At 29.1% G+C, this 115,343-nt stretch carries 111 protein-coding genes, 1 tRNA gene, 3 pseudogenes and 1 riboswitch (2 of these 116 running past the window's edge); of the genes and pseudogenes, 46 read left to right on the top strand and 69 right to left on the bottom strand.

What is annotated here, in order from left to right; all coding sequences use genetic code 11:
- Positions 1-1,318: the 3' portion of a class II fumarate hydratase gene (gene fumC / locus AEBR_RS07050; protein WP_129088445.1), read on the top strand. Its footprint begins 80 nt before the window's first position; 1,318 of the gene's 1,398 nt are visible here — the last part of the coding sequence; the start codon falls outside the window, past its left edge; the stop codon is at positions 1,316-1,318.
- Between the two features lie 27 nt (positions 1,319-1,345).
- Here fumC and AEBR_RS07045 read toward each other — a convergent pair whose 3' ends face one another.
- The 3 genes from AEBR_RS07045 to AEBR_RS07035 all read right to left on the bottom strand — a co-directional run bounded on the left by AEBR_RS07045 (position 1,346) and on the right by AEBR_RS07035 (position 5,553).
- On the bottom strand, positions 1,346-1,807 hold the full coding sequence (locus AEBR_RS07045; protein WP_129088444.1) for a NifB/NifX family molybdenum-iron cluster-binding protein: 462 nt from the start codon (positions 1,805-1,807) through the stop codon (positions 1,346-1,348).
- 252 nt (positions 1,808-2,059) lie between these two features.
- Positions 2,060-5,002: a methyl-accepting chemotaxis protein gene (locus tag AEBR_RS07040; RefSeq protein WP_172658869.1), complete on the bottom strand. Its 2,943-nt coding sequence runs from the start codon at positions 5,000-5,002 to the stop codon at positions 2,060-2,062.
- 203 nt (positions 5,003-5,205) lie between these two features.
- Positions 5,206-5,553 (bottom strand): hypothetical protein, encoded by a 348-nt coding sequence (locus AEBR_RS07035; protein ID WP_129088261.1) that lies wholly within the window; start codon positions 5,551-5,553, stop codon positions 5,206-5,208.
- 120 nt (positions 5,554-5,673) lie between these two features.
- Between AEBR_RS07035 and AEBR_RS07030 the strand changes: the two genes are divergently transcribed.
- Together AEBR_RS07030 and ligA are read left to right on the top strand one after the other, a co-directional pair.
- Positions 5,674-6,375: a class I SAM-dependent methyltransferase gene (locus tag AEBR_RS07030; RefSeq protein WP_129088260.1), complete on the top strand. Its 702-nt coding sequence runs from the start codon at positions 5,674-5,676 to the stop codon at positions 6,373-6,375.
- Positions 6,376-6,379: 4 nt separating this feature from the next.
- The gene (gene ligA / locus AEBR_RS07025; RefSeq protein ID WP_129088259.1) at positions 6,380-8,329 is read left to right on the top strand and encodes an NAD-dependent DNA ligase LigA; all 1,950 of its coding nucleotides are present in this window, start codon (positions 6,380-6,382) and stop codon (positions 8,327-8,329) included.
- Between the two features lie 15 nt (positions 8,330-8,344).
- On the opposite strand, the gene AEBR_RS07020 is transcribed toward ligA, so the two are convergent.
- A complete protein-coding gene (locus AEBR_RS07020) occupies positions 8,345-8,926 on the bottom strand; it encodes a response regulator (protein ID WP_129088258.1) in 582 nt (193 codons plus the stop codon).
- Between the two features lie 209 nt (positions 8,927-9,135).
- Here AEBR_RS07020 and AEBR_RS07015 point away from each other — a divergent pair, with 209 nt between their 5' ends.
- Entirely contained in the window at positions 9,136-9,612 is a 477-nt protein-coding gene (locus AEBR_RS07015; protein ID WP_128982885.1) for an acyl-CoA thioesterase, read from the top strand.
- A gap of 17 nt (positions 9,613-9,629) precedes the next feature.
- Here AEBR_RS07015 and abc-f read toward each other — a convergent pair whose 3' ends face one another.
- Positions 9,630-11,225, bottom strand: a complete 1,596-nt coding sequence (gene abc-f / locus AEBR_RS07010) for a ribosomal protection-like ABC-F family protein (RefSeq protein ID WP_129088257.1) — start codon at positions 11,223-11,225, stop codon at positions 9,630-9,632.
- A gap of 167 nt (positions 11,226-11,392) precedes the next feature.
- On the opposite strand from abc-f, the gene thiD reads away from it, so the two are divergent.
- The 8 genes from thiD to AEBR_RS06970 all read left to right on the top strand — a co-directional run bounded on the left by thiD (position 11,393) and on the right by AEBR_RS06970 (position 17,717).
- Positions 11,393-12,178 (top strand): bifunctional hydroxymethylpyrimidine kinase/phosphomethylpyrimidine kinase, encoded by a 786-nt coding sequence (gene thiD / locus AEBR_RS07005; protein WP_129088256.1) that lies wholly within the window; start codon positions 11,393-11,395, stop codon positions 12,176-12,178.
- Positions 12,163-12,783, top strand: a complete 621-nt coding sequence (thiE, locus tag AEBR_RS07000; RefSeq protein ID WP_129088255.1) for a thiamine phosphate synthase — start codon at positions 12,163-12,165, stop codon at positions 12,781-12,783. Before thiD ends, thiE begins: the two co-directional genes overlap by 16 nt.
- Before the next feature lie 2 nt (positions 12,784-12,785).
- Positions 12,786-13,151, top strand: coding sequence for a sirohydrochlorin chelatase (locus tag AEBR_RS06995; protein WP_129088254.1), 366 nt, complete (start codon positions 12,786-12,788; stop codon positions 13,149-13,151).
- A 68-nt stretch (positions 13,152-13,219) separates the two neighbouring features.
- Positions 13,220-13,489 (top strand): hypothetical protein, encoded by a 270-nt coding sequence (locus AEBR_RS06990; protein ID WP_129088253.1) that lies wholly within the window; start codon positions 13,220-13,222, stop codon positions 13,487-13,489.
- A 14-nt stretch (positions 13,490-13,503) separates the two neighbouring features.
- Positions 13,504-14,142 (top strand): pyridoxamine 5'-phosphate oxidase, encoded by a 639-nt coding sequence (gene pdxH / locus AEBR_RS06985; protein WP_129088252.1) that lies wholly within the window; start codon positions 13,504-13,506, stop codon positions 14,140-14,142.
- Positions 14,143-14,200: 58 nt separating this feature from the next.
- On the top strand, positions 14,201-15,691 hold the full coding sequence (locus AEBR_RS06980) for an ABC1 kinase family protein (protein ID WP_228720442.1): 1,491 nt from the start codon (positions 14,201-14,203) through the stop codon (positions 15,689-15,691).
- Between the two features lie 56 nt (positions 15,692-15,747).
- Complete coding sequence (locus tag AEBR_RS06975) at positions 15,748-16,992, top strand: putative DNA modification/repair radical SAM protein (protein WP_129088250.1); 1,245 nt, start codon at positions 15,748-15,750, stop codon at positions 16,990-16,992.
- On the top strand, positions 16,989-17,717 hold the full coding sequence (locus AEBR_RS06970; protein ID WP_129088249.1) for a TIGR03915 family putative DNA repair protein: 729 nt from the start codon (positions 16,989-16,991) through the stop codon (positions 17,715-17,717). The genes AEBR_RS06975 and AEBR_RS06970 overlap by 4 nt, the downstream gene beginning before the upstream one ends.
- Before the next feature lie 78 nt (positions 17,718-17,795).
- Here AEBR_RS06970 and AEBR_RS06965 read toward each other — a convergent pair whose 3' ends face one another.
- The 3 genes from AEBR_RS06965 to thiI form a co-directional block, all read right to left on the bottom strand.
- Positions 17,796-18,992, bottom strand: a complete 1,197-nt coding sequence (locus AEBR_RS06965; protein ID WP_129088248.1) for an OmpA family protein — start codon at positions 18,990-18,992, stop codon at positions 17,796-17,798.
- Positions 18,982-20,034 carry a MotA/TolQ/ExbB proton channel family protein gene (locus AEBR_RS06960; protein WP_164969527.1) on the bottom strand — a complete coding sequence of 351 codons (1,053 nt, stop codon included), beginning with the start codon at positions 20,032-20,034 and terminating at the stop codon, positions 18,982-18,984. The genes AEBR_RS06965 and AEBR_RS06960 overlap by 11 nt, the downstream gene beginning before the upstream one ends.
- Before the next feature lie 61 nt (positions 20,035-20,095).
- A complete protein-coding gene (gene thiI, locus AEBR_RS06955) occupies positions 20,096-21,556 on the bottom strand; it encodes a tRNA uracil 4-sulfurtransferase ThiI (protein WP_129088246.1) in 1,461 nt (486 codons plus the stop codon).
- A gap of 139 nt (positions 21,557-21,695) precedes the next feature.
- Here thiI and AEBR_RS06950 point away from each other — a divergent pair, with 139 nt between their 5' ends.
- On the top strand, positions 21,696-22,805 hold the full coding sequence (locus tag AEBR_RS06950; protein ID WP_323807954.1) for an MFS transporter: 1,110 nt from the start codon (positions 21,696-21,698) through the stop codon (positions 22,803-22,805).
- A gap of 23 nt (positions 22,806-22,828) precedes the next feature.
- Here AEBR_RS06950 and AEBR_RS06945 read toward each other — a convergent pair whose 3' ends face one another.
- Genes AEBR_RS06945 through AEBR_RS06915 form a run of 7 tightly spaced genes read right to left on the bottom strand, consistent with a single transcriptional unit; the run spans position 22,829 to position 28,243 of the window.
- Positions 22,829-23,860, bottom strand: a complete 1,032-nt coding sequence (locus tag AEBR_RS06945; protein ID WP_129088244.1) for an oxidoreductase — start codon at positions 23,858-23,860, stop codon at positions 22,829-22,831.
- A 10-nt stretch (positions 23,861-23,870) separates the two neighbouring features.
- A complete protein-coding gene (locus AEBR_RS06940; RefSeq protein ID WP_129088243.1) occupies positions 23,871-24,506 on the bottom strand; it encodes an NAD(P)H-dependent oxidoreductase in 636 nt (211 codons plus the stop codon).
- 15 nt (positions 24,507-24,521) lie between these two features.
- Positions 24,522-25,655, bottom strand: a complete 1,134-nt coding sequence (locus AEBR_RS06935) for an iron-containing alcohol dehydrogenase (RefSeq protein ID WP_129088242.1) — start codon at positions 25,653-25,655, stop codon at positions 24,522-24,524.
- Between the two features lie 12 nt (positions 25,656-25,667).
- Positions 25,668-25,964, bottom strand: a complete 297-nt coding sequence (locus AEBR_RS06930; protein WP_129088241.1) for a putative quinol monooxygenase — start codon at positions 25,962-25,964, stop codon at positions 25,668-25,670.
- Between the two features lie 17 nt (positions 25,965-25,981).
- Positions 25,982-26,731, bottom strand: a complete 750-nt coding sequence (locus AEBR_RS06925; RefSeq protein ID WP_129088240.1) for a nitroreductase family protein — start codon at positions 26,729-26,731, stop codon at positions 25,982-25,984.
- Between the two features lie 16 nt (positions 26,732-26,747).
- A complete protein-coding gene (locus AEBR_RS06920) occupies positions 26,748-27,326 on the bottom strand; it encodes an NAD(P)H-dependent oxidoreductase (RefSeq protein ID WP_129088239.1) in 579 nt (192 codons plus the stop codon).
- Positions 27,326-28,243, bottom strand: coding sequence for a DMT family transporter (locus AEBR_RS06915; protein ID WP_228712210.1), 918 nt, complete (start codon positions 28,241-28,243; stop codon positions 27,326-27,328). Before AEBR_RS06915 ends, AEBR_RS06920 begins: the two co-directional genes overlap by 1 nt.
- Positions 28,244-28,376: 133 nt before the next feature.
- On the opposite strand from AEBR_RS06915, the gene AEBR_RS06910 reads away from it, so the two are divergent.
- The 3 genes from AEBR_RS06910 to AEBR_RS06900 all read left to right on the top strand — a co-directional run bounded on the left by AEBR_RS06910 (position 28,377) and on the right by AEBR_RS06900 (position 30,472).
- A complete protein-coding gene (locus AEBR_RS06910) occupies positions 28,377-28,769 on the top strand; it encodes a winged helix-turn-helix transcriptional regulator (protein WP_128982843.1) in 393 nt (130 codons plus the stop codon).
- Positions 28,769-29,668: an AEC family transporter gene (locus AEBR_RS06905; RefSeq protein ID WP_129088238.1), complete on the top strand. Its 900-nt coding sequence runs from the start codon at positions 28,769-28,771 to the stop codon at positions 29,666-29,668. Before AEBR_RS06910 ends, AEBR_RS06905 begins: the two co-directional genes overlap by 1 nt.
- A gap of 66 nt (positions 29,669-29,734) precedes the next feature.
- Entirely contained in the window at positions 29,735-30,472 is a 738-nt protein-coding gene (locus AEBR_RS06900) for a DsbC family protein (RefSeq protein ID WP_129088237.1), read from the top strand.
- A 13-nt stretch (positions 30,473-30,485) separates the two neighbouring features.
- Here AEBR_RS06900 and AEBR_RS06895 read toward each other — a convergent pair whose 3' ends face one another.
- Complete coding sequence (locus AEBR_RS06895; RefSeq protein ID WP_228712209.1) at positions 30,486-31,325, bottom strand: aldo/keto reductase family protein; 840 nt, start codon at positions 31,323-31,325, stop codon at positions 30,486-30,488.
- 221 nt (positions 31,326-31,546) lie between these two features.
- On the opposite strand from AEBR_RS06895, the gene AEBR_RS06890 reads away from it, so the two are divergent.
- Genes AEBR_RS06890 through AEBR_RS06880 form a run of 3 tightly spaced genes read left to right on the top strand, consistent with a single transcriptional unit; the run spans position 31,547 to position 34,771 of the window.
- Complete coding sequence (locus AEBR_RS06890; RefSeq protein WP_129088236.1) at positions 31,547-32,797, top strand: DUF455 domain-containing protein; 1,251 nt, start codon at positions 31,547-31,549, stop codon at positions 32,795-32,797.
- Between the two features lie 8 nt (positions 32,798-32,805).
- Complete coding sequence (locus tag AEBR_RS06885) at positions 32,806-33,933, top strand: acyl-CoA dehydrogenase family protein (protein WP_129088235.1); 1,128 nt, start codon at positions 32,806-32,808, stop codon at positions 33,931-33,933.
- 10 nt (positions 33,934-33,943) lie between these two features.
- The gene (locus tag AEBR_RS06880; protein ID WP_129088234.1) at positions 33,944-34,771 is read left to right on the top strand and encodes a phosphate/phosphite/phosphonate ABC transporter substrate-binding protein; all 828 of its coding nucleotides are present in this window, start codon (positions 33,944-33,946) and stop codon (positions 34,769-34,771) included.
- Positions 34,772-34,791: 20 nt separating this feature from the next.
- Here the strand turns inward: AEBR_RS06880 and AEBR_RS06875 are convergent, their stop codons facing one another.
- A complete protein-coding gene (locus AEBR_RS06875; protein WP_129088233.1) occupies positions 34,792-36,738 on the bottom strand; it encodes a methyl-accepting chemotaxis protein in 1,947 nt (648 codons plus the stop codon).
- A gap of 317 nt (positions 36,739-37,055) precedes the next feature.
- Positions 37,056-37,200, top strand: a riboswitch (FMN riboswitch).
- Between the two features lie 87 nt (positions 37,201-37,287).
- On the opposite strand from AEBR_RS06875, the gene ribB reads away from it, so the two are divergent.
- Positions 37,288-37,923, top strand: coding sequence for a 3,4-dihydroxy-2-butanone-4-phosphate synthase (ribB, locus tag AEBR_RS06870; protein ID WP_129088232.1), 636 nt, complete (start codon positions 37,288-37,290; stop codon positions 37,921-37,923).
- A gap of 22 nt (positions 37,924-37,945) precedes the next feature.
- On the opposite strand, the gene AEBR_RS06865 is transcribed toward ribB, so the two are convergent.
- From AEBR_RS06865 to AEBR_RS06855, 3 genes are all read right to left on the bottom strand, one after another.
- On the bottom strand, positions 37,946-38,293 hold the full coding sequence (locus AEBR_RS06865) for a zinc ribbon domain-containing protein YjdM (protein WP_129088231.1): 348 nt from the start codon (positions 38,291-38,293) through the stop codon (positions 37,946-37,948).
- A 67-nt stretch (positions 38,294-38,360) separates the two neighbouring features.
- Positions 38,361-38,834 carry a GNAT family N-acetyltransferase gene (locus tag AEBR_RS06860; protein ID WP_128982827.1) on the bottom strand — a complete coding sequence of 158 codons (474 nt, stop codon included), beginning with the start codon at positions 38,832-38,834 and terminating at the stop codon, positions 38,361-38,363.
- A gap of 1 nt (position 38,835) precedes the next feature.
- Positions 38,836-39,450, bottom strand: a complete 615-nt coding sequence (locus AEBR_RS06855; protein WP_129088230.1) for a hypothetical protein — start codon at positions 39,448-39,450, stop codon at positions 38,836-38,838.
- A gap of 191 nt (positions 39,451-39,641) precedes the next feature.
- Here AEBR_RS06855 and AEBR_RS06850 point away from each other — a divergent pair, with 191 nt between their 5' ends.
- The gene (locus tag AEBR_RS06850; RefSeq protein WP_129088229.1) at positions 39,642-40,151 is read left to right on the top strand and encodes a DUF6653 family protein; all 510 of its coding nucleotides are present in this window, start codon (positions 39,642-39,644) and stop codon (positions 40,149-40,151) included.
- Positions 40,152-40,162: 11 nt separating this feature from the next.
- Here the strand turns inward: AEBR_RS06850 and AEBR_RS15575 are convergent, their stop codons facing one another.
- The 11 genes from AEBR_RS15575 to AEBR_RS06795 form a co-directional block, all read right to left on the bottom strand.
- Complete coding sequence (locus tag AEBR_RS15575) at positions 40,163-40,477, bottom strand: DUF2267 domain-containing protein (RefSeq protein WP_323807955.1); 315 nt, start codon at positions 40,475-40,477, stop codon at positions 40,163-40,165.
- 31 nt (positions 40,478-40,508) lie between these two features.
- Positions 40,509-41,912, bottom strand: a complete 1,404-nt coding sequence (eat, locus tag AEBR_RS06840; protein ID WP_129088228.1) for an ethanolamine permease — start codon at positions 41,910-41,912, stop codon at positions 40,509-40,511.
- A gap of 14 nt (positions 41,913-41,926) precedes the next feature.
- Positions 41,927-42,778, bottom strand: coding sequence for an ethanolamine ammonia-lyase subunit EutC (eutC, locus tag AEBR_RS06835; RefSeq protein ID WP_129088227.1), 852 nt, complete (start codon positions 42,776-42,778; stop codon positions 41,927-41,929).
- A 2-nt stretch (positions 42,779-42,780) separates the two neighbouring features.
- A complete protein-coding gene (locus AEBR_RS06830; protein ID WP_129088226.1) occupies positions 42,781-44,181 on the bottom strand; it encodes an ethanolamine ammonia-lyase subunit EutB in 1,401 nt (466 codons plus the stop codon).
- 321 nt (positions 44,182-44,502) lie between these two features.
- Entirely contained in the window at positions 44,503-46,695 is a 2,193-nt protein-coding gene (locus AEBR_RS06825; protein ID WP_129088225.1) for a methyl-accepting chemotaxis protein, read from the bottom strand.
- Between the two features lie 180 nt (positions 46,696-46,875).
- Complete coding sequence (locus tag AEBR_RS06820) at positions 46,876-47,757, bottom strand: DMT family transporter (RefSeq protein ID WP_129088224.1); 882 nt, start codon at positions 47,755-47,757, stop codon at positions 46,876-46,878.
- A 35-nt stretch (positions 47,758-47,792) separates the two neighbouring features.
- On the bottom strand, positions 47,793-48,413 hold the full coding sequence (locus tag AEBR_RS06815) for a Crp/Fnr family transcriptional regulator (protein WP_129088223.1): 621 nt from the start codon (positions 48,411-48,413) through the stop codon (positions 47,793-47,795).
- A 1-nt stretch (position 48,414) separates the two neighbouring features.
- On the bottom strand, positions 48,415-48,702 hold the full coding sequence (locus AEBR_RS06810; RefSeq protein ID WP_129088222.1) for a YciI family protein: 288 nt from the start codon (positions 48,700-48,702) through the stop codon (positions 48,415-48,417).
- A gap of 33 nt (positions 48,703-48,735) precedes the next feature.
- Positions 48,736-49,299, bottom strand: coding sequence for a GNAT family N-acetyltransferase (locus tag AEBR_RS06805; protein WP_228712208.1), 564 nt, complete (start codon positions 49,297-49,299; stop codon positions 48,736-48,738).
- Positions 49,296-49,892, bottom strand: coding sequence for a pyridoxamine 5'-phosphate oxidase family protein (locus AEBR_RS06800; protein ID WP_129088221.1), 597 nt, complete (start codon positions 49,890-49,892; stop codon positions 49,296-49,298). The genes AEBR_RS06805 and AEBR_RS06800 overlap by 4 nt, the downstream gene beginning before the upstream one ends.
- A 9-nt stretch (positions 49,893-49,901) precedes the next feature.
- Complete coding sequence (locus tag AEBR_RS06795; RefSeq protein WP_129088220.1) at positions 49,902-50,351, bottom strand: carboxymuconolactone decarboxylase family protein; 450 nt, start codon at positions 50,349-50,351, stop codon at positions 49,902-49,904.
- Between the two features lie 98 nt (positions 50,352-50,449).
- Here AEBR_RS06795 and pdxR point away from each other — a divergent pair, with 98 nt between their 5' ends.
- Positions 50,450-51,838 carry a MocR-like pyridoxine biosynthesis transcription factor PdxR gene (gene pdxR / locus AEBR_RS06790; RefSeq protein WP_129088219.1) on the top strand — a complete coding sequence of 463 codons (1,389 nt, stop codon included), beginning with the start codon at positions 50,450-50,452 and terminating at the stop codon, positions 51,836-51,838.
- A gap of 44 nt (positions 51,839-51,882) precedes the next feature.
- Entirely contained in the window at positions 51,883-53,232 is a 1,350-nt protein-coding gene (locus AEBR_RS06785) for an SLC13 family permease (protein WP_172658868.1), read from the top strand.
- Between the two features lie 23 nt (positions 53,233-53,255).
- On the opposite strand, the gene AEBR_RS06780 is transcribed toward AEBR_RS06785, so the two are convergent.
- A complete protein-coding gene (locus AEBR_RS06780) occupies positions 53,256-54,245 on the bottom strand; it encodes a lactate/malate family dehydrogenase (RefSeq protein ID WP_129088217.1) in 990 nt (329 codons plus the stop codon).
- Positions 54,246-54,597: 352 nt separating this feature from the next.
- Here AEBR_RS06780 and aldA point away from each other — a divergent pair, with 352 nt between their 5' ends.
- Positions 54,598-56,049 carry an aldehyde dehydrogenase gene (gene aldA / locus AEBR_RS06775; RefSeq protein ID WP_129088216.1) on the top strand — a complete coding sequence of 484 codons (1,452 nt, stop codon included), beginning with the start codon at positions 54,598-54,600 and terminating at the stop codon, positions 56,047-56,049.
- 38 nt (positions 56,050-56,087) lie between these two features.
- Here aldA and AEBR_RS06770 read toward each other — a convergent pair whose 3' ends face one another.
- The gene (locus AEBR_RS06770) at positions 56,088-56,612 is read right to left on the bottom strand and encodes a YbhB/YbcL family Raf kinase inhibitor-like protein (RefSeq protein ID WP_129088215.1); all 525 of its coding nucleotides are present in this window, start codon (positions 56,610-56,612) and stop codon (positions 56,088-56,090) included.
- Between the two features lie 163 nt (positions 56,613-56,775).
- Between AEBR_RS06770 and AEBR_RS06765 the strand changes: the two genes are divergently transcribed.
- A complete protein-coding gene (locus AEBR_RS06765; protein ID WP_172658867.1) occupies positions 56,776-57,285 on the top strand; it encodes a DUF8051 family protein in 510 nt (169 codons plus the stop codon).
- A gap of 70 nt (positions 57,286-57,355) precedes the next feature.
- Here the strand turns inward: AEBR_RS06765 and AEBR_RS06760 are convergent, their stop codons facing one another.
- On the bottom strand, positions 57,356-57,604 hold the full coding sequence (locus AEBR_RS06760; protein ID WP_420370935.1) for a helix-turn-helix transcriptional regulator: 249 nt from the start codon (positions 57,602-57,604) through the stop codon (positions 57,356-57,358).
- Between the two features lie 314 nt (positions 57,605-57,918).
- Here AEBR_RS06760 and AEBR_RS06755 point away from each other — a divergent pair, with 314 nt between their 5' ends.
- From AEBR_RS06755 to AEBR_RS06730, 7 genes and pseudogenes are all read left to right on the top strand, one after another.
- A complete protein-coding gene (locus AEBR_RS06755) occupies positions 57,919-58,605 on the top strand; it encodes a hypothetical protein (protein WP_129088389.1) in 687 nt (228 codons plus the stop codon).
- Between the two features lie 50 nt (positions 58,606-58,655).
- Positions 58,656-59,192 (top strand): annotated as a pseudogene (locus tag AEBR_RS15625) (MCP four helix bundle domain-containing protein); the annotation flags it as partial.
- 129 nt (positions 59,193-59,321) lie between these two features.
- Positions 59,322-60,641 (top strand): annotated as a pseudogene (locus AEBR_RS06750) (methyl-accepting chemotaxis protein); the annotation flags it as partial.
- Between the two features lie 353 nt (positions 60,642-60,994).
- On the top strand, positions 60,995-61,405 hold the full coding sequence (locus AEBR_RS06745; protein WP_129088391.1) for a DUF2000 family protein: 411 nt from the start codon (positions 60,995-60,997) through the stop codon (positions 61,403-61,405).
- A gap of 15 nt (positions 61,406-61,420) precedes the next feature.
- The gene (locus AEBR_RS06740; RefSeq protein WP_164969533.1) at positions 61,421-61,576 is read left to right on the top strand and encodes a hypothetical protein; all 156 of its coding nucleotides are present in this window, start codon (positions 61,421-61,423) and stop codon (positions 61,574-61,576) included.
- Positions 61,577-61,596: 20 nt separating this feature from the next.
- Positions 61,597-62,187: a LysE family translocator gene (locus tag AEBR_RS06735; RefSeq protein ID WP_129088392.1), complete on the top strand. Its 591-nt coding sequence runs from the start codon at positions 61,597-61,599 to the stop codon at positions 62,185-62,187.
- Between the two features lie 4 nt (positions 62,188-62,191).
- Positions 62,192-62,968: an AraC family transcriptional regulator gene (locus tag AEBR_RS06730; RefSeq protein ID WP_129088393.1), complete on the top strand. Its 777-nt coding sequence runs from the start codon at positions 62,192-62,194 to the stop codon at positions 62,966-62,968.
- A gap of 53 nt (positions 62,969-63,021) precedes the next feature.
- Here AEBR_RS06730 and AEBR_RS06725 read toward each other — a convergent pair.
- The 8 genes and pseudogenes from AEBR_RS06725 to AEBR_RS06690 all read right to left on the bottom strand — a co-directional run.
- A pseudogene (locus tag AEBR_RS06725) lies at positions 63,022-63,665 on the bottom strand (IS256 family transposase); the annotation flags it as partial.
- Positions 63,666-63,726: 61 nt separating this feature from the next.
- On the bottom strand, positions 63,727-64,206 hold the full coding sequence (locus tag AEBR_RS06720) for a P-loop nucleotide/nucleoside kinase family protein (protein WP_129088394.1): 480 nt from the start codon (positions 64,204-64,206) through the stop codon (positions 63,727-63,729).
- A gap of 51 nt (positions 64,207-64,257) precedes the next feature.
- Complete coding sequence (locus AEBR_RS06715; protein ID WP_129088395.1) at positions 64,258-64,494, bottom strand: helix-hairpin-helix domain-containing protein; 237 nt, start codon at positions 64,492-64,494, stop codon at positions 64,258-64,260.
- A 52-nt stretch (positions 64,495-64,546) separates the two neighbouring features.
- Positions 64,547-66,400 carry a P-loop NTPase fold protein gene (locus AEBR_RS06710; RefSeq protein ID WP_129088396.1) on the bottom strand — a complete coding sequence of 618 codons (1,854 nt, stop codon included), beginning with the start codon at positions 66,398-66,400 and terminating at the stop codon, positions 64,547-64,549.
- Positions 66,401-66,433: 33 nt separating this feature from the next.
- A complete protein-coding gene (locus AEBR_RS06705; RefSeq protein WP_129088397.1) occupies positions 66,434-66,976 on the bottom strand; it encodes an ORF6N domain-containing protein in 543 nt (180 codons plus the stop codon).
- Between the two features lie 82 nt (positions 66,977-67,058).
- The gene (dapE, locus tag AEBR_RS06700; RefSeq protein ID WP_129088398.1) at positions 67,059-68,159 is read right to left on the bottom strand and encodes a succinyl-diaminopimelate desuccinylase; all 1,101 of its coding nucleotides are present in this window, start codon (positions 68,157-68,159) and stop codon (positions 67,059-67,061) included.
- A gap of 33 nt (positions 68,160-68,192) precedes the next feature.
- Positions 68,193-68,996, bottom strand: a complete 804-nt coding sequence (locus AEBR_RS06695; protein WP_129088399.1) for a sulfite exporter TauE/SafE family protein — start codon at positions 68,994-68,996, stop codon at positions 68,193-68,195.
- A gap of 59 nt (positions 68,997-69,055) precedes the next feature.
- Positions 69,056-70,084 carry a YeiH family protein gene (locus AEBR_RS06690; protein ID WP_129088400.1) on the bottom strand — a complete coding sequence of 343 codons (1,029 nt, stop codon included), beginning with the start codon at positions 70,082-70,084 and terminating at the stop codon, positions 69,056-69,058.
- Between the two features lie 108 nt (positions 70,085-70,192).
- Between AEBR_RS06690 and AEBR_RS06685 the strand changes: the two genes are divergently transcribed.
- The 5 genes from AEBR_RS06685 (at position 70,193) to ltaE (ending at position 76,151) form a co-directional block, all read left to right on the top strand.
- Positions 70,193-71,077, top strand: coding sequence for a LysR substrate-binding domain-containing protein (locus AEBR_RS06685; RefSeq protein ID WP_129088401.1), 885 nt, complete (start codon positions 70,193-70,195; stop codon positions 71,075-71,077).
- 79 nt (positions 71,078-71,156) lie between these two features.
- Positions 71,157-74,027, top strand: coding sequence for a DUF748 domain-containing protein (locus tag AEBR_RS06680; protein ID WP_129088402.1), 2,871 nt, complete (start codon positions 71,157-71,159; stop codon positions 74,025-74,027).
- Between the two features lie 111 nt (positions 74,028-74,138).
- Positions 74,139-74,693 carry a hypothetical protein gene (locus tag AEBR_RS06675; RefSeq protein ID WP_129088403.1) on the top strand — a complete coding sequence of 185 codons (555 nt, stop codon included), beginning with the start codon at positions 74,139-74,141 and terminating at the stop codon, positions 74,691-74,693.
- A complete protein-coding gene (locus AEBR_RS06670) occupies positions 74,690-75,076 on the top strand; it encodes a DUF6858 family protein (RefSeq protein ID WP_129088404.1) in 387 nt (128 codons plus the stop codon). Before AEBR_RS06675 ends, AEBR_RS06670 begins: the two co-directional genes overlap by 4 nt.
- Positions 75,077-75,143: 67 nt before the next feature.
- Positions 75,144-76,151 carry a low-specificity L-threonine aldolase gene (ltaE, locus tag AEBR_RS06665; protein WP_164969534.1) on the top strand — a complete coding sequence of 336 codons (1,008 nt, stop codon included), beginning with the start codon at positions 75,144-75,146 and terminating at the stop codon, positions 76,149-76,151.
- A gap of 6 nt (positions 76,152-76,157) precedes the next feature.
- On the opposite strand, the gene AEBR_RS06660 is transcribed toward ltaE, so the two are convergent.
- A complete protein-coding gene (locus tag AEBR_RS06660; RefSeq protein ID WP_129088405.1) occupies positions 76,158-76,979 on the bottom strand; it encodes a mechanosensitive ion channel family protein in 822 nt (273 codons plus the stop codon).
- Between the two features lie 10 nt (positions 76,980-76,989).
- Entirely contained in the window at positions 76,990-79,182 is a 2,193-nt protein-coding gene (locus tag AEBR_RS06655; RefSeq protein ID WP_129088406.1) for an endonuclease MutS2, read from the bottom strand.
- A 112-nt stretch (positions 79,183-79,294) separates the two neighbouring features.
- On the opposite strand from AEBR_RS06655, the gene AEBR_RS06650 reads away from it, so the two are divergent.
- From AEBR_RS06650 to AEBR_RS06640, 3 genes are all read left to right on the top strand, one after another.
- Positions 79,295-80,269 carry an aldolase catalytic domain-containing protein gene (locus AEBR_RS06650; protein ID WP_129088407.1) on the top strand — a complete coding sequence of 325 codons (975 nt, stop codon included), beginning with the start codon at positions 79,295-79,297 and terminating at the stop codon, positions 80,267-80,269.
- A gap of 232 nt (positions 80,270-80,501) precedes the next feature.
- Positions 80,502-81,812 (top strand): double-cubane-cluster-containing anaerobic reductase, encoded by a 1,311-nt coding sequence (locus tag AEBR_RS06645; RefSeq protein WP_129088408.1) that lies wholly within the window; start codon positions 80,502-80,504, stop codon positions 81,810-81,812.
- A gap of 14 nt (positions 81,813-81,826) precedes the next feature.
- Complete coding sequence (locus tag AEBR_RS06640; protein ID WP_129088409.1) at positions 81,827-82,579, top strand: acyl-CoA dehydratase activase; 753 nt, start codon at positions 81,827-81,829, stop codon at positions 82,577-82,579.
- A gap of 27 nt (positions 82,580-82,606) precedes the next feature.
- On the opposite strand, the gene yedF is transcribed toward AEBR_RS06640, so the two are convergent.
- The 14 genes from yedF to AEBR_RS06565 all read right to left on the bottom strand — a co-directional run bounded on the left by yedF (position 82,607) and on the right by AEBR_RS06565 (position 97,233).
- Positions 82,607-82,954, bottom strand: a complete 348-nt coding sequence (gene yedF, locus AEBR_RS06635; protein WP_129088410.1) for a sulfurtransferase-like selenium metabolism protein YedF — start codon at positions 82,952-82,954, stop codon at positions 82,607-82,609.
- Between the two features lie 114 nt (positions 82,955-83,068).
- Positions 83,069-84,037, bottom strand: a complete 969-nt coding sequence (locus AEBR_RS06630) for a cytochrome b/b6 domain-containing protein (RefSeq protein WP_228720441.1) — start codon at positions 84,035-84,037, stop codon at positions 83,069-83,071.
- Positions 84,031-84,624 carry a formate dehydrogenase FDH3 subunit beta gene (fdh3B, locus tag AEBR_RS06625; RefSeq protein WP_128982983.1) on the bottom strand — a complete coding sequence of 198 codons (594 nt, stop codon included), beginning with the start codon at positions 84,622-84,624 and terminating at the stop codon, positions 84,031-84,033. The genes AEBR_RS06630 and fdh3B (AEBR_RS06625) overlap by 7 nt, the downstream gene beginning before the upstream one ends.
- Positions 84,625-84,721: 97 nt before the next feature.
- On the bottom strand, positions 84,722-87,520 hold the full coding sequence (locus tag AEBR_RS06620) for a molybdopterin-dependent oxidoreductase (RefSeq protein ID WP_172658866.1): 2,799 nt from the start codon (positions 87,518-87,520) through the stop codon (positions 84,722-84,724).
- Between the two features lie 27 nt (positions 87,521-87,547).
- Positions 87,548-87,772 carry a formate dehydrogenase gene (locus tag AEBR_RS06615; RefSeq protein WP_128982979.1) on the bottom strand — a complete coding sequence of 75 codons (225 nt, stop codon included), beginning with the start codon at positions 87,770-87,772 and terminating at the stop codon, positions 87,548-87,550.
- A 359-nt stretch (positions 87,773-88,131) separates the two neighbouring features.
- Positions 88,132-89,109 carry a cysteine desulfurase gene (locus AEBR_RS06610; RefSeq protein ID WP_129088453.1) on the bottom strand — a complete coding sequence of 326 codons (978 nt, stop codon included), beginning with the start codon at positions 89,107-89,109 and terminating at the stop codon, positions 88,132-88,134.
- A complete protein-coding gene (locus tag AEBR_RS06605; RefSeq protein ID WP_129088452.1) occupies positions 89,106-89,444 on the bottom strand; it encodes a hypothetical protein in 339 nt (112 codons plus the stop codon). The genes AEBR_RS06610 and AEBR_RS06605 overlap by 4 nt, the downstream gene beginning before the upstream one ends.
- The gene (gene fdhD / locus AEBR_RS06600; RefSeq protein WP_129088451.1) at positions 89,437-90,267 is read right to left on the bottom strand and encodes a formate dehydrogenase accessory sulfurtransferase FdhD; all 831 of its coding nucleotides are present in this window, start codon (positions 90,265-90,267) and stop codon (positions 89,437-89,439) included. Before fdhD ends, AEBR_RS06605 begins: the two co-directional genes overlap by 8 nt.
- Positions 90,264-91,232, bottom strand: a complete 969-nt coding sequence (locus AEBR_RS06595; protein ID WP_228720441.1) for a cytochrome b/b6 domain-containing protein — start codon at positions 91,230-91,232, stop codon at positions 90,264-90,266. The genes fdhD and AEBR_RS06595 overlap by 4 nt, the downstream gene beginning before the upstream one ends.
- Positions 91,226-91,819 (bottom strand): formate dehydrogenase FDH3 subunit beta, encoded by a 594-nt coding sequence (gene fdh3B / locus AEBR_RS06590; protein ID WP_128982983.1) that lies wholly within the window; start codon positions 91,817-91,819, stop codon positions 91,226-91,228. The genes AEBR_RS06595 and fdh3B (AEBR_RS06590) overlap by 7 nt, the downstream gene beginning before the upstream one ends.
- Before the next feature lie 15 nt (positions 91,820-91,834).
- Entirely contained in the window at positions 91,835-94,633 is a 2,799-nt protein-coding gene (locus tag AEBR_RS06585; RefSeq protein ID WP_228720440.1) for a molybdopterin-dependent oxidoreductase, read from the bottom strand.
- Between the two features lie 19 nt (positions 94,634-94,652).
- Positions 94,653-94,877, bottom strand: coding sequence for a formate dehydrogenase (locus AEBR_RS06575; protein WP_128982979.1), 225 nt, complete (start codon positions 94,875-94,877; stop codon positions 94,653-94,655).
- Between the two features lie 81 nt (positions 94,878-94,958).
- On the bottom strand, positions 94,959-95,567 hold the full coding sequence (locus AEBR_RS06570; RefSeq protein ID WP_129087586.1) for a TorD/DmsD family molecular chaperone: 609 nt from the start codon (positions 95,565-95,567) through the stop codon (positions 94,959-94,961).
- Positions 95,560-97,233, bottom strand: a complete 1,674-nt coding sequence (locus tag AEBR_RS06565) for a 4Fe-4S binding protein (protein ID WP_129087587.1) — start codon at positions 97,231-97,233, stop codon at positions 95,560-95,562. The genes AEBR_RS06570 and AEBR_RS06565 overlap by 8 nt, the downstream gene beginning before the upstream one ends.
- A 213-nt stretch (positions 97,234-97,446) precedes the next feature.
- Here AEBR_RS06565 and AEBR_RS06560 point away from each other — a divergent pair, with 213 nt between their 5' ends.
- From AEBR_RS06560 to AEBR_RS06550, 3 genes are read left to right on the top strand one after another with little or no spacing between them, the layout of a single operon-like run.
- Entirely contained in the window at positions 97,447-98,592 is a 1,146-nt protein-coding gene (locus tag AEBR_RS06560) for an ABC transporter substrate-binding protein (RefSeq protein ID WP_129087588.1), read from the top strand.
- Positions 98,579-100,126, top strand: a complete 1,548-nt coding sequence (locus tag AEBR_RS06555) for a sensor histidine kinase (protein ID WP_172658865.1) — start codon at positions 98,579-98,581, stop codon at positions 100,124-100,126. Before AEBR_RS06560 ends, AEBR_RS06555 begins: the two co-directional genes overlap by 14 nt.
- Positions 100,127-100,175: 49 nt before the next feature.
- The gene (locus AEBR_RS06550; RefSeq protein WP_129087590.1) at positions 100,176-100,841 is read left to right on the top strand and encodes a response regulator; all 666 of its coding nucleotides are present in this window, start codon (positions 100,176-100,178) and stop codon (positions 100,839-100,841) included.
- Between the two features lie 27 nt (positions 100,842-100,868).
- Here the strand turns inward: AEBR_RS06550 and AEBR_RS06545 are convergent, their stop codons facing one another.
- The 6 genes from AEBR_RS06545 to AEBR_RS06515 form a co-directional block, all read right to left on the bottom strand.
- Positions 100,869-101,762: a formate dehydrogenase subunit gamma gene (locus AEBR_RS06545; protein WP_129087591.1), complete on the bottom strand. Its 894-nt coding sequence runs from the start codon at positions 101,760-101,762 to the stop codon at positions 100,869-100,871.
- 14 nt (positions 101,763-101,776) lie between these two features.
- On the bottom strand, positions 101,777-102,352 hold the full coding sequence (gene fdh3B, locus AEBR_RS06540) for a formate dehydrogenase FDH3 subunit beta (protein WP_410471278.1): 576 nt from the start codon (positions 102,350-102,352) through the stop codon (positions 101,777-101,779).
- A gap of 19 nt (positions 102,353-102,371) precedes the next feature.
- Positions 102,372-105,212 carry a formate dehydrogenase subunit alpha gene (locus tag AEBR_RS06535; protein WP_129087592.1) on the bottom strand — a complete coding sequence of 947 codons (2,841 nt, stop codon included), beginning with the start codon at positions 105,210-105,212 and terminating at the stop codon, positions 102,372-102,374.
- An 11-nt stretch (positions 105,213-105,223) separates the two neighbouring features.
- Positions 105,224-105,424 carry a twin-arginine translocation signal domain-containing protein gene (locus AEBR_RS06525; RefSeq protein WP_129087593.1) on the bottom strand — a complete coding sequence of 67 codons (201 nt, stop codon included), beginning with the start codon at positions 105,422-105,424 and terminating at the stop codon, positions 105,224-105,226.
- Positions 105,425-105,522: 98 nt separating this feature from the next.
- Complete coding sequence (locus AEBR_RS06520) at positions 105,523-106,212, bottom strand: TorD/DmsD family molecular chaperone (protein ID WP_129087594.1); 690 nt, start codon at positions 106,210-106,212, stop codon at positions 105,523-105,525.
- Positions 106,209-107,885, bottom strand: coding sequence for a 4Fe-4S binding protein (locus AEBR_RS06515; protein WP_129087595.1), 1,677 nt, complete (start codon positions 107,883-107,885; stop codon positions 106,209-106,211). Before AEBR_RS06515 ends, AEBR_RS06520 begins: the two co-directional genes overlap by 4 nt.
- A gap of 461 nt (positions 107,886-108,346) precedes the next feature.
- Between AEBR_RS06515 and AEBR_RS06510 the strand changes: the two genes are divergently transcribed.
- Positions 108,347-108,841: a type II toxin-antitoxin system antitoxin SocA domain-containing protein gene (locus tag AEBR_RS06510; protein WP_129087596.1), complete on the top strand. Its 495-nt coding sequence runs from the start codon at positions 108,347-108,349 to the stop codon at positions 108,839-108,841.
- Here the strand turns inward: AEBR_RS06510 and AEBR_RS06505 are convergent.
- From AEBR_RS06505 to AEBR_RS06490, 4 genes are all read right to left on the bottom strand, one after another.
- Entirely contained in the window at positions 108,838-110,910 is a 2,073-nt protein-coding gene (locus AEBR_RS06505) for a methyl-accepting chemotaxis protein (protein WP_228712186.1), read from the bottom strand. The two genes, AEBR_RS06510 and AEBR_RS06505, sit on opposite strands and share 4 nt — an antisense overlap.
- A 147-nt stretch (positions 110,911-111,057) precedes the next feature.
- On the bottom strand, positions 111,058-111,336 hold the full coding sequence (locus AEBR_RS06500) for a heavy-metal-associated domain-containing protein (protein WP_129087597.1): 279 nt from the start codon (positions 111,334-111,336) through the stop codon (positions 111,058-111,060).
- A gap of 2 nt (positions 111,337-111,338) precedes the next feature.
- Positions 111,339-111,665 carry a transporter gene (locus AEBR_RS06495; RefSeq protein ID WP_129087598.1) on the bottom strand — a complete coding sequence of 109 codons (327 nt, stop codon included), beginning with the start codon at positions 111,663-111,665 and terminating at the stop codon, positions 111,339-111,341.
- On the bottom strand, positions 111,662-112,756 hold the full coding sequence (locus AEBR_RS06490) for a transglutaminase-like domain-containing protein (RefSeq protein WP_129087599.1): 1,095 nt from the start codon (positions 112,754-112,756) through the stop codon (positions 111,662-111,664). Before AEBR_RS06490 ends, AEBR_RS06495 begins: the two co-directional genes overlap by 4 nt.
- Before the next feature lie 523 nt (positions 112,757-113,279).
- Here AEBR_RS06490 and selD point away from each other — a divergent pair.
- On the top strand, positions 113,280-114,317 hold the full coding sequence (gene selD / locus AEBR_RS06485; RefSeq protein ID WP_206732676.1) for a selenide, water dikinase SelD: 1,038 nt from the start codon (positions 113,280-113,282) through the stop codon (positions 114,315-114,317).
- Positions 114,318-114,321: 4 nt separating this feature from the next.
- Here the strand turns inward: selD and AEBR_RS06480 are convergent.
- A tRNA-Sec gene (locus tag AEBR_RS06480) sits at positions 114,322-114,420 on the bottom strand.
- Between the two features lie 58 nt (positions 114,421-114,478).
- Here AEBR_RS06480 and selA point away from each other — a divergent pair.
- Positions 114,479-115,343, top strand: partial view of an L-seryl-tRNA(Sec) selenium transferase gene (selA, locus tag AEBR_RS06475; protein ID WP_129087601.1) — the 5' portion only. It continues 485 nt past the right edge of the window; only the first 865 of its 1,350 coding nucleotides appear in the window; the start codon lies at positions 114,479-114,481; its stop codon lies beyond the right edge, outside the window.

Raw genomic sequence — 115,343 nt, 5'->3', positions numbered from 1 at the left:
AAGTTTAGAGAACTTTCCAATTGGTAATGAAAAGATGCCTGTTGAGATTATAAAAGGTTTTGCCTATTTAAAAAAAGCTTGTGCAATAGTTAATAATAACTTGAATAGGTTAGATGATATAAAGTGTGAAGCTATCACAAAAGTATGTGATGAAATAGTTGAAGGGAAATTAGAAGAAAATTTTCCTCTAGTTGTTTGGCAAACTGGTTCTGGAACACAATCAAATATGAATATAAATGAAGTCATTGCAAATAGAGCAAGTGAGCTTTTAGGAGAGGATTTTAGAGTTAAAAAACTTATACATCCAAATGATGATGTAAATAAAGGTCAAAGCTCAAATGATACTTATCCAACTGCAATGAGAATCTCTTTTGTTTTAGAGTTACAAAAAGCGTTGATTCCTGCAATTATAAAACTAAAAACAACCCTTGAAAACAAAAGTAATGAGTTTAAAGAGATTGTAAAAATAGGAAGAACACATCTTCAAGATGCCACTCCATTAACTTTAGGTCAAGAGTTTTCAGCCTATGTTGAAATGTTAAATAAAAGTTTAACTCAAGTAGAAGATAGTATGAAATATTTAGTTGAATTAGCGATTGGAGGAACAGCAGTTGGAACAGGACTTAATTCTCATCCCGCGTTTTCGCCAATGGTTTGTGAAAGTTTAAATACACTTACAAAGAGTGAGTTTCATTTTGTTTCTCACCCAAATAAGTTCCATGCCCTAACCTCACATGATGCAGAAGTATTTTTAAGTGGAGCTTTAAATGCTTTAGCTTCAAATTTAATGAAAATAGCAAATGATATTAGATGGCTTTCTTCAGGTCCTAGATGTGGAATTGGTGAACTTAATATTCCTGAAAATGAACCAGGAAGTTCTATTATGCCAGGGAAAGTAAATCCAACCCAAAGTGAAGCTATGACAATGGTTGCTGTCCAAGTTATGGGAAATCATACAACTATTTCCATTGCTGCAAGTCAAGGAAACTTTGAACTTAATGTTTTTAAGCCAGTAATAGCTTATAATCTTTTACAATCTATCAAACTTTTAAGTGATACAATGCTTGCTTTTAATGATAATTGTGCAGTTGGAATAGAACCAAATAGAAAAAATATTGATAAATATCTAAATGATTCACTTATGCTTGTAACTGCTTTAAACCCGTATATAGGTTATGAAAACGCAGCACTTATAGCTAAAACTGCCCATAAAAATGGTACAACTTTAAAAGAAGAAGCTATCAAGTTAGGATTATTAAGTAGTGAAGAGTTTGATAAATATGTTAAACCAGAAGAGATGACTTATCCAAAAAACTAAAATACAAAGCCTTAGGCTTTGTATCTATTATTTAAAAATATAAGGGTGTTTTGCTTTCATCTTTTTATGACAACTCTTATTATGTTCATGGCTATTTCCATCTTGTGCATGACTACTACAAGAAGTACTTTTTTTACCACTTTCATGATCTTTTATTATTAGTTTCAACTCATCATCAGAGAGCTCTTTTAAAAGATTTTTATTGAAACTATCAATTACTTCATCTGTTGTAACTCTGCCATCTCCAGCATAAAATACTTTTATATCTGTATTATGAATCTTATTAAAAGGTTTTGAACCCATCTCTTTAATAATAATCTTATCAACACCTTTTTCTAAGAACCAACTAACTAACTGTGAGCCTTTTTCATATGGGTTCTTTTCAATCTTCAACTCTTTTCCATCATAAAAAGCAAAATATTTTGCTTTTCCAAAAAGTGTTGATACTGCACTATTGTTTTTATCCGTTTTTAGAGGAAATGTAATCATTCTTATGCTCCTTTTTTATATAGTGACTATATAAGCTTTGAGTCATATTTATTAAAATCATCAAAATAAAAAAGTATATAAAACTCTTTTTCATCATATAAATCATCTGTTTCTCAATATTATTATAACTTTAACTTATAAATATCACAAATTAATGTTATAATTATATAACTATATTATTAAGTTAAAGTTAATTGATATATTATTTCAACTTATAATTATAGGAATAAAGAGAACATATTGATTTAAACTCTATTTATTTAGAGATAAATGTTCTTTTCTTACTAGTTTTGTATTTATAACAGCAATATCATTTAGATTATTAAAGACCTCAGTTGTAATCTCTTCAATCTCTTTTGCAACTTTTTTTAACTCATCATTATTTGCTCTATTACTATTTAAATCAACAAAAAGTTGAATTTTATTGTGAATTAAAAGATGTTTCTCTTTAAGAGTTTTCCATTCAGTTGTTGCAACTAACTCACTTTTTTGCTCTTCCAAAGTCCCCATCCATTTACCTAAATCACATAAATCTGAGCTTATAACAGTTATTGCCTCACGACTATTTAGTGTAGAAAAATGTTTTTTCTTAAAGTTAATATGGTCGTTTTTATATTTTGAGATAGATTGAATCAAATCCACATCATCAACCATGTAGTAGTATTTATCAGCAATATTTGCTTTCTCTGTAATTCCTAAAAGTCTAGTTGAGAGTTTTGCAACCTCTTTTGAGAGTTTATCAATATTTGTAGATGTCTCCGCATTTTTTTGCGTCATCTCATCTAAAGTGGTAATTGTCTCATTTATTTGAATCATCCCTTTTTCTTGTTCTCTAATTGCACTTGAGACATTATCAATAATCTCTTTTGTTTCAGTAATTTTGTTTGAGAGTTGTGTATATCCGCTTATCATATTTGTTGTAATATCTTTACCGTGAGCTGATTTTAAAGTCGCATCTTCAACTAAAGATTTAATTCTTTTTGCTGCTTCAGCAGACCTACTTGCAAGATTTCTTACCTCTTGGGCGACAACAGCAAAACCTTTTCCAGATTCTCCAGCTGTTGCCGCTTCAACAGCAGCATTTAGTGAAAGAATATTTGTTTGGAAAGCAATTTGGTCAATTACAGTAATTGCTTCACTAATTGCAGTTACTTTTTCATTTATCTCATCCATTGATTTTGCTGTTTTTGTAGCCTCATCATTTCCTTTTATAGCACTACTATTTAGTTCATCTGCAATTTGAAGCATTTTAGAGACATCTTCTCCGCTTGATTGCATATTTGATGTTATCTCTTCTATTGATGCTGCCGTCTCTTCAAGAGATGCCGCTTGTTCATTTGCCCTTAAAGATAAAGATTGAGAAGATGAAGATAAAATTTCAGTATTCTCTTCTAACTCTTTCCCTGCATTTGTAATCATGGCAATTAGCTGTGAAATAGATTGCCCTAATAAAATTGAACCAGCAGACAAACTTCCAAAATCTCCATACATCCCTACTCTTTGCTCTTCTGAAAGTCTAAATCTATATTTACCAAGGGCATAGTTATCTAATACTAGATTTATATTATCCACTTTTTGTTTTGTATATCTAATCATTTTATTAATAATTAATCTTAATGATTCAACCTCTTGTGTTGCACCTTTTTCATTTATACTATATTGTAAGAAACCATTTGAAACCTTCTCAACAACATCACTTATCTCAGAAACAACTCTTCTATCTTGTTCAATAATTTCTTTTACTTTTTCCATCTGATTATTCATATGAATATTCATCTGTGAAAACTCATCTTTTCCAGTTACAACTATTGGTTTTAAAGACTCTTTCTCTCTTATTACATATTGAAATGAGTACTCTAAACCCTCTTTGAAAATATTTAATTGTTTTACTATTTTTTTTGTAATAAGACTACTTACAATAAATACAATTAGTATAACAACAATTACAAAAACAAGTGTCATAATAAACCCATTTACCAAGCTACTATCTTTCTCTTTTATATAACTTTTTATATCCTCAGATATCTTTTCTCCATACTTCTTAAAATAATCAATTCTTTTTGTTGCAACTACAAACCATCTATTGTAATCTGAATCAAAAATAGTATTATTTAATTTAGCAAGAGCTTCTATTGCTTCACTGTTTTCTATTGATATTGCTGAATAGATCTCTTTTATACTTTTACCTTGTGAATACCCTTCTTGAATATCCAAAGTTGTTCCCATGTACTCATCAAAAGTATTTTTTATTTTTTTAATAAGTTTTTTCTCTTCTGTTGATATTCCTTCAACTCTTCTATATCTATTTAACTCTCTTAAAATACTTGAATGAAATCTTTGCATTTTATTTGTTATTGAATCATCACCTTTTAAAAGATAGTTACTATAGTTTTCAACTAAACCTCCAAAACCAGAGAGCTCATAAACTTTTTTTATAATCTCATCCTTTAAAGCTTTGTTCTCTATTATTTTTCTATAGTTTTCCACCTCATTACACTCCGAACAAGCTTTAAATTTTTCACTAAAACCTTTGTACTCTTCAACACTTAGCATCTTTTCAAAAATATCTAAGTATGTATTTTGTATTGAGATTAGTTTATTAAACTGCGAATAATCATCACTAAAAAGAACACCGTTTTCTAAGATTTGATATATTATTCTTCTCTCTTTAGAAGCAGCCTCTGTTATATTTACTAAAGAAGAGTATGCTTGAAGTTTTTTAGAGAGTTTTCCATCATTATTATAGACTAAAACGTCATTTATATAAAATAGAAGATGTGAGTTTAGACCTTGATAATAATTTAACAACTCATCATCACTAATTGCAATTGAGTCAACTTTTTTTCTTATTTCATCAATCTTTTTTAGATCTTCAACTACTTTTTTTGTTGAGCTTAAAAACTCTTGTGAATAACTTTTTGTATCAAAATTATCCAAATAGCTTAACAGCTCATTTTTATGATTGTTTGCCTCTTCTCTTAAACTACTTAACTCTTTATTGTACTTTTTCCCATAACTTTTTAAAAATATTAAACTGTACTCTTTCTCTTGTTGTAAAGTATTAAGAAGTTTCGTTGATTTTAATGATAAGTCAACATAACTAGATGTTTTTTTAATAGATTTTGTCTCTTTTACCTTTAAATATAGAGTCTCACCTGACATTAGTAATATTACAAGAATTGGTAAAATCAGCATAATTATTATCTTGTTTCTTAGGGAAAAGTTTTCCATTAAATCTCCAAATTAAAAAATCCAATGGAGTTTAACTAAGAACAATTACACTTTAGTTACAAAAATAATTTTTTATTTATAAAATTTTGTCAGGAGAAAGCCCAAAAGTAGTTATTTTTAAAAAACGATAAAATAATTTTTTAAATTTTATAATATTTTTTAAAATACTATTTAATTCTATTTCTTGCCAATTTAATATCACTTTGATATTTAAAAATCATATAATCAAAAAGTTTTGCAGATCTATTTTTATTAAAGAACATTGTCATTTCAAGCAATCTAAAACTTACTCTAAAAAAAGCTGTAAAGGGTATTAAATAACTGATTATTGTCTCATATTTTCTATATGGATAGTATTTATCAAACTCATTTTTTAGTCTACTTAGAATCTTGTTTTCATACAATAACTGCTCTTTTGTTTTTCTATTCATTGATTTTATGCCAATATAGACATTTAATATAAACATTAAAAAATTCAGACTCCATCCATAACCAAAAATCTCTTCATAACTCATATAAAATCTCTTTTCAAATTAAATAATGAAATATTATCCAATTTTTATTAAACATTATTATAAATATTTTTATTTGAAAAACAATTTATTTTTGTATAATACAAACTCTAAAGGAAAGATATGAAACTACAAGAAGAGAATATCCCATTAACAATTGACGAAATATTTATTGTAGAATCCCTGAATTTAAACTTTAAAACAATACTTGAACTTGGATGTGGTACAGCAGCAATGACTCAAAAAATTGCCACCAATGGACATACAAGAGAGGTAATTGCTTGTGATGTTGATGAGATACAACATAAAAAAAATTTAGAGCTTGATATAAAAAATATTAAATTTTTACTTTGTGGAGCACAAAAGCTTCCTATTAAAGATGAGAGTATAGATTTTGTATTTATGTTTAAATCTTTTCATCATGTGCCAAAAGAGTATATGAATGATGCATTAAGTGAAATAAAAAGAGTTTTAAAACCAAGGGGTATGCTTTATATATCAGAACCTTTGCATATGGGAAAACAAAATGAACTTGTTGCAATGTTTCATAATGAAGAAGAAGTTAGAAAAGATGCTTTTGAGTGCATAAAAGATTTTGTTGAAAATGAAGAGATGAAACTCTTTAAAGAGTTTTTCTTTCAAACACCCATTACTTATAAAAGCTTTGATGATTTTGTAAAAAGACAAATGCATAACACATATAATGAGATTAGTGTAAGTGATGAATTAAAACAAAAAGTAAATGATAAATATAATGAGTTTGGTGGAAAAGAGTTAACTTTACTAAAACCTTTTAGAGTTGATATTTTACAAAAAAACAGGTAATAAAATGACAATTGAAGAGTATGAATCAAATATATTAAAATTAATTGAGTGGGCACATGCTTATTATGTTGAAGATAATCCAATAGCAACAGATGAAGAGTACGACCGCCTTGCAAGAGCTTGTTTGGCTTATGAACAGGAAAATCCTTTATTATCACATCCAAACTCTCCAAATAAAAGAGTTGGAGGAGTTGTTTTAGAAGGTTTTGAAAAAGCTGCACACTTATCTAGAATGTGGTCTCAAGAAGATGTATTCAACACGCAAGAGCTTGAAGATTGGATAAATAGAGCAAAAAAAGTTAATACAAATCTGGAGTTTATGTGTGAACCAAAATTTGATGGGGCAAGTCTAAATTTAATATACGAAAATGGTGTACTAAAACAGGCAATTACAAGAGGAGATGGAAGTGTTGGAGAAGATGTTACAAACAATGTAAAAACTATTCACTCTATTCCACTTCAGATTAAAGAGAAATCTTTAATAGAGATTCGTGGTGAGATTGTAATTAGAAAAAAAGATTTTGAAAAAATAAATGAAGATAGGCTAAAAAATGGTGAACCACTCTTTGCCAATCCTAGAAATGCAGCTTCAGGAAGTTTAAGACAACTAGACCCAAGTATTACAGCACAAAGAAAACTCTATTTTAATGTATGGGGAATAGGACAACACTCTTTAGATTTTAAAAGAATGAGCGATTTAATGGAGTATATCTACTCTTTAGGTTTTGTTAAACCTCCTATGCACATAATAACTTCAACAATAGAAGGAATTGAAGAGTTATATCACAAAATTATAGCTAGCAGAGATAACTTTGAAATGATGCTTGATGGAATGGTAATTAAAGTAAATGATATAGAAACACAAGATGAACTAGGATACACAGTTAAGTTTCCTAGATGGTCATGTGCATATAAATTTCCAGCAGTAGAAAAAACTACAAAAGTTAAACAAATTATTCAACAAGTTGGAAGAACAGGTGTTATTACTCCTGTTGCTGTTGTTGAACCTACACTAATAGAGGGTTCAACAGTTGAGAGAGCAAGCTTGCATAACTATGATGAAATAGAGAGACTTGGTCTTAAATTAAATGATGAAGTTATTATTATTAAAAGTGGAGATATTATTCCAAAAATCACAAAAGTATTTATTGAAAGAAGAGATGGCTCTGAAACAGATATTAAAAGACCAACTTCATGTCCAACTTGCCAAAGTGAAGTTTTAGATGAAGGGACTATGATTAAATGCCAAAATCTAGATTGTCCAAGTAGAGTTGTAAACTCTATAATCTATTTTGCTTCTAAAAACTGTATGAATATAGATGGTCTTGGAAATAAAATTGTTGAACTTCTTGTAAAAGAGAAAAAGATCTCTGATATTTTAGATATCTACTCTTTAAAATATGAAGATTTGGAAAACCTTGAAGGATTTAAAGAGAAAAAAATAAATAACCTTCTAAATGCAATAGAAAATACAAAAGGAAGTGAACTTCACAGAGTTATAAATGCTTTAGGAATTGAGCATATTGGAGAAGTTGCTTCTAAACAAATCTGCTTAGAGTTTGGTCTTGAAGTTGTAAATATAGAGTATGACTCTTTGGTTGCCCTTGATGGAATTGGTGAGCAAATGGCTAACTCTTTTTGTGAGTTTATGAGAGTAAATCAAAGTTTAGTTCTAAATCTAATAAATATAATTAATCCAAAAGTTGAACAAAGAGTTGAAGCTTCTGAAAATCCTTTTAAAGGAAAAACTGTTGTTTTAACTGGAACTATGAGTAGAAGCAGAGGTGATATAAAAAAAGAGCTAGAAGCCTTAGGGGCAAAAGTTAGTTCCTCTGTATCTAAAAAAACTGATTATGTAATATATGGGGAAGAGGCTGGTAGTAAATATGATAAAGCTATTGAACTAAAAGTAAAAGCAATAACAGAAGAGGAGATGAAAGGGATGCTTATATAAGCTATCCTTTTTATCTTAGTTTAATTTATCCAAATCAATTAATTCTGCTTCATCTAAAAGAAGCCCTTTTATCTCACTTGTTTGTAAAATTTGCTCTTTTATTTCATCATGAAGCCCATCCAGATTACTTAGCATTGTTTTAATTTTATCTCTGCTTCTAAGTAATTTGTCTTTTTCAGCAATCTCTTTTTTATCTTTTTTTCTCTCTTTAAAAAGTTTTATAAAGACATTTAATTTTGAACATAAAATCTCTGTATCTATTGGTTTTGTAATAAAATCAACAACAGTAGAAGAGCTGTTATAAGCCTTTTTTTGATAAATTTCATTATTATAAATTCCTGTAATTAAAATAATAGGAATATGTCTTGTATCCTCTATACCTTGTAGATACTCAACAAATTGGAAGCCATCAATCTCAGGCATTTGTATATCACTTAATATTAAATCCACTTCATTTTTCATAATAATTATTAGAGCATCTTTTACGTTATCTGCTTCTAAAATATTTATGTCATCAAATTTCTCTTCAAGAAGATATCTAAGAGAATAAATATTGTCAGCAATATCATCAACAATTAACAGATTAATCTTTTCCATAATATTTTCTCCACACAAATTTATCAATTATATTATTAAATAGTATCATAATAGTCCTATTATTTTATTAATTAAAAGATTATATTATTATACTTGTTACTTTTTTATATAATTTCACTAATCTATAAGATTTATTTATAAATTTTTCTTAAATTTTTTACTTAATACTCTATAATTATTTATAGACAATTTTTAAAAGGCTGTAAATAATGGAAGGGAATTACAAAAGGGAAAAATCATTAACAATGACTATGTTAATGACTCCAGATAAAGCTAATTTTACTGGAAATAATGTTCATGGTGGAGAGATCCTAAAAATGTTAGACCATGTTGCTTACGCCTGTGCTGCAAGATATACTGGAATGTATGCAGTAACGCTTTCTGTCGATATGGTACTATTTAAAAACCCTATAAAAATAGGTTCATTAGTAACTTTTCATGCCTCTGTAAACTATACAGGAAGAACCTCAATGGAGATTGGTATCAAAGTTATTTCTGAAGATATTAAAGATCACTCAATAAAAAATACAAACGTTTGTTACTTCACAATGATTGCAATGGATGAAGATGGAAATCCAAGCGCTGTTCCAAAACTAGAACCAGAAACAGAAGATGAAAAAAGAAGATATAACGACGCAATACAAAGAAGAGAGATTAGAATGTCTTCAAGACATGCTAAACTCTAATTAATAAAGAGGGAAGATTAATTTCCCTCTTTACTATCATTAAACTCTTCGTAACTACCTTTAAAATCAATAATAGAACCATCAGGTTGGATCTCAATAATTCTATTTGCATAAGCATCAAGTAGTTCCCTATCGTGAGAAACACAAATTACAGAACCAGGATATGCTAAAAGTCCCTCTCCTAAAGCAATAATTGCTTCTAGATCAAGGTGGTTTGTAGGTTCATCAAGAACCATAAAGTTTGGTTGTTCAAGCATAATCTTTGATAACATCATTCTATGCTTTTCTCCCCCTGAACAAGATTTAACTTTTTTCTCTTGCTCTTGTCCATTAAATAGCATTCTTCCTAAACAGTTTCTAATCTCAGAGATATCCGCTTCCCTATCAAAACCTCTTAACCAATCGTAAAGAGTCATATCACCATCAATCATATCTGTAGCATTTTGAGGAAAATATCCATTTTGAATTGTTGCACCCCAATGAACATCCCCAGAATCAGGTTTGATATTTCCAACTAAAACTTCGCAAAGAGTCGTTTTACCAATACCATTTGGTCCAATTAATGCAATTTTATCACCTTTTTCAACCGTAAAAGAGATATTATTTAACACAACTTCACCATCATAAGATTTAGAGATTCCTTTTACAGTTAGTATCTCTTTCCCTACTTCTCTTTTTTGTTTAAATACAATAGATGGGTCTCTTCTACTTGATATTTGAATTGCTCCAATATCTAGTTTGTCAAGTTGTTTTTGTCTTGAAGTAGCTTGTTTTGCTTTAGATGCATTTGCACTAAATCTAGCAATAAACTTCTCAAGCTCCTCTTTCTCTTTTAATTTTTTACTCATATCAGCTTGTTGTTGTTTAGCAATAACTGTTGAAGCAATATACCAATCATCATAATTACCTGTAAACTCTCTAATTTGTTTATAATCAACATCTAAAATATGTGTACAAACTGCATTTAAAAAGTGTCTATCGTGAGAGATAACAACCATTGTACCTTCATGGTGTTGAAGTTGGTTTTCTAACCAACCAATTGTTTTAATATCAAGGTTGTTTGTAGGCTCATCTAGAAATAGGATATCAGGTTTAGGGAAAAGAACTTGTGCTAATAAAACTTTGAATTTATCTCCCCCTGTAATTGTGCTCATTAAATCTTGATGTTGACTTGAAGGAAAACCTAAATCCTCTAAAATTTTAGTAACTTTAATATCATATTCATATGTTGGATCCTCTTCACAACAGATAATCTCAAGCTCCCCTAACCTATTGTTTATCTCATCAGTAAAATCTTCACTTAAGTAAAGTTTCTCTTTCTCTTTTACTGCATCATATAATCTTTTGTTTCCTAATAAAACTGTATCAAAAAGTGAAAATTTTTCATATGCAAATTGGTTTTGTCCCAATGTCCCAATTTTTTTACCACTTTGAACTTGAATTTCACCCTCTGTTGCATCTTCAATACCTGAAAGGATTTTAAGGAAAGTTGTTTTACCAGCACCATTTGCACCAATAAGACCATATCTTTTCCCACTATCAAATTTTAAGTTAATTTCTTGAAAAAGCACTCTAGGACCAAATGCTTTCTTTAAATTTACTACTTGTAACATATATCAAAACTCCATTTCTATTTATGGCGGGATTATATCGTAAAGTTGCTATAAGATATGTTAGTCCTTTAAAAAAAAGAGAAATAATCTTTTAGAATAACAATTTTTTACTATGAATTATAGCTTATATTGTTACAATACAACTATTATAACTTAAAGGATTTATAATGAAAGTTGCTTTAACTATTGCGGGAAGTGACAGTAGTGGTGGAGCAGGAATTCAAGCAGACTTAAAAACCTTTGAGGCTTTTGGTCTTTTTGGATGTAGTGCAATTACAGTTTTAACTGCCCAAAATACTACAGGAGTAACAGATATTTATGAGATAAGTCCAGATTTTGTAAAGGCACAAATAGAGGCTGTTTTAAAAGATTTTGATGTTTCAGTTATTAAAATAGGAATGCTTTTTTCAAATGAAATTATTGATGTGGTCAAAGATGTAATAAAAAATCTTGATATTCCAATTATTTTTGATCCTGTATTTATCTCAAAAGCAGGTTCTAAACTTCTAAATGATGATGCGGTTGAGAATCTAAAATCTCTATTTCAATACTCAACACTGATTACTCCAAATCTTTTTGAAGCAAAAGCTTTGTTTGATTATGAAGAGTTAAACAAAGAGGCAATAGAGAAGATACACTCACTACCTTGTAAAGTAGTAATAAAAAATGATAAAAAAATCAAAGATGATGAACTTCTAAGTTTGGATACTCTTTTTCATGAGGAGAGAAAAAGTCTATTTTATACAAAACTTATAGATACAACAAACACCCATGGTACAGGGTGTAGTTTCTCAAGTGCAATTGCTGCAAATATTGCCCTTGGAAAATCTATTGAAAGCTCAATAGAGGTTGCAAAATATTTTATCTATAATGCAGTATTAAATGCACCAAACTTAGGTCATGGAATGGGACCAATAGCACATAAAAAAGGGTATGAATGCTTAAAAAACTAAAAGGTTTATATGTAATTAGTGATGATTTATTAACTCCAAAAAACACAATGCTTGTTCAAATAGAAGAGAGTCTTAAAGGTGGAGCTAAAATAGTACAATTAAGAGATAAACAAAGTAGTGATGAGGATATTGAAAAGATAGTTTTAGATATACAAAATCTATGTAGAAGATATAAAGCACTCTTTGTACTAAATGACAGAGTTGATTTAGCTATTAAACTTAAATGTGATGGTTTGCATGTGGGAGAGAGTGATCACTATAGAATTGATAAAATTAGAGAGAAGTATTGGGGTTATTTAGGAGTCTCTTGTTATGGTAATTTAGAGTTGGCAAAAGAGATGGAAAACAAAAGAGTAGATTATGTTGCTTTTGGTTCTTTTTTTAGTTCACCTACAAAACCAAATGCAAAAGTAGTTGATATTGATATAATTAAAGAAGCAAAAGAGCACTTAAATATACCTGTTTGTGCCATTGGTGGTATCACAACTCAAAATGTATCAAAACTTCTAACTAGAGGTGTTGATATGGTTGCAGTTATTACTGATATCTGGAAAAGTACTGACATAAAACAAAAGTCAGAAATATATAAAAAATTAATGGATTAAGCATGAAAGCACTAATATTTGTAGCCCATGGAAGTAAAAAAGAGCTATCTAATAATGAGTTTATCTCAATGGTAGAGAGTATAAAAGAAAGAGTTAACACTTATGATATTATAAAAGCCTCTTTTTTAGAGATTGCAGAACCATCAATGGATGATGCAAGTAAAAGAGCTATTGAAGAGGGAGCAAAAGAGATATATTATTATCCTTTTTTCTTAAATAGTGGACGTCACGTAGCAGTTGATATTCCAAATATAATCTACACTTTAAAAAATAGTTATGATGATGTTGAGTTTAAAATATTAGAGCATTTTGGAAAATCAGAGTATATAGAAGATATTGTACTAAAAGATATTTATCAAAATAGATAAATAAACAAAATAATCCTACTAATGTTTAACACTTTAGGTATTATTTGAAATACAAGTAAGGAGTTACTATGATAAAAGAGTTAATATATACAAGTTTAGGAGCAACTGCTTTAATTAAACAAAGAGTTGAAGAGGAGATTAAAACCTTAGAAAAAAAAGGGAAAATCAAAAAAGATGATGCAAAAGAGTTCTTAAAAAATATGGAAAGAAAAGGTAAACTCGAAGATAAAAAAATCAAAAAAGAGCTTAGAAGTCATCTAAAAGAGCTTATCAATGAATTAGGTCTTGTAACAAAAAAAGATTTACAAAAACTAAAAGATGAATTAAGTAGCAAATAATTGGAGTTAAAAGTATGCCAGATTTGTCAAAAATGAGACAAGAATACACCTCAAAGGGTTTGGAACAAGAGGATTTAGAAAAAAGTCCTTTTAAGCAGTTTGAAAAATGGTTTAATGAAGCGCTAAAAGCTGAACTTATTGAACCAAACGCTTTTACCCTTGCAACTGTTGGAAAAGATTTAAGACCAACCCAGAGAACTGTGTTACTTAAAATATATGATGAAAAAGGGTTTACTTTTTTTTCAAATTATGGCAGTAAAAAATCTCAACAAATAGATGAAAATCCAAATGTAAGTGTCCACTTTGCTTGGCTTGGACTTGAAAGACAAGTAAGGATTGAAGGGGAAATTAAAAAAATCCCAAAGGGAGAGTCTTTGAAATATTTTCTCTCTCGACCTAGAGGTAGTCAAATTGGTGCTTGGGTCTCACATCAAAGTAAGATTGTAAACTCAAGAACAGTTTTAGAGACAAAATTTGATGAAATGAGAAAAAAATTTGCTAAAGGAGAGATCCCTTTCCCCTCTTTTTGGGGAGGATATCAGATTATTCCTAAGTACTTTGAGTTTTGGCAAGGGGGCTTAAATAGACTTCATGATAGATTTGCCTATAAACAAAAAGATAACTCTTGGGAAATAAGTAGGTTAGAGCCATAAAGGAGCTAAAATAAAATATTTTTCACCATTTAGAGTTTACAGGGTTTTTACTTTTTTATTGACAATCTATTTAGTTATAAAAAGAAAAAATAGCTTTATTATCTTTAAACCCTTAAGCCCAAAAAAATTAAAAGAAACTATATTAGTTTTGGGAGCAAGTTTTATAAAACTAGCTCAAGTCTTAGCAACAAGAGCAGATTTCTTTTCAAAAGATTACTTAGCAGAGTTAAAAAGTCTGCACGATCAAATTCCTCCTATGAGAAGTGATGCTTTTGAAAAAGTATTTAATAAAGCCTTTGCAAATAAAGAAATCTTTGAAGAGTTTATTATTGAACCAATTGCTTCAGCTTCAATTGGACAAGTACATACAGCATATCTTAAAAACGGAAAAAAAGTAGCTGTAAAACTTAGACGTGAAGGAATAAAAGAGCAAGTTCTAGCAGATATTAAAATAATAAATTTTTTCAATAGACTCTTTAAACCTCTCTTTTCACACTATACAAAAAACTCAATTGAAGCAGTTGTAAGTGAATTTTCAAAGATGATTGTCCAAGAGGTCTCTTTAAATCAAGAGTTACAAAATTTAAAAAATTTTAGAAAGGTCTATAAAAAAGAGAAAATAAGATTTCCAAAAGCCTATAGAAAATACTCAAATGATGATGCACTTGTGATGAGTTTTGAAGAGGGTTATAGATTTGATGATAAAGAAAACCTTTCAAAATATAAAGTTGATTTCAAAAAGATTATTGCAAATTTAGTTAACTTCTACACAACTCAAATGTTGGTAAATGGTTATTTTCATGCCGATCCACACCCTGGAAATCTGCTTGTAAATAAAAAAGGTGAATTAATTCTTCTTGATTTTGGAATGGTTAAAACTGTACCAAATGACAAAAGGGTTGCAATTATTGAACTAATTAAAGCAGCCAATGAGCAAGACTATGAAACTTATATTAGTGCTAGTAAAAGGCTTGGAACAATTGCTTATGAAGCTCCAAGTAGTGAACTTGCAGAGTTTACTTCAAAAATGTTTGAAATCTTTTCAAATGATAGTTTAGATAGTCAATCTATGCAAAGTTTGGCTTTTAATGTTTTGGAAAAAACTAGAAATCTTCCCTTTAAACTTCCAAGTGATGCAATCTATATTTTAAGGGTTAGTGCAATAATTGAAGGACTTGGAACAACCTATATTGAGAACTTCAATGGAATAAAAGATATTTTGCCAATTTTAAATAAAAATATTCCAAAAGCAATAGGAGCAAAGGATTCAATTGTTGAAACATTAATCTCTGAGATAAAAGAGCTTCCTTTTATAACAAAAGATTTCAAAACTATGGTTAAAAAAGCAAGTGAAGGAACCCTTGAAGTTGAGCTCTCAAAAAATCAACTTGAATACCTCTTTAAACTAAAAAAAGAGAGTCAAAAATCTTACGCTCTCTCTTTTGCACTAATCTTTGCATCTCTCTTTTATCTTCTATATGGTTTTGAGCCAAAAGAGTTTGCAATTGTTATCTTTCTTTTTGGATTTTTAAGACTTATTTATAAGTAATATTGCAAACTGCAATAAAATCTAAGTAGCAAAAAATAAATAGTTAAAATATCTTTATGAGAAAAGATATTTTTGAAAAGATGGAAATCTTAGCTGATAGTGCCAAATATGATGTATCTTGCAGTTCAAGCGGAAGTGACAATAACTATAAAACAGGAGAGATAGGAGCAACTCACAAAAGTGGTATTTGTCACACTTTTACCCCTGATGGAAGATGTGTCTCATTATTAAAAGTACTTTTAACAAACTATTGCATCTATGATTGTGCTTACTGTATAAATAGAAAAAGCAATGAGATAAAAAGAGCTGCCTTTTCTCCTAGGGAGTTAGCTGATATCACAATTAATTTTTATAAAAGAAACTATATTGAAGGTTTATTTTTAAGTAGCGGAATAATTGATAGTGAAGATCATACAAGTACTCTTATACTAAGAACCCTTAAAATTTTAAGGCAAGAGTATAGATTTAATGGATATATTCATGTAAAACTAATTCCAGGAAGTGATGAAAAACTAATAGAACAAATAGTATCTCTTGCAAATAGAGTTAGCTCAAATATTGAACTTCCAAGTGATAAATCTCTAAAATTATTAGCTCCAAATAAAACAAAACAGAGTGTTCTGCAGCCACTTAAATTAGCTAGAGATATTAGTATGCAAAAGAGTTCAAAACCAATAGGAATGAGCACTCAACTAATAGTTGGAGCAACTCCTGAGAGTGACAAAGATATCTTAAAATTAAGTTCAGTTTTATATGATAAAGCCTTATTAAAAAGAGTTTATTATAGTGCATATATTCCTGTAAATGATGATAAAAATCTTCCAACAATTATTACCAAACCTCCACTTTTGAGAGAACATCGGCTTTATCAAGCTGATTGGCTTTTAAGATTTTATGACTTTTCTTGGGAAGAGATTGTAAATGAACAAAATCCAAATCTAGATGAAGAACTTGATCCAAAAACTTTTTGGGCTTTAAACAATCTTCAATACTTTCCAATGGAGATAAATAAAGTTTCAAAGGATGAACTTCTTCGTATTCCTGGAGTTGGAGTAAGAGGTGTATTTAAAATACTAAAAGCCAGACGTTATAAATCTTTGGACTTTGAAGATTTAATTAAACTAAAAATATCTCTAAAAAGAGCAAAATATTTTATAACCTGTAAAGGAAGATATCAAAAAGAGTTGCCCTTTGAGAGTGATAGAATCAAAACTGCTTTAATTGCTCCAACAAAAAAAATTGAAGTTAAACAACCCTCACTATTTGATATAACCTATAGCGCAATTACAGGTGAATTATGATTTTACTCTATGACAGAACCTTTGAAGGATTTTTAACTCTTGTTTACGAGGTCTATTATAAAAAATTAAAACCAACAGCAATTTTAAAAGAAAAACCAACAACTCTTATACTTGAAGAGTTAATTGAAATAAAAAGTGATGAATTTAAAGCAAAAAAGGTTTTAAGTGCCATAAAAAAGAGTTTTCCAAAAACAAGTTTTGAGCTTATATTAAACTCTTTTTTGTGTGATAAGGCTGAGTTTGAAATTGATCTTTTAAAATATATTATTTTAGGATTTAAGAACAGTAATGAGCTTTTTAATATAAATATTCCTGAAGTTTTTTATCTTCAAAATTTAGAAAAAGAGTTATTTAGAAATCTTCATAAAATGTATGGTTTTCTTAGATTTCAGGAGCTAGAAGATGGTGTTTTGTATGCAAAACTAGAATCTGAGTTCAATCTTGTATATCTTTTGGGAAAACACTTTTTTAAAAGATTAAATAATCAAAACTTTATTATCCATGATATAAAAAGAGAGCTGGCATTTATAAAAAACAATTTAGAGATCAAAGTAGAGAGAATCTTAGAGTTTAATGAGCCAAATTATTCAAAAGAGGAAGAGAAGTTTACAAAACTCTGGAATAGATTTTTTAGTGCAACAACAATAGAGAGTAGAACAAATAAAAAATGCCAACAGAACCTTGTACCCCTTATATATAGAACTTACATGACAGAATTTATATAAGGAACAGAGAAATATTACAAAAAAAAACAAAACACATACAAAATTAATTCAAAAACTAGGGCTTATTCTTATAAAGCCCTACTCCAGGATACTCTCTATCTCTTTTATTGCTTCTTCATTTTTTATATTTAGTTTTATCTCTATTCTTCTTGAAGCCTCTTTGTCCTCTTTACCATCTTTATCATTGATTGGGTCAAGATATGATCTTCCACTTGCAACAAGAAGCTCTTTTAATTTCTCTTTATTTTTAAACTCCAATGACAATAAAAACTCCATAACTGACAGTGCCCTTTTTTGAGAAAGGTCTAAATTATATAAAAAGGTTCCAACAGAGTTTGTATGTCCAACAATAAAGATTTTATCAATATATTTGTTTATCTCATCATTTGAAAGTATTGTTTGAAAATAGTCATACACTGCATTTTTTAAAAAGACTTTAGAGTTAGCTTTAAGTTCAGATTTTCCCTCATCAAAAAGTACATTTGAAGATAGAGTTAAATTCCCACTCTTTGGATCTATTTTTATATTTTTGCCTAGTTTCTCTTTTAAAAGAGTAATAACTCTTATTTTAATTCCTGTAAGATTTTTTATTTTTTTCTTTGTATTTTCAAGTTCAGTAACCAATTGAAGATGATCTTTTTGACTATCATTTAGTCTTGTTTTAATAACTTTCATCTCATCTTCAAGTTCTTGATTTTTCTTTTTAAAAAGTTCAATTAATTTCTCTTTATCCAAACTCTCTTTTACCAAAACATCAAGTTTTGCTTCATTCTCTTTTTCAAGTTTTGCATACTTCTCATCTTGGTCTACAATAAGCTTATTAAGAGACTCTCTTTTCTCTATTAACTCTTTATTCTCTTTTTCAAGTTTTGCAAGTCTATTTTCAAGCTCCTCTTTTGAGAGATTAAACTCTTGTAAAAGTTTTATTTTTTCATCTATTGAGAGTTTTAATTGTTCATTTTCCAAAAGCTTATATTTGAGTTTTTCATTTAACTCTTTTGTCTCTTCTTGAAGTTTTAAAACTTCATATTCACTTTTGTTAAGCTCACTTACAATATTCTTTAGTCTATCCTCTTTTAAAGCTAACTCTTCTTTACTCTTTTCTAAAGCCAATCTTTCTTTTTTTAGCCTTGCTTCTAAACTATTGCTCTCATCTTGTAAAAGCGCATACTTTACAATAATAGCTCCAATTAGAAGAATAAAAACAAAAAGAAGTCCCGCCATTAAATCGGCATAAGATATCCAAAAGTTTGTATTGTTGTCTCTATTTTCCATTTACTAGCTCTTTTCCTAGCTCTTTTAAATCGCTGGCAACAAGCTCTAATGAAGATAAAACTGAATAAGTCTCAGACTTAATAGCTTTTTGGTTGGCGTTTTGATTTTTTAAACTCTTATCAAAACTTGCATTTATCTCTTTTATATTTTTTTGAATTTCTTCAAAGTTTTTAAGTAATTCATCTTGTTTTAAAGTAGTTCCTTCTAAAGTTGATGAGAGATGTTCATAGTTTTTAGAGACTTTATTCTCAATAATTACAAATGCTTTATTTATTCTTTCTAAATACTCTAGTTTTGATTTTACAATCTCATCAAGTTTAAAAAGATAATCAGGAGTTAAAAGTTTTTCTATCTTGTCTGCAAATTTATCCCTTTGAGTTTCAAGTAATAACATCATATCAATTTCATCTTTTGACCAAAGTCTATGTTTATTACTGCTTTTTATTAGATTTATTTCATTTTCTATTTTTGTTAACCCTCTTTTTTCAAAGAATGTCCACCAAATTGATAAGAAAATACCATAAATTGAGGCATAAAAAGCTGTTCCTACTCCACTTAATAAAAGAGTGATCTCATTTTCCAATGCTTGTTTTGAATCAACTGTGAAGTTTGGCATTGAAATAGCAATGGCAGAAAAAGTACCTAAAATACCAAGGGTTGGAAATAATGATGTAGCAATATTTGCAAAATTATCATTTCTTAGATTTTTTGTAAAATTACTAAAATAGTCATCCAAAGAGGCATATGATTTTGTTGTATTTTGAATAGTAACCTCTTTTGAAGTAATAAACTCTTCAAATTTATTTTTTGAACCATTGATTTTCTTTTTTAGAAGTGAATATGAGTACCAAGCATTATGTGGTATAAAAAATAGAAAAATAAGGAGAATTAAAAATATGATTAATATTGAGTGTATCTCAACTTTTAAAGAGATAATATTATTAAATCCCATTAGCAAACAAACAAAAAGTATAACTGGAATTGAAGAAATCATAATAAATCTAGGAAATGAATTCCCTTTAACACTAATAAAATCAGACATAATATCCTCCATAAATTATTAAATTTTTAAATCTTCAAAAGGTATTACAAAGACCATAAACTTATGGTCTATAAACTCTAATATTTTTATACCCTTTTGAGTCTATTAGATATTGAGCATGTAATTGGCTTAAAATACCTTTATCACAATAAAATAGATATTCTCTATCTTGAGGCAACTTCTCAAACTGCGATTTTAGCTTATAAAATGGTATTTTTAAAGTCTCACAACAAGTTTTTATACACTCATCATTTTGCCTAATATCTATTACCGTATAGTTACCACTTGAGATATCATTTACAATCTCAACTTGACCTATTTGATTAACATCTTCAACTATCTCATCCACATAGATTTGAGTAGAGTTTTCAACTGCTTTATCCAAAACTTCATAGTTGAATTTTTTTGCCTCTTTTTCCATTCTATCAAAAGAACCATGAGTTATCGGATTTTTTGAAATTACACCACAATACTCTGGCATACTCTCTGCAAATTTTCTAGTACCAATCTCATTTGCAATATCAATAATTTGTGGTTTATTCATAGTTGAAAGAGGTCTTAGTACAAGTTTATTTGTAACTTGATCAATTAAAGCTAGGTTTCTTAATGTTTGACTTGATACTTGAGCAACACTCTCACCTGTTAATAAAGCATCAATTCCAAGATTGTTTGCTATTCTTTCTGAAGCCATTAACATTAATCTTTTTAAAGTTACACCCATATATGAAGGGCTTGTAGAGTTAAAAATCTCCGTTACAACATCTTCAAAAGGAACTGATGTAAAAGTTATTCTATGTGAAGAACCAAATCTATTCCAAAGGTATAAGGCAACTTGTTTAACCCCAATTTCATGGGCAATTCCACCAAGATTAAAGAAGATAAAGTGAGTTTTAATTCCTCTTTTCATAGTCAAATAACTTGCAACAGTTGAGTCAAAACCACCTGACATTAAAGACAAAATATCCCCTTGTGTTCCTATAGGAAAACCTGATAATCCGTGATATCTATTTGTGATTATATTAAGTTGTTTATGTATTAATTCAATATTTATAGTAACGTCTGCATTTTTTAAATCAACTCTACTTGAAGGATTGTTTGCAAGCATATATCCTCCAACAGTTTGTTCAATCTCAACTGATTTAAACCCTTGCTGACCTGTTCTTTTAGCTCGTACCACAAAAGATCTATTTTGAATCTCTTTTGCCATTTTTTCATTTACAACAACTTTTATCTCATCAATTGTTGTCATATTGTCAATTTGTATTGCCTCTAAAACCACTTCAACACCTGAAGTCTCCAAAAGTTTTTGTCTAACTTCTACAACAACCTCTATTGGGCAAACAATCTCTATTTTGTCAAAAAATTTTTTATACTCTATCTCTTGAGAGATTTTGCCTAAGATTTTTTTCAAATTTGCAAAAAGCTGATCGATCATCTGTCTCTTTGCTTTTGTCCCTTTTATCATAATCTCAGGAAAAAATTTAACAATAAATTTTTGACTCTTAATCTCTAACTCAACCATTATTAACAAAACCTTTATAAAATATCGCGAATTATAACATAAGAAAAGTAATTGAAAATAAAAGATATAATATCAAAGATATATTTATGTAATTAATTAAGGATTTAAAATAAAAAGAAGTGCTATTTTAACACTACTTTTGCTTTCAATGACTACACTCATGTCAAATGTTGCAATAGTAACAACTCTACCAAGGCTACAAAACTATTTTAATAGTGTTGAAAATATTGAATTTTACTCTAGACTTATAGTTACACTACCCTCTTTTACAATTGCAATTTTTGCACCCTTCATAGGTCTTATAATCTCAAAAATTGGTAAAAAAAAATCTGCATTATTTGCACTTACTCTTTTTGCATTAACAGGAAGTGCTGGACTCTACTTAGATAAAATTGAATATTTTTTAATTTCAAGAGCTCTATTTGGTATTGCAGTAGCAACACTTATGATTGTTACAACTTCATTGGTAGGTGACTATTTTGATGAAGAACAAAGACATAAATTTATGGGCTATCAAAGTGCCTTTATGGCAATTGGTGGAGTATTTTTTGTTTTTGGTGGAGGTTTTTTATCAGATATTAGTTGGAGGCTTCCTTTTGGAATCTATCTAATTGGATTTTTACTTCTTCCAATGGCACTATTTTTTCTATATGAAGTTCCAAAAAGTGTAGAGACAAATGAAAACAAAAATATAAACTATTTTCCTAAAAAACTCTTTTTTATATATTTCTTGGCATTTTTTTATATGCTTATTTTCTTTGTATTACCTACACAAATGCCTTTTTTACTAATTGATCACTTTGGAGCAAGTGGAAAAATGGCAGGCTCAATAATTGCTTTGGCATTCCTTTCAAATGCAGTTGGTGCAATAACTTTTACAAAACTAAAAAAAAGATTCACTTTTCCTGCAATTTACATTTTGGGGTTAACTATAGTTGCTTTTGGGTTTACAGGTGTTGGATTAGTAAATGATATTCATCTTTTTTATATAACAGCATCAATTTTAGGTTTTGGTGGAGGAGTTATGATGACTAATATGGTCTCATGGATGTTAAGTTTCACAACCTATGAATTAAGAGTAAAAGCTTCAGGATATATGACTGGTTCACTCTTTTTAGGGCAGTTTTTCTCTCCAATAGCTTTCCATCCACTTCTTGCTTTTGTTGGTGTTCAAAACTTTTTTGAAATAGTGGGTTCTCTTTTATTTATTATTATTGGATTAACTCTATTTATAAAAAGATTCTTCTAAAAGAAAAATTAAGATTAAAAAATTTATAGATAAGCTCTTACATATGAGTTATCTATCAATTCCATTTTGTTTATCTCTTTTGCTGCACTAAAAAGCAAATTTGGATTTCTAAGAAGCTCTCTTCCATAAGCAACAAAATCACAAACACCCTCTTCAAGTAAGATTTCACCTTGTTTTACAGTTGTAATAAGTCCAACTGCAATAACAACAATAGAGATATTTTCTTTTATTTTTTTTGCATAATCACACTGATATAAAGGTGTTAGTTTTGGCATCAAATCTGGCTCTTTTTGATTTCCTCCTGCTGATACATGAATTGCATCAACTCCAATTTTTTCAAGCTCTTTGCTTAAATAAATTGAATCATTTAAATCCCAACCTTTGCTTTTCCACTCTGTTGCTGAAATTCTTACAATTAAAGGTAATTCAATATTCTCTTTTATAAGTTTTGCAATCTCTAAAGTTAACCTACATCTATTTTCTAAACTTCCTCCATAGATATCACTTCTTTTGTTTGTTAAAGGGGATAAAAACTCACAAAGAAGATATCCATGCGCACCATGAAGTTCTAAAATATCGTATCCAGCCTCTTTAGCTCTTTTTGCAGAAGCCAAAAATTTAAACTTTATCTCTTCTATCTCTTCTAAACTAAGCTCTTTTGGCATTTTAAAAGGCTCTTTTGAATCAAATGCAATTGAGCTTGGAGCCACAGGAGTTGAATCTGTAGCCAAACTTTTTCTTCCTGCATGGGCTAATTGAATTGCCATTTTTGAACCAAAATTATGACAAGAATCCACAAGTTTTTTGTGTTCAACTATTTGAAAATCATCCCAAAGTCCCAAATCATTATTAGAGATTCTTCCTTTTGGTTCAACAGCAGTTGCTTCAACTATTATAAGACCTACATTAGCAATGGCTCTACTTGTATAGTGAATATAATGAAACTCTTTTAAAGTAGCACTATCATCACTTTTATACATACACATTGGAGGCATTACAACTCTATTTTTAAGTTCACATGTTCCAATTTTGCCACTGCTAAATAGTCTACTCATAATAATTCCTTTATTTAATAAACTCTACAACTTCATCAAATGGTCTTCTCATTTGTGTTGATTGAGGATTAATTCTGTATCCAAAAGGTAGTACCAATGAAAGTTGATATTTGCTTGTATCAAGTTCCAATACTTTCTCAACATTATCTTTATCATATCCTTCAATTGGACAAGAATCTATTCCTTTTGTAGCAGCAGCTGTCATCATATTTGCAGCAGCTAAATATGTTTGTCTAGCGCCCCAAGCAAGAACAGTTCTATCACTATCTAATACACCTGTTACTGTTAAATGATTTTTATAAAGCTCTACATAAGCATCAATTTTATCCTGAGGTAATTCTCTTCTTGAAAATCTTTTTGCTGGAGTACCGCTTGTAGGTTTTAAATCTTCAATACTTGAAAGAATAATAACTAAATGAGAACAAGTTGTAATTTGTGGTTGATCCCAACAAAATGGTCTTAATTTTGCTTTTAACTCTTCATTAGTAATAACTAAAAACTTCCATCCCTCTTGTCCAAAAGAGCTTGGAGATTTTCTTCCTACTTCTAATATAAACTTCATCTGTTCATCTGAAATCTTTTTTGTATCATCAAAAACTTTACAAGCATGTCTAAAATCCATTGCTTCCATAAATGTTTTATCCATATTTATCCTTTTTTATTAAATTGATTTATCTAAAATTTGTCCTACTACAGTAGAATCAATTGTCCCTTTTTCACCAAAATGAGTAAAGCCATGTTTTATTAAAAGATTAATTACTTTTTCTTTAATATCTTTATCTTCTGTATAAGAAGAGATTTTTAAATCTACTCCCAATGTTTTATAGATATTCTCTATTGTATTTATTACATTATCAACAGTATTGTTTTCTAACTTAAATACATTCTCTCCCATTTGCAACAGTTTCTCACTCTTTTGTTCTTTTAAAACTCTTAAAAGATTTGGTTGTATAATAGCTAGAGTTCTAGCATGATCTATTCCATAAAGTCCACTTAATTCATGTCCTATATAGTGGGTTGCCCAATCTTGAGGAACTCCAAGACCAATAAGTCCATTTAATGCTTGATTTGCAAGCCACATAAGATTTGCATACCATAAATCATCTCTATTATCAAAACTTAAAGCCAACTCAACTAATGCTCTTAAAATTCCTTCAGCATAATAGTCTTGTGCCAAAAGTCCATGTTTGTATGTCAAGTATTGTTCACAAGTATGTACAAAAGAGTCTATAACTCCATTTGCTAATTGTCTTTGGCTTAAACTTTTTAAAACATCTGGATCCATAATTGCAAATTTTGGATAAGAAAAAGCAGAGTGAAAAAATCTCTTCTCTTTTGTCTGTTTTTTTGTAATTACAGCCCCTGTATTTGATTCACTTCCAGTTGCAGCTAATGTTAAAACAGCGCCAAGTTCCAATGCTCTTGTTGGAGTATGTTTTCCTTCTAAAATATCCCAACCTTCTCCTTCATAAAAGAAAGCATTTGCAATATATTTAGAACCATCAATAACAGAACCACCACCAACTGCTAAAATAAAATCAACTTGATTTTCTCTTGCAAAAACTACAGCTTTATTAAGGGTTTCAACTGTTGGATTTGGCTCAACGCCACCAAACTCAAACCAAACAAAAGAAGATAGTGCCTTTGAAACTTGTTCATATACACCATTACTTTTAATACTTCCTCCACCATAAACAACTAAAACTCTTTTTGTTTTTGAAATTAATGATGAAATTTCCGATATTTTTCCCTGACCAAATTCAATAAGTGTTGGATTTTGATATCTAAAATTCATATAAATCCTTTTTTAAAGAGCAATCTCTTCTAATTTTTCTACACTCATATCCACGATTTTTCCATCAATAAAATGTGTAAATTCTTGGAAATGTTCCTTTTGAGTATGAAGTTTTAATGCCTCTTCATTTTCCCAAATTTCAATAAATGTATAACTATTTTCTCTACTTATATCTTTATGCAACTTATATGAGATACAACCTTTGTCATTCTCATTTGTCATTTTATGTAATCTAACTAATGCTTCATAAACTAAAGTTAAAAACTCTTCTTTTATAGTTAAATTTGCAATAACAACTATATTATTCATATATTTTCCTCTTAAAATTAATCAATAAATTCAAAACCTTGTTTTTTATAACTTTCCGAAATTTTAGGACAATATAATTTTTTATAATAAGAAGCTGTTCTCTCACAGTATGAAGGGAAAAACTCCATATTATTCTCTTTTCTATATTGTTTCATGGTTTGTTCATACTCTAACACACTTTTCTTTATTTCTTCATCATTATACTCATCCTCAAAAGCGAAACCTTTTAGTGGAATTTTTGGTTTTAGTGGTACATCCTTTGCTTTTTGTGTTGCAACACCAATTGTAGTACCAACAATAGGAAAGGTTTTTGTTGGAAGATTTAAAAGTTTTATAAATGCCTCGGGATCTCTTCTAACTGCACCGATTGCCGTTGTTCCATAACCAAGAGATTCTGCTACAATTTGAATAGCATTTAACATAATTCCAGCATCAACTGCTCCAACCAATATTCCCTCTGCATGACTATGGATAACTTGTTTTTCATTCACTTGTTCCAAAGCAAATGCTGTTCGGTTAAAATCAACTACTATTGTAATAAAAACATCACACTCTTCTATATGTTGTTGATTATTGCAAAGTTTTGCAATCTCTTTTATTTTCTCTTTATCTCTTGTATAAACAAGTGATATTTGTTGTCCATTTATAGAACTAGGACATCTTTGAGCTGTTTTTAGAATAAGTTCTAAATCATCATCCTCTACACTTTCACCTGTAAACTCTCTAATTGATTTTCTAGAACTTAATTGTTTAATTATCTCATTCATAATTACTCCTAAAGAATTATTTAAAGTTTTTTTCTAGTGTAACATCTAATCTTTTTAATTCTGCTTCTAAATCCATATTGCCTTTGAAAATATCATGTACAGAATAAGTTTCTAATGGCTCTAATCCACAAAATTGGAATATTTTATGTACTGCAATATTTGCTTCATCTAAAGATAATCCATCAAAAAAACCATCTTTGTTATTAAACTCGCTAGTTGGGCAGTTATATGTTAGGGATAACATATATTTTCCTTTTAGAAGTCCACCACTTCCGTACGTTTTTGAAGCATCACTTCTACTTCTACCGTCACTTGCATAATGTTTTCCTTGAGTCAAAACTTCATCAAAATATTTTTTTGCAAGCCAAGGCATACTCATCCAATATACTGGATATTGAAACAGTAAATAATCAGCCCACTCAAGTTTTTCTATCTCTTCACTTTTTTCATAACCTTTTTCAATATGAGTATATTTAACCTCAAAACCATTTTTATCAAAAAAATCTTTAGCTCTATTGATAATTGCTTCAGTCAATTCACCTTTTGCAACCACATCATAATATTGATGTCCATTTATAATTAAAATTTTTTTCATTAAATATCTCCTTGAATAATTTTTGCTCTTCTTAATCTTCTTTTTGTATTAAAAAGAATAACTGCCACAAAAGACAACATACATCCTACAATGGTTGATAACATAATATGTTCACCATAAAAGAACCAACTAGAAACAATTGCACCAACAGGAACAATAAACATAAAAACACCTGCTTGATGTGCTCCTAAATGACTAGCAGATATAAAAAACAGTGCTGTACTAAAAGTTCCTGCTAAAAGACCTATAAACATAATATTCCACCAAAAGACAGAATCAAAACTTGCCAAAGCAAAAGGGTGATAAGGGAGTGCAAAAATCATATTAGTTACTGCTGTTATTCCAAATACAACAAAAGTATAAAACATTGGATCTACTCCTCTTTTCCCTGCTTTTTGTGCAAAAATTGTTACAACAGACCAAACAAGGGCACAAGCTAAAAAATATGAGCTATTTATATTTAAAAAGCCAAGTCCTTCAAAAGGAATTTTTAGAAGAATAAAGGTACCAAAAATTCCAATTAGAAGTGCAATTATCTGTCTATTTGAAACTTCTGTTTTCATAATTACAATTGATAATATATAAGTTATTATAGGAGAGATTGCCGTAACAATTGTACCTCCATATCCTGCTTGTCCGTGAGACAACCCTGCAAAAAACAGATAATTGAAAAAAGAGATAAGAAGTCCTGCTAATATCATATATATTAAGCCTATTTTATCTGCTTTTAGAGGGGTCTTCATATACCAAATAATAGGTATAACACTTAAAAAAGAGATTGCATATCTCCAAAATGCTGCCACTTCGGCATTAGAGTGTTCAGCTGTTGCCTTTCCTGAGGTCCAAGCAAATCCCCAAAAAAGCATTGCAACAATCATCCCAATAAAATATTTAGTTTTGTTTTCTGTGTTAGTCAATAATAATCCTTGAATTTTGGGATATGCTTTGGAATTATAAATAAAGTAAACTTAAATTACCCTTACTTTACTTTTGGTAAGTAAGGTAGTTTTATTATATTTATGATATAATTATGTTCGAAAAGGATTTATCATGTATTATATAAACGATAAAGAGTATAAATGTTCAGTTGCAGTAACCCTTGATATTTTTAATGATAGATGGAAATTATCAATTATTTGGCAATTACTTGCAGGGGAAAAAAGATTTAAAGAGTTGCACGAAGCAATTTCAGAAATTACTCAAAAAACTTTAACAATAAAACTTAAAGAGTTAGAAGAGAAAAATATTATAAATAGAGAAGTTTTTCCAGAAGTACCACCGAAGGTTGTTTATTCATTGACAAATGCAGGGGAAAATTTAAAACCTGTATTAAAAGAGATGTATAAATGGGGAATATCCTATGTTGACGAACATGGAGAGATAACCGATGAAAAATCATGTTGTGAATTAAATATATCTAAAAAAGCAGGCTTTAATTCTTAATGGAAAATTTAATATTAATTTTATTATGTATCTCATTTGGATACCTTATTAGCAAACTAAAGGTATTTTCAAAAGATGCAGCAACTACACTAAACCAATTTGCAATATATATATCTTTACCTTCAATAATTCTTTTGCAAATACCAAAATTAAACTTTACTATGGAAGCTATAATTCCTATAATAATTGCTTGGGTTGTAATGACAATTTCAGCAGTTTTAGTACTTTTTTCATCAAAATATTTTAACTTTAGCAAAGAAGTAACGGGAGCTTTAATGCTTGTTGCAGTGTTAACAAACTCATCATTTTTAGGAATTCCAATAATTAGTACATATTTAGGGGATAGCTCTTTGCCTTATATTCTTATATATGACCAGTTTGGTACTTTTATTGCTTTTTCTATTTATGGAACTTTTATTGCTTCATTTTATGCCAATAAAAAAGAGATTAGTTTAAAATTGATTTTTTATAAAATAATAACCTTCCCTCCTTTTATGGCTTTAATTGCAGGTTTACTTCTAATGGGTACAGAGTTTAATAAAATTACAACAGATATTTTAAAGATATTTGCAAATACAACAATTCCTGTTACTTTAGTTGCTGTTGGTTTACAACTGCAATTTAAACTTCCAAAAGAGGATATAAAACCTTTTAGTGTTGCATTAGTTATTAAACTCTTTATTGCACCACTAATTGCAATTGTTATTTGTGAAATTTTCTCTTGGAATAATGAAGCAGCAATGGTATCTATTTTAGAAGCTGGGATGTCACCTATGATAACAGCAGGGGCAATTGCAGCAATGGTTGGACTTGCTCCAAGACTTAGTTCTGCTATTGTAGGTTATGGAATATTAATCTCCCTTCTAAGTAGTTTTATTTTACATAAGATAATAATATAGTGTAAACTTCACGTTTTCTAAACATTAACATTGTATTATTGTATAAATTTTTAAATAGGAATAGAAATGATTAAACTATTAAAGGCAATTTTTATTGCAATCTCTATTTGTAGTATTGCTTATGCTAATACACCTCTTAGCAAAGAACAGTTAAATGAACTTAGTTCATTAAAGCTTTTTAAAGAGGCACAAATTGATGTTGTAAGAGGTTTTGATGCTGGTGATGTCTATCTTTTAAATATAAATGTTAGAGGTCAAGCACATAAAATTTATTTAACAAAAAGTAAAAAATATCTAATTCAAGGGGAGATGGTTGATACTGATTCTGGTATGCCTCTTATGATTCCTGATTTACCTGTAGATTTAAAACCAACACTTGGTAAAGAGGTATTTACATTTGGTAAAGGAAAAGAGGAACTTGTTCTGTTTACTGATCCTGAGTGTCCATTTTGTAAAAAATTTGAATCATATTTTCATCAAATAGAAGATAAAGTTAAAATGAGAGTTTTCTTCTACCCTCTTCCAATGCATACAAATGCTAAAGATATCTCTTTATATATAATGAGTAAAAAAGGTTATGATGAGCAAGTAAAAGCAATGACAACTACAACAGCTAATACTCCTGCTTTTAAAAATAGAAAATATAAAGATGGAGAGCTTGAAAAACTAGAAAAACATTTAGATGAGCAAATGGCTATTGCAGAGCAATTAGGCGTTAGAGGAACTCCAACACTATTTGATAAAAATGGTCTAAAAGTATCTTGGGCTGCACTTCTAGAAAAATATGGTATTGAGTTAAAATAGATTGTTTTACAATCTATTTTAACAACACTTCCAACCACTCTATCTCATTTTTTGTTAACTCAAAACTATTAATTTTCATATCTTCTCTCATATGTTCAGTATTTGTTGTTCCATTTAAAGGAACTATACCTATATGATTTAAAAATCTATAAAAAATTGTTGCTTGATTAACTCTATATTTCTCTGATAAATCAAAAACCAAAGAGCTATCAACAATTGTTTGGTTTGCAGTTAGTGTCCAGAATCCTTGGTATACTATACTTTTCTCTTTACACCATTTTCTTATCTCTTTATCGTATCCTGTTTGAGAATAGAATCTATTTTGAACAATAGAGGGTTTTATCTCACTTTTTTCATATAAGTAGATTAAAACATCCAAATCATAACAGTTACAAATTCCAATTTGCCCCACCTCTTTATTTTTTACCAAACCACTCATAACATCCCAAACTTCCAATAATCTTTTTGAAGGGAAAACAGGAGAATGTAAAAGATAAGAATCAATATATTTTGTTCTTAAGTTCTCTTTTGATCTTTTAAAAGATTTCTCTATTTGAGTAACAACACTATCTCTTTCCAAATAGGGCATATTTGTTTTATCTTGTCCCTCAATTGGTGTGTATTTAGTTTGAAGAAACAAACTCTCTCTTTTGATTCCACTTCTATAAGCGTCCTCTAATCCTTTTCCCACTAAATCTTCATGATAATGTTTAGGTTGTCCTGCTGTATCAATTGCTCTAAAACCTTCTAAAATAGCTTGTTTAACTAAAAAAGAAGTACTATACTTTTTCCAAGCTGTACCATAAATTATATTTGGGATTTCTATATTTCTATTTGAAATAAAATGTCGCATATTTTTTTACTCTAAATTTTTTCATAATTATAATCAATGTAGATTAAAACAATATTTATTAAATAAATGTAATTACAAAAAAGGTTAATTTTTATTTACCAATAAATTTTAAATTAATTATTTGTTTGGTAAACTTTTTCTTATAAGATCTCAGGTAGAGATTTTAATATAATTAATTAATTGATTATATTACAAAAATAAACCACAATTTGGAGAATTCATTGAATAATCTAAATCATAGCATATCAATCTTCACAGGAAATATTCCCCCTTCAAAAGAGTTATTTCTAAAACTTGAGAATGCATTTTTAGTTGCCAATAAAGGTGAAATTATCGAAATTATTTCACAAAAAAGTAATATTGAAATTGAACTTAGAGGATGGGCAAGACTTAGAGGGCATGAATATTTAGGAAGAACCTCTTTAAAAGAACAATTTTCATACAAAATAAAAAAACTTAGTAAAAATAGTTTTACAGGCAAAGCCTCTTGGAATAAAAAAATGAATGGGATTGACTCTTCAAATCCAAAAATGAAGGATTTGGAATTAAGTGATACAATTCTTTCAAAAGCTCCAGAGGACAATGGTCTTTTAACAAGAGGAATAGTAACACAAGAGGGAACACCTTTTTATGATTTTGAACTCTCACATAAGGAACTTGTTTGGTCAGAACCAGTTTCTATTCTTTATGAAGAGGGAAAAAATCTACAATGGAATGCAACAACAGATATTCCTTGGAATGAGATTCCAAACTTAGACCCTGTACTAGAGAGAGCGGTTTGTCAAATTATGACTTATTTGGTTGAAAACGAGTTTTCAGCTTTATATATTCCTGGAAAATTTATTAGCAAAATAAATCCATATTATATGGAAATTCCACTATTTTTGTCATCACTTATGAATGATGAAGCAAGACATATTGAAGTGTTTACAAAAAGAGCAAATGCAAATGGTGGAGGATTTCAATACTCAAGTGAAATAACCCAAAGATCACTTTACTCTTTGTTTAAAGAGGATGATTATATAAAAAGTTCATTTTTACTTCATGTTATGGGAGAAGGAACTTTTGTAGATTTACTTGGCTTTTTGGAAAAATATATGCCTGATGATGCCACTAAAAAAATCATTCGACTTGCAAAAAGAGATGAAATGAGACATGTTGCTTATGGAATTGAGCATGTAAAATCTGCCATACAACAAAATCCATCTAGAATAAATGCACTAAAAAACACTGCCTTTAAAAGAAAAGAGTTTATGGATGAAGTAAGCAGTGAATCTTCTATGCTCTTGGAGTCTTTAGCTATACTTGCAGGTGGAGGAGATAATCCAATTGCTTATAAAAGAGGTTTTGATTTAGTAGAAGAGTTAAAAGAGAAGATGAATCAAAATAGAATAAAAAGATTGATTGATATAGGTATGGATGAGGATTTGGCAAATGAAGTCTCACAAGTACACACACCAAATTTTATGTAGGAAAGAAAATGAGTAGTATTTATAATAAAATGTTAGAGTTCGCAAAAACAAATGTTGCACCATATACACAAAATGTTGATATTGATGCAAAATTCCCAGTTGATAGCTTTGAAGCTATTAAAAAAGAGAAAATTACAGGTCTTATTGTTCCAAAAGAGTTTGGAGGAATGGGGCTTGGATTAGAAGAACATACGCAAACAGTATTAGCTTTTGCAAGTAGTTGTGCTACAACTGGTTTATGTTATATGATGCACAATGTTGCAACTATGTGTATTGTTGCTTATGGAAGTGATGAGATGAAAAAAGAGTTTCTTCCTAAAATTGCACAAGGTGAACTTCTTTTAGCTTTGGCTTTTAGTGAAACAGGAACTGGTACTCACTTTTATAATCCAGAGATCTCAGTTAAAAAAGCTGGAGAGAAACTATTTATGAATGGTAGAAAAAGTTTTGTAACTTCTGCTTTATATGCTGATTTTTATTTGGTTTTATCAAATAGCTTTGATGCGCAAGGACTAGATAACTGGATTATTGCAAAAGATTTAAATGGAATTACTTTCCAAGAGAATAACTGGGATGGTTTAGGTATGAGAGGAAATGCTTCAATGCCTATGGTTTTTGAAGATGTTAATGTGGATGTTAAATATAGAATTGGTGCTGCTGGATCAGGTGCTGAGCAGGTATTTAATGTTGTTGCACCATTCTTTGTAATAGGACTTAGTGCAGTTTATAGTGGAGTTGCTTTAAATGCTTGCAATACTATTATTGAATATAGTATGAATAGAAAATATAGTGATGATAGTGCTTTATGTACTATTCCAACTGTGCAAAACCATTTGGCTGATATTTATACTAAAGCAACTGCTGCTAAACATTTTACACTAGCAGCTGCAAAAAGTGGAGCAAATGGTGATGCAGATGCTTTAGCTCAAATTATCTCTGCAAGATTAAATGCTTCAGAAGCTGCTGTTGCAGTTTGTAGTAAAGCTATGAAAATTGGTGGTGGTACAGCTTATGCAAAAAGAATTATTATTGAAAGACTTTTAAGAGACTCTTATGCAGCACAAGTTATGGCACCAAGTACTGATGTATTATCTATTTGGCTTGGAAAAGCTCTAACAAATCAACCAATTTTATAAAGGACTTAATATGCAAAAAACACTTATGCTAGGAGCTGTTGCTTATGATCCAAAGGTAATTCCTATTTGGGATATTATTAGAGATTATTTCAATGATAGAGGCTTTAGACTTGATTATGTACTTTTCTCAAACTATGAGGCACAAATTGAGTATCTATTATCAGGTAAAATAGATGTAGCATGGAATACAAATGTTGCTTGGGTTAGATCTTATGAATTAAGTAAAGGGAAAGTAAAAGCCTTACTTATGAGAGATACAGATATTGATTTTAAATCAGTATTTATTACAAAAGCATCAAGTGGGATTAAATCTGTTGAAGATCTAAAAGGGAAAAGATTTGGTTTAGGAAGTGGAGATTCTGCACAAGCTGCCATTTTACCTATTAAATATCTTCAAAATGAGTCTAATTGTTTTGATGAGATAAATCTTGTTAGATATAACTCTGATATGGGAAAACATGGAGATACAGGTAGAAGTGAATTTGATATTTTAGATGCAATAAAAAATAATGAGATTGATGCAGGTGCAATTGGTATAACAACTTGGATTAGAGCTTTGGAAGATGGACTTTTCCCAAGTGGAGTGATTGAGTCATTTTATGTAAGTGAAGGTTATTGCCATTGTAATTTTACTGTTTTAGATAGTTTAGATGAAAAAATACAAGAAGCATTTACTCAAATGATGTTATCTCAAGATCCAAATGATCCAATTATTAAAAAAATGATGCAAATGGAAGGTCTTAATAAATGGGTGGTTACAACAAACAAAGAGCTTGAAGGTTATGAGGTTTTAACTCAAGCTATGAAAGAGCAAGATTTGATGAAAAATAACCAGTAGGAGATCTCCTACTGGTTATTTTAAAACTCTTCCCACTCAGTGTCGTTATCAACAATAGGAGCTATTTTTGATTTTTCTTCTTTTTTAACTTTTTTCTTTGGATCTATTTTTTGCTTAGAGTTTTCCTCTTTTTTAATTTCATTATTTTTCATCTCAGCTCTTAAAATATCAGCTTTTACACTATCTTTCCCATTAAATTCATTTTCATTTGCATTTGAAACTACAAGTTTAGCCAGTTCATCAGTTTGGACTGCTACATCATAAGTTTGAGAAGCAATAGAATTATTCTCTTGGGTTTGTTTATCCAATTGTGCAATTGCATTATTAATTTGATGAATACCTGAAAGTTGTTCTTTTGAAGCAGATTCAACATCAGAAATAAGCTCAATAGTTTTAGATATATTCTGATTTAATCCATTATAACCATCGATCATTTTAGCTGCAATATCTTTCCCGCTATTTGCTTTTTGCGTTGCATTTTCAACTAAAGATTTAATCTCTTTTGCAGCTTCAGCAGATCTAGAAGCTAGATTTCTAACCTCTTGGGCAACAACAGCAAAACCTTTTCCTGCTTCACCTGCTGTTGCAGCTTCAACAGCAGCATTTAGAGAAAGAATATTTGTTTGAAAGGCAATTTGATCGATAACTGTAATAGCTTCATTTATTGCTGTTACTTCACTATTTATCTCATCCATTGATATTGTAGTTTCAGTTGCTAATTTATGCCCTTCACTTGCAGATTGAGTTAATTCGTTTGCATAAGTTGACATCTTTACTACATTTTGAGTATTTTGTGAGATATTAGAAGTTATCTCTTCTAAAGCTGCCGCTGTTTCTTCTAATGCTGCTGCTGCAAAATTTGAATTTCTATTTAAAACATCAAAATTTTCAAGTAAAATATCTGAACTTTTATCTAATGTAAGCCCATTTTTTTTATTATCAAGAAGCATATTGGTTATTGATTCTTGCAAAGTATTAATACCAATAATAAAATCCTCTAAAACTCCATTTCTCTCATCTGTATCTTTCATTAGAAGTTTATTTCTATAATCATGTTTTGTATACTCTTGCAAAATAGCATCCATATCAACAAATCTATTTTCTGTTGCCAAAATCATATCGTTTACATTTTGTTTAAACTCTTCCATTGATGAATTTGAAGTGCTTTTTTCTATAAGTTGTGAATACCAACCATTTTTCACCCTTTGTATTACCATTTTTGCATCAGTAATTAAAGCATTATCTTCATCAAAAATCTTTTTTGCATTTAAGATATTTTCATTAATCACTTTTGCCATTTGCCCTATTTCATCTTTTGAATCAATTTTTATCAACTCAACATTTTTTGTTTCATGGTGAAGAAATGAGAAAAAATCCACTTGTCCCCGTTGAAGCTCTTTTAAAGATTTTAAAATAGAAAATACAAAAACCCTTGCACTAACTAAAAGAAGAATTAATGCTATGACAAATATTATTATAGTAAACTCTTGTACAAAGTTTAGAGTATCAGTAATCTCTTCATTTATCTCTCTTCTTAATTCTGAAATTAGAGAGTCTATTTTAGTAGAGTTTGAAATCAATAAATCTATTTTTTCCCTACTATTTTGATTACTCTTTAATCCTTGAACAAACTCAAGGAAATCCTCTTTATGCTTTTCGATTAACTCTTTTATCTTCTCTACTTTTTTGCTCTCATTACTATTTTCATAACTTTGTAATAAATTATCAAGATATAGTGTTGACTCTTTAAACAACTCTTGATGAGTTTTTAAAATAGTTATATCATCTTTTAAAAAAAACTCCTTTTCAACTCCGACCATTTTGCCAAATCTTTTATCCAGTTTATTTAGATTAAAAAACTTATCCAATTTTTCTAAAGTACTATTTAGTTCAAGTCTTGTTGGAACTACCACTATTAGTAAACTTATTATGCCTATCATTACAATTACAGACAATTTACTTTTCATTTTTAAATTATTTATGAACACTTAATTCTCCCAGCTATTTTACAATCACAATAAAAATACTTAAAAAAAATAATTTGTAAATAAGTTTAGATTATATAATCAAAGTTAGTTATAAATTATTATTTTTATAGAACTACTTTCGAATAGACCTTGTAAGATTATTTTCACTGCATATTAGCTTGATTTTTATTAATTATTAATTATAAATAACTTATTAAGTATATAATTTAGAGTAATATCTAAAAACAAATCTACTTTCTTATTAAAAAATAATTTTCTTCTCTTTTCTAAGTGAAATTTAGTTATAATTTTATAAATTTATTTCTCAGGGCAAGGTGAAATTCCTTACTGGTGGTAACTATACTTTATAGAAGTCCACGAGCGCTTTACAAATGTAAAGGTCAAGCAGATTTGGTGCAAATCCAAAACCAACAGTTAAAGTCTGGATGAAAGAGAATATAAAAGTTATACTACTGTTAATTTAATAATTTCGTATTACTTACATATTGGCCCTGATTCAATAAGTTTAATTCAAAAAAGGATTAAATAATGAATCAAAAAATCTTAAACTGGGACTTCAAAATTGATGTCCAAAATGCTATTAAAGCACTTCAAAATGGAAAAGGTGTTGTTGTTACAGACAATAAAGATAGAGAAAATGAAGCAGATATTTTTTTCTATGCACACACTATTACTGAAAGCCAAATGGCTCTACTAATTAGAGAGTGCAGTGGAATAGTATGTCTTTGTTTGACTTCAAAAAAAGTTGAAGAGTTACAACTTCCTATGATGGTAGAAGCAAACAACTCTAAATATCAAACTCCTTTTACAATCTCAATTGAGGCAAAAGATAATGTTACAACAGGAGTTAGTGCAAAAGATAGAGTTACAACTATAAAAGCTGCAATAAAAGAAGATGGTATAAAACACATTGTCTCACCTGGTCATATTTTCCCACTAAGAGCAAGAGATGGCGGTGTTTTTGAGAGACAAGGACATACAGAAGCTAGTATTGATTTAATGAAATTAGCAAAACTTGAACCAGTTGCTGTTCTTTGTGAACTTACAAATGAAGATGGAACTATGGCAAAAGGTGAACAAATAACAGCTTTTGCTAAAAAATATGATATGCCAATATTAAGCGTTGATGATATTATCAAGTATAGACAATTTGTAGAAGAATAAAGGAGATTTTCTCCTTTATTTATTATGATTTTTTTACAAACTCTTGTTTTAGTTTAATTGCTCCAACACCTGGAACTTTACAATCAATGTTATGACCATCATTTCCTTCAACAAGTCTAATACCTTTTATTTTAGTACCAACTTTTATTCCTGAAGAGCTTCCTTTAACTTTTAAATCTTTAATAACAGTTACATCATCCCCATCAGCTAAAGGTGTACCATTTGCATCTTTTACCACAAGAGTATCCTCTTCTACACTATTATCTACATCTTTTGACCACTCATGGGCACACTCAGGGCAGATAAATAAAGAACCATCTTCGTAACTATATTCACTGTTACATTTAGGGCAGTTAGGTAGTTGCTCCATTAATTTCCTTTTTTGATTTTTTGAGATGTGATTATAGTATAAAAATGCTTTTTTATTGATTTTAGCCCTATAAATAGAAGCTATCATAACGCATTGGTTGAAATCTTAATTGAAAAAAGAACTTCTCTTCATCTGATATTTTAAAACCAAAAGACTCATAAACTTTTATTGCATAAAGTGAAGAGTTAACTTCCATATTAGAAACATCAAAAATCTCTTTAACACACTGCCAAAGCTTTTTTGCTATACCTTGCCTATGGAAACTCTCTTTTACAAAAAGATGGAAAATATGATTATCATTTTTTATGGCAATAAAACCTACTATCTCTTCATCTTTAACATAAACAAAATGTTTAAACTGACTACTTGTTACTCTAAATCTAAAACCTCTAAATGAAAGCTCTTCTTTAAACCATTCAGGCATTTTTTCTTTGAAAACATAATTTTCCAAACTAATAGATAATAGACTTAACTCTTCAATATCATCTATATTTGCAGCTCTTATATACTCTTTTTCATTGATAATTAGTAACTTTGCCATACTACTTTAAACTCATTCTTAAAAATCCTGTAAATCCCGCATTATCACTTGTAAGGGAAGAGTCAGCCTCTTTTTTGAGATTATCTAAAAACTTTTTATATTCTTTATAAAACTCATAATCTACTTTTGGTTTATAAACAATTGTATTTATCTCAAAATATTTTAAAATATCTTTAGTTGTTGTTGGTTTTATAAAATACTCATTTTTTCGATTTAGGTAGTATGGAACCAGAGTGATTATAGTCCATTTAGCAAGTTTATACTCTATTAAAATTTCGGATAAACTCTCAAAACCATCTTTTTTATTGCCATACAATAAATCCTCTAAAGCTAAAGAGAACATATCTTTTTCATAAATTCCCATAGAGTTTATAGCATCTCTTAATTTTGGTTTTTCAAAAAGGGAAATAAGTGGAGATTTTGAGACAATCTTTACAAAACTACTACAGATTAACTCAGGTTGGGGAAAATTCTCTTTTTTAAACAGCTCTTTACACTCTTGCTCAAACTTTTCTGACTTAAATCGTTTTACAATTTTTAGAATCTCTTCATCCTCTAAACCTTTGGGATAGTGTTCTAAAAATTCTGCTTCCAAATCTTTTAGTTTCTCAATCATCTCTTTTGCCCAGAATTATTTTTTATTAATTATACTTTGTTTTTGTAACAAAAGTTTCAAATATGATACCTTATTTGCTCTTTAATTATTTAAAGTGTTTTTCTAATAGTTACAATAGTAATATATTTAAGTTTTTTAAATACCATTTCAATATAATAAAAATAACAAGCCATATAATATAAAGGTACAAAATGACTTTTGAAAAAAAACTTTCTAAACTTTTTCAACTAAATGATGAGAGGTGGATGAGACATGCAAATCCATTAAGTGTTTGGACAAGATATAGTGTTTTACCTATTATTATTCTCTCTTTTTGGAGTAGATACTATTTAGGATGGTGGTCTCTTTTTTTTATTTTTATTTCAATATTATGGATGTTTTTAAATCCTATAATTTTTTCTAAACCAAAATCAACTAAAAATTGGGCTTCAAAATCAGTTTTAGGGGAAAGAATTTATTTAAATAGAGATAACATCGAAATACCAAAACATCATCATACAATGCTTTATTCGTTTTTAAATATCATATCACTCTTAGGTATTGCAATCTGTATTTATGCCATAATTTATTATTCATTTTGGGCTGCTTTATTGGGTATTTCCTTAACATATTTAAGTAAAAGTTGGTTTTTAGATAGAATGGTTTGGCTTTATGAAGATATGAAAGATAGCAACAAAGAGTTTAAAAACTGGGAATACTAAAATCTCTACAGTTATATATTAGGACTCTTATAGTTCCAAAATAGTTTTATCTCATCGGACATATTATCCATCATTTTAGAAAAATAGACTTGTTCTACATGATTTAATAAAACAGATGAAACAATTTCAATGGCATTGTCTCTTGAAAAATTATGATCACTTCTTAAGCTCTTTACATCTTCATTCATGATTTCAAAACTTTCAAACTCTTTTTGAACTTGATTGACATCCCAATCTTTTACAAAAAGTGCTCTTAAAGCTACAGGTAAGCAATTAGCAAACTTTAAAGCTTCATCTACTATTACTCTACTTCTAAATGAAGGGATTTAAACACTCTAAAAAGAGTGTTTAAATTTATTAAAGTTCGTGTTCTAACTCTAATTCAGCTTTTTCAATCATTTCAAACTCCTCTTGCGCAGTTTTTGCAACAAGATGATTTTTACTATAGAAGAAATAATAAGCAGCACCAATAAGGTATAACACAATAGTATAGTTAAAAGCTCTTGGATCAAAAGCGTAAACACCTGTTAATGCTACTAAAGATAATACAAAAGCGATTGCAGATGTTACTACTCCACCTGGAGTTTTATATGGTCTATTTAACTCTGGTTGTTTAATTCTTAGTAAAATATGACTTAAAGACATTAAAGCATATGAAATAGTAGCACCTACAACTGCCATTGCTAACATTAAATCACCCTCACCTGTAAGTGAAGCGATAAACCCTAATACACCTGGAACAATTAAAGCCCAAGTTGGAGTTTTTCTTTTACTTGTTAGTGATAAAAATTTTGGTAAATATCCAGCTCTTGAAAGTGCAAAGATAAGTCTACTATAACCATAAATAATTGAGAAAAATGATGCAATAAGCCCAGCTAAAGCTAATACATTAACAACTGTTCCTAAACCATTGTTTCCAACAGCATTTAAAGCATCAACCAAAGGAACTGCACTTGCCCCAATCATTTTTGCACCACTAGCACCTGCTAATAAAAATAGAACTAACGCAGCAGATACTAAAAGGAAAAGCATCGCACCAATAATACCCTTTGGTACATCTTTAGCAGGATCTTTTGCCTCTTCAGCAGCCAAAGGAACTCCCTCAACAGCTAAAAATAACCACATTGCAAAAGGTAATGCTGCCCAAACTCCATGCCAACCAAATGGTAAGAAAGTAGTAGCACCTGCAACATCAACAGAAGGAGCTATATCAAAAAGATTTGCAACATCAAAATGACCAATTAAAGCAATAGCTGTAGCAATAATTGCAAATACTGCTAAAGCACTAATTACCATCATAGTTTTAAGTGCTTCACCTGCTCCTAAAACGTGAATTGCAATAAAAATTGCATAAAAAACTGCATAAACAATTGGTCCATTAATACCAAGAAGACTCTGCGTTGCTGCTCCAATAAAGATTACAATAGCAGCTGGTGCTAAAGCATACTCAATTAAAATTGCAAGTCCTGTTAAATAACCACCAGCTGGTCCCATTACTTGTCTAGCAAAACTATATCCACCACCAGCAGCAGGAATTGCAGCTGACATTTCAGCAAGTGAAAGTACTAAAAACATATACATAACACCCATTAAAATAGATGCAATTAAAAAACCACCCCAACCTGCTTCAGCAATTCCAAAATTCCATCCGGCAAAATCACCTGAAATAACATAAGATATACCAAGTCCAGCAAGTAAAAGCCAACCTGCTGTTCCTCTTTTTAACTGCCGTTTGGCTAAATAATCATTATCAATTTTCATTACTATTGTCTCCTTTAATTTAGTAAAAAATTTTTCTCTTGTTTTATTTGAATTGTTTCATTATCTTCAGTTCTATCTTTTATTTGAACCCCTGATAGTTCTAATCTTCTCGATTCTTTTAATAAATACAGTGCCTTTTTTGTAGCCTCCTCATAACTTAATCCTTCCATACGAACATTTGAAATACAGTTTCTATTTGAATCATTTAATCCAACCTTTGGGTTATAAGTCAGATATAAACCTAAACTATCTGGTGAGCTAAGTCCTGGTCTTTCGCCTATTAGAACAAGAACTGCTTTTGCATTTAGAAGTGAACCTACTTCATCACCTATTGCAACTCTTCCTTGTTCAACTATTGAAAAAGGAGCCAAAGACCAATCTAAGCTATCATTTACAAGCTCTTTTGATAGTTTGTGTATAAAATTTATTGCATTCTCTTTTATTGCAATTGAAGAGAGTCCATCTACAATTACAATTGCTAAATCATAAGAGTCTAGTTTTTGAAGCTCCTCTAGTTTTTTTCTTGACTCTTTATTAAGTCTTCTTCCTAAATCTGGTCTTTGTAAATAAACATGTCTATTAACAGCTTGTGAGTGTAGAAGTAGTGGGATAATCCCCTCTTTTAAAACTCCTTTTGTTGCCTCTTTTTCAAGAAGTTCTAACTCTAAAGGCATATTTGCAAAACCATCCAAAAGATTATCAATGTTCAAAGGAAGATGTACCGCATCCCTAGCCATTGCATGAGCTAGTTGGAACTCCAAAAGTTTTGAAGTTGGAAGACTAACACCTGTTCTTCCTAAACCGATTCTTGCATCTGTGTACTCTCTTAAAGCAGACCAAGGGTTTTTTATAATATTCTCTTCCATAACTATTTCCCTAAGATATTTGATAATGGTTTTTCAAATAGAGGAGGAATAGAACTATTTAGTAAATATCCATCCATATTTTTAAATATTTGCATCTTCTCAAGCCAAGCTTTAAACTCAGGAGCTGGATCTAGATTTAAAACTCTTCTTGCATATAAAGCATCATGGAAAGAGGTAGTTTGATAGTTAAGCATAATATCGTCACTTCCAGGTATTCCCATAATAAAATTAACTCCTGCAACACCTAAAAGTGTTAGTAAGTTATCCATATCATTTTGGTCTGCTTCCGCATGGTTTGTATAACAGATATCACAACCCATAGGAACACCTAAAAGTTTTCCACAAAAGTGATCTTCTAAACCTGCTCTTGTAATCTCTTTTCCATCATAAAGATACTCAGGACCAATAAAACCAACAACAGTATTTACTAAAAGTGGCGAAAATTTTCTTGCAACTGCATAAGCTCTTGCTTCACAAGTTTGTTGATCAACGCCAAAGTTTGCATTAGCAGATAATGCACTTCCTTGTCCTGTTTCAAAATACATAACATTGTTTCCAACTGTTCCTCTTTTTAGAGATAGAGCTGCATCTTGTGCCTCTTTTAAAGTTTTTAGACTAAATCCAAAACTTGAGTTTGTAGCCTCAGTTCCTCCAATTGATTGAAAAACCAAATCCACAGGTCCTTTTTGCTCTATTACTTCAATAGTATTTGTAACATGAGTTAATACACAAGATTGAGTTGGTATCTCATATTTAGAGATAACTTCATCCAAAAGTTTAAGAAGTTTTGCTGTCTGTTTTACATTATCTGTTGCAGGATTTATTCCAATAACAGCATCACCATTCCCATATAAAAGCCCATCTAAAACACTTGCTGCAATCCCCATTACATCATCTGTTGGATGATTTGGTTGAAGTCTTGTTGAAAGATGTCCTTTAAGCCCTATTGTACTTCTAAAAGAGGTTATAACTTCACACTTTCTTGCAACCATTATAAGCTCTTGGTTTCTCATTATTTTGCTTACTGCTGCAACCATTTCAGGAGTTAAACCTTGTTTTACGTCATTTAAAGTTTTTGAGGTTGTTTCATCACTTAAAAGCCAGTTTCTAAACTCACCTACACTTAAATTTTTTATACTCTCAAAAGCTTTTTTATCATGTTCATCTATTATTAGTCTTGTTACTTCATCATCTTCATAAGATATTAGTGGATTTTCTAAAAATTCTGTTAGTGGTACTTCAGAGAGTCTCATTTGAGCTATTACTCTCTCCTCTTCTGACAAAGCTGCTACTTCAGCTAAAATGTCACCTGATCTTTTTGGAGTTGCTTTTGCCATTAAATCTTTTAAATCATTAAAATGGTAAGTTTTACTTCCATATACAAATTTATACTCTTTACTCATTTTGTCCCTCGTAGTAAAAGAAAAAATAAGTTTAGCAGAATATAATATTTTAACTACACTAAAATAGTATATTATTTATACAACAATTTAAAACTATTTTTTATACAGAAACAATAAGAAAAATAAATTTATTTCAATAATTTATGATTTATAAACAATTTAGTAAGATTTTTTTTAATTTAATTAAAAAATATCCATATATATATTATATTTTTTATTTGAATAATTAATTAATTTTGACAGTAATTTTTTTAAGTTTTATTTTAAAAGATACAACCCTTTTAGAGTTGTATCTTAGATATTAAACAACTTTTTTATCTCTTATATTTTTTCTTCTTCCTCTATTTCAAAATCATTAAACTTATTTTCTTCAACTTTTGAAATAATAATTTTTGCAACTTTATCTGTCTCTTCTGCTATTGTATAAGTTTGAGTAGCAATAGTAGCATTTTCTTGTGTTTGATGGTCTAAACTACTAATAGCATCATTAATTTGTTCAATTCCTGTTTGTTGCTCTTTAGATGCCATTTCTACATTTTTTATTATTGTTAAAGTATCTGTAACATAATTGTTTAAATCATGGTATCCAGATTTCATTTTATCAGCTATTGCTCTACCTTCATGAGATTTAGTAGTTGCATTCTCAACAAGATGTTTTATCTCTTTAGCAACTTCTGCACTTCTACTTGCTAAATTTCTCACTTCTTGTGCAACAACAGCAAATCCTTTACCTGATTCTCCTGCTGTAGCTGCTTCAACTGCCGCATTGAGAGAAAGAATATTTGTTTGAAATGCAATTTGATCAATCATTATTATGGCTTCATTTATTGCACTAACCTCTTCATTTATTTTTTCCATTGATTGAGTTGTTTTAAGAGCAAGTTCTTCACCATGTAAAGCTGCCTTTGATAAATTATCTGCGATATTACTCATTTTTATAATATTGTTTGTGTTATTTGAAATATTACTGGTTATCTCTTCTAATGCAGCGGCAGTCTCTTCCAATGCAACAGCAGATTCATTTGAATTTTTATTTAAAGTATTAACATAATTTAATAATATTGTTGAACTATTATCAAGAGTTGTACCGTTTTTCTTATTTTCCAATAACATTCTATTTATTATATCGGCAAGATTATTTAAACCTAAAGATAAATTTCCATTATCTTTCTCTATTCTTGAAGTAAAATCTAAATTTGAATACTTATCTAAAACATCTGTAACTTTATCTAAATCTTCACAAATGATTTTTGATATATTAAGTAACATGTCGTTAAAAATCTTTTTTAAATCTTTTAAAGAATCAGTTGAAGGTTCTTTTACAATACTGTTATTTAATTTACCTTTTGAAACCTCTGTTACAACTCTTTTTACATCATCTATAAAAAAAGAATCCTCTTCAATTATACTTTTAGTTTTTTCAATATTTTTATTAATTAATTTAGACATATGTACTATTTCATTATTTCCTTCAAATTTCATTAACTTAATCTCTAAGTCTTCTTTATTTAAAAACTTAAAGAAGTTTAATAAACCATCTTGAAATTTATCTAATAGATTCATAATATATTTTGGCAAAAATAGAGCTAATACTACAGCAATGATTAAAATAGCAATAGAAATACTTGTTATCAATGTTTTTATAGTATCATTTAATGTAGTAACTTCTTTATTTATTTTTTTCTGGTCATCCAATATTCTTTTTTGTAAGCCATTACCCATTAATGAAATTTCATTTTCAATTTTATCAAGCTTTACTACGACTATATTTTTTTCAACTAATAATTCATATACTTTTTTTATAGCATTCTCATATTTACCTTGTTCTTCAATTATATTAATTACAACAGTTTTTAAATCTTCATCTACCGTTGACTTTAAATGTTCCAATTTATCCTTTGTAGAATTCAAAGCTTTTTCAACCGCATTATAAACATTTGCATCAACATTAACCATTCTAGGCAATTCTTGTCTTGCATAAGATAAATTTGCAATTACCTCTGAATATATACGGTAATTATTTATTTGATTTCTTTTATAAAATTCATTGGTAATAAAATTTAGATATTTATCAACATTTTTACGATGAGTTGTGAAACCAATTTTTTTATAATACTCCATGTCTTTAAATAACTTTACAATTGCATTAAAATTTACTTTATATTCATTTAATAAATTTTTAACTCTTTCATTGTTTTTTAAATTTGAATCATTTGTAATTTTTTCAAACTTTTGTATTAAAATTAATTCTTCTTCCATTAGTTTATCAAAATCTTGAATACCCTCTTTTGATTGAATTCTTATGTATTTGTTTACTATATTTCTTATCAATAGAATTTTTATTTGCACTGATTCAATTAAAATGCTTTTTTCTGTTGACGTTTTATATTTCACAAATCCATTACTTGATTTATTAATTGCATAATTACTATAAAATCCTAGTATAGCTATTAATACAATAATTAATAAAAATGATAAAATCAATTTAAATTTTATTGAGATATTCTTTAACACACTTTCTCCTTCTTTTTTTCTCAAAATATAATATAAAAAAAAAGGGTGAAATAAGGGTGAAAAATAATTTTATAAAAAAAATATCTATTTCTTGGGTATTTATTTTATTATTTTTAAAAATTTATATTCATATTTGGTAAATAATCTATCTTTCTTTGGATAAAAAAATACTTATCATTCCTAGTTTTTATAAAGGAGAATTATTGTAGCTAATGATGAAATTACTATTCCAAAACAAATCCATAAACTTATGCTTTGAGAATAAAATAAAAACATCAAAAGTGCAACTACAGCTGGATTTATATAAATATATGCCATAACTTTTTTTGGTCCTAAAATTATTGTTGCTTTTTGATTTAAATACACAGTAAACAGTGTTGCAGCAATGGCCAAATAAGACATATATAAAAACAGATCACCGTTAATTTTCTCCCATTGTAAAGGGATATCGAAAAACACTAAAGCCAAACCCATCCAGATAATACCACCTATTAAGGTCATAAAGGTTAAAACTAATACTTCATCACCCTCTTTATAAAAATGTTTGGCACTGATAGAATATAAAGCCATAGTAACAATGGCAAACAAAAAGATTACATCACCATAGTTTAATGAAAGATTTAAAAACAGTTGTAAATCCCCTTTAAATACAACCATACACGTTCCAACTATACCAACTAAATAGATAAAAAACTGAAAAAGTGTGATGGTTTGTTTAAACACAAAAATGGCAAAAAATGCAGTTAGAAGAGGAACTAAAGTAAACAGTGTACCAGTATTTAAAGCAGTGGTGTACTCCAAAGCTTTGAATAAACCAATAAAATACAAAGAGTAAAACAGACTGATAACCAAAGCTCGTTTAAATGTTTCTCTTACTTTAGTTCTGTATTTTTGTTTTATAAAAATGATGGGAGCTAAAACTATTGAAGCAAAAACAAATCGAAAAAGAGTCAAAGATATAGGGTCAATGATACCTGCTAATTTTTTTGAAACGATAAATGAACCCGCTATTAAAAAAGTGGCTATTATAACTAAAATATGTGCTTTAAAATTTTCACTCATATAAAATATTCCTTTTTTATGGAATAGTATTATATTTAATTTATTTTGTCATTTACATAGGTTGATTTGAGTTTTTTTCTTATTCGACTAAGTTGCGTGGGTGTTATTCCTAAGTGATTTGCAATATGGTGTTGTGAAATTCTATTTTCTATATTTGGATTATTTTTTATAAAATTCAAATATCTGGTTGTGGCATCATCAATAATCAATGAAATCTCATTTTTCTCTTTTACAATCACCCAATTCTTTTCCAAATAGTTGATATAAAAATCTTTAAATTGTATATTTGTATCAATAAGATTTTTGTAGCCTTCAAAATCGATATAGATTAAGATTGAGTCTTCCAAAGCTTCAATATTTAAATAAGAGTCCTCTTTTGTAAGTAAAGAGACCTTTGAAGCAGAGAAATAATTCTCACTAAAAAGGTTTTTTGTATATATTGTTCCTTCTTCATTTAAATAGTATGTACGAAGAATCCCTTTACAAATAAAATAGATATATTTCGCTTTTGAGTATGTATCTTGCAGCACTTCACCCTTTTTGACCTCTTTTATAAAACAGATATTTTTAAAAGCCTCAAATGATTCATCACTGAACTCATAATACTGTTTGCAAGCCTCTCTTAATTGCTTAAAATACTCTTCACTCTTTTTCATCTTACTCTTTTAGATTTTCAAACTCTTTTGAGGTCATACTTGGAATAAACTCAACAATCTCATATTTTGCAAGACCTGCAATATTAAATGGATCTTGACTTAATACCTCTTCTAATCTCTCTTTTGAATCCAATTTTGAAAGGATCACTCCACCCTCTCTTGGAACTTTTCTACCTGAAGCTATAAAATTATTATTTTTATATTGCTCTTTTAAATACTCAACATGTGATTGCAAATATTCATCAACAACCTCAAGTGGTTTTATATATGTAAGTAAAACTATAAACATCTTTATCCTTTACAAAAAACCTCTTGAGGCTTTTTAGTTTACTGCTTTTGAAGTATCATAACAAAGCTCATAATAGTTGTTATTATTAAACTGAAACTCTTTTACAACTTCAAGTCCTAGTTTTCTAGTATGTGCTTCATAAGATCTTGGATTTATTTTGTTTATAAAAGTTACCAAAATAGGATATCTTTTATTCATCTCTTTTCTTGCAAAATCAAAAATAAGTTTTAAAACATCCGTTCCTCTTACACTTTTATCCACACAAACTGGTCCATATTGATATGAGTTATCCACACTTAATGTAACACCTTGAAATTTAACATTTGATAAATCTTTTATCATATGTACAAACATAGGCCATGCTGACCAATATGCCCAAGATGCTGCCATAACATAAGCAACAATATTTCCATCTTTTTTTGCTATAAAAAGTCCTTTCTCATCTTTTATAAGTGAAGTTAACTGCTCTTTGGTAAAAGCTGTTGTTATAAATCCATCTTTTTTATCCTCTTCATTTATAGTATCAACTTGATACCGTGAATGAAGTTTTAAAATCTCATCTATATCATTTAAGGTTGCTAATCTACACTCTATCATCTATTTTCCTTCATACTTAAAATTGTTTCTTTATCTATATTATAACCTCTTTTTTCAAGGTAATCTAAAACCATATTAAATCTATCTTTAGGTAAATTTTGCCCAACTTTTAGTTTTCCTGTTATATTTTCAATATCAAATCTAAAAACTTCTGTTGCATTTATCATTTTAGTATAAACCTCTTGGTTTAATGGTTTATATTTTCCTTCTGGTTGAAGTTTTTCCATTAAAAGGGATAATGCTCTTACTTTTTCATCATAGTCTTCTACTATAAAAATTTGCCCACTTGCGCAAACTGATCTAAAAAATTGTGTAGCAGGACAAGCTAAGTCATCAGTGCTGCTAAAATATGATTGGATTAAAGAGTAAGGCAAAGCAACACTAAAAGCAGCATAAGAGTTTGATACAATAAACTCTTTTTTCTTCCCTTTTTTTGCTCCATGGAAATATACAACATTTCCATCATATACAAAATTTACAGGTATGCTATAGGGTTTATTATCACAACTTAATGCCAAAGTTGCATATTCACTACTATTTAAAATCTCGTCTATTATCTCTTTTTTAACTATTTCAAATTCACTTCTTCTCATTTATATTTCCTATTTTACTTCTAATCTACTACTTATAGCTAATATATTTAACGCATTTATTATAAGTGCCAACCATTCAACTGCTAAGATCTCCTTTTCATTTAAAACCTCTTTTATATTTTCATAAAGAGTATCAGGTATATGTGTATCTTTGATATAACAAATTGCCTCAACTAACTCCAAACTTGCCCTCTCTTTTTCATTAAAATATTCGGTTTCTTGCCAAGCAGGAAGAACACTTACTCTATCTATAGTTTCACCTGTATCTAAAGCATCTTTTGTATGAAGCCTTACACAAAAAGCACATCCATTTATTTGTGAAGCTCTAAGTAATAATAGATGACTAAATCCCTCATTTATATTTGCGTCTTTTATCAAAGCTTGCATATCATGCTTTAAAGATATTAATTTGTCGTACATATGTGGTGCTTTTTTACCAAGATTTATTCTTTTATCCATTTTATATCCTTTAATATCTATTAAGTTGTTTTTCGTATAATATCTTTAAATTGTACTTATTACAAGATACAAATTATAATTTTTTTATGGAGACAGTTTTGTATAATATAGATCCAAATTCAAAAAAACCAATCTATCTTCAACTTTATGAAGAGATAAAAAAAGATATTCAAACAAATCTAAAAGCAGGAGAGAAACTGCCTTCCATTAGAAAGATGACAACAGATTATAAGATTAGTAAAAATACTGTACAAACAGCTTATAATCAACTTTTTGCAGAGGGTTATATAGAGAGTATTCCTCAAAGTGGATATTTTGTTAGTGAGAACCTTTATGATAGTTTTAAAAAAGAAAAAGAAGTTGACTTAGAGAATAAAACATTAGATGATATTGTCAAATATGACTTTTATCCAGCTTGTTTAAGTGCTGATACTTTTCCAAAAAAAACTTGGCTAAGACTTTATAATAAAGTTTTAAAAAGCTCTTTAAATCTTGGAGTATATCACAACAATCAAGGGGATATTGAACTTAGAGAACAAATTGTAAAATATCTTAAAAGTTCAAGGAGTGTAAACTGTACAATTGAAAATATTGTTCTCACAAGTGGTTTTGCAGATTCTATGTTTATAGTTTCAAAGATATTAAAAGATGAAATAAAAAAGATTGCTTTTGAAACTCCAAGTTACAGAGTTGCAAAAAAAGTTTTTGAACAACATAATTTTGAGATTGAAGAGATTGAAGTACAACAAAATGGTATAAATCTAAAGCAATTAAAAAAATCCAAAGCAAAACTTCTATATCTAACCCCGTCACATCAATATTTTTTTGGAGTTACAACTCCTATTGCAAATAGAATTGAGATAATAAATTGGGCAAAAGAGAATAACTCCTATATCATTGAAGATGATTATGATAGTGAATTAAGTTATAACAATAAACCAATCCCTGCAATGCAAGGCATTAACAATAATACTCAAGTAATATATACGGGAACTTTTTCAAAATCTTTATCTCCCTCATTAAGAATTGCATATTTAGTTTTACCTGTTAAACTACTAGAAAAATACAAAAAAGAGTTTGATTATCCCTTTTCAAATATTCCCATAGATATACAAAAAACCCTTGCTTTATTTATAAAAGAGGGATTTTGGGATAGGCACTTAAGAAAGGTAAGAACTCAAAATAAAAAGAAACATGATATTTTAAAAGAGGAACTTCTTAATACTATGGGGAAAGATATAAAGATTTTAAAAGAGGGTTCTGGTTTAAATATACTAATTAAATCTATGGTTAATATTGATTTATTAAAATTTCAAGAGGAGTGTAGAAAAAACTATATTAAAATCTATCTAAGAGAGATTTCAAAAGAACAAACAGTTTTATCTATGGGTTTTGGTGGCTTTAAAGAAGAAGAGTTAAAAAAAGCTATAAAAATATTTAACTCCCTTTGGCAAAAAGAAAAAAGGGATAAAAATATCAAAGATTAAGAATACTTGTATTAATCTTTGTCAATTTAATAAAAAGATTATTTATGCTAAAAAATATTTCAATTATTGTTATTCCTGTTTTTATTTATTTAATTTTATCAAATTTTATAGTAGATCAGAAAGATATTATTCTTATTAGTACCATTGCTACAACTATTATATTTTGGGCTACAAACTTAGTACCTAGTTTTCTAAGTTCTTTATTATTTCTTTTTTCTTGTACTATTTTTTCTTTAAGTTCAAAAGAGATTATATTTTCAGGATTTTCCTCTTCTGCCTTTTGGTTAGTTTTTGCAGGAATGTTAATAGCAAGTGCAATAAAAAATGTAAATCTTACAAATAGAGTTTCAAAATATTTTGCAAATATAAAAAATATCAGTTATTTAAATCTAATAGTATCAATTGCTATTTTTTCTACTATTTTTAGTTTTATTATGCCTTCTAGTGTTGGAAGAGTTGTATTAATGGTTCCTATTTCAATAGCTGTTGCAAATAGTTTTGGATTTAAAGAGAACGATAAAGGCTATATTGGAATACTTCTAGCTTTTATTTTAACTACATCTATGTCAGGTTTTACTATTCTTCCTGCAAATGTACCCAATATGATCCTTTCTGGTCTTGCCTCACAAATCTATAATTATGAAATCTTATATTCGCACTATTTAGTAAGCAATTTTATAATTTTAGGGTTTTTAAAAAATATCATAATTGTAGGTTTGATTTACTATTTTTTCAATGATAAAGCAAAAATATCAAATAAAAACAGAACAAAAGTTAAACTTGACAAAAATGAGATAATTGTACTTATTACAATATTTATAATGATCCTATTTTGGGCTACCGATTTTATTCATAAAATTTCACCTAGTATTATTGCTATTTGTGGAATAATTTTCCTTGGATTGCCTTTTATTGGTATTATAAAAACAGAAGATTTAAATAGTTTAAAATTTTCATCTTTATTATTTGTAGCTACAGTTATTGGACTTGGAAGTGTTGTTGCCAATAGTGATTTTATTAGAACATTATTATCTAATGCTATAGATTTTTATGAACCATCAGAATATGAAATAATAAACTATTTAAAAGTAAGCTTATTTATGTCATTAACTGGGATATTCACAACACAGCCGACTATTCCTGCTATTTTTACACCTCTAGCCCAACATATAAGTGATGTTACAGGATTTAATCTAAATCAAATATTTATGATACAAGTTGCTGCTTATTCAAATATATTTTTTTCATATCAAGCACCACCTTTGATTGTAGGGCTAGCGCTTGCAAAAATAAAACAAAAATATGTATTAAAAATATTAATTACAACAGCTATTATAACTACCCTATTTTTATATCCATTAGAATATTTTTGGATAAAACTTTTAAACATATAGAAGATAGAGAACTATCTTCTATTTTATTTTAAATATTCAAGACCAGTTTTTGCATCTTCCATTGTTTGTTTTATATAAGCAATCGATTCTTCTAGTTTTTTAGTTTCCCACTCATCCAATGTAACAGGTAATTGAGTAATTACCCCCTCTCGTCCAATAATACAAGGCATACTTAAAGCAACATCGCCATTGTGTCCATATTGTCCTTTTAGTGTTGTAGAAGTTGGATAGATACTTCTTTCATCCAACATAACAGCTTTTGCCATAGTTATTGCAGCTTGTGCAACACCAGCATTTGTCCAACCCTTTCCATTAAAAACTTTATAAGCTGCAGAAACAATCTCTTTTTGTATAATTTCTGGATTTAAAATATGATTTTTTGTTTTAAAATATTTGGGTAAATCTTTAAAATTTATACCAGAGATATTTAGATTGCTTAAAACTGGAAAAGCAGTTTTTCCATGTTCTCCCATCATATATCCAGTTACAGATTTTGGATCAATATCATAAATATCAGCAATCACTTTTCTAAGTCTTGCTGAATCAAGCATTGTACCAGTACCAAAAACTCTGCCTTTTGGATAAGCAAACTCATTTTCTGCAATATAAACCATAGTATCCAAAGGATTTGTAATAAGTATAATAATTGCATCTTTTGTATATTTGGTTATACCTGTCATAACTTCTCTTATTACTTCACAATTTGTTTTTGTAAGAAGAGCTCTATCTGGTTCTGCTGTAGGGTCATTTTCATTTGGTATTACACTAGGACCAGCTGCAACTATAATAACATCAGCATCTTTACACTGTTCATATCCACCACTTGTAACTTTTATATTGTTCATATATGTAAGCGCTGTTGCTTGTGCTTGATCCAAAGCCTCTCCATAGGCAACATTTTCTAATATATCTATTACACCTATCTCTCCAAACAATCCAATTTTCATAGCATCTGCTAAAACATAAGAACCAACATGCCCAACACCTACAACAACTAATTTATTTATATGCATTTATATCTCTCCCTCAAATTTTGATTCAAAAAAATAATAGAACCATTTAACTATCAAAAAGTTCCAATAAATAGTAAACTTTATAACTATGCAATTAAGCCTAATAATAGTGATAAAAGGAGCAAATATTCACTTTAAGAAAGGTAAAATAAAATTATTTTTATTTTAGAAAACTTTAGAGTTACTCTTAATATTAGTTCTATATAGAGCTTTTAAACAGTAAATATAATTTTAAATCAATATTTATTAATTTTCTTTTAATATTTAATAAAAAAGTAGTTATCTTCATTAATAAGTTATTTATTTTAAAATTATAAAATAGTTATTAATTCTAATTTACAAGGAGCATATAATGAGCGAAAAAAAAGTTTACCAAATGTATATTAATGGTCAGTTTATATCAAAAAATGAAACAATTCCAGTAATAAACCCTTCTGATAAACAAGTAATCTCTTATATTCCAAAGGGTACAAAAGAGGATGTGGCAAAAGCTGTAGATGCAGCATATGAAGCACAAAAATCTTGGGAAAAACTTCCTGCAATTCAAAGAGCCTCTTACCTAAAAAAGATTGCTCAAAAGATTAGAGATAATGTTGATATGTTAGCAAAAACAATTACAGAAGAACAAGGAAAAGTTTTAGGTTTAGCTACTGTTGAAGTTAATTTTACAGCTGATTATATTGATTATATGGCTGAGTGGGCAAGACGATATGAAGGAGAAGTTCTTCAAAGTGATAGACCAAATGAGAATATCTTTTTGTTTAAACTTCCTGTTGGAGTTGCTGCTGGTATTTTACCTTGGAATTTCCCTTTCTTTTTAATTGCAAGAAAACTTGCCCCTGCACTTTTAACAGGAAATACTATTGTAATAAAACCAAGTACAGACACACCAAACAATGCCTTTGAATTTGCAAAACTTGTTGATGAAATTGATTTACCCAAAGGGGTGTTTAATCTCGTTTCAGGTTCTGGTTCAGAGATAGGAAATGCACTTGCAAAGAATGAAAAAGTTGGAATTGTAAGTTTTACAGGTAGTGTTCCAACTGGGGTTAAAATTATGGAAGCAGCTGCAAAAAATGTAACAAGAGTATCTTTGGAACTTGGAGGAAAAGCTCCTGCGATTGTTATGGGTGATGCAAATATAGATTTAGCTGTTGAGGCAATTAAAAACTCAAGAGTTATAAACAATGGACAAGTTTGCAATTGTGCAGAGAGAGTTTATGTACACAAAAGCATAGAAAAAGAGTTTACTCAAAAGATGATAGAAGCCATGTCTGCCACTACTTATGGAGATCCACTTAAAGAGGAAGTTGATATGGGTCCTCTTATTAATGAAGCTGCAATAAAACATGTACAATCACTTGTGGATGGAGCAGTAAAAGAGGGAGCAACTGTTGTAACAGGAGGGAAAATTGCATCTAGAGATGATGGATTTTATTATGAACCAACAGTAATTACAAATGTAAAACAAAATATGAAAATTATACATGAAGAGATATTTGGTCCTGTTCTTCCAATTGTAACTTTTGAGACTTTTGATGAAGCAATTGCAATGGCAAATGATAGTGAGTATGGACTAACTTCATCAATATATACTCAAAATATTGATTTGGCAATGAGAGCTTGCAAAGAGATAAAATTTGGAGAAACATATATCAACAGAGAAAACTTTGAAGCTATGCAAGGTTTCCATGCAGGTTGGAGAAAATCTGGTATTGGTGGAGCCGATGGGAAACATGGACTTGAAGAGTTTTTACAGAAAAAAGTTGTATATCTACAATATGATATGAATAGACAATACTAAATAAAGAGTTAGCAGTTCTGCTAACTCTTAAAACTATTTTATCTTCCATAATATGAGATTATAGAAGCCTTTTGTAATGTATGGAAATTTAAAGTAAATCCTACAGTAGGTGCATTTGCATTTTCATCAAGTCCAAGTTTTTCAACATCTAAAGCATATATTGTAAAGACATATCTATGGGCTTTATCTCCTTTAGGAGGACAAGCTCCACCAAATCCTGGTTTACCATAATCAGTAATACTTTGAACAATATCTTTTGAGATTTTGTTTCCAAACCCTTCTTCCAAAGATGTTTTATCTTTAGGAATATCAAACACAATCCAATGCCACCATCCTGAACCTGTTGGTGCATCTGGATCATACACAGTTAATGCAAATGATTTAGTCTCTTTTGGAGCACCACTCCAAGACAACTTTGGTGAGATATTTTCCCCCACACATCCAAAACCATTAAAAACCTGTTTACTTGTTAATTGCCCTTTTAAATCATCACTTTTTAAAGTAAAATTATCTGCAAATAAAATTGTTATACCAAAAGCCAATAATATTAATATTTTTTTCATTACTACTCCTCATTTATATAAACTTTTTGAATAAAAGTATGAAATTATATCAAAATCTCTTCTTTAAAAAATAAAAATTTTTTATTTAATTTTTCAATTTTAATCTTTTTGGAACAGCAGTTTAAGTAAAATATTTTTACGTTTTAACATCTAAAGGTTAGCAATGATTTTAAAAAAAATACATTATATTATCTCATTTTTATTAGTTCTTTTATCTATATTACTTACAATCCTAGTTCCAGGTGGTCCAGTAGAAACAAGAGACTTCTCTCACTACAGTGAAACCGTTTTAGCCTTGTTTAACATCTTTCTTACCATATTGGGGCTTCTTAGTTTTATTGTGGCTTTTTTGGTTGCCAAAAGGAAAAAGTATTCTATAGTTTTAAGTGCTCTTTTTGCTTTGCTTTATATTCTTGTATATCTATTTGATTTATTAAAAATCTTTCCAACAAGTCCTGTAACTATGCCATCAACTCTTTTTCTTATAGAGGTTATAAGCACTTTTATAGGATTTATTTTAATTTATTTATGTGTTAAATATAATAATCTCGAAGCAAAAAATAATGAAAATATCACTATAAAATTCTCTTTTTATAAAATTGTTTCAACCTTGATAGTTTTATTATTTGCTATAGGAATAGTGATTTTTGCAACAAAATCTGCAATGGGGTAATAACTAAAATAATAATATTTATCCCATCAAAGTTATATTGAACCTTTAAATAATATTATTTATATTAGAATTATTTTAACAATTCGTAAGGTTCAATATTAAAAATCTTTGCTATCTTATAAATATGTCCTAAATTAAAATGTTTTCCATATTTACAGTTCTCACAATTTGAATAAAATGCAACTGAGTTAATCCCTATTTCTAATGCCACATCCAACTGCTTTAAGTTATTTTCTAATCTTATTTTTTTAATATTTTTTGATATTCTTTTATGAAAAAAATCAACCTCACATTGGGTTGAGTTAGTAAAAATATTCATTATTTTATTTATCCTATAAAAACTTTTATTAAAACTGTAGAGAATTAGAGTATAGATATCTAAACAGAAATTACTATTATATACTTAGAGTTTTTTTTTATCTTTATCCTATAGGATAAATCAAATATTCAAAATATAAAACACTATTTCATATACAAAATACTTTTTATTATAATTTTTTATATATTTAATACATTAGTAATTCTTAATATTTTTATAATAAATACAAATAATTTATCCTATAGGATATAGATATCGTATATAGTAGTAAGATACAATAATAGCTAGATGAAAAATGATATTAAAAGATCTCTATGAATAAAAATGATTTATTTACTGAAAAAAATTATAGAATTCTACAATTAGCTGATGAAATTACACATGCAATAAATGAATGGAAAACTAAATTAAATAAAATATATACTATGTCATCAGGGACTTTAGTTAACAGTGAATATGGTTTGGTTACAGAAGCTACGTATAATGAAACCTTAGTTTCAATAAATGAAAATATTGCATCAATAATAAATACTATTAACTCCTTTGAGACTTTTTTATGGGATAGAAAAGAAATCAAACAATTTAATATTAATAATACTTTACAAAATATAGTATCTTCCTACACTTCTATTTATAAAAAATACAATATCTCTATTGAAACTGATTATTTTACTACTATTTATATTTTTGGTTATGAAAATGAATTATCGAAAATATTTCTATATATTTTAAAGTCATTAATAAATGTTCTAAAAAATAAGAGTGAATCTAAACTTGTAGTAATTAATACGCAAACAAATAAAAACAAAACTATCATTACATTTAAAAGTACTAATGTCACTGTTGATGAGATTCCCTTAGATATTAGTTTACATATATCAAAAAAGATTATTGAAGAATATTATAAAGGAGAGATAAAAATAGCAAATAAAAAGTTTAAATTTAAAGGGAAAAGTGTCTATGGAATTGAGGTTTGTATTCACTTAAGTAGCATTGAATAATATAATCAAATTATTTAATTTTATTTCTAATAATAAATATAAGAATAAAGATGGAGAAAAATATGTTTAAAAATATAAAAATCACTACAAAATTAAGTTTAGGTTTTGGAATTGTTTTAGTACTAATTGGTGTACTTGGATTTATTTCTTTACAACGAATGAGCATGATAAATGAAGAATCATCAATAATGTCAAATAATTGGATGCCAAGTATCAAAGTGGTAGAAGAGATTAATACTAATACTTCTGATCTACGTATTACAGAATACTTACATGTATTATCACAAACTCCAGAAGATATGAAAAAAGCAGAAGATGAAATGGCAGAAGTATTAAATACTATCAAAAAAAATCGTGCAATATATGAAAAATTAATTTCTTCTTCTGAAGAGCAAGATGTATATGATATGTTCTCAAAAGAGTTTAGCAATTATTTAAAAATAAATGAACACCTATTAAAGGTTTCGAGACAAAATAAGACAGAAGAAGCAATGAAAATTTTACAAGAAGGGGAATCTTCATTTAATAAATACTCTTCTGAGATGCTTAAATTGGTTGAAATGAATATTAAAGGTGGACAAAAAGCTAGTGAAAGAGGAGATATCGAATATGAAGATGCAAAAACAATGGTTCTTGTGATTATTGTTGCAGCACTTATATTAGGAATTGGAACAGCTTTTCTTATTATTAAAGAGATTGTTAATAAACTAAATAGATTCCAAATAGGATTAATAGCATTCTTTAAATACTTAAATCGAGAGATAGCAGAAGTAAAATTGATAGAAATCGATTCATCAGATGAATTTGGCAGTATGGCAAAAGTAGTAAATGAAAATATTGAAAAAACTGAAAAGGGTATAGAAGAAGATAGGAAATTAATAGATGAAACTATTGCAGTATTAGGGGAATTTGAACAAGGTGACTTAGTGCAAAGATTAGATTTAAATGTATCAAATCCAGCTTTAATGCAGCTAAAAGATGTATTAAATAAAATGGCAGATAATCTAGAAAATAATATTAATAATGTATTAGATATTGTAGAACAATACTCTTCATATAACTATTTAAACAAAATATCTACAAAAGGATTAAAAGAACATCTTTTAAAACTTGCCTCTGGAGTAAATAATTTAGGCGATTCGATAACTGAAATGTTAGTGGAAAATAAATCAAATGGTTTAACACTAGAAAAAAGCTCAAATAGTTTACTAAATAATGTAGATAAATTAAATAAAAGTTCCAATGAAGCAGCAAGTTCACTTGAAGAAACGGCAGCAGCTTTAGAAGAGATAACAAGTAATATTAGAAGTAATACAGAAAACATAGCAAAAATGTCTCAACTTTCAGTTGGAGTAACTGAATCAGCGAATAAAGGTGAAAAACTAGCAAATGACACAACATTAGCAATGGAAGATATAAATATACAAGTTGCTGCAATAAGTGAAGCTATAAGTGTAATAGACCAAATAGCTTTCCAAACGAATATTCTAAGTTTAAATGCAGCAGTGGAAGCGGCAACGGCAGGTGAAGCAGGAAAAGGTTTTGCTGTTGTTGCAGGGGAAGTTAGAAACTTAGCATCTAGAAGTGCTGAAGCTGCAAGTGAAATAAAATCATTAGTAGAAAATGCAACAAATAAAGCTAATGATGGGAAAAATATTGCAGATGAGATGATAAAAGGATATAAAATATTAAATGAAGATATCCAAGAAACAACAAATCTAATCTCTGATGTTGAAAATGCTTCAAAAGAACAGCTTTCTGGAATAGAACAAATAAATATTGCTGTAAATCAATTGGATCAGCAAACACAAGAAAATGCAATAATTGCATCTGAAACACAAGATATTGCAAGCTTAACAGATCAAATAGCTAAATTTATAGTAAATGATGCCAATAAAAAAGAATTTAGAGGGAAAGATAATGTTGTAGCTAAAAAAAATAAAAAAGAGAAAGAGACAAAAGAAAAGTCAAAAACCACAATACAAAAAGAAAATATCAAAGACGAAAAAGATAATGATGATTGGGAAAACTTTTAAATAAATTCTTAAATTGTGATAGGCTACGCCTTATCACAATTAGAGACCGTTTAGAATTTTGTGTCAATGACTGATAGTTGAATGAAATTATATCATAGTCAACTAAAGTTCCAAAAACTACAGGTTGTTGAACTTTTATATATTATAGACATCAGTTATTCATAAATTGATGATTTTAGATGGTTGGCATATCAACTAATACTTTATTACTATATAGCCCTTATTTTTAGGGTTTATTATATATCAATGTACTCAAATGACCTTTTAAAAATATATCTACATAACTTTCAAAATGCAATAATGTACTATTCAAAAAATAGGCAACTAAGTATAATTCCAAAAAAGGAGTACAAATGGAATTTCAAACTAAAGTAGCAATAGTAGTTGCTGAAGACTTACAAAGTTGGCAAAAATTAAATGTAGTCTCTTTTTTAACTTCTGGAATTGTGGGACAATCTCCACAAATAATTGGAGAAATATATATAGACAAATCAGGAAAAGAATATTCTCCTTTAAGTATTCAACCAACGATAATCTTAAAAACTTCTAGAGAAAAGTTACAGACTATTCTTCAACGTGCAAAATCTAAAGAAATCACAGTTGCATTATATATCGAAGATATGTTTGCCACTGGTCACGACTCTGCCAATAGGGAAACAGTTCGTGCTTATAAAACAGAAAATCTTCCTGTGGTTGGAATTGGTATAAGAGCAGAAAAAAAGATTGTTGATAAAGTGACTAGAGGTGCGAAACTACATGAATAGTAAAAGGAGTCAGTTATGAGATTTATAAAACTAATGCTATTAATTTTATTTTCTTTAATAGTAATAAAAAGTTTAAGTGCTGGAAGTATTAACCAAGCTGATAAGGGAGCTAAATCTACTTTAACAAATAGCAGTAAAGAAATATTCTTTAAATTACATTGTAATATGTAATAGCAAAAAAAGGAAAAAACATGAATATATTATCATTTTTAATCTACTGTATTATCATCACATTTACCCCAGGCCCTACTCATATAGTTACTTTGTCAACTGTTCAAAACTATGGAGTAAAAAGAGCAGTTAGTTTTTGTTATGGAGCATCTATTGCTTTTGTAATTATTTTAGTATTGTCTGTTATTTTAAACTCTTTATTGGCTTCATTTATACCAAAAGCTATGCTTGTAATGGAAATAATTGGGGCAAGCTATATTTTATATTTAGCATATCAAATTTATAATATGGATAATTCATCAAATGAGAAAAAAGATTTTGGCACTTTTAAATCTGGATTTTTAATGCAGTTTATAAATCCAAAAGTGATTCTTTTTTGCATAACAGTTTTTCCAAGTTTTATTATGCCTTATTATAGCTCTTTATTTGAGTTACTTATTTTTGCTATTGTTGTTGCAAGTATAGGTTCAATGTCATTCTTTTTCTGGGTAATATTTGGAAGCTTATTAAAGTCATTTTTGAAAAAACATAAAAGAATTTCAAATACATTATTATCCCTGTTTTTAGTATATTGTGCTATTATGATATCAGGAGTTACGGAGTTTAGCTAAAAATATGGATAAATTTATATATAAAAATAAATTAGATATTACTGCTTTATCTGCAAAAATGAGTAAATTCTCTTATAAAAAACATGCACATGAAGAATACACCTTAGGTGTTACTTTAAATGGTGTTCAACAATATAACTTAGAAGGAGTTTCTCAAACATCATATAAAAATGGTGTTATGCTTTTTAATCCAGAACAAGTACATGATGGAAAGGCAGGGAACTTCAAAGATGGATTAGATTATGTTATGCTTTATATTAAACCTGAACTATTTTTAGAAGCTTTAGAAAAAAAAGATATAGTCACTTTTTCTAAACCTATTGTTTATGAAGATAAATTGAAAAATGATATATTAAACCTTTCTTATTCAATATTAAACAATAAAGACATCACTTTATGTAATGAACTATATTTAAACTTGATGAGTAATTTTACTTCAAAAGACTTCTCTTTAGAATATACAAATGAAACAGAATTTATAAAAAAAGCAAAAGAGATTATTTACTATAATCTTGATGAAGTTCTAGATATTGATGAAATATCTAAAGAATTAAGTATTTCAAAATTTCAATTTATTAGGATTTTTAAAGCAAATACAGGAATAACTCCTTATCAATATTTTTTAAACTGTAAAATAGTTCATGCAAAAAAACATTTGGATACAACAAAAGATTTATATGGAACTGTAGTTGAGTTTGGATTTACTGATCTTTCCCATTTAAATAGGCATTTTAAAAGAGTTTATGGTGTTACAGCGTATGAATATATATCAAAGAGTTAAAATAAAGAAATAACAATTAATACCACAAAAAATTCTGAGTAATCTTATCAACAACCTCTATTATTTAAGTCAGTTAATACTTGAAGCCAAAAATTAGCTCCCTCACTTTCTGATAAATAAAGTCCTAATATCTCTTTTCTGCCATTTAGTCTAACAGCAAGTATAGTATAAACTGCTTTTGAGATATATCTACCATTCTCTTTAATTTTATAATGTATTGCATCAAGCCACACAAATGGATAAATCGATTCAAGAGGTCTTTGTTGCCACTTGGTATTACTTTGTCAATAACAGCACTAATAGTAGCTTTGGAAAACTCTAATCCGTACATCTCTTCAATATGTTCGGATATTTGAGAATAACTATTACCTAAAGCATACAAAGATAAAATTTTTTGTTCTATATGCTCAGAGATATGAGTTTGATGTTTTTTAACTATTTGAGGTTCATAAGAACCGTTTCTATCTCTTGGAACATCAAGTTCAAATTCACCAACACTACTTTTCATAGTTTTAGAAGATTTGCTATTCTTTCTGTTTTTATTTATCTCTCTTATAAGATGAGATTCAAGTTCTGCTTGTAATGCAGCTTCGGTAAGTTGTTTGATAAGTGGAGCTAAAACTCCATCTTTACCATCTATTTTTGCACCTGCTTTTATTTGTTCAAGTACATCAGTTAAATCAAGTGTTTGATTCATAGTTCAATCCTTTAGAATAAATTCTATCAGACTGACATAAAATTTCTAACACTCCCCACAATTACTCATACATTATATTAAAACCTTCCTCTTCTTTTGGTTCTTGAAAATATTTGGTAATTGCATCAAAAGTTGCTTCATCTATCAAAGGAGCATCTTTTGGTAAGTTTTCATTTCTTTTTTTTAGTTGCTCTTTACACACTTCATCACTTCTTTTTACATAATACATAATATGTTCAACATTTGCTGTTTCAAATATATTTTTAAACCACTGCCTTTGAGAAACAGTATTTGCTGGAAAATCCAAAACAACTTCATTGCCTTTTTTTAAAAGGTCAATAATAAATTCAAACATCGTATCTTTTAATCTTTTTGAATACTTTATATAATCTTCAATGGTTTTTATTTCATCGGGATATAACTTTTTTAAAAGTTCATCTTCACTTAAAAAAATGGCATTATGTTCTTTAGAGAGTTTTTTTGACAGTGTCGATTTACCTGCTGCCATTTTTCCACACATAAAATGCAATTTATTTTTCATTTTCCACCCTTTGCATACTAAAATTTATTAACTCTTTTTTAATTTTTAGATTTATTGAATAGATTTAGCATAACCAATCGCATTTTGTACCGCTTTTTTAGCTTGGGGAGAATTTTTCCAACAACTGCTTCCCAAAATATCTGAAACAATATCTGTAATCTCTTCCAGACTACTTTTAGATAAAACCTCCAACGAATCAATACCTATTTGCTCAAATCTTTTTATAACTGTTTCGCCTACAAACTTTACTTCTAAAAGCTTTTGTTTTTCTTCTTTTGAAAATGGCATTTAAATCCTTTATATATATTAAAATAACTCTATAATTTTTTTTGAATAATCTTTATTGTTTTAATTTTTCTATTTTCTCTAATGCAACTTCTAAATTTTTAACTATTTGTTCATTTAAATTATAGGCACTAAGTTTTCCTTTATTTTCTTTAATATACTCTTCAGATTTTTTCAATATTTTTTTTAGAAAAGCATCTTCTACAAATAAGTTTTCTTTTCCCTTATAATATCTATCTTTTAAAATTCCTCCAAAATAATGCATAGTTAAGCCATCTGTGTTAATAAGTACATTAACTAAATTATTAATATTTATATTATTTAATATTGGTTTATCTTTATAATAAATAAATCTAATATCATTTTTACCTTCTAATAAATCAAGAAGTATTTGTGTATCTTTTTCTTTTATTGCTAAAATGATTTTTTCTGAATCTTCTTTTTGCTTTAAATTCTTTTTTTCTTCCAAAACTTCATCTATATAACTTTTCAATTTTTCAAAATTTTCACTTTCAAAATATGCAATATTTTCATAACTTGTATCGGTAATTGCTCTATTTTTTATAAAGTATATATCCTCTATATTAAAATTATTTTCATCAAATAATACTTTAAAATTTATCTTTATTAAATCAAAAAGTTTTTCAAATTCAATATCTAATAACTCTTTTTCTTGAAAAAATAACAACAAGGAAGATATAAACTTAAAATGTTTATAATCCTTATATTCATTAGATTGAAACCTTTTAAATACATCTTCTAACAGTATTATAAATTCCTCATCTGTTAAATTATGAAAAGAGCTTAACTTTTTCCATGAAGGAGTATTTTCATCAATGTAGTATTTGCTATTTTCTAAAGCTTTTTCAATTTCATCTTTTTGAATATTTGAATTAATTAATATTTCTTTCCATTGTACAATAGAGATAATCACATCAGAATTATCATCATGTTTATATTTATCTAAAAAAGTTAATTCTTCTTTCTTTTTAAAAGAAAACAATGATAAAAAATTAGAGTTTTGTTCATCATTAAGCAAATCTAAAACTTCATCATTCCCTCGTTTTATTTCAAAAGAAAAGAGAAAAAACCAATATAAAATATCTTTAATCATCTCTTCTTTTTCATAATATTTTATTAAAATTTCATCATGAAGCCTTTCAAAATCAAGTAACGTTTGTCTTAAAAACCTAAGATTATTTGATTTTGAATTTTTAAAAAGTTTTAATATTTTTGATTTTTCTTTTTCTAAAATATCTTCTTTTACTCTTTTCTCATTTTTTAATTCACTTAAAAAACTATCAAATGCAGCACTCGGATTTGTTTTAAACTCAAAAGTTTTTCCAATAAGTTTTTCTTTTATTTGAGGATATTTATCCGTTTTTTCTAGTTCTTCTTCATTTGCAATAAGAATTACTTTATAAGATTGATGTTCTACAAAAAAGTTTATATATCCAAGTAAATCAATAATATTTATACCACTTCTTTCTAAATCATCAAATATTAAAATATAATCTTTAGTATTTAATAAATCTTCAGGCTTAAAATTAGGTATTTGAACACTTGCATTTCCATCAGCTTTTCCATCAGCTTTTCCATCATCATTTAAATCAATTTTTAAAGTACCTTTTAAAAGTTGTTTAGCAATTTTTCCTGCAAAAATAGTTTTTTTATTGTAAAGTCTTGGATGTATAGCTTCTAAAAACTTAGTTTCTATTTCATCAAAAGAAGTAACTCCATACAAACTTACATAAATATATTTTTGTTGATTTTTATATAATTGTTTTTTATACCCATTAATAAAATGTGTTTTTCCACTTCCCCACTTTCCCTTTAAAAGGACTGCATATTGAGGATTTGGAAGTTTTGTATAATAATCTAAAAATTCATTAATATATTTATTAGGCATACTTCACCTTTCTATTCAAGTTTTTCATTATATCTAATTCTTTTTTTCAACCCTAAACCCCATCACTTTATCATCTGTCTTTTTTGTATCTTCAAGTATTTGAGTAAGTAGTTCAAAGGCTGTTTTGATATGTTTAGTATTTTCTATTGTTTGATTTTTATTTAGTTTCAAATCTTCTTTTAGATTTTTTAGTTCTATTACTATATCTTTATAAGTTATTGCAAACTCTCTAAGCTTTGTAAAGGTGCGCATGATGTTTATAGTTACATCTGTGGCAACTTTACTTTTTAGTACAGTTGCTAGCATATATACGCCCTGTTCTGTAAACACTTTAGGTAATGTTCTTGTTTTAGTAAATTTTGTGGTCGAAATTTTCGACCGCAAAACTTCAAACTCTTTTTCACTAAGTTCAAAATAAAAATCTTCAGGAAATTTTTCAGGGTTATTTTTTACAGCTTCATTTATTCTTTTAGTTTCTACTTGATAAAGAGTTGCCAAGTCACTATCTAACATCACTTTTAAGTTACGAATATCATAGATTTGATTTTCAATCAATTGTTTTGGTAAGTTTTCCATAGAACTACTCCATAATAAATATAAAGTAATTCTATCAATGTTTTGTAGAAATAATAAAAAATATTACATAATGTAATTAAATCTAAAAGTTTTTAATCAAGTCCTCAAAAACAGCAGTTAACCCTTCTACTTCTTTAACTGTAGTTCTCTCACCAATACTATGAATAGTATCATTTATAACACCAAACTCTATGGCTTCTATTCCAAAAGCTCCAAAATATCTGGCGTCAGAAGTTCCTCCATGTGTTGAGTGTTTTGTGGTTACTCCTAAAACCTCTTTTATAGAGTTTTCCATAGCTTTTACCACTTTTGATTCTTTATTGGTTACAAAAGGAAATGAGCCTTGTGTGCTCACAAAGTCATACTCTAAACCTTCTAAATTTTTATGGATAAATGCTTCTACAGACTCTCTTGTGGTATTGGTTGAATTTCTTACATTGAACATCAGTTTCAGTTCATTTGGTGTTACATTTGTAACTTCCATACCACCTCTTATATCAGTTATTACCATCTTTGATGGGGCAAAATATTCATCTCCATTATCAAGGTTATACCCTGCTAGTTTTGGTAAAATTGAGGCAAAGTTATGAACTGGATTAATGCATTTTTCAGGGTATGCAGCATGACCTTGTTTACCTTTTATAGTGATATATCCATTTATACTTCCACGTCGCCCTACTTTTATAGCATCACCAAAAACCTCTTCACAAGTTGGTTCTGCTACAACTGCATAATTTGGTATAAAGTCTATCTCTTTTAAGTGTTCAAGCATTTTGATAGTTCCATAAGTTCCCTCACCCTCTTCATCACTTGTCATTAAAATTGAAAGTGTTCCATCAAAATTTTGTGCATGTTTACAAGCATATAAAAAGGCAGCATCACCACTTTTCATATCTTGAGAACCTCTTGCACTTATTACTCCATCTACAACTTCTGCTGCAAAAGGGTCTATTTCCCAACCCTGCCCTACAGGTACTACATCTATATGTCCTGCAAAACATAAGTGTTGCTTTTTCTCATTGAATTTTTTATAAAAAAATCTATTTTTTACACCTTCCATATCAACTTTGATACACGACCAAGTATCACCTAAATACTCTTCTATAAAATCAAAAGCTCCATCATCATGGGGTGTAAGTGATTTAAATCTTAATAGTTTTTGAAATAACTCTATGCTTGTCATCTTTTTCCTTTTCTAGCGCAATTTTAACAAATACTAAATAAAAGAATAGAGCATTTTTATACATAAAAACATTAGTAAACAAGCAAAATATTTCTTTACAGTATCAACAGGTAAAGTGTGAGCTAGTTTTACTCCTATTGGTGCAGTTAGATAACTAAAAAGTGCAATAAAAAAGAAAGCTGGAAGAGAGACAAAACCAAATACATAGTGTTCTAAATCTGTATTTTCCCAACCATTTACAATAAATCCCAAAGTTCCACTTACAGCAATGGGAAAACCAACAGCAGCACTTGTTCCTATTGCTTTTCTAATATCCACATTTTGCCAAATAAGATAAGGAACGGTTAAAGAACCTCCTCCAATTGATACCATTGCTGAGATTGCCCCAATTATTGTTCCAGCAGTAAATTGCAACTTTGGACCTGCTATTTTTCTACTTGGTTTTGGCTTCTTATTTAAAAACATTTGAATAGATACATACGCCATAAAGATTGAAAAGAAAATTGCTAAATGTTTTGAACTAAGAATAGAAGCAAGAAAAGTTGCTAAAAAAGTTCCTATTATTATTCCAGGAGCAAGCATTTTAAAAACATCCCATAAAACTCCACCTTTTTTGTGGTGTGCTCTTAGACTTGAAATTGAGGTAACAACAATTGTTGCCATTGAAGTTCCTAATGCCATATGCATCATATTCTCAGAAGGCATCTCTTGCATAAAAAATATCATTGTTAAAGCTGGAACAATAATTCCACCACCACCTATTCCAAAAAGTCCAGCTGCTACTCCAACAAAAGAGCCAAGAAGGATGTAAAGTATGATTGATTCTATTCCTAACATTGTATTGTCCTATTAAGTTTGAGAAGTGTATATTAACACTTCTTCTCTTAAATAGTTAATTACAAAGCCATGGCAAACTTTACAATAAAAAACCCACCAAAAATCAACCATAAGAATAAAATAAATGCTAAATATACAGGTTTTGCTCCCACATCTTTAAACTTATCAAAACTTGTCTCCATTCCAAGGGCTGACATTGCCATTGTTAAAGCAAATGTATCAAGATTATTTATTGTATCAACAGCAACTAAAGGTAAAAATTCAAAAGAGTTAAAACCTACTACAACAATAAACATAACAGCAAACCAAGGTATTGTTATCTTTGCTCTTTTATCTTTTGTCTTCTCTTTGGCAGTTTTTGCCAACCAAATTGATAAAAAAATTAGAAAAGGAGCTATCATCATAACCCTAATCATTTTTACAATAATTCCATTAGAACTTGCTTCACTTCCAATTGCATTTCCAGCTGCAACTACATGGGCAACTTCATGAATAGTTCCACCAATATATACTCCCATAGCTGTTTGATTAAAAGGAATAAATCCAGCTTTATATAAAAATGGGTACAAAAACATAGCAATTGTTCCAAATAAGACTACCGTTGAGACTGCAACTGCACTTTTATATGGTTTGGCATTTATAACTGGTTCAGTTGCTAAAACTGCTGCTGCACCGCAAATAGAACTTCCTGCTGTTGTTAAGATTGTTGTATCTCTATCTAATTTTAAAATTTTTGTTCCAACAAAATATCCAATAACAAAAGTTAAAAATACAACTAAAGCACTAACTAAAACACCACTAAATCCAACAGCTTCAATACTTTGGAAAGTAAGTCTAAAACCATAAAAAACTATACCTGTTCTTAAAATAGTTTTTGTAGAGAAGATTATTCCTGGTTGCCACTCTTTTGGTAATCTATTTCTTAAAGTATTTGCATAAAGCATCCCTAGAATAATTCCAATAATCAAAGGACTAATTCCTAAGTTTTTAAAAACTCTAAACTCTGCTAAAAAAGTAGCAGCGCAGGCAAAAAGAGCAACAAAAAGTATTCCATTTAGTGTATTTTCCCTATTCTCTTTTGTAAACATAATAAACCTTTAAATTAAAAATAAAATTGAGTATATCACTTGAGATTTAATTTGTAAAATATATTATTTTTAATATAATAATTAATATTTTTTATAAGGAGAGAGGGTATGACCTTAAAAGAGTTAAATTTTTTCTATAAACTTTGTGAAAATCCAGCAGTTAGCCAAGTAGCAAATGAGCTTAATATAAGCCAATCAGCAGTCTCTTTGGCAATAAAATCTTTAGAAGGAAAATTGGAAGAGGAGCTTTTTGATAGGGTTGGTAAAAAACTTATCTTAAATGATAGGGGAAAATATTTTAAAAAAATAACCTATGAACACTATCTTTCATTAATTGATGCAAAAACAATATTCCAAAACAATAAACTAGCAGGAACGTTAAATGTTGCAGCAAGTAAAACAATTGCAAACTTTATAATGCCAAATATCTATTATGATTTTTTATCACAATATAAAGATGTCTCTTTACAAATCAACTCTTTAAACTCCTCAATAATAATAGAAAAGATTTTGGATGGATCACTTGATGTGGGACTTATTGAAGCCTCATGTGATAATGCAAATATTATAAAAGAGAAGATAATTGATGATGAACTTATAGTTGTAACAAGTGATAAGAATGCCCCTAAAAAAACCTTTATTGACACAATTGGTAAAAAGTGGATTTTGAGAGAGAGTGGTTCAGGAACAAGGGATGTATTTATAAATGGTTTAGGCAAACTTGCACAAGAGTTGGATATTTTTATGGAGTTATATGAGTTTGATGAGATAAAAAAGATTTTATTAAGACACAACAATACTATAACAGCAATCTCAAAAGTTGCAGTGGAAAAGGAGCTTAAAAACAAAGAGCTTTTTCAAATTGAGCTTATAAATATTGAGTTTAAAAGAGAGTTTCATCTTATATATCACAAGAATAGAACATTAAACAGGCTTTTTACCACTTTTAAAGAGTTTGTTGAGGATCAAATGATAAGTAAAAACTATTATTAAAAACCCCTAGTAGATAATTCTTGTAATCATAGATTAGTATCTTTATGTTATAATTGAATGGAAAACAAAAGGATTATCTATGAAAAATAATAGACTATTAATAACCTTGTTAAGCCTTGTTTTAATCTACGCAATTTTGGGATTTGTAGCCATTCCTAAGATACTAAAACCAAAGCTAGAAAATATAATAAATGAGAATATAAATCAAACTGCAACAATTGAAAAAATTGAATTTAATCCTTTTTTATTAAAAGCCTCTTTAAAAGGTTTAAAAATTGAAGATAAAGGAATAACCACCCTCTCTCTTGATGAAGCAACAATAGATTTTGCAATGTTAAAATCTCTTGATGAAAAGCATATTAATTTCAAAAACTTTTTATTGGTTAACCCATATATAAATATAATTCAATATGAAGATGAGAGTCTGAATCTTCAAAAAATTTTAAAACAAAAAGATGAAAATAGTAAAGAAAAACCTACAGAAGAGTCATCTTCAATTGCTTTTCAATTTTCAAAAACAGTTATAAAAAATGCAAAGATTGAGTTTACAAAACTTATTAAAAACAATAAACCCTATAAACTCCAAGTGGATAAATTTAACTATACCTTTTATGATATGGGAACTTTTAGAAATAATTTAGCTTCTCATTCACTTCATATGATTATAAATAAAAATACAAAATTGGCAATAAAAGGTGGGCTTAGATTAAGTCCTTTTGAAATGTATGGTAATGTAAACCTTACAGATTTGAAACCAACAGAACTAATTGGATATAAACAAGATCTTCTAAATTTTAATCTAGATAAAAAAGCAACAATAAACCTTGACTTTGGTTATCAAGTAAATACTGCAAAAAGCTTGAAAATAGAAGTTAATCATGCCAATTTAAAGATTAATAATATTGCCCTTGATGAAAAGAGTGGAAGACTCTTCTCTTTTGAAAGTTTTAGTATAAATAACTTGGATTTAAAATATCCAGAAAATCAGCTAAATATAGAAGCTATAAGTTTAAATGGAGTAAATACTCATATTAAAAAAGATAAAAAAGAGAACTTCAACTTTAATAATCTTATAAATTCAAAAGAGCTTTCAAATAGTAATGAAGAGACAAAAACAACAACCAAGCCTTGGAATATTGACTTAAATGAGTTTGCTTTAACAAATTCTAATCTTAGCTTTAAAGATGATTCAAACTCATTTAATACAGAGCTTAAAAATATAGCACTTATACTTAAAAAATTGAACATAAAAGGTGAAGATATTACATTAAAAGAGTTAGCGCTAAAGGTAAAAAAAACAGATTTAACTGATAGTTCAAATAATATTAATGTTAAAAATATAGATCTAAATGCTTCAGAAAACTCTTTTATTGACAGTGTTGTTTTAATAAATAAACTCTCTTTAAATAAACCTGATTTACTTTTGGTTGATAATAAAAACAACAGAAAAATTGATGCAAAAGATATCAAAGTTGTAATAAATAAACTTGCAAACAGCAATGGAAATACAAAAATAGAAAAAGTTGAATTCCTTGACCCTTATCTCTTTTTAAAAGATGAAAATAACAAAACAGATATCCTTGCAAAAAATATTGATGTTCTAGTAAATAAAATTGAGCATAAAGATAATACTCTTAGCATAGCCAATTCAACAGTTAATAAGCCCTACTTTGCAATTACACTAGGAAAACAAAATTCTAAAAATGTAATAACCGAAAAGAAAGAAGAAAAGGCTAAAAATGAAGAAAAAAGTAATAACAATTTTCATTTTGATGTTGGACCTTTAAAAATCAAAGAGATGAGAATGACTTTCCAAGATAAAAATCTTCCTATCCCTTTTAGAACAAATATAACAAAACTAAATGGAGAGTTTTCAAGGTTGAATTCAAGTAGTTCTAAACCTACAGAATTGAGCCTTGAAGGAGAAGTTGATAAATATGGTTATACAAAAATAACAGGAACACTTGATGTAAATGATATCAAACTTCTAACAGATACAAACATCATCTTTAAAAATATTGCTATTAAAAACTTCACTCCTTATTCTGGGAAATTTGTAGGAAGAGAGATTGATAGCGGAAAATTAAATCTAAATTTGAAATATAATATAAAAAAATCAAATCTTGATGCACAAAACTCAGTAATAATAAGTGACATTAAGTTAGGTAAAAATGTAAAGAGTCCTGATGCAGTAAATCTTCCTTTGGAGTTTGCAATTGCTTTATTAGAAGATAGTAATGGAGTTATTGATATAGATTTACCTATTAAAGGAAATGTGGATGATCCACAATTCTCAGTTGCACCAATAGTCTGGAAAGCTTTTACAAATTTAATCATAAAAGCTGTAACTGCACCTTTTTCACTTTTAGCTTCACTCTTTGGTGTTGATGAAGAGAAATTAAAAGGGATAGATTTTGAATATGGTAAAAGTGATATTATAGTTTCAGAAAAAGAGGCTTTAGATACCATTGCAAAAATCCTTGAAAAGAAACCAAAATTGGCAATAAATATTGAACCAATATACAATACTATAAACGATAAAAAAGCTCTTCAAAATAGAAAAATTGAACTAAAAATTGAGAATGAGATGAAAAAAGTCTCAAAAGGCGATGAGTATAAAATTGTTTTAGAAAGACTCTATAATACACTAAAAGAGAAAAAAGATATTGAAGAGCTAAAAAAAGAGTTTACAAAAGAGGATAAAGATAAAAAGAGTTACTTTGACAATGAAGCGTATGTAGCATATTTGAAAGATTTTCTAGCTTCAAAAGAGGAAGTTACAGAAGATGAGCTTGTTTCTTTATCAAAAATAAGAGTTGAAGAGATTAAAAACTATCTTCTTAATATTAAAAAAATACCTAAAGAGTCATTAAACTTCAAAGAGATTTCTACAAGCAATAATGAGAAAGAGAAATGGACACAATTTAAAATCACACTCTCAACAAGATAATATAATTATAATTCTAAATTATAATTATATTATTTAAAAAACTTATAATAAAACTTTTGTTAATATTCCAAATCTTTATAATTTTAATAACTAAAACTAATAGGAATTTGGATGAATAAATTTTATTACCTCTTGTTAACTGCTTTTGTTCTTTTTTTTGGATATGGAATAATTACAAAAAAAAGTAATGATTCAATCAAAAAAGAGAGAAGAGTTCCTTGTCAAGAGAGAACCACAACATTTGAAAAGATTTCAAATAAGAACTTAGCAACTGAGGCTATAAAACTCTTTGAGAGTGGGAACTTTACTATTAAGTCAAGAATTGAGCAATCAATTTATATGCAATCAAAAATTCTTAACTATATAGATAGTAAAAAAGCGGATGAAATTTTGCTTGAGAAGATTAAGCCATACCAAAAAGAGCAAATTTCAAATAATAAGAAACTTCTAATTGACTACTACATTTTAGAAAATGATAAAGAGGACAAAGGGAAAAAAAGCCCAAAAAGTAAAATTTTTGCTGGTTATTTAGTATTTGAATTTATCCTTGATGATAAATTAATTTACAAAATACAAAGTGATTATATGAAAATTGATACTTCAGATATACCTGAACGTATGGCTTGTGTAATCAAATCATTTATAACATTAAAGGAAACAAAATGAAACAAAAAATATTTAAAGAGAAATATCACATATTTGAGATAGAGTTCAACAAAGAGGAGTTGTCTTATTCAAGTGTTGATGAAATAATTGCTGCATTAAAGAAAAAAATTGATGAAAATGAGATTATTGCTTATATCTCAACATTTAATCAATATGAACACACAGTAAGAATAAAAGGCGAGATAAATCCTGCAATAAAAGAGGCAAAAAATATTATCTTCTGTTTTGGTAAAGAGATACCAACTCCTGAGGTTTTAGCTATACGTCCAAGAGCAATTGGAGTTGTTGAACTTGAAAATAGTTTTGTTGTAAACTTCCTTGAAGCACCAAATGAACAAGCAAATATTGCAATGGAAAATATTGTAAAATCACTTAAAAAATAGACTATTTTTAACTTTATAATCAAAATAAAAAAGTTAATATCTTTATATATTTATAAAAAGGTATGCAATGAATAAAATTATAGATTTAAGAAGTGACACGGTAACAAAACCATCTAAAAAAATGAGACAAATTATAAAAGATGCAAAGGTTGGTGATGATGTATATGGTGAAGATCCTAGTGTAATTGAACTTGAAGAAAAAATTGCTTTAATGGCTAAAAAAGAGGCAGCAGTTTTTGTACCAAGTGGAACACAATCTAACCTTTTAGCTCTTTTAAGCCATTGCCAAAGAGGCGATGAATATATTTGTGGACAAGATGCCCATTTGTATAAATATGAAGCTGGTGGAGGAGCTGTTGTAGGTTCAATTCAACCACAGCCAATTGAGTTTGAAAAAGATGCAACATTGGATTTAGAGAAAATAAAAAAGAAGATAAAACCAATTGATAATCACCATGCAAGAACAAAACTTTTATGTTTGGAGAATACTCATAATGGAAAAGTTTTGAGTTTAGAATATATTAAAGAGGCTTCTAAATTTGCAAAAGAGAATAATCTTGCACTTCATTTAGATGGAGCTAGAGTTTTTAATGCAGTTGTTGCTTTAGAGGTAAAACTAGAAGATATAACAAAATATTTTGATTCTGTATCTATTTGTTTATCTAAAGGTCTTGGAGCGCCTATTGGTTCTGTTTTAACTGGTTCAAAAGAGTTTATAAAAGAAGCTAGACATTATAGAAAAATGCTTGGTGGTGGACTTAGACAATCTGGACTTTTAGCTGCAGCTGCAACTTATGCTTTAGACAACCATATTAAAAATTTGAAAAAAGACCATGAATTAGCAAAATATTTAACAAAAAAACTAAAAAAGATAGATAAAATAAAAATCATATCAAATGATACAAATATGCTATTTATTGAGGTTGAAAACTCAAAAGAGTTAGTAGAATATCTAAAAAACAATGGGATTCTAATATCGGGATATGGAGAGTTAAGAATAGTAGTTCATAGGGATATTTCAAAAAAAGATATTAAAAAGGTTATTGAAGTATTTAAAAGTTATTACATTAAGTAATAACTTTTAGTCTTTTTTTATTAGATTATATGTTGGGAATGGGATATTTATATTATTTTGTTTAAAGGCTTCATAAATAGCCAAATTCACCCTATATTGTGTCTCAAAATATGATTTTGTTAAACTCCAATATCTAAGCTCTATATTTATAGAAAAATCACCAAACTCTTTTATTCCTATTTGTGCTTTTAACTCTTTTGAAACTTCATTTTCAAAACTATTTAAAACAGCTCTTATTGCCTCTATTGCTTTTTTAGGATCACACTTATAATCAATTCCAACTACACTCTCCACAACTTTATACTCAAAAGAGTTTACAATCACTTCACCTATTATATGTTTGTTTGGAATTGTAATTATCTCTCCATCTTCAGTTGAAAGAATTGTATTTGCAAGTCTTATCTCTTCAACTACACCACTAATACCTTCAACAGTAATTGTATTTCCAACAATAAAAGGTCTTCCTATAATAATAGACAAACCAGCTCCATAGTTAGACAAAGTTCCTTGTAAAGCCAAACCAGCCCCAAGTGAAGCGGCACCAATACCAGCAATAAAAGGAGTAAGTGTAATACCAATTTTGCCTAAAGCAATAATAGTAATACCAATAATAAGTCCAAATTTAACAATATTTACTACAAACTTTGTCAAAGTAACATCTAACTCATTTTTCTCACACAATTTTCTTACAGCATTTGAGATTTTATTTGCTAAAAACCATCCAATTACAAAAATTATAATTGCACCTATTAATTGAAAACTGTAGTTGACAAAAAACTCTATAATGATGTTATAAAATTTTTGAATGGTTTGTAGCTCTTGTTCCATCTTTTTTTTCCTATAATTTAATCACTTTTGCCCCAAAACCACCTTGGCTTGGATGGGCATCAGAGTAACCTTTGATTCTTGGATGTTTGTCCAAAAACTGTTTAACTGCAAAGGAAAGTTTTCCTGTTCCTATACCATGATATACAAGGACTTCATCAAAACCAGCAATTAAAGCATCTGATAAAAACTTATCAAGATTCTCTATTGCTTCATCTGCTCTTTGTCCATGCAAGTCTAACTGTACATGACCAGTGCTAGGTTTTTGAACTGTAACAGTTGATTTCTTTTTAACTTTTGGTATATTTCCACTAGGTTTTAAATCACTTAATGATACTTGCATCTTCATACCTGCATCATTTTCAATAAAAGCCTTTTTACCTTTTATTGATACAATCTCACCCTTTGAACTTCTATATTTTACTTTATCGCCAACTTTGAAATCTTCAATATCATGCACCTGTTCAGTTTTTATGGCTCTTGCTTTTGCGTGTGCCACATTTAGATGTTGGTGTCCTTCGGCAATTTTTGCTTTAATTGCTTTTTTAGCCTCATCTCTTGCATCTTTATATTCCCTATGAAGTTTTGATTTCTCTTCAAAAATAAACTCATCTAAGTTCTCTTTTTGCTCTTTTAGATTTTTGCTTAATCTCTCAAACTCTTCTATCTCATTTTGAAGTTTTTCTAGTTTTCTTTTATACTCAATCTCTAAAGCACTACTTCTTTCAATTAGTTCATTGAGTTTGTCTTTATCTTCTCCATATACCACTTTTGCTTTTTTAATTACATTATGTGGTATCCCATATCTACTTGCAGTTTCAAAGGCATATGATTTTCCAATTGTACCTTGTAAAAACTCATAGGTTGGTCTTCTATTCTCTTCATCATATAAAGCTGCTATTAACTCAACATTTTCATTTGCTGCCATAAGTGAAGCCAATCTTTTATGGTGTGTTGTTATTATGATTTTTATATCTTTTTGTATTAGCTCTTCAATTATCACTTTAAATAAAGATGCTGCTTCATCTGAGTCTGTTCCTAGTTCAATTTCATCAACTCCAACAATCGCACTTTTTGAAGAGAAGAGTTTTGAAAACTCAACCATTCTTCCTGCAAAAGTAGAGATATCATTTTTTACACTTTGGGGATCGTCTAAAACTGCATTTATCTCTTTGAAACTTCCCACTTGTGTTGAAGCATGGGTTCTATAAGGAAGAAGATATTTTGAAAGTAGCACAGCTGATAAAATAGATTTTAACATCATTGTTTTACCACCTGCATTTACCCCTGTTATCATAACAACAGCTTTTGTAAAATCAATTGTTATAGGTTTAGCTTCATGTAAAGCTGGATGTCTAAAATCAACTAACTTATTTTTCTTATCTTTATTTGGCAGAATAAAGTTCTTATCATCAATTTTAGCAAAGAAAAGTCTTGCTTGATAGTGATCAAACCTGTCAAACTCTTTGTTTATATACTTTAAAAACATCAAGTTTTTTTCAAACAGTGAACTTATATCTCTACATATTTTAAGTAGTATCTCCTCTTGTTTATTTATAAGGTCACTTTGTTTTTGTTTTAAAGCACTTACACTATGTGGTATTACATAAAAAAATCCAGAGTTTGATCTATCTAAAACTGTTGCTTTTAGAACATGGTTAAAACCACCTCTAACTAAAATTGTCTCCTCTTGATTTATATAATGAACTTGTGAATCAACCAAATAAGCTCTAACATTAGATGAATTTATTGTCTTATATAAACTTTGTTTAATCTCTTGTTTATTTCTACTTATTGCTTCACCTATTGCATCATAATCTTCATTTATTCCAGATCTAAGATTTGATTTTTCATCAAAATAGTTGGTTACATTTAGTATATCTGTTGGTATAACAATTTTATCTATCCACTCTTGAAGTTTTCCCTCAAAGTTAAACTTTTTTAAGTAGTTAAAATACTCAACTATTTTTACAAACTCATATATCTCATATATCTTTAATACACCTTGCTTTTGTATATGCAATAGTGCATTATCTAGGTTTGAAAGTTTTGGTGGCTCTTTAATATTAAACTTTGATAGCTCATTGATAAGTCTATAATGAAGGTTTATATCACCTTCTAAAATAATCGATTTCTCTCTGGCTAATAGTTTAGAAAAAGAGTCTATATATTCTGTTAAATCTAATTTTTTAAATATCTCTTGCATTTGGGAATTATAGCTTACAATTAATTAAATCCATTTTCAAAATACCATTTAAACTTTATTTCCAAGCTTTTTGGATAAAATATATCCCTTAAAAAAGAGACTAGGAAAAATTATGTTAGAAAAGAAAGGTTCCATTTTTTCTGTAAGAGAAGATTTAAAAGTTTTTGACTGTACTATTAGAGATGGTGGGTTAGTTAATAACTACCACTTTACAGACGAGTTTGTAAAAGCTCACTATGAGATGTGTGTTGCAGCTGGAATTGATTATATGGAGATTGGTAAAAATGTATCTCCAACTGTAATGAGTGAAGAGGAATACGGTTGTTGGAACTTTTGTAAAGAGAAAGATATTAGAAGAGTTATTGGAGATAATAATACAGCTCTTAAAATAGCAGTTATGGCAGATGTGGGAAGAACTTTAAAAGAGGAGATTCCACCAAAAGATGAGAGTGTTGTTGATATGATTAGAGTTGCAACATATATTCATCAACTACCTGAAGCAATTGACTTAATAGAAGACTTTCATGCAAAAGGTTATGAAACCACTTGTAATATAATGGCAATATCAAAATCGTTTGATGATGAATTAGATGAAGTTTTAGCACAAGTTGGAAAATCATCTGTTGATGTTATTTATATTGCTGATAGTTTTGGATCATTTTATCCTGAACAAATCAATAAACTAACAGGGAAATATCTTGATGTGGCAAAAGTATCAGGAAAACAAGTTGGTATCCATGCTCACAATAACCTACAATTAGCTTATGCAAATACTTTAGAAGCTATGATTTATGGAACAAGCTTTCTTGATGTTACTGTTTCTGGACTTGGAAGAGGTGCTGGAAACTGTCCTATGGAACTTCTAGTTGGATTTTTAAAGAATCCAAAATATAAGTTAACTCCTGTATTAAAATTTATAGAAGAGTTTATTGTTCCACTTGAAAAAGAGCTTGATTGGGGATATTCAGTTCCATATATGATTACAGGAAAACTAAATGAGCACCCAAGACCTGCAATGAAAGCAAGAGATGAAGGTGACACTCAATACGTTAAATTTTATAACAAACTAACAGAAGAGTATAGTTAAGCTATACTCTTTTTTTTAAAAACCTATCAAAAAACTAATTTTAAATTATTAGTTATAAAATTTAAAGAAATATTTATTTTTTAAATGAATCTTTATTCCTAATTCAATATAATTTTAGCCAGCTACTTAATAATGTCTAAGGTTTAGACTTACATGTAAAATTTTCATTTATCTACAAAAAAGATTTTCATGTACCCTCTTGCTACAAATTTAATTCAAAAGGTATTATATTATGAGTGTTCACGAACATAAAAAATTATTAGAAGAGCTTGGTGTTGATGTAGAAAGACATGCAAAAATGATGGAGATGGGATACGAGGGGTATAAAAATCAATTTATGTCTCAAACAAATAGACCAAAAGCAATGGAGTATTTCGACTGGTTTATGAGCGAAGTACAAGGTCAAAGAATTGCAGAAATCAATGAACTAAGAAAAAACAAAAAACCAGCAATTGGTGCATTTTGTATTTTTGTTCCAGAAGAGATAATTGTTGGTGCAGGTGGAGCCTGTTTTGGTCTTTGTGGAGGAAGTCCTGCAACAATTGCGGATGCAGAAACAGAACTACCTAGAAATATCTGTCCGCTAATAAAATCTGCATATGGTTTCAAACTACAAAAAACTTGTGCTTATACCCAATCAGCTGATTTTATTTATGGGGAAACAACCTGTGAAGCAAAAAAGAAAACTTGGGAACTTTTAAATAAACATCACCCTGTAAAAGTTATGAATATTCCACATATGAAAAGGGAAAAAGATTTAAAAATGTGGAAAGAGGAATTGAGTGAATTTAAAGAGCATATGGAAGAGATTACTAAAAAACCACTCACATTTGAAGAGATGAAAAATGGAGTTAAAATAGTAAATGAAAAAAGATTTGCTCTTCAAAGACTTGATAGATTAAGAAGTATGAATGGAAGTGATGTTATTCCTATTAGTGCAAAAGATGCTCTATTTATTACCCAAATATCATTTTTAGATGATCCTATTAGATTTACACAAAAATTAAATGATTTGTGTGATGAACTTGAACAAAGAGTAAAAGAGAACAATAGCGTTTATAAAAAAGAGACTCCAAGACTTATGGTTTTAGGAACTCCCTTTGCTTTACCAAACTGGAAACTACACACAGCAGTTGAGACAAGTGGTGGTGCAATTGTAAATGAAGAATCATGTATTGGACATAGATATTATAAAGATAATGTAGATATAGATGAGATTAAAGATGAAGATTCATTAATGGAAAAACTTCTTCAAAAATATAGCTCTGTAGATTGTGCCTGTTTTACTCCAAATACTCCAAGAATTGATAAAATTCTTCAAATGTATAAAGATAGAAAATTAGATGGAGTTATCTATTATAGTCTCTCATTTTGTCACACTTACAATGTTGAAGCAAAACTTGTAACTGATGCACTTGAAAAAGAAGGAATTCCTGCTCTTGTAATTGAATCAGATTACTCTCCTGAAGATGCTGGACAAATCAAAACAAGAGTTGAAGCCTTTTTAGAGAGCATAAACTTTAAAAAAATGAAAAAAAACTAAAGGATATTATCTAGATGTATTGGGGAATTGATATAGGCTCAACATATACAAAAATCTGTGGAATTGATAAAAACCTCAATATTATTGATAAAGAGGTAATTCCTACAATAATAGACCAAGATGAGATAGTAAAAAAATATCTAAGTAATAAAGAGGTTAAAATGCTTATCTCAACAGGTTATGGTAGAGATATGATAAAAGATGCCCTTGATTTTCCTACAATTAGCGAGATTAAAGCTCACTCAAGAGCTGCTTATCATTTTCAAAATAGTGCAGATATGGTAATAGACTTGGGTGGGCAAGATTGCAAAGTTATAAAACTTGATTCAAATGGTGGATTTATTGATTTTAAGATGAATGACAAATGTGCAGCAGGAACTGGGAAGTTTTTGGAAATTACTGCAAATAGAATTGGTCTTAATTATGAAGAGTTTTCAACAATCGGTTTTAAAGCAGATAAAGAGCTAAGTATCTCAAGTATGTGTGCAGTCTTTGCCGAATCTGAAGTAGTCTCATTAATTTCAAAAAAAGAGAGTGCAGCAAATATTTGTTATGCTGTACATGATGCAATTGCATCTAGAATTGCCTCTATGGCAAATAAGTTTGCAACTACAAGTGAAAATATTATTTTTACAGGTGGAGGAGCTTTAAATCCATTTTTAATACACTTAGTATCAAAAAAACTTAATAAAAAAGTTACAGCTTCAACTCAACCTCAAATAAGTGGAGCACTTGGAGCTGCACTTATTGCCTGTGAAATAGATTAAATAAGTAAAGAGAATTTCTTTACTTATTTAAAGACTTACAACATCTTCATTAAGAAGCATTGCTATAGTCTCTATAGCATTTCCTGGTTTTCCAACTTTTAAATCTTCTCTTTTATCATAATAATCTAAACAAGTTCCACAAGATAAAATTGTAATACCTCTTTGTTCTAACTCTTTTAGTATTGGTAAAACAGGGTTATTTTCTTCTACTGTTGTAAGAAGAACTGCACTATTTACACATACAATTTTTGTAGGTAGAGTCTCTTGCTCTAGCATTGCACCTAAAAAACCTTTTATTAGAATTGAACCAAGTTCACCTTCACCAATTTTATCTGACTTAATAAAAACTGACTTGCCTTTTGTATCTTTTTGCATAAATTACCTTTCTTATAATAAAGATAAAAAGAGGAAAAGCTCTTTTTATCTTTTAAAATATAATATTTATATCTAAAAAAAGGGGGAAGAAGTTTTCACTTCTTTTAGGTTTACTCATCCTTTTTCCCCTCTTCTCTCTATATCTTCTAATACATCCGGTGCTAGTTGTTCCAAATGCTCTTTTGGATATCTTCCTGTTATCAACCCTTTTAAGTTACCTTTTACTGCAACTAAAGTTGAATATACAAAGTCCATTATAAAAAACATTATCAATACACTTGATCCGAAATGTACATATAACATCAATCTTTTAAATTGTATAAAATGTGCATTTGTAAGCGAACTTGGGTGCAAATACCATATTACAAATCCACTTATTAACAATCCTGCTCCCATAATTACAAAGAAGTAGTATATTATCCTCTTCATTGGCTTATATTTCCCTGGTAAAAGCACTTTTTTTGTCAAGCTATTATTAAAAATGATTTTTGAGTCTTTAAATGCTATTATACTCATTATCATCCACACAGGAAACCACAGCAATCCTGTTATCTCATGGGTACCTCTTAATAAAAACGGTATCAATCCACCTTCACTTCTCAATCCCCATGTGATATTAAACCCTGTTATTATTAGAGTTATCATGATTACTACATTCAGCCATATTATTACTCTATGGAAAAAGCCAAACACTTTTACTGTATCTTCTGGTCTTGTTATTACTGCTTCTTTTCTTCCTTGAAACAGGTACATCATACAGAATATAAACATCTCTGCCACGAACACCCACCAGATATAGAGTTGTCTCTCATTACTTGCTCTTATTATCTCTGGGGCAAAGGCTTCATATGCTGGTCCAAAGGCTTTATTTACCATCGCTTCATAGGTTGAAGTTGGTGGAGTTAACACTCCATCCAAATTCCCTGTAAACAGTATATGAAGTTTATATTTTATAAAGTATTCCCAATCTACTATCATTAAGAACTTCAAAAACACAAATCCTACTATTGACAGTCCTAATGCCGTTAGTATATATGCTTTATTTCTTTGATAAAATGAGCTATTTTTCATCTCTTTTACCATCCATACGATTCTGTTGCAATACCTATACCTTTATGTGTCGCTCTATATGTTTTTATCAAGGCTACTTCATCAGCATCACCTACTAATAAAGCTTTTGTTGAACACATTGATGCGCACATTGGAACTTTCCCTTCTGATATTCTATTTTGTCCATATTTCTCAAACTCTTCATGTGAGTTCGTCTCTTCTGGTCCACCTGCACACATTGTACATTTATCCATTTTCCCTTTTGTTCCAAATGCTCCATCTTTTGGAAATTGTGGTGCTCCAAATGGGCAGGCAAACAGACAATATCCACATCCTATACATTTATCTTTATCATGCAGTACTATCCCATCTGTTCTTATATAGAAGCAATCTACTGGGCACACTTGTTGGCATGGTGCATCTGCGCAATGCATACATGCCATTGATATTGATATCTCTTTACCTACTATCCCTTCATTTATTGCTACTACTTTTCTTCTATTTACTCCAACTGGCACTTCATGTGCTTCTTTACATGCTACTACACATCCGTTACAGTCGATACACAGGTTCTCATCGCAATAAAACTTCATTCTTGCAAATTGTGGCTCTTTACTCATCTTTTACCCCTTCCCCTATGCTTTCTCTATTCGCACTAACGAACATTTTGTTTTTACAGTTAAATTGTTAATATATATTTTCTTCATTATCACAACCTTATGCTTTTTCAATTCTAACAAGTGAACATTTTGTCTCAGGGCAAGCAGTCTCTTGATCAAAACCATAACTTGTAATTTGGTTTGAAGATTCACCGTAAGCATAAGGAGCTGTTTTTTCTGGATATCTATAATCTAACTTTTCACCACTCCATATTCCAGAGAAGTTTTGAGGTAAAAATACAGAATTTTCAGCAACTCTATGACTATATTTACATCTAACTTTTATTTTACCTTCTGCTGTTCCATAAACCCACATCATGTCACCATCATTTAATCCAAGTTTACCTGCAAAGTTTGGATGTAACTCACCATACATTTCAGGGCTTAACTCAGCTAAATATTTTGATGCTCTTGTCTCTGTACCAGAACCAAAGTGCATTACAATTCTCCCTGATACAATACTTGTTGGATAATTTTTTACCCACTCTTGTATATTTTGTTCGCTCTCATATCTAACTTCTGTTCTAAAGAAATTCTTTTTATCTTTAACCGCTGGATACTTTTTAACTAAATCTGGTCTTGGAGAGTGTAAAGGCTCTCTATGTTTAGGGATTTGGTCTGTAAAGTTCCAAACAATAGTTCTAGCTCTTGCATTTCCATAAGGAGCAAGTCCAGCTTTTAGTGCATATTTAACTAATATTCCACTATCATCTGTTTTCCAGTTTTTACTCTCTACTGCTTTTTTCTCTTCTTCTGTTAATTTAATTCCTGCAAGCTCTTCTATATTTTTAGAAGTTATCTCTGCATATCCACCTTTTATTCTACTTCCAACTGGTGCTGATCCTGCTGCTGATAATAAAGATACTCCATCTCTTTCAGTTCCAAATCTATTTCTAAATCCCATACCACCTTGTGCTACTGGCAGATTTATATTATATAAAACTGGACTTCCTGGGTGTGTCTCTGTCCAACAAGGCCATGGTAATCCATAATACTCATGTTCTGTTACACCTTTACCTTTTAAAGATACAGAATCAAATAGGTGCCAATTTGTTGTATGCTTTTTAATTCTCTCAGCAGTTCTTCCTTGCATACCAATAGTTTTTAAACTTCTTGCTATCTCATTTGTTGCATCATCTGGCCAAATAAATTTATCACCTTTACCCATTCCTGCAATATACTCATTATAAAATCCCATTCTCTTTGCAAAATCAAATAAAATCTCATGGTCAGGTTTTGCTTCATATAATGGATCTACAACCTGATATCTCCATTGAATTGTTCTTGAGGTATTTACAATACTTCCACTTGTCTCCATTTGAGTTGCAACAGGAAGTAAAAATAGATTATCTTTTCTTGTAGTAATAACCGCTGCATCATTAACATATGGGTCTATAAATACAACCATATCTAGCTTATCCAATGCCTCTTTTACTTTATGTGTTTGGGTAATTGTTGAGATACCATTACCAATTACAACAAGTGCTTTAAGTTTTGTTCCTGCATTGTTTGCTATATTCTCTTCATCTAAAACACCATGTAACCAAAGACTTAAACTAAACCCTTTTGATTCCATCATCTCTTTAGATTTGAATCTACCTTTTAACCACTCATAATCAACATTCCACTGCTTTGCAAAATATTTCCATGAACCCTCTGCTAATCCATAATATCCTGGAAGAGTATCTGCAAGACATCCTAAGTCAGTTGCCCCTTGAACATTATCATGTCCCCTTAAAATATTACATCCACCACCTGGTTTACCCATATTTCCTAATACAAGTTGAACAATTGAAGCTAATCTTGTATTTGATGAACCTATTGTGTGCTGAGTTAATCCTTGATTCCAAATTAATGAACCTGGATCAGAGTTTGCAAATAGAGTTGTTGCTTGAATAAAGGTATCTTTTGGACACCCTGTAATATCCTCAACTACTTCTGGTGTATACTCTTCACACTCTTTAAAAATCTCATCCATCCCATATACTCTATCATTTATAAATGATTTATCAAACCAATTATTCTCTTTAATTAGTCTTATCATCCCATACATAAATGCTATATCAGTACCTGGTCTGATTCTACAATAGATATCTGACTTCGCTGCTGTTTTTGTATATCTTGGATCTACTACAATTATTTTCGCACCATTTTGTTCTTTTGCTTTTAATATATGTTGCATTGAAACTGGGTGGTTAGAAGCTGGGTTCGCTCCGAAAATGATGATTGCCTTTGAATTTTGCATATCACCTATATGGTTTGTCATAGCACCATATCCCCATGTATTTGCTACACCGGCAACAGTTGGGCTATGACAAATTCTTGCTTGTTGATCTATATTATTAGTTCCAAACATTGCTGCAAATTTTCTAATATAGAAAGCTTGCTCATTACTTACTTTAGAAGATCCAATAAATTGAACTGAATCTGGACCAAACTTTTCTCTTAATTCAACAAGTTTTGCTGTTACTTTAGTCATTGCATCATCCCAAGTAACTCTATTCCATTTTCCGTCAACTTTCTCTATTGGATACTGTAATCTATTTGCAGATCTAACTTTATCAATCATATCTGCACCTTTACAGCAGTGTCCACCATGACTTATTGGATGGTCTTGTGCCACCTCTTGTCTTACCCATACACCATTTTGCACTTCTGCTACTATTCCGCAGCCTACAGAACAGTAAGAACATACAGTTTTAACAAGTTTCGACCCTGGAAAAGGATTTTTAACTTCCTCTTCTGTCGCATCCCGTAAAACATTGTTGCTAGCAAAGGCAGATGTAGCTGTTACAGCTGTTGCAAGTGAAGCCATCTTAAGAAAATTTCTTCTTCCAAAGCTTTTTAACATATTCATTTAAAACTTCTCCTTCCTCTATATAAACTATTTAGCAGCTTTATAAAAGGTATCCCAATGGGCACTTTTTTTATAAAGTATCTCTTTTTTTGTTGAAGTTCCTGTTACAACACCATTCCCTACGTTGCTTCCAGTACCTCTCTCTTTCTTCTCAGAAGTCGCTGCAGTCGCCACTACTGACCCAGCTAACACTGTAGCTGCTATCCCTGCTCTTTTAATAAAGGCTCTTCTTTGAGTTAACTCATTAGCCATATTAAACTCCTTTTCTTATTGTGGGCAAAATAACCCTTTAAAAGTTCCTTTAAACTCTTAAAGGGTTTTTCATAGATAACTTTTATTTACCAAAAAAATTAATGTGTAAAATGATTTTAATATAGATATTTGTGAGATAAAGCCAATTTTTCCACTTATACACCCGGTATACTAATTATATTGCGCTCATTTAAGTAAAATATTTTTTACCTATTTTATAGATGGAAAGGTTAATTTAAACTTAATTATTATAATTTATTTTTGGCTTAAAGATTTTTATGTTACAAAACTACACTTTAAATTGTAGTTTTGTAAATAATATTTGATTTGATTTTTAAAAAAATATGAGAAGTGTTTTTCTAAGATAGCATTCTTATTTGTTTATATTTAAGATACATAAGATTTACTAACTTGTCTATTTCTGATAACTCTATTTCCTCTGTAAAAGAGAGATTTATGGCATTTCTACTTGTAGTCTCATCATAGCCCATTGCTTGTATAATTCTTGAAGGTTTTGAAAGCCCTAAAGAACAACCTTCACCATTTGTAAGAAAGATTTTATTTAGAGCTAAAGTTCTTATAAACTCTCGTGCTTTTATACCTTTTAAAGCAAAATGAAGAGAGAAATCAAAAGTATCTTCTGGTTTAACAAAAAAGTAAATATCTTCTTTAAAAACCTCTTTTAATTTTTCAAGGAAAATCCCTTTCATTTGGTGGTTAAACTCTTGACTTTTTAAAGAATCTATACATAATTTAACTGCAATAGTATCTAAAGAGCCTAAGGGTAATAATTCAAACTCTTCATTATTGAAAAGCAATACTGATGAGAGAGAAAAACCTGCAAGTTTATAAAGGTCAAAATAGATTATGTCACTTTTACTATCAAAGTTTGCACTTGCATTTGAGATAATTTTTGCACTTGTTATACCTTTTGCTTCTTCTAAATCAGTTTTTACAAAAGTATCCATAACATAAGAAGATAAAAAAAGAAAATCTATATTATTCTTCTCTAATGTAGATAAATTTACTTTTCCATCTTTTTTTAAATCAAGCCATAAAACTTCAAAACCTAAACTCTCATAGAGTTTACCCGCTTCAATCAAAGCTAAACTCTCTCCTAAACTAATTGCAATTTTTCCTTTTAGTTCAAGAAATAATCCTAAAAAGCCCTCTTTTGAAAAAGCAAAAGTTTTTAACTTTTTAAAGCCAAACATTTTTTTATACTCTGTATAAAGAGCATCAACATTATCATTACCAACTAAAGCATCTAAAGAAAAATCATTCAATTTAAAACTATCTTCTAATACTTGATATTGTAAACTATTCAATTTTATCAAAACTTATCCTCTTCTTTTATCTTAACAAACTCGTCCCAAAGGAGTGCACAATCACTACTTAAATGTTCTTCCTTGTAGTTTGGTTTTAATCTGTTATTATGTCTATTATTAAAATCTATATTTTTAAAAACTATATCTTGACAATTAATAACTTCAATCTCCATGTGGTTTATAACCTGTACTATTTCACTAAAACTTTTATTGATCTTCTTTGCAATTATGGCTAATCTATAACAGGATATTCTTTTCTCTTCTTCTAAGTTGGTTAAAATATACTCTTTTTGAATATTATCTAGAGTTAAATTCCGCCTGGCACTCTCTGAGGTTTTAGACATAAACCCTACCAGAATGTGTATAAACATTCATTTTACTATTTCTAGCAAAACCTATTATTGTTATACCATGCTCATTTGCTGATTTTATTCCTTGAAAGGTTACTGCCGCTTTTGATACTACTATTGGTATTTTATGCATTACACATTTAACTACCATCTCTTGTGATAATCTACCACTTGAATATAATACAGATCTTTTAATATCTTTTTTATCCATAGCAGCTTGACCTACTACTTTATCAATTGCATTATGTCTTCCAATATCTTCACTCTTATAGATACTTCCATCTTCTAAAACTAACTCTGCTGTGTGAACACACCCAGTTTTATAAAAAAGTTCTGTAGGAGTATTAAACTCAACCATATAGTTTAATATTTTTTTTGCCTCAACTTTATAATCAGTACTTACAAAAGCACATTCAAATGCTTTGTCTGCATTTCCTGTTACACCAACGCAACATCCAGAAGTCAAGGTTTTTTCTTTAAAAAGATTTTCATATCCTTCTTGACTCACTTCTGCAATTACTTCTACTTTTAAACCATCTTCACTTAAATTTATCTCTTCTACATCGTCAACACTTTTTATCACTGCTTCACTTAACAAAAATCCAATTATATGTGCTTTTTGATGTTTAGCTATTGACATAACCGAAAGAAATTTATCTTTATTTAAATAGAATTCAATCTTCTCTTCTTTAATTACATAATCTTCTAGTGTTTCCATCCTCTCTTCAGATACTTTTTCCATAATCACCTCTTTATAGTGACCACTAATATCTTCCAAAAGGGGGAAGAAGTTTTCACTTCTTTTAGGTTTACTCATCCTTTTTCCCCTCTTCTCTCTATATCTTCTAATACATCCGGTGCTAGTTGTTCCAAATGCTCTTTTGGATATCTTCCTGTTATCAACCCTTTTAAGTTACCTTTTACTGCAACTAATGTTGAATATACAAAGTCCATTATAAAAAACATTATCAATACACTTGATCCGAAATGTACATATAACATCAATCTTTTAAATTGTATAAAATGTGCATTTGTAAGCGAACTTGGGTGCAAATACCATATTACAAATCCACTTATTAACAATCCTGCTCCCATAATTACAAAGAAGTAGTATATTATCCTCTTCATTGGCTTATATTTCCCTGGTAAAAGCACTTTTTTTGTCAAGCTATTATTAAAAATGATTTTTGAGTCTTTAAATGCTATTATACTCATTATCATCCACACAGGAAACCACAGCAATCCTGTTATCTCATGGGTACCTCTTAATAAAAACGGTATCAATCCACCTTCACTTCTCAATCCCCATGTGATATTAAACCCTGTTATTATTAGAGTTATCATGATTACTACATTCAGCCATATTATTACTCTATGGAAAAAGCCAAACACTTTTACTGTATCTTCTGGTCTTGTTATTACTGCTTCTTTTCTTCCTTGAAACAGGTACATCATACAGAATATAAACATCTCTGCCACGAACACCCACCAGATATAGAGTTGTCTCTCATTACTTGCTCTTATTATCTCTGGGGCAAAGGCTTCATATGCTGGTCCAAAGGCTTTATTTACCATCGCTTCATAGGTTGAAGTTGGTGGAGTTAACACTCCATCCAAATTCCCTGTAAACAGTATATGAAGTTTATATTTTATAAAGTATTCCCAATCTACTATCATTAAGAACTTCAAAAACACAAATCCTACTATTGACAGTCCTAATGCCGTTAGTATATATGCTTTATTTCTTTGATAAAATGAGCTATTTTTCATCTCTTTTACCATCCATACGATTCTGTTGCAATACCTATACCTTTATGTGTCGCTCTATATGTTTTTATCAAGGCTACTTCATCAGCATCACCTACTAATAAAGCTTTTGTTGAACACATTGATGCGCACATTGGAACTTTCCCTTCTGATATTCTATTTTGTCCATATTTCTCAAACTCTTCATGTGAGTTCGTCTCTTCTGGTCCACCTGCACACATTGTACATTTATCCATTTTCCCTTTTGTTCCAAATGCTCCATCTTTTGGAAATTGTGGTGCTCCAAATGGGCAGGCAAACAGACAATATCCACATCCTATACATTTATCTTTATCATGCAGTACTATCCCATCTGTTCTTATATAGAAGCAATCTACTGGGCACACTTGTTGGCATGGTGCATCTGCGCAATGCATACATGCCATTGATATTGATATCTCTTTACCTACTATCCCTTCATTTATTGCTACTACTTTTCTTCTATTTACTCCAACTGGCACTTCATGTGCTTCTTTACACGCTACTACACATCCGTTACAGTCGATACACAGGTTCTCATCGCAATAAAACTTCATTCTTGCAAATTGTGGCTCTTTACTCATCTTTTACCCCTTCCCCTATGCTTTCTCTATTCGCACTAACGAACATTTTGTCTCAGGACAAGATGTTTGTTGGTCGAAACCGTAACTTGTAACTTGGTTAGAACTCTCACCAAATGCATAAGGTGCAGTTGAACTTGGATATCTTTTACCTAAATGTTCACCACTCCATATTCCAGAGAAGTTTTGAGGTAAAAATACATAATCTTCTGCAACTCTAAAACTGAATTTACATTTAATTTTAATTTTTCCACCACCAGTTCCATAAACCCACATCATATCACCATCATTTAATCCAAGTTTACCTGCAAAATTTGGATGTAATTCACCATACATTTCAGGGCTTAACTCAGCTAAATATTTTGATGCTCTTGTCTCTGTACCTGTTCCCATATGGTAAACAACTCTTCCAGAAACAATATTTACAGGATAATCTTTTGTCCACTCTTGTGCATTTTGCTCACTCTCATATCTAACATGAGTTCTAAAGTGTTTAGGATTATCTTTAACCGCTGGATACTTTTTAACTAAATCTGGTCTAAATGAGTGTAAAGGCTCTCTATGTTTTGGAATATTATCAATGAAATCCCAAACAATAGTTCTAGCTCTTGCATTTCCATAAGGAGCAAGTCCAGCTTTTAGTGCATATTTAACTAATATTCCACTATCATCTGTTTTCCAGTTTTTACTCTCTACTGCTTTTTTCTCTTCTTCTGTTAATTTAATTCCTGCAAGCTCTTCTATATTTTTAGAAGTTATCTCTGCATATCCACCTTTTATTCTACTTCCAACTGGTGCTGATCCTGCTGCTGATAATAAAGATACTCCATCTCTTTCAGTTCCAAATCTATTTCTAAATCCCATACCACCTTGTGCTACTGGCAGATTTATATTATATAAAACTGGACTTCCTGGGTGTGTTTCTGTCCAACAAGGCCATGGTAATCCATAATACTCATGTTCTGTTACACCTCTTCCTTTTAGTGAAGTTGATTCAAAAAGGTGCCAATTTGTTGTATGCTTTTTAATTCTTTCAGCAGTTCTTCCTTGCATACCAATAGTTTTTAAACTTCTTGCTATCTCATTTGTTGCATCATCTGGCCAAATAAATTTATCACCTTTACCCATTCCTGCAATATACTCATTATAAAATCCCATTCTCTTTGCAAAATCAAATAAAATCTCATGGTCAGTTCTTGCTTCATATAAAGGATCAACTACTTTAAATCTCCATTGTGCACTTCTTGCAGTATTTACAACTGTACCTTCAGTTTCAACTTGTGAAGCTGCTGGCAATAGGAATAAGTTGTTATCCCTTGTAGTAATAACCGCTGCATCATTAACATATGGGTCTATAAATACAACCATATCTAGCTTATCCAATGCCTCTTTTACTTTATGTGTTTGGGTAATTGTTGAGATACCATTACCTATACAAACTAAAGCTTTAAGTTTTGTTCCTGCATTGTTTGCTATATTCTCTTCATCTAAAACACCATGTAACCAAAGACCTAAACTAAACCCTTTTGATTCCATCATCTCTTTAGATTTGAATCTACCTTTTAACCACTCATAATCAACATTCCACTGCTTTGCAAAATATTTCCATGAACCCTCTGCTAATCCATAATATCCTGGAAGGGTATCTGCAAGACATCCTAAGTCAGTAGAACCTTGAACATTATCATGTCCCCTTAAAATATTACATCCACCACCTGGTTTACCTAAGTTACCAAGAGAGAGTTGTAAAATTGAACCTAATCTTGTATTTGATGAACCTATTGTATGTTGTGTCCAACCTTGATTCCAAATTAATGAACCTGGATCAGAGTTTGCAAATAGAGTTGTTGCTTGAATAAAGGTATCTTTTGGACACCCTGTAATATCCTCAACTACTTCTGGTGTATACTCTTCACACTCTTTAAAGATTTCATCCATTCCATATACTCTATCATTTATAAATGATTTATCAAACCAATTATTCTCTTTAATTAATCTTATCATTCCATACATAAATGCTATATCAGTACCTGGTCTGATTCTACAATAGATATCTGACTTCGCTGCTGTTTTTGTATATCTTGGATCTACTACAATTATTTTCGCACCATTTTGTTCTTTTGCTTTTAATATATGTTGCATTGAAACTGGGTGGTTAGAAGCTGGGTTCGCTCCGAAAATGATGATTGCCTTTGAATTTTGCATATCACCTATATGGTTTGTCATAGCACCATATCCCCATGTATTTGCCACACCGGCAACTGTTGGGCTATGTCAGATTCTTGCTTGGTGATCTATATTATTAGTTCCAAACATTGCTGCAAATTTTCTAATATAGAAAGCTTGCTCATTACTTACTTTTGCTGAACCTAAAAATTGAACTGAATCTGGACCAAACTTTTCTCTTAATTCAACAAGTTTTGCTGTTACTTTAGTCATTGCATCATCCCAAGTAACTCTATTCCATTTTCCGTCAACTTTCTCTATTGGATACTGTAATCTATTTGCAGATCTAACTTTATCAATCATATCTGCACCTTTACAGCAGTGTCCACCATGACTTATTGGATGGTCTTGTGCCACCTCTTGTCTTACCCATACACCATTTTGCACTTCAGCAATAACTCCACATCCAACTGAACAATGCGAACAAATTGTTTTAATAAGTTTTGACCCTGGAAAAGGATTTTTAACTTCCTCTTCTGTCGCATCCCGTAAAACATTGTTGCTAGCAAAGGCAGATGTAGCTGTTACAGCTGTTGCAAGTGAAGCCATCTTAAGAAAACTTCTTCTTCCAAAGCTTTTTAACATATTCATCTAATTACTTCCCTTCAAACTATTTAGCAGCTTTATAAAAGGTATCCCAATGGGCACTTTTTTTATAAAGTATCTCTTTTTTTGTTGAAGTTCCTGTTACAACACCATTCCCTACGTTGCTTCCAGTACCTCTCTCCTTCTTCTCAGAAGTCGCTGCAGTCGCCACAACTGACCCAGCTAACACTGTAGCTGCTATCCCTGCTCTTTTAATAAAGGCTCTTCTTTGAGTTAACTCATTAGCCATATTAAACTCCTTTTCTTATTGTGGGCAAAATAACCCTTTAAAAGTTCCTTTAAACTCTTAAAGGGTTTTTTAAAAACCCTTTTATTTAACCCTTTGAACCTCTAAATATACTCTCTCAAAATTAAAGAATATACTTAAAAGAGTTCCAACTCTTGTATAAACTTCTGAACCACTTGCAACAAGTTGAAAAGATAACTTGTCAATAAAAGGATTTATCACCTCTTTAAAAAGCTCTTTTTGTAAATTTGTTTTTAACTCACCATTTATTTGTTGTTCAATCAAATATGAACAAAGGGTAAAAATAAATCCAAAGTTATCCTCTTGTGCAGTAAACTTACTCTCATCTCTTCTTATTTTTGTTTGAGCTAAAATATCTCTTACTTTTATTAACATCAAACCAGCTTCTCTCTCTTCATGATGCCAAGAAGCACTAAGAGATACAGAGTTTCCAAAAGGAACTAAAAATAGCTCTTGATACTGAACATAGAGTTCATTCTTCTCGTAATTTTTTAGTAATTCCTCTATTTCAACAATAATTTTTGAAAAATCTTCATCAAAAGAGTTTAAAGCTAAAATATCTAAATTTTCAATCAACTCATTCAAATGATTCTTTACATGTTCTTCAACAAAAAAAAGTGAAAGAACATTATAAATAAACAATCTAGCTTTATCAATATCTTTATTATGCATCTAATAATCCCTCTTTAATCATTAATTTTGCTTTACAATCTTCACAGCAGTAAAGTGTTTTAAGTTTTGTAGGATTTGAAGCAAAAAATGGCTTCATAACCGTAGCAACTTTTTCTATTGCTTTTGTTGTAGCAAACTCTTTTCCACACTCAATACAGGCAAAAAGTTTATCTTTTGCTAAAACATTCTCTTTAAAAAACATTGGATTTAAGTTAATAACATCTTGTTTTATACTTAAACAATCCTCTTCTGCACAACTTGCTACACAGTAACCACAGGCAGTACATAAAGATGGATTTACTCTAAGTTCAAAAGTTTTTGCATCTGCAATTAATGCATCAACATTACAGGCTCCCACACATGAAAGACATAAAGTACATTTGTCTTCATTTACTTTGATTAATCCATAATGGATATTTGGTCCAGTTTCTACAACACCTAAATCTTCATCTCCAACTATATGAGATACTCTATAAGAGAAAGCTTCTCTTTTTCTCATTGTTTGTTGATTAAAACTAAAAAAGCTGTTTTCTACGAAAGTTACTTTATTAATTGCTTCTTGAAGTTCACTCTCGTTTGTTGCAACAAGAACTGCATCTTTAGAGTATTTTTTTTGATAAATTTCATTTAAAATTCTAATTGCCTCAAGAGTCCCTTTTGATAACTCATCATTATAAAAAATCACCTGAGAAGAAGAGACTTGAGAAAAAGTCAATAAAGATAACTCATCTAAAAATTTACCACCCTCTATTTTAAGAGGTAATATTCCCTCTTTTAAACTAACATTTGTCTCTTTTAAATTCATATTTTCAGAGATAATAAGAGGATGGGTATCTTTATAATTAAGGCTTAATTCAAAAATTGCATCTTTATTTATTGGATTGTAATCAATTGCACCACTTGGACAAACAGAAACGCAACCACCACATCCTAAACAGTCGATATCAGAGAATTCTAAATGCTTTTTATCATCTATTTTTGTAATAGCTACAGTTGGGCAAACTTCAACACATTTTGCACAAACTTCATCTCTTCTTTCGTGATATTGACAAATAGTTGAATCATAACTAATATAGTTTCTATACTCATAATTTTGACAGTTTTCTCTAAGAGTGTTTATTACATCACTTATGCTTGTCTGATTTGGATCAAAAACACCACTTTGTTTTGAACCTTCATCTTTCATATCAAACCATACTATTTGGTCAACATTAAGCTCACTCTCACTATTTTCATCTTCAACAATAACTTTTAAAGAGCCAATAGAACCACTAATTGATTTTAAAATAGACTCTTCTATATGAAAAGTATCAAACTCATCTTTGTCTAAACTTTTCATAATAGCTTTAGTATCTTCACTGCTACTAGAGATAATTAAAAGTCTATTTCCTATCTCTTTTGATTTTGGGAAATCAGTTGCACAATCAAGTTTTTGTTCAGCAATTTCGTATAGTTTTTTAATATTTGAGATTTTGTTTTGTAAGCTATCTTCCGTATTTTTTTCATAAAATTCAATCTCATCTGCTAGAAGTTCACTTGAAACTTCATTTGAGTTTGAAATCAAAAAATTCTTTCCAGTAAGTTCCTCTAACTTTGAAGTTACATAAATTGATTCATGTAAAGGAAACTCTAATTTTGTTTGCGAATAATAGATATATTCTTGCATAACCTATGCCTTTAAGTAAAATATATTTTACCAATTCTATATAGTCTAATCTTAAACGAACCTTAGTTTGTCTTTTCTTCATTCCCCAGCAGTAAAAGTGTTACCCATCTACACTTCAATAAATTTAAACAGAAAAATTAATTTTACATTTTCTTTACTCTTCCATAAATATTTACACACCTTTAGATATAATCAGTTTTATTAAGGAGTCCAATGTTATATAGATTTATTATTTTTATTTTTTTATGTATATTTGCATTAAGCTTTTTTAGGAGCAATGTATATAGCTCAAAAGAGATTGTTTTAGGTACATCTTTACCTAAAGAGGGGATTATGAAGGCTTGGGGAAGAGGAGTACTTTTAGGAGCAAACAGTTACTTTAAATATGCAAATGAATCCAATCTAATAAATGAAAAAAAATTTGTATTAAAAAGTTACGATGATAAATATGAACCAAATTTAACTTTCAAAAATAGTAATAATTTAATCTATAAAGATAAAGTATTTTCACTTTTTGGTTTTGTTGGTACTCCTACAGTAAAAAATATTTTACCCATATTAGCTGATACAAGAATACCATTTTTTGCTCCTTTTACGGGAGCTAGTTTTTTAAGGAACACAAATATTTCAAATATTATAAATCTAAGAAGTAGTTATACAAAAGAGATAGAAAAAATAATCTCTTATCTAAATAAAGTTAGAAATATAAAAAAATTTGCAGTATTTTATCAAAATGATGATTATGGAGAAGAGGCGTATACTGCTCTTGTACAGACTTTGAAAAAGAATAAATTAACTTTAGTTAGTGAAGGAAGTTATAAAAGGAATACTCTATCAATAACCCATGCAATACATGAGATGAAAGATAAAGAGATTGGAGCTATTATAATGATTGGTGCATATAAAGCAAGTGCACTTTTTATTGAAAAGGCTAGAGAAATTCCTAATCTAAAAGAGACACTTTTTGCAACACTATCTTTTGGTGATGCAAATGCAATGTTAAAAGAACTAAACCATAAAGGCGAAAGAATAATATTTTCTCAGGTAGTTCCTGACTATAACTCAGATATTAAAATAGCAAAAGAATATAGAAAACTTTTAAAAACTTATTATCCTGATTCTTGTTATAGTTTTATCTCTTTTGAATCTTTTCTTGCTGCAAAAGCTGTTGTAAAAGCAATAAAAAGAACTCAAAATCATATTACAAATGAGACTTTTATAAAGGCACTAAAATCATTAACTCCCGAAGAGATGGATGGACTAAATATCAATTTTAAAAATAATCAACTTTTAAATGATACATATCTTTTCGAGTATAAAAATTCAAATTTTAAAGAGATTAAATATGAAATCAACTAATATAATTGACTTTATTGATAATATTACTTTTAAATATAAAACCTATATTCTAATATTTATTATAACAGGAGGTATGTTATCAATTATTATCTTATCTCAAATCTCAACTTATGCTATAAAAAATGACTATGAAAGACTCTTTGAAAAAAGAACAAAACCTCTTATTCTTCTTGAGAGTTTAAAAGATGTTTATGAGATAAATGTTTTAGATACAATTTATGATATAAAGAATAACAATATCAGTTTTGAAAATGGAAAAGAGGTTTTAGAGTTAGCTAAAAATCTTTCAAATAATTACTGGAATCAGTACAAACAAAACAGAAATAGTGAGTTTGAAAATAATTTTTTCCTTCAAATTATAAAAAAATTATTTATAGAAAAAAACTATGAATACAAAAATGAAGTGCTTTTAGAGAGTTTGATGACAAATATTGATAAAAAAATGGAACATATTAATAACTATATAAACTACTTTGATCTAAATTCGTATAATGAAGTAAAATATGAAACTAATAGTATAAAAATCTATATTACAAGTTTAATTAACTATGATTTAAAAGTAACTATTGATGAAAAAAGAGATACAAATAGACTCTTTAATTATATTTTTCTTTTTTCTATTTTATCAATTGTATTTGTCTTTATCTTTTCTATTCTATTATCTATAATTATCATCAACAACTTCAAAAAACTTCATAAACTCTTGGAATTAAAAGTTGAAAGAAAAACTAAAGAATTAATGGAGCTTAATGATAATTTGGAAAAAAGAATTGAAATTGAAGTTAAAAATAGTAGAAAAAAAGATTTAATTATGTTTCAACAGGCAAAACTTGCCTCAATGGGAGAGATGCTAAATAATATAGCCCATCAATGGAGACAACCACTTGGTTCAATATCTATGATTATACAAAGCTTTCAGACAAAAATGGAGTTTGGCAAACTAACCCCTGAATTTGTAGATACAAAAGTAAAAGATGCCCTACTTTTAGCAGATAATATGTCAACAACTTTAGATGATTTTAAAAACTTCTTTACTCCTGATAATATAAAAAGTAAATTCAGTCTAAAAAATTGCATAGAACACTCTTTTGAGCTCTCTAAATATGTCTTAGAAAAATACAATATTCATCATACAATTGAAATGAAAAAGGATATAGTTATAGATGGTTTTTATAATGGTCTTTCACATGTATTATTAAATTTGATTAATAACTCAAAAGATGCCTTAATGGATAAAGATTGTTGTCTCGTTAAGGAGATAAGAATAGTTGTAATACAAGCTAGAAAAAAAGTTATTTTACACTTTATGGATAATGGGGGAGGCATCAGTGATAAAATTCTTCCTAAAATATTTGAGCCATACTATACAACAAAATATAAAAGTGCAGGAACAGGTATTGGACTATATATGTCTAAACAGATTATTGAAAAACATATGAATGGTTCTATTAAATGTAAAAATATCAAAAATCCACGACCCAATTGTGATAACTGTAAATCAACTCTCTTTATTCTTGAAATACCTTTTCAATGATATTATTTTAAAATAATTTTTGTTACAATTATAAAATTAAGGTTGTGTTATGATAGTAAAAGATTTAAATATATTAAAAAATTTCAATGTACTTTACATAGAAGATGATGTTCAACTTTTAACGCATACAAAAGATGTTTTAGAAGATTTTGTAAATAATATTTTTGCAGTTGAAACAACAAAAGAGGCACTTAATATTCTCTCAAATAAAAAAATTGATGTTATTATCTCAGATATTTTATTGCAAGATGATAATGGAATAGATTTTCTAAACTACTTAAAAAAAGAGAAAGATATTCAGATTCCTACAATTCTTACAACGGCTCACACAGATACAAAATATCTTTTAGATGCCATTAAATTAAAAGTTGAAAACTATATTGTAAAACCAATAAATATAAAAGAGTTATTAAACTCATTACATGATGTATTGTTGCCATTTACTCAACAAAAAGAGATACAAAAAAATATCAATATTATTAAAATGATTGGTGCTGTAACAGATAGCAAACAAGTTGATGTTATAAAATATCTAATAAACAATTTAAATAATGATAATTTGATTAATACTTCATATAGTGAAATTATGAGTGAAATATCTATTTCAAAACCTACGTTAATCAAACTTTTTAAAGAGCTTTCAGAAAAAAATATTCTTGTAAAAACAGCTCACAAAACTTATAAATTTGATGAAAATGCTTTGGATAATATCTAAATAAAAAGTCTCCAAAGAGGAGACCTTTTATACTTTTTGTTCTTTTTTTAACTTTTTATAGTATGTACTATGTAAAATTTCAACCTCTTCTTCCTCTTTATATCCAGTTACCATACTATGGATTGCACCTTTAATTGCAAAAACTGACATATAAACATGGGTAAAGAACAGTGCTGAAACTGCCATACCAAGTATATTGTGAACAATTACACTTAATCTTAAAAAATCAATTTGTGATAATCCAAATGATTTAATAATTTCTAATTCAAAATCTTGGAAATACATTGCTGCACCAGTTAAAATCATAACTATTCCACCAAATGTACATAACCAAAACCACATTTTTTGCCCTGCATTAAATTTTCCTGCAGGAATTGGGTCTTTTCTTTTATTTAGATAACCTCCAAGAATCATCATCCATTTGATATCATCACTTGTTGGAAGCATCTCTTTAAACCACATTACTAGCATAGGAATCACGGCCACACAAAAGAAAGGAGTAGCAATCGCGTGTAATTCTTTACAAGTCTTAACAAAAAAACCTCCACCAAGATAACTTCCAAATATCATTACAAATCCTGTTGGTACAAGAACAATAAAAGATACTCCAGCTATTGTGTGAATAGTTCTATGAAAAATATTAAATACTTTTATCTTTTTTCTATCATGTGAAAAGATCATTGGTCCAATAATTAAATAGTGAACCATAAAAACAAAAGGAATAGCTAACATTACAACTAAAAAGGCAATAGTAAAGTATTTATCTTGAAGTAGAGTAAACCACTTTCCTAACTGCAAACTGCCCTCTTTATCGTAGGCTAAAATATTAGCTACTAAATCCTTTCCCCAAATAGCACTTTCACTAGCAAAAGCTAGTGAAGTTAGTGCTAAAAATATAATTAGTAGATATTTAAGTTTCATATCTTACTCTTTTTTTACATTTTCATAGTTCTAGAATTATGGTCATGACCTCTTGATAAAACTCTAGTTCTAAATATCTCTGATACTTTTTCAGAATCACCCACTAAAAGAGCATTTGTTGCACAAACAGAAGCACATAAAGGAACTTTTCCTTCAGCAATTCTATTTTGTCCATACAGTTCTCTCTCCTCATGTGAGTTAGTCTCAAGTGGACCACCAGCACACATTGTACATTTATCCATTACACCTTTTGTTCCAAAAGCCCCATCTCTTGGGAACTGTGGAGCGCCAAAAGGACAAGCATAAAGACAATACGCACAACCAATACACTTCTCTTTGTCATGAAGAACAATTCCATCTTCTCTTATATAAAAACAATCTACTGGACAAACTTTTTCACAAGGTGCGTCAGTACAATGCATACAAGCAATAGATAAAGAGTACTCTAATCCCTCTTTACCTTCATCAATTGTTATTACTTTTCTTCTTGCAATTCCTGTTGGTAATTCATGAGCTTCAGCACAACCAACACTACAAGCAAAACACTCAATACATCTATCTTCATCACAATAAAATTTCATTCTTGCCATTTCACTCATCTTCTACTCCTTACGCTTTTTCTATTTTGCATAAACCAGCATTAAACTCAGGTATTTGAGTGATAATGTCAAATCCATAGTTTGTAATTGTATTTGAGCTCTCACCAATAGCATATGGTTTTGTTCCTTCTGGATAATTTGCACTCATATCAACCCCTTGCATAATTCCTGCAAAGTTGTATGGTAAGGCAATTCTATCAGGAGTAACTCTATTACTGTATCTTGCTTTTACTTTAATTTTTGTCCCTTGAGGAGAGTGTAACCACATCATATCCCCATCTCTTAATCCATAATCTGAAGCTAGCTCAGGATTTATGTTTGCAAACATCTCTGGTGTAATATGAGAAAGATATTTACTTGTTCTCTCTAACATACCAGCACCACTTAAGTTTACAAGTCTCATTGTAACCAGCATTGTTGGGAAATCTTTTGACCAATCTTGTGCTGTTTGCTCTGATTTAAATCTAACATCAACCCTAAAATTATTTGTTTGGTCATTATAGGTTGGATATTTATTAACTAAATCATTTCTTGGCGAGTGAATTGGTTCTCTATGTAATGGAATAGGATCAGGGAAAATCCACACTTTAGCTCTAGCTTTTGCATTTCCATATACACATACTTCTGCTTCATTACATTTTTCTTGAATAATTCCACTAAGGTCAACTTTCCAGTTTGCACCCATTTTGTTTCTCTCTTCATCAGTTAGTTTGATTCCAAGAACTTTTTCAATATTCTCTTTAGTAATCTCTGGATATCCACCTTTTACTTTTGAACCTTTTACACTAACTCTTTCATCTGGTAATTGAGAAACTCCATCATGTTCAAGACCAAATCTATTTCTAAATCCCATACCACCTTTACTCATAGGTGTTTCAACATCATATAAAATTGGACTTCCAGGGTGTTTTGTATCCCAACAAGGCCAAGGTAAACCATAATATTGACCTTTCATTTTTCCTCTACCCTCTAATGATATAGGATCAAATAGGTGCCAATTTTCTTGATGTTCTCTTAATCTTTGTGCAGTCCATCCACCAAGACCAATTGTTTTAACTGTTCTTGCAACTTCATTTGCTGCATCATCTGGCCAAACAAAATTATCTTTTACAACTTTATACTCACCATCTACAACATCCATTTTCATAGCTTTTGTATATTCATCATAAAAACCAAATTTTTTAGCAAATTCAAACATTAAATCGTGGTCAGTTTTTGATTCGTAAAGTGGATCAACAACTTTACTTCTCCATTGAGATGTTCTATTTGTTGCAGTTACACTACCTTCTGTTTCAAACTGTGTACACACAGGTAGAATATAGATATTATCTGTTTTTTCAGTAACTACTGCTGCTTCATTTACAAATGGTTCAGCAACAACTAATAGATCCAATTTATCAAGGGCTTCTTTAACTTTTGCAGTTTGTGCCATTGATGTAATACCTGTACCTTGAACCCATAAAGCTCTAATTGGACTTGAAGAGTATGTTTTCTCTTCTTGTAATACACCTTGCCACCATTTAGCAAGTGAGAAACCTTTTTCATTCATCCATTTTGGTGCTGCAAATCTACCTTTAAGCCATTCATAGTCAATTCCCCATGCTTTTGCATAGTATTTCCATGATGCATCACCTAATCCATAATATCCAGATAAACTATCGGCAAGACAACACATATCAGTAGAACCTTGAACATTATCATGTCCTCTAATGATATTACATCCTCCACCTTTTTTACCCATATTTCCTAATACTAATTGTAATATTGGAAGAATTCTTGTATTTGATGTACCAGTACTGTGTTGAGTAATACCAAGTGCCCAAACTACTGTTGCAGGTTTTGTTTTTGCTAACAGTGTTGCAATTTGTACAATTTGTGAAGCAGGAATACCTGTTACATCAGAAGTCTCTTCAGGAGTCCATTTTTTAGCTTCTTCTCTTACTTCATCCATCCCATATACTCTACTATCTATAAACTCTTTATCTTCCCAGCCATTTTTAAAGATAACATGCAATAGTCCATAAATAAATGCTACGTCTGTACCTGTTCTAATTCTTAAGTAGTGGTCAGCTTTAGCTGCTGATTTTGTATAAACTGGATCAACAACAATCAGTTTTGCTCCATTTCTATCTTTTGCTTGTAAGAAATGTTTAAATCCAATTGGATTTGCAACTGCTGAGTTTGCACCAATCATAAATATAGCTTTTGAGTGTCCAACAACATCACCAAAGTGATTTGTCATAGCGCCATAACCCCATGTATTTGCCACACCGGCAACTGTTGCACTATGTCAGATTCTAGCTACGTGGTCTATATTATTAGTACCCCATAAAGCAGCAAACTTTCTAAAATAAAAAGCCTGTTGTAAGTTAAATTTTGCAGATCCAAGAAACATTGCTGAATCAGGACCATTCTCTTCTCTTAGTTTTAACATCTTTTCAGATATTTCGCTAATTGCTGTTTCCCAAGAGATTCTTTGCCACTTACCATTTACTTTTTTAAGTGGATGTTTTACCCTTTGTTTACTTTTAACTAAATCGATTTGATCAATACCTTTACAACAGTGACTACCCTCACTAATAGGGTGGTCTTGTGCAACGTCTTGTCTAATCCAAACACCATTTTGTACTTCTGCAATAATTCCACAACCAGCAGAACAAATACTACATATTGTTTTAACTCTCTTTGAACCAGGAAAAGGATTTTTAACCTCTTCATCAGTAGCTTCTCTTACACTGTCATTCGAAGCAAATAGCGAAGTAGCCCCAACTCCTGCACCAATTGATGCAAGTTTTAAGAAATTTCTTCTACCCATTTTCAAAGATAAGTCATTGAGTAAATTTTTACCCATGATTCTTCTCCTTAATAACTAGCTTTGTAAAAAGCATCCCATTGGGCTGTTTCTTTGTATAAAATCTCTTTTTTAGGAGATTTTCCTACAACAACACCATTAGTAGACTTAGTTTTGTTTTCGTTACTTGCCAATGAAGCTGTAACACCAACTGCTGCAACTGCAGCGCTTGTTCCTAGAGCTTTAATAAAGCTCCTTCTTTGATTTTTCATTTTCTTCTCCAAAAAGTTTTTTCTCTTTAAGAGATGACTAAAAAAACCTGATTTTCTTAGTCATCTCTTAATATTGAGAAAAACAAGTTTTATAAACTTCAAACTTCTTCAAAATCCCTTTTAGCTCTTTTTTTAAACTCTTTTTTTTCTCTTTGAAATATATTTTGTTGAACTCTTTTCTCTTTTTTTTCAACACTTTTTACATTTAATAAAGCTCTTTCTAGCTCAATAAAAACTTTTAATAAAACTGCAATATCTTTATAAAATTCACTACATTCATGGGAATGTAAACTTTCAATAAACTCATCAATCATCCCATTTAAGATATTTGAGAATACCTCTAAGATAATCTCATCTTCATTTTCATCATTTAATAACTTTTGTAAAAATGAAAAAATAAAACAGATATGATCTTCTGCTTCTTTGAAATTTTGAGAATCTCTTCTAAATTTTGATTTCAAAACTATATTTGTCATCTCTACTCTTTTTTTTCCATCATCTCTATCTTCTATATAAAACGAGGCAGTCATTGGAATAAAAGTAGTACTAGGACTAAAGAAAATATTGTTATTCTCATCAAGAAGTAGTTCTTGTGCATTCTCTTTTTTTAAAAAATTTTCAATGTTTTCAAATGCACTTTTACTATTCTCTTCAATTGGAGACTTACTTAAATATGTTATCATCTCTACAAGTTTTTGAAAATTTTCTCTATTCTCAATAAATGAAAAAGCCAAAGAGAAAAAACCATAATAAAGCGCTCTTGCACTATCTAACTCTCTATTTTTCATACTAATTGTCTCCTTGTAACTTCATCTTTGAACATAACTTTTGGTTTACACTCTTCACAACAGTAAAGGGTTCTTTGTTTGGTTGGATTATCAAAGAAGTTCAACATAATTGAAGCAATTTTTTCAATTGCCTTTTTTGTAGCAAACTCTTTACCACATTCAACACAGGCAAAAAGTTCATCTTTTGCCAAAATATTCTCTTTGAACCACATAGGTTCAAGTTTTATAACACCTCTTTGTAAACTTAAACAATCTTTTTCAGAACATGAAACTTCACAATAACCACAAGCTGTACATAAAGAGGGATTAAATCTTAAAGTATTATCTTTTGTATTAGCAGTTAAGGCATTCATTTTACATGCACCAACGCAAGAGGCACACAAAGTACATTTGTTTTCATCAATATTTACAATACCATAAGATGCAGTTTCATCTAACTTTATCTCTCCAAAATTCTCTTCACCCACTAAATGAGATAATCTAATAGCAAATGACTCTTTTTTATTTGATTCCAAACTATTCAAAATATATTTAGAATTTTCAATAAATTGAGCATTTTTTATAGCTAGTTCTAAATCCTCTTTAGATGAAGGTGTTAAAATTGCATCTTTTTTATATTTTCTTTGATAAATCTCATTTATTAAATCAATTGAGTCTTGTGCTGGTTTAGTAAAAGATTTTGAATATAATATAAGTTGAGAACCAGACTCTTGTAAAAGTGTTAATAAAGTTGCTTCACTAAAAAAATTTTTTGCTTCTATAATAAGAGGTAAAACAGACTCTTTTAATTCAATATTTAAATTTTCAATATCTACTTTTTTAGGGATAATCAAAGGGATATGATTATTATAAAGTTTTGCTAAACTTGAAATTGATTTTTCTCCCAAAGGTGCATAATCTATAGCTCCTGAAGGACAAACACTAACACAAGATCCACAATTAGCACAATTTATATATGAGAACTCTAGCTCTTTTTTTTGACTATTTTTTACAATTGAGTCAGTTGTACAAACATCAACACATTTGGTACAAATCTCTTCTCTTCTTCCTTTGTATTGACAAAAAGAACTATCATAAGTTGTAGTTTTTTTATACTCATAATTTGTTATATTTAATCTGAGATTTCCAATAACATCATCAATTGAACTTTTTAAAGGATCAAAACAACCACTAAATTTTTTTGCAAGTTTTCCTTTGTCAAACCAAACAATTTGATGAATATTAAGAGTATATTCCTTTTCCTCTTCTTCTATTGTTACCTCTAAATTTCCAATATGACCTGCAATATTTTTTATTTTTTCAGAACTTACATGATATAAATCAAACTCATTATTAACAACTCTATTTATAAAATCATTTTTTTGAGTCTCACTACAAATAAGTAAGACTTTATTGCCTACAATTTGTGTATAAGCAATATCTTGTGCATAATCAAATTTTATTGCATTTATCTCATACAATTTTTCAATATTTTTAATTTTTGATGATATTGAGTCTTTTGTGTTTTTGATATAAAAATCAATCTCTTTTGCTACTACTTCAGAGTTTATTGCTTCACTATTTGAAACAATATATCTAATTTCACTATTTCCAACTAATTTGTTAGTTACTGTAATTGACTCAGAAAGTGGGAATTCTACTCTCTCTTTACTATAATATATATATTCGCTCACGGCAAAACCTTTCGGTAAAAAATACTTTACCCTAATTGTATACCTATAAAACTTATACTAAACTTATATATACCTTATTTTTTTAAATTATTTTATAAATTTATTTTATTTTTGATTTAAGTGTTAATTTTAACAAATATAAAATTATAATTTTTTATAGTAATTACAACAATATCCATAAAAAAGGATATGTAAAGAAAAAATAAATTGTAGATATTAATAAAATAATTTAACTTTTTATTATAAAAATGAATGAATATTCATTTTTATATTTAATTTTTTTTATACTTTTTTTTTATTAATTATAGTAAATTCTAATATTGATAAATGAAATTAAAATTAAAATAGAGCAAAAAGTAAAATTTTTTTACATATTTATTACATATCTTTCTACATTTATAAAATTTCTTGTTTTAAAATATAAAGTGATATCATTCCACCAACAAAGAAAAAGGAAAAAATTGAAAATAGATATAACTAAAATTGCTAATGTAATACTTTATATGCTAGATGAGAGTATAAAACATCTAAATGACAAAAAGTTGTCAATTTTACTCTTTTTAATAGATTTTGAACATTTTAAAGAATTCGGACAAAAAATATTCAATGAAGAGTATATAAAAGATAAAAGGAACCCAGAACCAGTTATATTAGGTGAAATTTTTGAGATTATTGCAAATGGTGAAGATCTTGATGAAGATGATGAAAGACTTTATATGATTGAAGAGTTATTGGAATATCTTGATATTGAAATATTAACAAAAGAAAAATTTATTGAACTAAAGTTTCTAAAAATGGAAGAGGAGTTTGATGAGACTCTTTTCACAAAAGAGGAACTTAAAACAATTAAAGAGATTGTTAAAAAATATAAAGAGGATAGTGTAAGAAATGTTGCTAATTCAACTTTTCAAATTGAAGAGGTGAGAAGAGCACCTCTTGGAGAGATTATTTTTTAAAAACTCTCCCACTCTTCTGTATCTTTATCTTCTGCTTTTATAACTCTATTATCTTTTTTATTATTAGCTACTTTACTCTCGCCTTTTTTTAAAGATTTTTGTTCCCCTTTTTCTTTAATATCATTTTTCCCTCTAAACTCTTTTTCATCTGCATTTTTTACAATAAGTTTAGCAATTGAATCTGTTTGTAATGCAATATCATTTGTATGCATTGCAACTTCTGCATTTTTTTGTGTTTGTTGATCAAGTTCTGCAATAGCATCATTTATCTGTTCAATTCCCAAAAGTTGTTCTTTACTTGACATATCAACATCAGAAATAAGTGCAATAGTTTTTTCAATATTATCATTTAGAACTTGATATCCGTTTATCATATCAGTTGCTATCTCTTTCCCTTCATCTGCTTTTTTTGTAGCAGACTCAACCATTCCTTTTATCTCTTTTGCTGCTTCAGCACTTCTTGTAGCAAGATTTCTAACCTCTTGAGCAACAACAGCAAACCCTTTTCCTGCTTCACCTGCTGTTGCAGCTTCTACCGCTGCATTTAAAGATAAAATATTTGTTTGGAATGCAATTTGATCAATTACACTAATTGCTTCATTAATAGCTGAAACTTGTGAATCTATATCTTCCATAGATTTAACTGTATTTGTTGCTAACATTTGTCCTTGTTTTGATGAAGTTGTAACATTGTTAGAAAGTTCCGCCATTTTTGCAATATTTCCAGTATTGTTTCTTATATTTCCTGTCATTTGTTCTAGAGCTGCTGCAGTTTCTTCTAAAGATGAAGCTGCTTCAGAAGCACTCTCATTCAAAATTCTAACATTTTGTAATAGTGTACTTGAGGCATTATGTAATGTAATACCGTTTGTTTTTCCTTCAATTAGCATTGATGTAATTGATTCTCCCAATCCATTAACTCCATTTGCAAGTTTTAATAGATCTTTTTTTACTCCATCGGTATTTACTCTATCCAAATAGTTAAATCTTGAATATTTTTCCAATATCTCTAAAATTGAGTCAATATTGTTTTCTAAGTTTTCTGCCATTTTATTTAAAACTGATTTTAATTGCATCATTGCAGGATTAGAGACATTTAAATGTAATCTTTGGCACAAATCACCTTGCTCAAATTCACCTAAAACATTGATTGTTTCATCAATTAAAGCCCTATCCTCTTTAATACCTTTTTGAGCTTTTAAAATATTTGTATTGATTAAATCAGACATATGACCAAACTCATCTCTGCAACTGATTTGTTTAATTTCAACATCAGTACTCTCTCTATTTAAATAAGCAAAAAAGTTTTCTAATCCATCATTTATAAAATTTACTTTTGTAACAATCTCTTTTGTAATCATAAAAAAGATAAAAGAGAGAACAATTAAAATTGAAGCAATTATTGCAACTGCTTTTATTAAAGAGTTCATAAATTGAGTTTGAATATCATCAATAAAAATTCCACTTCCTAAAACCCAGTTCCAAGGTTCAAATTTTTTTACATATGATAATTTTTCAAATTTTTCTTCTGTATTTTGTCCATCTATCAACTTCCCTCTTAAATAAACAACAAATCCTGAACCACCATCTTGTGCCAAAGCAACAAAAGATTGAAACATATTTTTGTGGTCAACGCTAATTACTCTACCATCATTATATTGTTCACTAATTGCATTATTATTACTTGAAGAATCCATAACTTGACCATTCTTTGATGAATCCATTGGATGCATTACCATTTTAGGATATGGTAACTCAGTATTATTTATCCAAACGTAATTGTCTCCATTATATCGCAAAACTCCTATTGCATTTTTTGCTCTATTTTTAGCCTCCTCTTCATCTATCAAACCGTTTTTAAAATTATTATATTCATTTTCAACAATACTATAGGATAACTCTATAATACTTACAAGTTTATCTTTCTTGTCTTTTAATAACTCTTTTTTTTGTTCAAGAATTAATATTGAACTTAATAATATCATTGATATTAACGTGACAATAGCAATAATTAACATTTTTTTAAACACTTTTAAATGTCCAAAAAATTTTCTCCAAATTTCATACACAGCATACTCCTAATATTTACTAAGATTAATTTAAAAATTAAAATTAGTAAAATTCTAAAATAAAAATTATTTTTTTTAACTTAAAAAAAGTTAAATTTTTTTTACTAAATTATAAAATTGCAGATATTTTAAAAAAAGTAACAGAAATTACTTTTCATATTTTTTAGTGGAAAGTTCAACACCTTCATATGATGTTGTTTTTATAGCTTCTAAAATATTTTCAATTTTAACGCTATCATCATATATAACAGTTACCTCTTTTGTATTGAGTTTAGCACTAACTTTTTCAATACCATCAAGATTTTTTACTGCTTTTTTTACAGCCATTGTACATAAAGGACAATGCATTCCTTCAACTTTAAAAACTGATATATTTGAGCCAAAAAGAGCACTTGCTATAATTGAAATAAAAAATAAATTTTTCATATCTACTCCATGAATAGGGGGATTAACTCTGGATACAAAAGAACAAAAAGAAAAAAGAGTAATAAAAAAGATATAAAAAAAGATTTTTTTATTTTTTCTTTTTTAGTACACTCACAAGAGTTATTTCTCATATATTTTTTTATCCCATAAATAAAAAGAATTATAGTTAAAATTGCAAGGGGAATTCTTGCATAAGTAAAAGTTGTGAAATAACTTAATAATCCACTTGATATTCCAAAAAAAATAAATAAAAATGCTGGTAAACAGCAAAGTGTAGATAAAAGTGCAGTTATTACTGCACCAATTATCGGTAAATTTATTTTTTTCATACTCTCTCTTGAGAGGTATAACTATATGAAAAAGATTTTGGATCATAATAATTTAATGCATCTTCTCCCTCTTCAGCATATGGATATCCTAACATATTAAGTGGATATTGTTCTGGTTTTGGATTTAATACAAAATCTCTTGCATGGTTAAATGCCACCCAGTTCATCTCCCAAGAACCAAACATATATTTTTTTGTATCTTGGATTTTTTTATCTTCATTTTTTAGATTTTCTGCAAGTCTTACTTTTGTTACATCAGCTGGATCTGCTTTAACCCAACCTAAACCACTTATATAAAACTCTGCTCTACAGTGTTGTCCACCTGTAATATTAGCAAATCCTTTTTCGTCTGCTTTTCCACAAGCACCAGAAATTTTTGATTTTCCAGCTCTAATACCAAAAACTTCCCTTGCAGGAATATTTGAGTTTCTAAGTAGACAAACAAATACAGAACTTATATCTGTACATTTTCCACCAAACAGTTTCTCTTCAAGTGCTTTTCCAGCATCTCCAAGTCCACATCCAACTACACTATTATCTCTATACATAGTTGTAACTGTCCAATCATAAATAGCTTGTGCTTTATCAAGGGGAGTTTTAGCATTTTTTGTAATGCTATTTGCCAAAGTTTTTATTTTATCATTTACAGGAATATGTGCTGTAGGCTCTAAATAAGTTTTAACCTCTGCTGTGTAGTTTTGATCACTTTTTGCTTTTGATAAGTCAACTGTTTTTTGATTTGTAATTACTTCAAAAGTAACAGTTAACTCTTTCTGTTTGTTTCCATCTGACCATAAAACATATAAAACTTTTGAGTCATATGAATTATTAACAAGCTCAGCTTTTTCATAATTTCCATCATATTTTATATCTACTAACTCTTGATAGTTAGAAGTTAAAGGAACAGGGATCCATAGTTGAGTTTTCTCTTTACTAGGTTCAATTTTATAGGTATTAGTAATAGTGAATTTTCTAAAACCATCTTTTATTCCAAAAGGATTTGTTTGGGTTTGGGCAAAAACAAAACTTGGACTAACCATTGCTGTTGTTGATAGTAGAGCTGAACTCTTTAGAAATGTTCTTCTTTTCATAATTTTCTCCAAATTAATTTTTGAAGCATATGTAGGCATAAATGTTATTAATTTATATCTAACCTAAACCTTAGGTTATGCTTTTATTTCTCTAAACTATATTAGATGTTAAATAAAACTAATCTTAAATGGTAAAATATTTTTTCCTATTATAAAGAATCTATATGCTCCTTGATTAAGTCAATACAAATCAAAATATATTGTAAATGCATAAAATTAAAAAATAAAAATATGTAATTAATTAATGATAAATTTAACATTTTTAGTAAATTATTTATAAATAATGTAAAAAAAATTGATTAAAAGAATAAAAAATAAAAATTTTTTTAGTATACTTATATTAAACAATTTTTTAAGCAAAAGTAAATTTTATTTTACTTTAGTTTAGCTATAATGTAACTTTAAAAATATTGAATGTAAAATTAATAAAACATTAGACCTATGTAGTAGGTGTACATAAATTTTTAGTTCTTAATTAAACTTCTTATTTACACCATTATCATATATTTAATTAGGAAAAAACATGAATAACGATGAATATCGATTAACCAAGTTTGTTCAAGCTGCTGGTTGAGCTGCAAAGATGGGTCCGGGTGACCTGAAACAAACAATTTGTAGTCTAGTACCAAAAGATAGCAATATTCTTGTAGGGTTTGAAAACAGTGATGATGCTTCTGTTTATAAACTCACTGATGATATTGCGATTGTTCAAACTTTAGATTTTATTACACCAGTCGTTGATGACCCATATATTTATGGGAAAATTGCAGCAGCCAACTCTCTATCTGACGTATTTGCTATGGGTGGAGAAGTAAAGACTGCCCTAAATATTGTGGGCTTTGATAGAAAAAATAATGACAAAAATGCATTAAAAGAGATTTTAAAAGGTGGAAATGAAAAAATCCTAGAGTGTGGAGGATTATTAATGGGTGGACATACCATTGAAGCTCCTGAAATGTTCTATGGATTGTCTGTAACAGGTGTAGTTCATCCAAATAAAATATATAAAAATAACACTGCAAAAATTGGACATGTTTTAGTTCTTACAAAACCTCTTGGTATTGGGATTTTAACAACAGCAATTAAAAGAGATTTAATAAATGAATCAACCAAAAAAGAGGCAATAAAAGTAATGGAATCTTTAAACTATTTGCCTTCAAAAGTTTTGAGACAATATGATGTTAGCTCTTGTACAGATGTAACAGGCTTTGGTCTTTTAGGACATGCTTTAGAAGCAACAAATGAACTTACATCTTTTGCCATACATTGTGGAGAAGTTCCTATTATTCAAGATGCGCAAGATTTTGCAGAACAAGATGTAGTTCCAGGTGGAACAAAAAGAAATATGAAATATATGGAAGATAAAACAACTATCATGTGTGATACTTCAAAGTGTTATCAACTATATTGTGACGCCCAAACATCTGGTGGACTGTTAATAGCTATGGATGCAAATGATGCAAAAGAGTATATAAAACAAATTGAAGTGTTAACCCATGGTTATGCAAAGATTATTGGAGAGGTTATTCCAAGAGGAGCTACTCCTATTATAATCTATTAGAGTTTGGCGAGAAGGCGTAGGAATCGAACCTACCGAGGCGTTTACACAAAAACCTCCAATCAGGGTTGAAGCCTGTGGTATCCACCAGGAACACATGCCCTCCAAACTTTAAAGACTGTAATTTTACAATATTAATATTAAAAAACTCTGAAAGGGTAAAAATGATTTTACTTAAATCAATTCCTAAAGTGGACAAATTTGTCTCAAATCCAGCCTTTAAAAATTGCTCAAAACAATTGATTATTTCCATTGTAAAAGAGCTTTTTGAGAACCTAAGAGAAGAGATACTTTCACAAAGAATTGACTCAATCAATGAAGAAGAATTAGTATCTAAAACTTTAGATAAATATAATCAAATCACCTCTTCTTCACTAAAAAAAGTTATAAATGCTACAGGTGTAATTATTCATACAAATTTAGGAAGAAGTTTAATAGATAAAAATGTTTTTGATAGAGTAAAAGAGATTGCTACTTCATATAACAACTTAGAGTATAACCTTGAAGAGGGGAAAAGAGGAGAGAGATACGCTCATATATCAAAAATTATATGTAAATTATTAGGTTGTGAAGATGTTTTAATAGTAAACAATAATGCCAGCGCAGTTTTTTTAGTACTAAATACTTTTGCAAAAAACAAAGAGGTAATTGTAAGTAGAGGTGAACTTGTAGAGATTGGTGGAAGTTTTAGAATTCCAGATGTAATGAATAGCAGTGGAGCAATACTAAAAGAGATTGGAACAACAAATAAAACCCATACAAAAGATTATCTAAATAGTATAAATGAAAATACCGCTATGTTAATGAAAGTACATAAGTCAAACTACTCTATTGAAGGTTTTAGCCAAGAGGTTGGTTTTGAAAAAATAATTGATATGGCAAATGAAAATAGCCTAATTGACTATTATGATATGGGAAGCGGACATATTGTAGACCTTCCTTATGGTTTACAAAACAAAGAGCCTTCTGTACTTGATTATATGAAATTCAACCCCTCTCTTCTTAGTTTTTCTGGAGATAAACTTTTAG

Origin of the sequence: Halarcobacter ebronensis (genome assembly GCF_013201825.1) — a bacterium.
Classification (GTDB): domain Bacteria; phylum Campylobacterota; class Campylobacteria; order Campylobacterales; family Arcobacteraceae; genus Halarcobacter; species Halarcobacter ebronensis.
This window is presented reverse-complemented; position numbering and strand designations above follow the sequence as displayed.

Excerpts from the sequence above, each read along its gene's own strand:
- AEBR_RS06945 (WP_129088244.1), bottom strand. The coding sequence starts at position 23,860 with ATGAGTAGACTATTTAGCAGTGGCAAAATTGGAACATGTGAACTTAAA.
- AEBR_RS06815 (WP_129088223.1), bottom strand. The coding sequence starts at position 48,413 with ATGAAAAAGAGTGAAGAGTATTTTAAGCAATTAAGAGAGGCTTGCAAA.
- AEBR_RS06875 (WP_129088233.1), bottom strand. The coding sequence starts at position 36,738 with ATGAAAAGTAAATTGTCTGTAATTGTAATGATAGGCATAATAAGTTTA.
- AEBR_RS06885 (WP_129088235.1), top strand. The coding sequence starts at position 32,806 with ATGAGTAGTATTTATAATAAAATGTTAGAGTTCGCAAAAACAAATGTT.
- thiD (WP_129088256.1), top strand. The coding sequence starts at position 11,393 with ATGAAAGTTGCTTTAACTATTGCGGGAAGTGACAGTAGTGGTGGAGCA.
- AEBR_RS06660 (WP_129088405.1), bottom strand. The coding sequence starts at position 76,979 with ATGGAACAAGAGCTACAAACCATTCAAAAATTTTATAACATCATTATA.
- AEBR_RS06910 (WP_128982843.1), top strand. The coding sequence starts at position 28,377 with ATGTATTATATAAACGATAAAGAGTATAAATGTTCAGTTGCAGTAACC.
- ribB (WP_129088232.1), top strand. The coding sequence starts at position 37,288 with ATGAATCAAAAAATCTTAAACTGGGACTTCAAAATTGATGTCCAAAAT.
- AEBR_RS06740 (WP_164969533.1), top strand. The coding sequence starts at position 61,421 with ATGAGATTTATAAAACTAATGCTATTAATTTTATTTTCTTTAATAGTA.
- AEBR_RS06630 (WP_228720441.1), bottom strand. The coding sequence starts at position 84,037 with ATGGTAAAAGAGATGAAAAATAGCTCATTTTATCAAAGAAATAAAGCA.
- eutC (WP_129088227.1), bottom strand. The coding sequence starts at position 42,778 with ATGGAAGAGAATATTATAAAAAACCCTTGGTCTGCTTTAAGAGAGTAC.
- AEBR_RS06490 (WP_129087599.1), bottom strand. The coding sequence starts at position 112,756 with ATGAAAAGAAGAACATTTCTAAAGAGTTCAGCTCTACTATCAACAACA.
- AEBR_RS06810 (WP_129088222.1), bottom strand. The coding sequence starts at position 48,702 with ATGTTTATAGTTTTACTTACATATATAAAACCACTTGAGGTTGTTGAT.
- AEBR_RS06830 (WP_129088226.1), bottom strand. The coding sequence starts at position 44,181 with ATGAGTAAAGAGTATAAATTTGTATATGGAAGTAAAACTTACCATTTT.
- fdh3B (WP_410471278.1), bottom strand. The coding sequence starts at position 102,352 with ATGGCAAGAATGAAATTTTATTGTGATGAAGATAGATGTATTGAGTGT.
- thiI (WP_129088246.1), bottom strand. The coding sequence starts at position 21,556 with ATGGTTGAGTTAGAGATTAAGAGTCAAAAATTTATTGTTAAATTTTTT.
- AEBR_RS06605 (WP_129088452.1), bottom strand. The coding sequence starts at position 89,444 with ATGTCTAAAACCTCAGAGAGTGCCAGGCGGAATTTAACTCTAGATAAT.
- AEBR_RS06735 (WP_129088392.1), top strand. The coding sequence starts at position 61,597 with ATGAATATATTATCATTTTTAATCTACTGTATTATCATCACATTTACC.
- AEBR_RS06555 (WP_172658865.1), top strand. The coding sequence starts at position 98,579 with ATGAAATCAACTAATATAATTGACTTTATTGATAATATTACTTTTAAA.
- AEBR_RS07030 (WP_129088260.1), top strand. The coding sequence starts at position 5,674 with ATGAAACTACAAGAAGAGAATATCCCATTAACAATTGACGAAATATTT.
- yedF (WP_129088410.1), bottom strand. The coding sequence starts at position 82,954 with ATGCAAAAAGATACAAAAGGCAAGTCAGTTTTTATTAAGTCAGATAAA.
- AEBR_RS06935 (WP_129088242.1), bottom strand. The coding sequence starts at position 25,655 with ATGAATTTTAGATATCAAAATCCAACACTTATTGAATTTGGTCAGGGA.
- AEBR_RS07045 (WP_129088444.1), bottom strand. The coding sequence starts at position 1,807 with ATGATTACATTTCCTCTAAAAACGGATAAAAACAATAGTGCAGTATCA.
- ltaE (WP_164969534.1), top strand. The coding sequence starts at position 75,144 with ATGAATAAAATTATAGATTTAAGAAGTGACACGGTAACAAAACCATCT.
- AEBR_RS06685 (WP_129088401.1), top strand. The coding sequence starts at position 70,193 with ATGACCTTAAAAGAGTTAAATTTTTTCTATAAACTTTGTGAAAATCCA.
- AEBR_RS06995 (WP_129088254.1), top strand. The coding sequence starts at position 12,786 with ATGAAAGCACTAATATTTGTAGCCCATGGAAGTAAAAAAGAGCTATCT.
- thiE (WP_129088255.1), top strand. The coding sequence starts at position 12,163 with ATGCTTAAAAAACTAAAAGGTTTATATGTAATTAGTGATGATTTATTA.
- AEBR_RS06820 (WP_129088224.1), bottom strand. The coding sequence starts at position 47,757 with ATGAGTGAAAATTTTAAAGCACATATTTTAGTTATAATAGCCACTTTT.
- AEBR_RS06495 (WP_129087598.1), bottom strand. The coding sequence starts at position 111,665 with ATGAAAAAAATAAATTTACCGATAATTGGTGCAGTAATAACTGCACTT.
- AEBR_RS06545 (WP_129087591.1), bottom strand. The coding sequence starts at position 101,762 with ATGAAACTTAAATATCTACTAATTATATTTTTAGCACTAACTTCACTA.
- AEBR_RS06670 (WP_129088404.1), top strand. The coding sequence starts at position 74,690 with ATGAAACAAAAAATATTTAAAGAGAAATATCACATATTTGAGATAGAG.
- abc-f (WP_129088257.1), bottom strand. The coding sequence starts at position 11,225 with ATGTTACAAGTAGTAAATTTAAAGAAAGCATTTGGTCCTAGAGTGCTT.
- AEBR_RS06595 (WP_228720441.1), bottom strand. The coding sequence starts at position 91,232 with ATGGTAAAAGAGATGAAAAATAGCTCATTTTATCAAAGAAATAAAGCA.
- AEBR_RS06550 (WP_129087590.1), top strand. The coding sequence starts at position 100,176 with ATGATAGTAAAAGATTTAAATATATTAAAAAATTTCAATGTACTTTAC.
- AEBR_RS06940 (WP_129088243.1), bottom strand. The coding sequence starts at position 24,506 with ATGGATAAAACATTTATGGAAGCAATGGATTTTAGACATGCTTGTAAA.
- AEBR_RS06805 (WP_228712208.1), bottom strand. The coding sequence starts at position 49,299 with ATGATAGAGTGTAGATTAGCAACCTTAAATGATATAGATGAGATTTTA.
- AEBR_RS06720 (WP_129088394.1), bottom strand. The coding sequence starts at position 64,206 with ATGAAAAATAAATTGCATTTTATGTGTGGAAAAATGGCAGCAGGTAAA.
- AEBR_RS06850 (WP_129088229.1), top strand. The coding sequence starts at position 39,642 with ATGACTTTTGAAAAAAAACTTTCTAAACTTTTTCAACTAAATGATGAG.
- AEBR_RS06760 (WP_420370935.1), bottom strand. The coding sequence starts at position 57,604 with ATGAATATTTTTACTAACTCAACCCAATGTGAGGTTGATTTTTTTCAT.
- AEBR_RS06785 (WP_172658868.1), top strand. The coding sequence starts at position 51,883 with ATGCTAAAAAATATTTCAATTATTGTTATTCCTGTTTTTATTTATTTA.
- pdxH (WP_129088252.1), top strand. The coding sequence starts at position 13,504 with ATGCCAGATTTGTCAAAAATGAGACAAGAATACACCTCAAAGGGTTTG.
- AEBR_RS06960 (WP_164969527.1), bottom strand. The coding sequence starts at position 20,034 with ATGTCTGATTTTATTAGTGTTAAAGGGAATTCATTTCCTAGATTTATT.
- AEBR_RS06645 (WP_129088408.1), top strand. The coding sequence starts at position 80,502 with ATGAGTGTTCACGAACATAAAAAATTATTAGAAGAGCTTGGTGTTGAT.
- fdh3B (WP_128982983.1), bottom strand. The coding sequence starts at position 84,624 with ATGAGTAAAGAGCCACAATTTGCAAGAATGAAGTTTTATTGCGATGAG.
- fdhD (WP_129088451.1), bottom strand. The coding sequence starts at position 90,267 with ATGAGTAAACCTAAAAGAAGTGAAAACTTCTTCCCCCTTTTGGAAGAT.
- AEBR_RS06965 (WP_129088248.1), bottom strand. The coding sequence starts at position 18,992 with ATGGAAAATAGAGACAACAATACAAACTTTTGGATATCTTATGCCGAT.
- AEBR_RS06715 (WP_129088395.1), bottom strand. The coding sequence starts at position 64,494 with ATGCCATTTTCAAAAGAAGAAAAACAAAAGCTTTTAGAAGTAAAGTTT.
- AEBR_RS06800 (WP_129088221.1), bottom strand. The coding sequence starts at position 49,892 with ATGAGAAGAAGTGAATTTGAAATAGTTAAAAAAGAGATAATAGACGAG.
- ligA (WP_129088259.1), top strand. The coding sequence starts at position 6,380 with ATGACAATTGAAGAGTATGAATCAAATATATTAAAATTAATTGAGTGG.
- AEBR_RS06925 (WP_129088240.1), bottom strand. The coding sequence starts at position 26,731 with ATGAATGAGATAATTAAACAATTAAGTTCTAGAAAATCAATTAGAGAG.
- AEBR_RS07020 (WP_129088258.1), bottom strand. The coding sequence starts at position 8,926 with ATGGAAAAGATTAATCTGTTAATTGTTGATGATATTGCTGACAATATT.
- AEBR_RS06930 (WP_129088241.1), bottom strand. The coding sequence starts at position 25,964 with ATGAATAATATAGTTGTTATTGCAAATTTAACTATAAAAGAAGAGTTT.
- AEBR_RS06900 (WP_129088237.1), top strand. The coding sequence starts at position 29,735 with ATGATTAAACTATTAAAGGCAATTTTTATTGCAATCTCTATTTGTAGT.
- AEBR_RS06780 (WP_129088217.1), bottom strand. The coding sequence starts at position 54,245 with ATGCATATAAATAAATTAGTTGTTGTAGGTGTTGGGCATGTTGGTTCT.
- AEBR_RS06690 (WP_129088400.1), bottom strand. The coding sequence starts at position 70,084 with ATGTTTACAAAAGAGAATAGGGAAAATACACTAAATGGAATACTTTTT.
- AEBR_RS06770 (WP_129088215.1), bottom strand. The coding sequence starts at position 56,612 with ATGAAAAAAATATTAATATTATTGGCTTTTGGTATAACAATTTTATTT.
- dapE (WP_129088398.1), bottom strand. The coding sequence starts at position 68,159 with ATGACAAGCATAGAGTTATTTCAAAAACTATTAAGATTTAAATCACTT.
- AEBR_RS06710 (WP_129088396.1), bottom strand. The coding sequence starts at position 66,400 with ATGCCTAATAAATATATTAATGAATTTTTAGATTATTATACAAAACTT.
- AEBR_RS06655 (WP_129088406.1), bottom strand. The coding sequence starts at position 79,182 with ATGCAAGAGATATTTAAAAAATTAGATTTAACAGAATATATAGACTCT.
- AEBR_RS06895 (WP_228712209.1), bottom strand. The coding sequence starts at position 31,325 with ATGCGACATTTTATTTCAAATAGAAATATAGAAATCCCAAATATAATT.
- AEBR_RS06990 (WP_129088253.1), top strand. The coding sequence starts at position 13,220 with ATGATAAAAGAGTTAATATATACAAGTTTAGGAGCAACTGCTTTAATT.
- AEBR_RS06695 (WP_129088399.1), bottom strand. The coding sequence starts at position 68,996 with ATGTTAGGAATAGAATCAATCATACTTTACATCCTTCTTGGCTCTTTT.
- AEBR_RS06745 (WP_129088391.1), top strand. The coding sequence starts at position 60,995 with ATGGAATTTCAAACTAAAGTAGCAATAGTAGTTGCTGAAGACTTACAA.
- AEBR_RS06675 (WP_129088403.1), top strand. The coding sequence starts at position 74,139 with ATGAATAAATTTTATTACCTCTTGTTAACTGCTTTTGTTCTTTTTTTT.
- fdh3B (WP_128982983.1), bottom strand. The coding sequence starts at position 91,819 with ATGAGTAAAGAGCCACAATTTGCAAGAATGAAGTTTTATTGCGATGAG.
- AEBR_RS06570 (WP_129087586.1), bottom strand. The coding sequence starts at position 95,567 with ATGCATAATAAAGATATTGATAAAGCTAGATTGTTTATTTATAATGTT.
- AEBR_RS06500 (WP_129087597.1), bottom strand. The coding sequence starts at position 111,336 with ATGAAAAATTTATTTTTTATTTCAATTATAGCAAGTGCTCTTTTTGGC.
- AEBR_RS07040 (WP_172658869.1), bottom strand. The coding sequence starts at position 5,002 with ATGCTGATTTTACCAATTCTTGTAATATTACTAATGTCAGGTGAGACT.
- AEBR_RS06975 (WP_129088250.1), top strand. The coding sequence starts at position 15,748 with ATGAGAAAAGATATTTTTGAAAAGATGGAAATCTTAGCTGATAGTGCC.
- AEBR_RS07015 (WP_128982885.1), top strand. The coding sequence starts at position 9,136 with ATGGAAGGGAATTACAAAAGGGAAAAATCATTAACAATGACTATGTTA.
- aldA (WP_129088216.1), top strand. The coding sequence starts at position 54,598 with ATGAGCGAAAAAAAAGTTTACCAAATGTATATTAATGGTCAGTTTATA.
- AEBR_RS07035 (WP_129088261.1), bottom strand. The coding sequence starts at position 5,553 with ATGAGTTATGAAGAGATTTTTGGTTATGGATGGAGTCTGAATTTTTTA.
- AEBR_RS06565 (WP_129087587.1), bottom strand. The coding sequence starts at position 97,233 with ATGCAAGAATATATCTATTATTCGCAAACAAAATTAGAGTTTCCTTTA.
- AEBR_RS06905 (WP_129088238.1), top strand. The coding sequence starts at position 28,769 with ATGGAAAATTTAATATTAATTTTATTATGTATCTCATTTGGATACCTT.
- eat (WP_129088228.1), bottom strand. The coding sequence starts at position 41,912 with ATGAAAATTGATAATGATTATTTAGCCAAACGGCAGTTAAAAAGAGGA.
- AEBR_RS06520 (WP_129087594.1), bottom strand. The coding sequence starts at position 106,212 with ATGAAAAATAGAGAGTTAGATAGTGCAAGAGCGCTTTATTATGGTTTT.
- AEBR_RS06920 (WP_129088239.1), bottom strand. The coding sequence starts at position 27,326 with ATGAAAAAAATTTTAATTATAAATGGACATCAATATTATGATGTGGTT.
- AEBR_RS06615 (WP_128982979.1), bottom strand. The coding sequence starts at position 87,772 with ATGGCTAATGAGTTAACTCAAAGAAGAGCCTTTATTAAAAGAGCAGGG.
- AEBR_RS06620 (WP_172658866.1), bottom strand. The coding sequence starts at position 87,520 with ATGAATATGTTAAAAAGCTTTGGAAGAAGAAATTTTCTTAAGATGGCT.
- AEBR_RS06730 (WP_129088393.1), top strand. The coding sequence starts at position 62,192 with ATGGATAAATTTATATATAAAAATAAATTAGATATTACTGCTTTATCT.
- AEBR_RS06560 (WP_129087588.1), top strand. The coding sequence starts at position 97,447 with ATGTTATATAGATTTATTATTTTTATTTTTTTATGTATATTTGCATTA.
- AEBR_RS06855 (WP_129088230.1), bottom strand. The coding sequence starts at position 39,450 with ATGATTGAGAAACTAAAAGATTTGGAAGCAGAATTTTTAGAACACTAT.
- AEBR_RS06640 (WP_129088409.1), top strand. The coding sequence starts at position 81,827 with ATGTATTGGGGAATTGATATAGGCTCAACATATACAAAAATCTGTGGA.
- AEBR_RS06705 (WP_129088397.1), bottom strand. The coding sequence starts at position 66,976 with ATGGAAAACTTACCAAAACAATTGATTGAAAATCAAATCTATGATATT.
- AEBR_RS06525 (WP_129087593.1), bottom strand. The coding sequence starts at position 105,424 with ATGAAAAATCAAAGAAGGAGCTTTATTAAAGCTCTAGGAACAAGCGCT.
- AEBR_RS06680 (WP_129088402.1), top strand. The coding sequence starts at position 71,157 with ATGAAAAATAATAGACTATTAATAACCTTGTTAAGCCTTGTTTTAATC.
- AEBR_RS06575 (WP_128982979.1), bottom strand. The coding sequence starts at position 94,877 with ATGGCTAATGAGTTAACTCAAAGAAGAGCCTTTATTAAAAGAGCAGGG.
- AEBR_RS06755 (WP_129088389.1), top strand. The coding sequence starts at position 57,919 with ATGAATAAAAATGATTTATTTACTGAAAAAAATTATAGAATTCTACAA.
- AEBR_RS06650 (WP_129088407.1), top strand. The coding sequence starts at position 79,295 with ATGTTAGAAAAGAAAGGTTCCATTTTTTCTGTAAGAGAAGATTTAAAA.
- AEBR_RS06865 (WP_129088231.1), bottom strand. The coding sequence starts at position 38,293 with ATGGAGCAACTACCTAACTGCCCTAAATGTAACAGTGAATATAGTTAC.
- AEBR_RS06860 (WP_128982827.1), bottom strand. The coding sequence starts at position 38,834 with ATGGCAAAGTTACTAATTATCAATGAAAAAGAGTATATAAGAGCTGCA.
- AEBR_RS06795 (WP_129088220.1), bottom strand. The coding sequence starts at position 50,351 with ATGGATAAAAGAATAAATCTTGGTAAAAAAGCACCACATATGTACGAC.
- AEBR_RS06765 (WP_172658867.1), top strand. The coding sequence starts at position 56,776 with ATGATTTTAAAAAAAATACATTATATTATCTCATTTTTATTAGTTCTT.
- AEBR_RS06970 (WP_129088249.1), top strand. The coding sequence starts at position 16,989 with ATGATTTTACTCTATGACAGAACCTTTGAAGGATTTTTAACTCTTGTT.
- AEBR_RS06880 (WP_129088234.1), top strand. The coding sequence starts at position 33,944 with ATGCAAAAAACACTTATGCTAGGAGCTGTTGCTTATGATCCAAAGGTA.